At 70.9% G+C, this 111,636-nt stretch carries 104 protein-coding genes (1 of these 104 only partly in view); 52 read left to right on the forward strand and 52 right to left on the reverse strand.

What is annotated here, in order from left to right; all coding sequences use genetic code 11:
- Positions 1-202: 202 nt before the first annotated feature.
- Together ACIBHX_RS40105 and ACIBHX_RS40110 are read left to right on the forward strand one after the other, a co-directional pair.
- Positions 203-340 (forward strand): hypothetical protein, encoded by a 138-nt coding sequence (locus ACIBHX_RS40105; RefSeq protein WP_397072703.1) that lies wholly within the window; start codon positions 203-205, stop codon positions 338-340.
- Positions 341-433: 93 nt separating this feature from the next.
- Complete coding sequence (locus tag ACIBHX_RS40110) at positions 434-706, forward strand: hypothetical protein (RefSeq protein WP_397072704.1); 273 nt, start codon at positions 434-436, stop codon at positions 704-706.
- 94 nt (positions 707-800) lie between these two features.
- Here ACIBHX_RS40110 and ACIBHX_RS40115 read toward each other — a convergent pair whose 3' ends face one another.
- Both ACIBHX_RS40115 and ACIBHX_RS40120 read right to left on the reverse strand, forming a co-directional pair.
- On the reverse strand, positions 801-1,634 hold the full coding sequence (locus ACIBHX_RS40115) for an alpha/beta fold hydrolase (RefSeq protein WP_397072705.1): 834 nt from the start codon (positions 1,632-1,634) through the stop codon (positions 801-803).
- 64 nt (positions 1,635-1,698) lie between these two features.
- Complete coding sequence (locus tag ACIBHX_RS40120) at positions 1,699-2,307, reverse strand: hypothetical protein (protein ID WP_397072706.1); 609 nt, start codon at positions 2,305-2,307, stop codon at positions 1,699-1,701.
- Between the two features lie 68 nt (positions 2,308-2,375).
- Between ACIBHX_RS40120 and ACIBHX_RS40125 the strand changes: the two genes are divergently transcribed.
- From ACIBHX_RS40125 to ACIBHX_RS40140, 4 genes are all read left to right on the forward strand, one after another.
- Positions 2,376-3,758 (forward strand): tetratricopeptide repeat protein, encoded by a 1,383-nt coding sequence (locus ACIBHX_RS40125; protein WP_397072933.1) that lies wholly within the window; start codon positions 2,376-2,378, stop codon positions 3,756-3,758.
- A gap of 83 nt (positions 3,759-3,841) precedes the next feature.
- On the forward strand, positions 3,842-4,642 hold the full coding sequence (locus ACIBHX_RS40130) for a PIG-L family deacetylase (RefSeq protein WP_397072707.1): 801 nt from the start codon (positions 3,842-3,844) through the stop codon (positions 4,640-4,642).
- Positions 4,643-5,057: 415 nt separating this feature from the next.
- Complete coding sequence (locus ACIBHX_RS40135; RefSeq protein ID WP_397072708.1) at positions 5,058-5,966, forward strand: hypothetical protein; 909 nt, start codon at positions 5,058-5,060, stop codon at positions 5,964-5,966.
- A gap of 123 nt (positions 5,967-6,089) precedes the next feature.
- On the forward strand, positions 6,090-6,227 hold the full coding sequence (locus ACIBHX_RS40140) for a hypothetical protein (RefSeq protein ID WP_397072709.1): 138 nt from the start codon (positions 6,090-6,092) through the stop codon (positions 6,225-6,227).
- Here the strand turns inward: ACIBHX_RS40140 and ACIBHX_RS40145 are convergent.
- Positions 6,224-7,045 carry an SDR family NAD(P)-dependent oxidoreductase gene (locus tag ACIBHX_RS40145; RefSeq protein WP_397072710.1) on the reverse strand — a complete coding sequence of 274 codons (822 nt, stop codon included), beginning with the start codon at positions 7,043-7,045 and terminating at the stop codon, positions 6,224-6,226. The two genes, ACIBHX_RS40140 and ACIBHX_RS40145, sit on opposite strands and share 4 nt — an antisense overlap.
- A gap of 114 nt (positions 7,046-7,159) precedes the next feature.
- On the opposite strand from ACIBHX_RS40145, the gene ACIBHX_RS40150 reads away from it, so the two are divergent.
- Together ACIBHX_RS40150 and ACIBHX_RS40155 are read left to right on the forward strand one after the other, a co-directional pair.
- Complete coding sequence (locus ACIBHX_RS40150) at positions 7,160-7,750, forward strand: TetR/AcrR family transcriptional regulator (protein ID WP_397072711.1); 591 nt, start codon at positions 7,160-7,162, stop codon at positions 7,748-7,750.
- Positions 7,751-7,767: 17 nt separating this feature from the next.
- On the forward strand, positions 7,768-8,508 hold the full coding sequence (locus ACIBHX_RS40155; protein ID WP_397072712.1) for a phosphotransferase: 741 nt from the start codon (positions 7,768-7,770) through the stop codon (positions 8,506-8,508).
- Here the strand turns inward: ACIBHX_RS40155 and ACIBHX_RS40160 are convergent.
- Entirely contained in the window at positions 8,501-9,421 is a 921-nt protein-coding gene (locus ACIBHX_RS40160; protein ID WP_397072713.1) for a carbohydrate kinase, read from the reverse strand. The genes ACIBHX_RS40155 and ACIBHX_RS40160 overlap by 8 nt on opposite strands.
- A gap of 64 nt (positions 9,422-9,485) precedes the next feature.
- Entirely contained in the window at positions 9,486-9,863 is a 378-nt protein-coding gene (locus tag ACIBHX_RS40165) for a hypothetical protein (RefSeq protein ID WP_397072714.1), read from the reverse strand.
- 21 nt (positions 9,864-9,884) lie between these two features.
- Here ACIBHX_RS40165 and ACIBHX_RS40170 point away from each other — a divergent pair, with 21 nt between their 5' ends.
- Positions 9,885-10,181, forward strand: a complete 297-nt coding sequence (locus tag ACIBHX_RS40170) for a TetR/AcrR family transcriptional regulator C-terminal domain-containing protein (RefSeq protein ID WP_397072715.1) — start codon at positions 9,885-9,887, stop codon at positions 10,179-10,181.
- Here ACIBHX_RS40170 and ACIBHX_RS40175 read toward each other — a convergent pair.
- Together ACIBHX_RS40175 and ACIBHX_RS40180 are read right to left on the reverse strand one after the other, a co-directional pair.
- Entirely contained in the window at positions 10,164-12,710 is a 2,547-nt protein-coding gene (locus ACIBHX_RS40175) for a glycosyl hydrolase 2 galactose-binding domain-containing protein (RefSeq protein WP_397072716.1), read from the reverse strand. The genes ACIBHX_RS40170 and ACIBHX_RS40175 overlap by 18 nt on opposite strands.
- Positions 12,707-14,230: a beta-N-acetylhexosaminidase gene (locus ACIBHX_RS40180; protein WP_397072717.1), complete on the reverse strand. Its 1,524-nt coding sequence runs from the start codon at positions 14,228-14,230 to the stop codon at positions 12,707-12,709. Before ACIBHX_RS40180 ends, ACIBHX_RS40175 begins: the two co-directional genes overlap by 4 nt.
- Positions 14,231-14,375: 145 nt before the next feature.
- Between ACIBHX_RS40180 and ACIBHX_RS40185 the strand changes: the two genes are divergently transcribed.
- Positions 14,376-15,842: an alpha/beta hydrolase gene (locus tag ACIBHX_RS40185; protein ID WP_397072718.1), complete on the forward strand. Its 1,467-nt coding sequence runs from the start codon at positions 14,376-14,378 to the stop codon at positions 15,840-15,842.
- Between the two features lie 40 nt (positions 15,843-15,882).
- Here the strand turns inward: ACIBHX_RS40185 and ACIBHX_RS40190 are convergent, their stop codons facing one another.
- A complete protein-coding gene (locus ACIBHX_RS40190) occupies positions 15,883-16,581 on the reverse strand; it encodes a hypothetical protein (protein WP_397072719.1) in 699 nt (232 codons plus the stop codon).
- Between the two features lie 145 nt (positions 16,582-16,726).
- On the opposite strand from ACIBHX_RS40190, the gene ACIBHX_RS40195 reads away from it, so the two are divergent.
- Both ACIBHX_RS40195 and ACIBHX_RS40200 read left to right on the forward strand, forming a co-directional pair.
- Entirely contained in the window at positions 16,727-17,320 is a 594-nt protein-coding gene (locus ACIBHX_RS40195; protein ID WP_397072720.1) for a TetR/AcrR family transcriptional regulator, read from the forward strand.
- A gap of 32 nt (positions 17,321-17,352) precedes the next feature.
- A complete protein-coding gene (locus ACIBHX_RS40200) occupies positions 17,353-18,756 on the forward strand; it encodes a glycoside hydrolase family 125 protein (protein ID WP_397072721.1) in 1,404 nt (467 codons plus the stop codon).
- Here the strand turns inward: ACIBHX_RS40200 and ACIBHX_RS40205 are convergent.
- From ACIBHX_RS40205 to ACIBHX_RS40250, 10 genes are read right to left on the reverse strand one after another with little or no spacing between them, the layout of a single operon-like run.
- Positions 18,664-19,425: a GntR family transcriptional regulator gene (locus ACIBHX_RS40205; RefSeq protein ID WP_397072722.1), complete on the reverse strand. Its 762-nt coding sequence runs from the start codon at positions 19,423-19,425 to the stop codon at positions 18,664-18,666. The two genes, ACIBHX_RS40200 and ACIBHX_RS40205, sit on opposite strands and share 93 nt — an antisense overlap.
- Positions 19,425-20,183: a 3-oxoacyl-ACP reductase FabG gene (fabG, locus tag ACIBHX_RS40210; RefSeq protein WP_397072723.1), complete on the reverse strand. Its 759-nt coding sequence runs from the start codon at positions 20,181-20,183 to the stop codon at positions 19,425-19,427. Before fabG ends, ACIBHX_RS40205 begins: the two co-directional genes overlap by 1 nt.
- Positions 20,184-21,128 carry a phosphotransferase enzyme family protein gene (locus ACIBHX_RS40215; protein WP_397072724.1) on the reverse strand — a complete coding sequence of 315 codons (945 nt, stop codon included), beginning with the start codon at positions 21,126-21,128 and terminating at the stop codon, positions 20,184-20,186.
- A complete protein-coding gene (locus ACIBHX_RS40220) occupies positions 21,121-21,756 on the reverse strand; it encodes a microcompartment protein (protein ID WP_397072725.1) in 636 nt (211 codons plus the stop codon). The genes ACIBHX_RS40215 and ACIBHX_RS40220 overlap by 8 nt, the downstream gene beginning before the upstream one ends.
- Complete coding sequence (locus ACIBHX_RS40225) at positions 21,753-22,034, reverse strand: BMC domain-containing protein (RefSeq protein WP_397072726.1); 282 nt, start codon at positions 22,032-22,034, stop codon at positions 21,753-21,755. Before ACIBHX_RS40225 ends, ACIBHX_RS40220 begins: the two co-directional genes overlap by 4 nt.
- A gap of 7 nt (positions 22,035-22,041) precedes the next feature.
- Positions 22,042-22,275 (reverse strand): EutN/CcmL family microcompartment protein, encoded by a 234-nt coding sequence (locus tag ACIBHX_RS40230; RefSeq protein WP_397072727.1) that lies wholly within the window; start codon positions 22,273-22,275, stop codon positions 22,042-22,044.
- Positions 22,276-22,277: 2 nt separating this feature from the next.
- On the reverse strand, positions 22,278-22,556 hold the full coding sequence (locus ACIBHX_RS40235) for a hypothetical protein (RefSeq protein ID WP_397072728.1): 279 nt from the start codon (positions 22,554-22,556) through the stop codon (positions 22,278-22,280).
- On the reverse strand, positions 22,553-23,146 hold the full coding sequence (locus ACIBHX_RS40240; protein ID WP_397072729.1) for a BMC domain-containing protein: 594 nt from the start codon (positions 23,144-23,146) through the stop codon (positions 22,553-22,555). Before ACIBHX_RS40240 ends, ACIBHX_RS40235 begins: the two co-directional genes overlap by 4 nt.
- Complete coding sequence (locus ACIBHX_RS40245; RefSeq protein WP_397072935.1) at positions 23,146-24,621, reverse strand: aldehyde dehydrogenase family protein; 1,476 nt, start codon at positions 24,619-24,621, stop codon at positions 23,146-23,148. The genes ACIBHX_RS40240 and ACIBHX_RS40245 overlap by 1 nt, the downstream gene beginning before the upstream one ends.
- The gene (locus ACIBHX_RS40250; RefSeq protein WP_397072730.1) at positions 24,621-25,877 is read right to left on the reverse strand and encodes an aspartate aminotransferase family protein; all 1,257 of its coding nucleotides are present in this window, start codon (positions 25,875-25,877) and stop codon (positions 24,621-24,623) included. Before ACIBHX_RS40250 ends, ACIBHX_RS40245 begins: the two co-directional genes overlap by 1 nt.
- Positions 25,878-26,055: 178 nt before the next feature.
- Here ACIBHX_RS40250 and ACIBHX_RS40255 point away from each other — a divergent pair, with 178 nt between their 5' ends.
- From ACIBHX_RS40255 to ACIBHX_RS40280, 6 genes are all read left to right on the forward strand, one after another.
- Complete coding sequence (locus tag ACIBHX_RS40255) at positions 26,056-27,603, forward strand: APC family permease (protein WP_397072731.1); 1,548 nt, start codon at positions 26,056-26,058, stop codon at positions 27,601-27,603.
- Entirely contained in the window at positions 27,600-29,816 is a 2,217-nt protein-coding gene (locus ACIBHX_RS40260; RefSeq protein ID WP_397072732.1) for a propanediol/glycerol family dehydratase large subunit, read from the forward strand. Before ACIBHX_RS40255 ends, ACIBHX_RS40260 begins: the two co-directional genes overlap by 4 nt.
- Positions 29,813-30,079 (forward strand): diol dehydratase small subunit, encoded by a 267-nt coding sequence (locus tag ACIBHX_RS40265; protein WP_397072733.1) that lies wholly within the window; start codon positions 29,813-29,815, stop codon positions 30,077-30,079. The genes ACIBHX_RS40260 and ACIBHX_RS40265 overlap by 4 nt, the downstream gene beginning before the upstream one ends.
- Entirely contained in the window at positions 30,079-31,044 is a 966-nt protein-coding gene (locus ACIBHX_RS40270; RefSeq protein WP_397072936.1) for a LacI family DNA-binding transcriptional regulator, read from the forward strand. Before ACIBHX_RS40265 ends, ACIBHX_RS40270 begins: the two co-directional genes overlap by 1 nt.
- Positions 31,045-31,137: 93 nt before the next feature.
- A complete protein-coding gene (locus ACIBHX_RS40275; RefSeq protein WP_397072734.1) occupies positions 31,138-32,592 on the forward strand; it encodes a flavin monoamine oxidase family protein in 1,455 nt (484 codons plus the stop codon).
- A 374-nt stretch (positions 32,593-32,966) separates the two neighbouring features.
- Complete coding sequence (locus ACIBHX_RS40280; protein ID WP_397072735.1) at positions 32,967-33,899, forward strand: transglycosylase SLT domain-containing protein; 933 nt, start codon at positions 32,967-32,969, stop codon at positions 33,897-33,899.
- On the opposite strand, the gene ACIBHX_RS40285 is transcribed toward ACIBHX_RS40280, so the two are convergent.
- Complete coding sequence (locus ACIBHX_RS40285; RefSeq protein ID WP_397072736.1) at positions 33,896-35,656, reverse strand: amidohydrolase; 1,761 nt, start codon at positions 35,654-35,656, stop codon at positions 33,896-33,898. The two genes, ACIBHX_RS40280 and ACIBHX_RS40285, sit on opposite strands and share 4 nt — an antisense overlap.
- A 27-nt stretch (positions 35,657-35,683) precedes the next feature.
- Between ACIBHX_RS40285 and ACIBHX_RS40290 the strand changes: the two genes are divergently transcribed.
- From ACIBHX_RS40290 to ACIBHX_RS40310, 5 genes are read left to right on the forward strand one after another with little or no spacing between them, the layout of a single operon-like run.
- On the forward strand, positions 35,684-36,289 hold the full coding sequence (locus ACIBHX_RS40290) for a TetR/AcrR family transcriptional regulator (RefSeq protein WP_397072737.1): 606 nt from the start codon (positions 35,684-35,686) through the stop codon (positions 36,287-36,289).
- Between the two features lie 41 nt (positions 36,290-36,330).
- Positions 36,331-38,670, forward strand: coding sequence for an ATP-binding cassette domain-containing protein (locus tag ACIBHX_RS40295; RefSeq protein WP_397072738.1), 2,340 nt, complete (start codon positions 36,331-36,333; stop codon positions 38,668-38,670).
- A gap of 53 nt (positions 38,671-38,723) precedes the next feature.
- The gene (locus ACIBHX_RS40300; RefSeq protein ID WP_397072739.1) at positions 38,724-39,152 is read left to right on the forward strand and encodes a hypothetical protein; all 429 of its coding nucleotides are present in this window, start codon (positions 38,724-38,726) and stop codon (positions 39,150-39,152) included.
- A complete protein-coding gene (locus ACIBHX_RS40305; RefSeq protein ID WP_397072740.1) occupies positions 39,146-39,370 on the forward strand; it encodes a helix-turn-helix transcriptional regulator in 225 nt (74 codons plus the stop codon). Before ACIBHX_RS40300 ends, ACIBHX_RS40305 begins: the two co-directional genes overlap by 7 nt.
- Positions 39,367-40,317: an NAD(P)-dependent alcohol dehydrogenase gene (locus tag ACIBHX_RS40310; protein WP_397072741.1), complete on the forward strand. Its 951-nt coding sequence runs from the start codon at positions 39,367-39,369 to the stop codon at positions 40,315-40,317. The genes ACIBHX_RS40305 and ACIBHX_RS40310 overlap by 4 nt, the downstream gene beginning before the upstream one ends.
- Here the strand turns inward: ACIBHX_RS40310 and ACIBHX_RS40315 are convergent.
- The 4 genes from ACIBHX_RS40315 to ACIBHX_RS40330 all read right to left on the reverse strand — a co-directional run bounded on the left by ACIBHX_RS40315 (position 40,307) and on the right by ACIBHX_RS40330 (position 44,909).
- Entirely contained in the window at positions 40,307-43,609 is a 3,303-nt protein-coding gene (locus ACIBHX_RS40315) for a beta-N-acetylglucosaminidase domain-containing protein (RefSeq protein ID WP_397072742.1), read from the reverse strand. The genes ACIBHX_RS40310 and ACIBHX_RS40315 overlap by 11 nt on opposite strands.
- A 126-nt stretch (positions 43,610-43,735) precedes the next feature.
- Positions 43,736-43,900, reverse strand: a complete 165-nt coding sequence (rpmG, locus tag ACIBHX_RS40320) for a 50S ribosomal protein L33 (RefSeq protein WP_397072743.1) — start codon at positions 43,898-43,900, stop codon at positions 43,736-43,738.
- Positions 43,901-43,962: 62 nt separating this feature from the next.
- On the reverse strand, positions 43,963-44,406 hold the full coding sequence (locus ACIBHX_RS40325) for a hypothetical protein (RefSeq protein WP_397072744.1): 444 nt from the start codon (positions 44,404-44,406) through the stop codon (positions 43,963-43,965).
- On the reverse strand, positions 44,403-44,909 hold the full coding sequence (locus ACIBHX_RS40330; protein WP_397072745.1) for an RNA polymerase sigma factor: 507 nt from the start codon (positions 44,907-44,909) through the stop codon (positions 44,403-44,405). The genes ACIBHX_RS40325 and ACIBHX_RS40330 overlap by 4 nt, the downstream gene beginning before the upstream one ends.
- 98 nt (positions 44,910-45,007) lie before the next feature.
- Between ACIBHX_RS40330 and ACIBHX_RS40335 the strand changes: the two genes are divergently transcribed.
- Positions 45,008-45,940 carry a DUF4331 family protein gene (locus ACIBHX_RS40335; RefSeq protein WP_397072746.1) on the forward strand — a complete coding sequence of 311 codons (933 nt, stop codon included), beginning with the start codon at positions 45,008-45,010 and terminating at the stop codon, positions 45,938-45,940.
- Here ACIBHX_RS40335 and ACIBHX_RS40340 read toward each other — a convergent pair.
- Both ACIBHX_RS40340 and ACIBHX_RS40345 read right to left on the reverse strand, forming a co-directional pair.
- The gene (locus ACIBHX_RS40340) at positions 45,916-46,554 is read right to left on the reverse strand and encodes a response regulator (protein ID WP_397072747.1); all 639 of its coding nucleotides are present in this window, start codon (positions 46,552-46,554) and stop codon (positions 45,916-45,918) included. The genes ACIBHX_RS40335 and ACIBHX_RS40340 overlap by 25 nt on opposite strands.
- Positions 46,551-47,255: a histidine kinase gene (locus ACIBHX_RS40345; protein WP_397072748.1), complete on the reverse strand. Its 705-nt coding sequence runs from the start codon at positions 47,253-47,255 to the stop codon at positions 46,551-46,553. The genes ACIBHX_RS40340 and ACIBHX_RS40345 overlap by 4 nt, the downstream gene beginning before the upstream one ends.
- Before the next feature lie 112 nt (positions 47,256-47,367).
- Here ACIBHX_RS40345 and ACIBHX_RS40350 point away from each other — a divergent pair, with 112 nt between their 5' ends.
- From ACIBHX_RS40350 to ACIBHX_RS40365, 4 genes are all read left to right on the forward strand, one after another.
- Positions 47,368-48,363: a DUF418 domain-containing protein gene (locus ACIBHX_RS40350; RefSeq protein ID WP_397072749.1), complete on the forward strand. Its 996-nt coding sequence runs from the start codon at positions 47,368-47,370 to the stop codon at positions 48,361-48,363.
- Between the two features lie 24 nt (positions 48,364-48,387).
- Positions 48,388-48,759: a BlaI/MecI/CopY family transcriptional regulator gene (locus ACIBHX_RS40355; RefSeq protein ID WP_397072750.1), complete on the forward strand. Its 372-nt coding sequence runs from the start codon at positions 48,388-48,390 to the stop codon at positions 48,757-48,759.
- Positions 48,756-49,712: a M56 family metallopeptidase gene (locus ACIBHX_RS40360; protein WP_397072751.1), complete on the forward strand. Its 957-nt coding sequence runs from the start codon at positions 48,756-48,758 to the stop codon at positions 49,710-49,712. Before ACIBHX_RS40355 ends, ACIBHX_RS40360 begins: the two co-directional genes overlap by 4 nt.
- 164 nt (positions 49,713-49,876) lie before the next feature.
- Complete coding sequence (locus ACIBHX_RS40365; RefSeq protein ID WP_397072752.1) at positions 49,877-51,094, forward strand: glycosyltransferase; 1,218 nt, start codon at positions 49,877-49,879, stop codon at positions 51,092-51,094.
- A 19-nt stretch (positions 51,095-51,113) separates the two neighbouring features.
- Here the strand turns inward: ACIBHX_RS40365 and ACIBHX_RS40370 are convergent, their stop codons facing one another.
- Both ACIBHX_RS40370 and ACIBHX_RS40375 read right to left on the reverse strand, forming a co-directional pair.
- Positions 51,114-52,001 (reverse strand): NAD(P)/FAD-dependent oxidoreductase, encoded by an 888-nt coding sequence (locus ACIBHX_RS40370; RefSeq protein ID WP_397072753.1) that lies wholly within the window; start codon positions 51,999-52,001, stop codon positions 51,114-51,116.
- 227 nt (positions 52,002-52,228) lie between these two features.
- Positions 52,229-53,611 (reverse strand): DHA2 family efflux MFS transporter permease subunit, encoded by a 1,383-nt coding sequence (locus ACIBHX_RS40375; RefSeq protein ID WP_397072754.1) that lies wholly within the window; start codon positions 53,609-53,611, stop codon positions 52,229-52,231.
- 130 nt (positions 53,612-53,741) lie between these two features.
- Here ACIBHX_RS40375 and ACIBHX_RS40380 point away from each other — a divergent pair, with 130 nt between their 5' ends.
- From ACIBHX_RS40380 to ACIBHX_RS40390, 3 genes are all read left to right on the forward strand, one after another.
- On the forward strand, positions 53,742-55,079 hold the full coding sequence (locus ACIBHX_RS40380) for a sensor histidine kinase (RefSeq protein WP_397072755.1): 1,338 nt from the start codon (positions 53,742-53,744) through the stop codon (positions 55,077-55,079).
- Between the two features lie 111 nt (positions 55,080-55,190).
- On the forward strand, positions 55,191-55,616 hold the full coding sequence (locus ACIBHX_RS40385; protein WP_397072756.1) for a hypothetical protein: 426 nt from the start codon (positions 55,191-55,193) through the stop codon (positions 55,614-55,616).
- 54 nt (positions 55,617-55,670) lie between these two features.
- The gene (locus ACIBHX_RS40390; protein WP_397072758.1) at positions 55,671-56,126 is read left to right on the forward strand and encodes an alpha/beta fold hydrolase; all 456 of its coding nucleotides are present in this window, start codon (positions 55,671-55,673) and stop codon (positions 56,124-56,126) included.
- On the opposite strand, the gene ACIBHX_RS40395 is transcribed toward ACIBHX_RS40390, so the two are convergent.
- On the reverse strand, positions 56,123-58,516 hold the full coding sequence (locus ACIBHX_RS40395) for an RICIN domain-containing protein (protein ID WP_397072760.1): 2,394 nt from the start codon (positions 58,514-58,516) through the stop codon (positions 56,123-56,125). The two genes, ACIBHX_RS40390 and ACIBHX_RS40395, sit on opposite strands and share 4 nt — an antisense overlap.
- A 139-nt stretch (positions 58,517-58,655) precedes the next feature.
- On the opposite strand from ACIBHX_RS40395, the gene ACIBHX_RS40400 reads away from it, so the two are divergent.
- Positions 58,656-59,633 (forward strand): LacI family DNA-binding transcriptional regulator, encoded by a 978-nt coding sequence (locus tag ACIBHX_RS40400; RefSeq protein ID WP_397072938.1) that lies wholly within the window; start codon positions 58,656-58,658, stop codon positions 59,631-59,633.
- Positions 59,634-59,780: 147 nt separating this feature from the next.
- Here the strand turns inward: ACIBHX_RS40400 and ACIBHX_RS40405 are convergent, their stop codons facing one another.
- The 3 genes from ACIBHX_RS40405 to ACIBHX_RS40415 form a co-directional block, all read right to left on the reverse strand.
- Positions 59,781-60,986: a cytochrome P450 gene (locus tag ACIBHX_RS40405; protein WP_397072762.1), complete on the reverse strand. Its 1,206-nt coding sequence runs from the start codon at positions 60,984-60,986 to the stop codon at positions 59,781-59,783.
- Positions 60,986-61,210 carry a ferredoxin gene (locus tag ACIBHX_RS40410; protein WP_397072764.1) on the reverse strand — a complete coding sequence of 75 codons (225 nt, stop codon included), beginning with the start codon at positions 61,208-61,210 and terminating at the stop codon, positions 60,986-60,988. Before ACIBHX_RS40410 ends, ACIBHX_RS40405 begins: the two co-directional genes overlap by 1 nt.
- Positions 61,211-61,299: 89 nt before the next feature.
- Complete coding sequence (locus tag ACIBHX_RS40415) at positions 61,300-63,849, reverse strand: phosphocholine-specific phospholipase C (RefSeq protein ID WP_397072765.1); 2,550 nt, start codon at positions 63,847-63,849, stop codon at positions 61,300-61,302.
- 364 nt (positions 63,850-64,213) lie between these two features.
- Between ACIBHX_RS40415 and ACIBHX_RS40420 the strand changes: the two genes are divergently transcribed.
- Genes ACIBHX_RS40420 through ACIBHX_RS40430 form a run of 3 tightly spaced genes read left to right on the forward strand, consistent with a single transcriptional unit; the run spans position 64,214 to position 69,344 of the window.
- Positions 64,214-65,206, forward strand: a complete 993-nt coding sequence (locus ACIBHX_RS40420; protein WP_397072766.1) for an ABC transporter ATP-binding protein — start codon at positions 64,214-64,216, stop codon at positions 65,204-65,206.
- Complete coding sequence (locus ACIBHX_RS40425; RefSeq protein ID WP_397072767.1) at positions 65,203-66,546, forward strand: ABC transporter permease; 1,344 nt, start codon at positions 65,203-65,205, stop codon at positions 66,544-66,546. Before ACIBHX_RS40420 ends, ACIBHX_RS40425 begins: the two co-directional genes overlap by 4 nt.
- Positions 66,547-66,560: 14 nt before the next feature.
- Positions 66,561-69,344 (forward strand): alkaline phosphatase family protein, encoded by a 2,784-nt coding sequence (locus ACIBHX_RS40430; protein WP_397072768.1) that lies wholly within the window; start codon positions 66,561-66,563, stop codon positions 69,342-69,344.
- Between the two features lie 105 nt (positions 69,345-69,449).
- On the opposite strand, the gene ACIBHX_RS40435 is transcribed toward ACIBHX_RS40430, so the two are convergent.
- A complete protein-coding gene (locus tag ACIBHX_RS40435) occupies positions 69,450-69,755 on the reverse strand; it encodes a hypothetical protein (RefSeq protein ID WP_397072770.1) in 306 nt (101 codons plus the stop codon).
- Between the two features lie 395 nt (positions 69,756-70,150).
- Between ACIBHX_RS40435 and ACIBHX_RS40440 the strand changes: the two genes are divergently transcribed.
- A complete protein-coding gene (locus ACIBHX_RS40440) occupies positions 70,151-72,484 on the forward strand; it encodes an ATP-binding protein (protein ID WP_397072771.1) in 2,334 nt (777 codons plus the stop codon).
- Positions 72,485-72,739: 255 nt separating this feature from the next.
- Here ACIBHX_RS40440 and ACIBHX_RS40445 read toward each other — a convergent pair whose 3' ends face one another.
- Together ACIBHX_RS40445 and ACIBHX_RS40450 are read right to left on the reverse strand one after the other, a co-directional pair.
- Positions 72,740-73,423: a hypothetical protein gene (locus ACIBHX_RS40445; protein WP_397072773.1), complete on the reverse strand. Its 684-nt coding sequence runs from the start codon at positions 73,421-73,423 to the stop codon at positions 72,740-72,742.
- 345 nt (positions 73,424-73,768) lie between these two features.
- Entirely contained in the window at positions 73,769-74,977 is a 1,209-nt protein-coding gene (locus tag ACIBHX_RS40450; protein ID WP_397072774.1) for an acyl-CoA dehydrogenase family protein, read from the reverse strand.
- Positions 74,978-75,146: 169 nt separating this feature from the next.
- Between ACIBHX_RS40450 and ACIBHX_RS40455 the strand changes: the two genes are divergently transcribed.
- On the forward strand, positions 75,147-76,268 hold the full coding sequence (locus ACIBHX_RS40455; RefSeq protein ID WP_397072776.1) for an MCE family protein: 1,122 nt from the start codon (positions 75,147-75,149) through the stop codon (positions 76,266-76,268).
- 1,029 nt (positions 76,269-77,297) lie between these two features.
- On the opposite strand, the gene ACIBHX_RS40460 is transcribed toward ACIBHX_RS40455, so the two are convergent.
- A complete protein-coding gene (locus ACIBHX_RS40460) occupies positions 77,298-78,836 on the reverse strand; it encodes an MFS transporter (RefSeq protein ID WP_397072777.1) in 1,539 nt (512 codons plus the stop codon).
- Between the two features lie 86 nt (positions 78,837-78,922).
- Here ACIBHX_RS40460 and ACIBHX_RS40465 point away from each other — a divergent pair, with 86 nt between their 5' ends.
- Positions 78,923-79,519 carry a TetR/AcrR family transcriptional regulator gene (locus tag ACIBHX_RS40465; protein ID WP_397072779.1) on the forward strand — a complete coding sequence of 199 codons (597 nt, stop codon included), beginning with the start codon at positions 78,923-78,925 and terminating at the stop codon, positions 79,517-79,519.
- A 466-nt stretch (positions 79,520-79,985) separates the two neighbouring features.
- Here ACIBHX_RS40465 and ACIBHX_RS40470 read toward each other — a convergent pair whose 3' ends face one another.
- Complete coding sequence (locus ACIBHX_RS40470) at positions 79,986-83,309, reverse strand: AfsR/SARP family transcriptional regulator (RefSeq protein ID WP_397072781.1); 3,324 nt, start codon at positions 83,307-83,309, stop codon at positions 79,986-79,988.
- 751 nt (positions 83,310-84,060) lie between these two features.
- Here ACIBHX_RS40470 and ACIBHX_RS40475 point away from each other — a divergent pair.
- From ACIBHX_RS40475 to ACIBHX_RS40490, 4 genes are all read left to right on the forward strand, one after another.
- The gene (locus ACIBHX_RS40475; protein WP_397072783.1) at positions 84,061-85,419 is read left to right on the forward strand and encodes an FAD-binding oxidoreductase; all 1,359 of its coding nucleotides are present in this window, start codon (positions 84,061-84,063) and stop codon (positions 85,417-85,419) included.
- Complete coding sequence (locus ACIBHX_RS40480) at positions 85,416-85,826, forward strand: hypothetical protein (protein ID WP_397072785.1); 411 nt, start codon at positions 85,416-85,418, stop codon at positions 85,824-85,826. Before ACIBHX_RS40475 ends, ACIBHX_RS40480 begins: the two co-directional genes overlap by 4 nt.
- Positions 85,827-85,858: 32 nt before the next feature.
- Positions 85,859-87,331 (forward strand): helix-turn-helix domain-containing protein, encoded by a 1,473-nt coding sequence (locus ACIBHX_RS40485; RefSeq protein WP_397072786.1) that lies wholly within the window; start codon positions 85,859-85,861, stop codon positions 87,329-87,331.
- Positions 87,332-87,431: 100 nt separating this feature from the next.
- Positions 87,432-88,358, forward strand: coding sequence for a glucosyl-3-phosphoglycerate synthase (locus tag ACIBHX_RS40490; protein WP_397072939.1), 927 nt, complete (start codon positions 87,432-87,434; stop codon positions 88,356-88,358).
- Between the two features lie 88 nt (positions 88,359-88,446).
- On the opposite strand, the gene aceA is transcribed toward ACIBHX_RS40490, so the two are convergent.
- A complete protein-coding gene (gene aceA / locus ACIBHX_RS40495; protein ID WP_397072787.1) occupies positions 88,447-89,733 on the reverse strand; it encodes an isocitrate lyase in 1,287 nt (428 codons plus the stop codon).
- Between the two features lie 221 nt (positions 89,734-89,954).
- Between aceA and ACIBHX_RS40500 the strand changes: the two genes are divergently transcribed.
- Positions 89,955-91,379 (forward strand): OmpA family protein, encoded by a 1,425-nt coding sequence (locus tag ACIBHX_RS40500; RefSeq protein WP_397072789.1) that lies wholly within the window; start codon positions 89,955-89,957, stop codon positions 91,377-91,379.
- Here the strand turns inward: ACIBHX_RS40500 and ACIBHX_RS40505 are convergent.
- The 4 genes from ACIBHX_RS40505 to ACIBHX_RS40520 all read right to left on the reverse strand — a co-directional run bounded on the left by ACIBHX_RS40505 (position 91,363) and on the right by ACIBHX_RS40520 (position 95,789).
- A complete protein-coding gene (locus ACIBHX_RS40505; protein WP_397072791.1) occupies positions 91,363-92,196 on the reverse strand; it encodes a M50 family metallopeptidase in 834 nt (277 codons plus the stop codon). The two genes, ACIBHX_RS40500 and ACIBHX_RS40505, sit on opposite strands and share 17 nt — an antisense overlap.
- A gap of 54 nt (positions 92,197-92,250) precedes the next feature.
- The gene (locus ACIBHX_RS40510) at positions 92,251-93,738 is read right to left on the reverse strand and encodes a protein kinase (protein WP_397072793.1); all 1,488 of its coding nucleotides are present in this window, start codon (positions 93,736-93,738) and stop codon (positions 92,251-92,253) included.
- Between the two features lie 188 nt (positions 93,739-93,926).
- Positions 93,927-94,766, reverse strand: a complete 840-nt coding sequence (locus ACIBHX_RS40515; protein WP_397072794.1) for a siderophore-interacting protein — start codon at positions 94,764-94,766, stop codon at positions 93,927-93,929.
- Positions 94,767-94,820: 54 nt separating this feature from the next.
- Positions 94,821-95,789 carry an alpha/beta hydrolase gene (locus ACIBHX_RS40520; RefSeq protein ID WP_397072796.1) on the reverse strand — a complete coding sequence of 323 codons (969 nt, stop codon included), beginning with the start codon at positions 95,787-95,789 and terminating at the stop codon, positions 94,821-94,823.
- A gap of 86 nt (positions 95,790-95,875) precedes the next feature.
- Here ACIBHX_RS40520 and ACIBHX_RS40525 point away from each other — a divergent pair, with 86 nt between their 5' ends.
- The 4 genes from ACIBHX_RS40525 to ACIBHX_RS40540 all read left to right on the forward strand — a co-directional run bounded on the left by ACIBHX_RS40525 (position 95,876) and on the right by ACIBHX_RS40540 (position 98,698).
- The gene (locus tag ACIBHX_RS40525; RefSeq protein WP_397072797.1) at positions 95,876-96,259 is read left to right on the forward strand and encodes a hypothetical protein; all 384 of its coding nucleotides are present in this window, start codon (positions 95,876-95,878) and stop codon (positions 96,257-96,259) included.
- Between the two features lie 60 nt (positions 96,260-96,319).
- Positions 96,320-97,117 (forward strand): ABC transporter permease, encoded by a 798-nt coding sequence (locus ACIBHX_RS40530; protein WP_397072798.1) that lies wholly within the window; start codon positions 96,320-96,322, stop codon positions 97,115-97,117.
- A gap of 124 nt (positions 97,118-97,241) precedes the next feature.
- Positions 97,242-97,958, forward strand: coding sequence for an ABC transporter permease (locus ACIBHX_RS40535; RefSeq protein ID WP_397072800.1), 717 nt, complete (start codon positions 97,242-97,244; stop codon positions 97,956-97,958).
- Between the two features lie 2 nt (positions 97,959-97,960).
- Positions 97,961-98,698: an ATP-binding cassette domain-containing protein gene (locus ACIBHX_RS40540; protein WP_397072801.1), complete on the forward strand. Its 738-nt coding sequence runs from the start codon at positions 97,961-97,963 to the stop codon at positions 98,696-98,698.
- On the opposite strand, the gene ACIBHX_RS40545 is transcribed toward ACIBHX_RS40540, so the two are convergent.
- Positions 98,692-99,165 (reverse strand): hypothetical protein, encoded by a 474-nt coding sequence (locus ACIBHX_RS40545; RefSeq protein WP_397072803.1) that lies wholly within the window; start codon positions 99,163-99,165, stop codon positions 98,692-98,694. The genes ACIBHX_RS40540 and ACIBHX_RS40545 overlap by 7 nt on opposite strands.
- Positions 99,166-99,282: 117 nt before the next feature.
- Here ACIBHX_RS40545 and ACIBHX_RS40550 point away from each other — a divergent pair, with 117 nt between their 5' ends.
- Together ACIBHX_RS40550 and ACIBHX_RS40555 are read left to right on the forward strand one after the other, a co-directional pair.
- Positions 99,283-99,912 carry an MFS transporter gene (locus ACIBHX_RS40550; protein WP_397072805.1) on the forward strand — a complete coding sequence of 210 codons (630 nt, stop codon included), beginning with the start codon at positions 99,283-99,285 and terminating at the stop codon, positions 99,910-99,912.
- A gap of 47 nt (positions 99,913-99,959) precedes the next feature.
- On the forward strand, positions 99,960-100,688 hold the full coding sequence (locus tag ACIBHX_RS40555) for a YcnI family protein (RefSeq protein WP_397072806.1): 729 nt from the start codon (positions 99,960-99,962) through the stop codon (positions 100,686-100,688).
- Positions 100,689-100,740: 52 nt separating this feature from the next.
- On the opposite strand, the gene ACIBHX_RS40560 is transcribed toward ACIBHX_RS40555, so the two are convergent.
- The gene (locus ACIBHX_RS40560) at positions 100,741-101,055 is read right to left on the reverse strand and encodes a DMT family transporter (RefSeq protein ID WP_397072807.1); all 315 of its coding nucleotides are present in this window, start codon (positions 101,053-101,055) and stop codon (positions 100,741-100,743) included.
- A gap of 14 nt (positions 101,056-101,069) precedes the next feature.
- Positions 101,070-101,387 (reverse strand): DMT family transporter, encoded by a 318-nt coding sequence (locus ACIBHX_RS40565; RefSeq protein ID WP_397072809.1) that lies wholly within the window; start codon positions 101,385-101,387, stop codon positions 101,070-101,072.
- An 83-nt stretch (positions 101,388-101,470) separates the two neighbouring features.
- Here ACIBHX_RS40565 and ACIBHX_RS40570 point away from each other — a divergent pair, with 83 nt between their 5' ends.
- Positions 101,471-101,905 (forward strand): MarR family winged helix-turn-helix transcriptional regulator, encoded by a 435-nt coding sequence (locus tag ACIBHX_RS40570; RefSeq protein WP_397072811.1) that lies wholly within the window; start codon positions 101,471-101,473, stop codon positions 101,903-101,905.
- Here ACIBHX_RS40570 and ACIBHX_RS40575 read toward each other — a convergent pair.
- The 3 genes from ACIBHX_RS40575 to ACIBHX_RS40585 are packed head-to-tail and all read right to left on the reverse strand — an operon-like array spanning position 101,895 to position 104,975.
- Positions 101,895-102,845, reverse strand: a complete 951-nt coding sequence (locus ACIBHX_RS40575) for an ABC transporter permease (protein WP_397072813.1) — start codon at positions 102,843-102,845, stop codon at positions 101,895-101,897. The genes ACIBHX_RS40570 and ACIBHX_RS40575 overlap by 11 nt on opposite strands.
- Positions 102,832-103,818, reverse strand: coding sequence for an ATP-binding cassette domain-containing protein (locus tag ACIBHX_RS40580; RefSeq protein ID WP_397072814.1), 987 nt, complete (start codon positions 103,816-103,818; stop codon positions 102,832-102,834). The genes ACIBHX_RS40575 and ACIBHX_RS40580 overlap by 14 nt, the downstream gene beginning before the upstream one ends.
- Positions 103,815-104,975: an outer membrane lipoprotein carrier protein LolA gene (locus ACIBHX_RS40585; protein ID WP_397072816.1), complete on the reverse strand. Its 1,161-nt coding sequence runs from the start codon at positions 104,973-104,975 to the stop codon at positions 103,815-103,817. The genes ACIBHX_RS40580 and ACIBHX_RS40585 overlap by 4 nt, the downstream gene beginning before the upstream one ends.
- Before the next feature lie 128 nt (positions 104,976-105,103).
- Here ACIBHX_RS40585 and ACIBHX_RS40590 point away from each other — a divergent pair, with 128 nt between their 5' ends.
- Positions 105,104-105,778 (forward strand): response regulator transcription factor, encoded by a 675-nt coding sequence (locus ACIBHX_RS40590; RefSeq protein ID WP_397072818.1) that lies wholly within the window; start codon positions 105,104-105,106, stop codon positions 105,776-105,778.
- Positions 105,771-107,117 (forward strand): sensor histidine kinase, encoded by a 1,347-nt coding sequence (locus ACIBHX_RS40595; RefSeq protein ID WP_397072819.1) that lies wholly within the window; start codon positions 105,771-105,773, stop codon positions 107,115-107,117. The genes ACIBHX_RS40590 and ACIBHX_RS40595 overlap by 8 nt, the downstream gene beginning before the upstream one ends.
- 54 nt (positions 107,118-107,171) lie before the next feature.
- On the opposite strand, the gene folP is transcribed toward ACIBHX_RS40595, so the two are convergent.
- From folP to ACIBHX_RS40620, 5 genes are all read right to left on the reverse strand, one after another.
- Entirely contained in the window at positions 107,172-108,014 is an 843-nt protein-coding gene (gene folP / locus ACIBHX_RS40600; RefSeq protein ID WP_397072820.1) for a dihydropteroate synthase, read from the reverse strand.
- A gap of 102 nt (positions 108,015-108,116) precedes the next feature.
- The gene (locus ACIBHX_RS40605; protein ID WP_397072822.1) at positions 108,117-109,349 is read right to left on the reverse strand and encodes an MFS transporter; all 1,233 of its coding nucleotides are present in this window, start codon (positions 109,347-109,349) and stop codon (positions 108,117-108,119) included.
- A gap of 90 nt (positions 109,350-109,439) precedes the next feature.
- Positions 109,440-110,663 (reverse strand): FxsB family cyclophane-forming radical SAM/SPASM peptide maturase, encoded by a 1,224-nt coding sequence (locus tag ACIBHX_RS40610; RefSeq protein ID WP_397072824.1) that lies wholly within the window; start codon positions 110,661-110,663, stop codon positions 109,440-109,442.
- 68 nt (positions 110,664-110,731) lie between these two features.
- Positions 110,732-110,887, reverse strand: coding sequence for a hypothetical protein (locus ACIBHX_RS40615; RefSeq protein ID WP_397072826.1), 156 nt, complete (start codon positions 110,885-110,887; stop codon positions 110,732-110,734).
- A gap of 473 nt (positions 110,888-111,360) precedes the next feature.
- Positions 111,361-111,636: the end of an AAA family ATPase gene (locus ACIBHX_RS40620; RefSeq protein WP_397072827.1), read on the reverse strand. 2,544 nt of this gene lie beyond the right edge of the window; 276 of the gene's 2,820 nt are visible here — the last part of the coding sequence; the start codon falls outside the window, past its right edge; it ends in the stop codon at positions 111,361-111,363.

Genomic DNA, 111,636 nt, shown 5'->3' on the forward strand with positions numbered 1-111,636 from the left:
AGGTCGTCGGGACCGCCCGGTGTCGGTAGCGCCCACACGTCCTCGACACGGAAGTCGCCGGCGATCTCGTGGATGCGCCAGGGCCTGGACGTGTACGCGGTTGCGGGGAGTCTCATGAGCACACCCTTTCCATACGATGCCGTATGGAAAGAGCCTAACACCGCCCCATACGGGACCGTATAGTCGGGGTCAACCGGAGATCATGACCGACAGGCTCTCGTCCTGGACGGCCGTCGCCACCATGCCGCTGATCGCAGCCCATCGGATCCGCCTCGGTGGCGGCGGGATGGCGTTCGTGGTCGCGGGCCAGGCGACCATGGCCGATCAACGAGCATGGTAAGGACCTGCTCGGGCTGGGCGAATACGCCGCGCCGAGTCGGCATAGTTTGCCTCCGATGTGATGTTTTTACGCGCCACAGGAAGGGAGGCCTCCGTGCTCTTCAACATGGATGCGCAGATCGACTACGCCGTGCTGGAGCTCAGCAAGAGCTACAAGGCCGTCGATGACTTCCTGAAGGACCCGGACGTCACGGTGAGCGACGCCTGCGACGAAGTCCTGTACGAGTACGAGATACCCGGGGCGATCATTGGTGAGGATGGCAAGCGGCTGCCTCGCGAAGATCCCCGCGTTGAGGCTGTTTTCGAGCAGCGTCGCCCGGAAGCGGAGCGCGCGGCGAGTCTTTACCGCACCGCCCATCCTGACTGACTCGATCCCAGGCGCCGACGGCCGGGGTCTCGCCGCACCTGCGGCAGGTACGGCGAGCGAACCCCGACGGCGCGGCCGGCCGCCTGAACTTGCTTCACCTGATTCTGGACTCCAGCCAGGGGCGGAGGATGGGTAGGACGTTGCTCGGCTGCATGGCCTGGGTGTGGTCCAGGCCGTCCAGGAGCCGGACGTCCCAGCCGACGGCCTCCAGTTCCGCCTGCCGTTCGATGATCGGGGCGGCGATGCGGACGTGGGCGTCGCCCCAGCGCTCGCCGTAGACGATCTCGTCGGCCGAGCCGGCGAAGCACAGCCGCGGGCAGGTGACCCGCGGCTGCGCGGCCAGGTCGTCGAAGCCGCGCAGTGCCTCGTAGAGCGTGACGAACTGGCGGGTCTGCTCCTCGCTCATGGTCACCTCGACGTTCGCCCAGTCGAACTCGTCCTCGCTCTGGCCCTGGCTGGGCTCGGCGGGCTTGCCGGCCATCTCGTGGGTGGCCATGGTGACCTTCAGCATCTCCGCGTACGGCCCGCCCAGCGGCGGGAAGCCGCCCATGACCAGCGCCGACAGCCGGTCGGTCCGGATGGCCAGCTGGAGCCCGCTCAGCGCCAGCCACGAGTAGCCGTAGTAGGCGAAGCGCTCAACGCCCGCCGCGTCGGCCACGGCCAGGAGGTCGGCCGCGATGTTGGCGGGCGTGAGCGTGTCCGGCTTGGGGTTGGCCAGGACGTGCCCCTCGTAGTCGAAGGCGACGACCGTGAAGGCGTCCTTCAGCCCTTCGATGAGGGTGCGGCCGAGCGCCGGGTCCATCCCCCAGGCTCGCATCTCCTCGGCCTTGGTCCCCTCGGCAGGCTCGGGGTTGACGGGGAGGAGCACGGCGGGGCCGTCGCCGTGCACCTCGAACTCGATCTCGCTTCCATCGTGCAGTCTCGCCACGAGAACTCCTTACGGCATAAACCATTACCTCGAGAACAATACCTTATGCCATAAGGAGATCGGGTCAGTCCGCGATGTAGGTGACGGACCGGACCGCGTACCCGGCCGTCTTGCTGCCCCTGACGTGCATCGTCATCGCGCCGCCCTCGTAGGACCACTGGCAGGCCCAGCCGTGCGGCTCGGCCGTACAGCCCTGATAGGTGTACGGCACGCCGTGCGGATCGAAGCGGGCACGGAAGATCGTCGAGACGGCCTTGGCCGAGGCGACCTCGAGCCCGCGGTTCCTGTCGCCGGCCTTCCAGGCGCCGAACAGCCACAGCGCGGCCTTGCCCGGCTTGGTCAGGTGCCGCGACTCGTACACCTTCGCGACCTTGGACCCGGAGACGATCATGAGGATGCCGTCGAGGTCGCCGGGCACGGTCACGCTGGTGTGCTTGAACCGGCAGGCGTTGCCCGCGCAGCCGGCGAACACGTCGGGCGCCCGGTAGGGATAGGCGAAGATCGTCTTGACGGCCGCGGGGGTGGCGACCTTGGCCGCCGCGGCCTTGTCGGCGCTCAACCAGGCATGGAAGAGCTTCTTGGCCACCGAGGCCGGACCGGCCGCCTGGGCCGGCAACGGGAAGAGCAGCATCGCGCAGGCCGCCACGGCGCCTGCCACCCAACGCTTGAGCATGGCTGGAACGTAGCCCGCCGGGACCGTTCCGAACAGGCCCTTAATTTCCTACGATTTGTTTGGTGAACATGGATCAGCACGGCCTCACACTGAGCGGGGCGAGCCCAGCGGTACGGCACTACGACCAGGCGATCGACGAGCTCCTGCACTTCAGGGCCGAGGTGGACGCCGAGGCCACCGCGGCGTTGGAGGAGGATCCCGACTTCCCGATGGGCAACGTCCTGTCCGCCTACCTCGGGTTGCTGACCACCGAGTCGGCCGACGCGCGCCTGGCCAGGGAGCGCTTCGCCGCCTTCCGCGGCAGGATCGACCACGCCGGCCTGCTGCCGCGCGAGCGGGCGCACGTGGAGGCGGTCCAGGCGCTGCTCGACGGCGACTTCCACACCAGCGGCGAGCTGCTGCAGCGCATCACCGAAGAGCACCCGCGCGACGCGCTGGCGCTGACGGCCGGGCACCAGATCGACTTCTTCACCGGCGACGCGCGCTCGCTGCGCGACAGGATCGGCGGCGCGCTGAACGCCTGGCACGACGACGACAGGCACTACGGGCACGTGCTCGGCATGTACGCCTTCGGGCTGGAGGAGGCCGGCCACTACGACAGGTCCGAGGAGGTGGGGCTGCGCGCGGTCGAGCTCAACGGCCGCGACGTGTGGGGCATCCACGCCGTCGTGCACACCTACGAGATGCAGGGCCGCTTCGGCGACGGCCTGCGGTACCTGGACGCGCGGGTGGACGACTGGTCGACCGGCACGTTCTTCAACGTGCACAACTGGTGGCACTACTCGCTGTACGCGCTGGAGGCCGCGGACGTGCCGCGGGCGCTGGCGATCTACGACTCCGTGCTGGCGGGCGGGCAGTCGTCGATGGAGCTGCTGGACGCGGCCGCGCTGCTGTGGCGGCTCTACCTCGAGGACGACGTCCAGCACGACCGCTGGACCGTGCTGGCCGCGACGTGGCCCGCGCTGGTCGACGAGCCGTTCTACGCCTTCAACGACATGCACGCCGTGATGTCCTACGTGGGCGCCGGGCGCATCGCCGACGCCGAGAAGCTCATCGCCACGCGCGAGTCCTACGTCGCCACCCCGGTTCCCGGCGTGTCCAACCACGCCATGACCTCGCGGGTGGGGCTGCCGGTCTGCCGGGCTCTGGTCGCGTACGGCAAGCGGGACTATTCCGCCGTGGTGGACCTGCTCTACCCGATCCGGCACCGGGTCAACGAGTTCGGCGGCAGCCACGCCCAGCGCGACGCGGTGCAGAAGACGCTGCTCGAGGCGGCGCTGCGGTCCGGGCGGCACGATGTGGCGCGGGTGCTGGTCAGCGAGCGGATCAACGTGCGGCCGTGCAGCCCGTTCAACTGGCTCAAGCAGGCCTCCCTGGCCGAGCGCATCGGCGACGCCGCCGCCGCGACGGCCGCCCGCCTGCGCGCGCGGGAGCTGGTACGGCAGGCCTGAATCACCGGCGTGGACGGGGGTGTGGCGAGCGCGATTGTCGGAGAGGCCGGGTACGCTCGCGGCCTATGGGGCAACTTACTTTGATGGTGGTCCACGCCCACCCCGACGACGAAGTCATCAGCACCGGCGGCATCCTGGCCCGCCTCACCGAGGAAGGCATCCGCACGGTCCTGGTGACCTGCACGAACGGCGAGCAGGGCGACGGGCCGGGCGGTGTGAAACCCGGTGAGGAAGGCCACGACGACGCGGCCGTGGCCGAGCGCCGCCTGGGCGAGCTCCGCGAGTCGGTCGCCCATCTCGGCATCAGCGACCTTGAGCTGCTTGGATACCGTGACTCGGGCATGGACGGCTGGGACACCAACGTCCATCCCGACGCCTTCACCAACGTGCCCGTCGAGACGGCGGCGGCCAGGCTTGCGGCGCTCATGGAGCACTATCGACCGCAGGTGGTCGTGACCTATGACGAGACCGGCGGCGGTGGATACGGGCATCCCGACCATGTGCAGGCCCACCGCATCACCGTTGCGGCAGTGGAGTCCACCGGCATTCCCGACAAGTTCTACTACACGGCGATCCCCCGGTCGGGGATCAAGCAGATGTTCCAGGCGATGAAGGATCTGGGTGTCGAGCTGGAATTCGAGCCCTCAGACGACTTCGGCACGCCGGACGAGCGGGTGACGGCCGTCGTCGACGTCTCGCCGTACGTGGAGCGCAAGGTCAAGGCGCTGCGGGCGCACGAGAGCCAGGGCGAGAACATCTTCCTGCTGCGGATGCCGGAGGAGGCACAGCACCTGTTCTTCTCGCAGGAGGCGTTCGAGCGCAAGATCTGCAAGGTGGACGCCCCCGACCACGAGGACGACCTCTTCGCCGGTCTCCGTCCCTGACCGTCCTGCCTGTCCATCCGGCGGCGTACCCGGGGTGCCACGACCCCGGGCACGCCGCCGGACCGTGTCAGCCGCCGATCAGGGGGCTGACCTCCTTGGCGAGGCGGTCGAGAACCGCAGTGAAGTCGGCGAGCAGCCCACCAGCGCGGTGTGCGACTCGGCCCGCAGGAAGAACGTCACCGCCTCCCCCACGACCTGCCGCGCCAGCGGACGTGCCGGTGGGTGCGTCCACCTTGCCGCCGCCCAGCCCCAGCCCCGCGGTCACCCCTCGCGTCGAGGCGAGCAGCTGGCACTCCGTGAGCAGTGACCGGGTGGGTTACGACCGGGGCAGCGGCGCATGGCTTCCCTCTCGTGGGGGACACGGTTCACCCGGCGGAGGGAACCGGGCGGTGCGGGTGGCCGGGAGGGTTGGGGCATGGTCCTGATCCTGGTGGCGTATGCGGTGATCCACGTGTGGTGGGCGGTGGCGGGCGGTCCGCGCTTCGCGACGTTCGGCGAGTCGTTCGTGCCGGGCGCGTGGACGCCGGTCGTGCTGTCCGGGCTGGCGCTGGCCGCCTGGCTCCTGATGGCGCGGCGTCCCGGCAGGGGCGCGGTCGCGCTGGGGTGGGTCGCCGGGGTGGGGATGCTGCTGTACTCGTTCATGTTCGCGCTGGACCTGGCCGGGATGCTGTTCGGCGAGCCGACGGACTGGCCGGGGTTCCTGATCAGGAGCCTGGGGATCAGCGGCGGGCTGCTGCTGGTCCTGCGTACCGCCGCAACGCGGCGCAGGCTGGTGGGCGCCTGCCCGGACTGCGGGCGCGTGCACGGCCGCTCGCCCGAGCGGCGCACGGACGCCATGCCGCGCTGGGCCTTCGCCGCCGCGTACCTGGCGCTCGCCGGGAGCTTGGCGCGGATGGGGGCCGAGCTGGTCACGGGGTTGCCGTGGTCTCCTGCCGACCCTTCGTCGCTGGCCTTCCTGATCGCGTACGGCCTGGCCGGGGTCGTCCTGCCGCCGGCCCTGGTGCACCGGTGGGGCCGGATCTGGCCGCGCTGGGTGGTGCCGCTGGCCGGGCGGAGCGTGCCACGGTGGCTGGTGGCCGGCCCGGCGCTGCTCGTCGGGTTCGGGCTGAGCGGGTACTTCGGGCTGGCCGGGATGACGCACGTCGTCATGGGTGACCTCGACCCGGCGCGCCCGCTGTGGTGGACGCTCGCGGTCGTGCCCGGGTACACCGTGTGGGGGCTCGGGCTGGTCGTGGCGGCCGTGCCGTACCTGTCGATCACCCGCCGGCCCTGCCGGATTCAACACGCGCTCAACGAATCCTCAACCGCCTCCCTCGCAGGATGAACCTCACAAGGGGGTGTCATCCATGACGAACACACAGGCTCGGGCCCGGGCGAGCACGTGCACCGGCTCGCTGGAGCGGTACCTTGCGGACTGGTCGGCGCGGACCGGCATCGCGGTGGAGACGTGGGCGCTCGCCCCGCTGCCCGGCAGGGACGCCGGTGCCGTGCTGGAGACCCGGCCTTCGCCGGGATCGGCGGCATGCTCACCGTGTGCGCCTATCCCGGCGAAGGCACGACCGTCCACGGCGTGCGCGGCGGCTAGCCTGCGGCCTTGCGGCTCAGCGACTCCCACGCCTGGTATTCGGCGGTCCTGGCCTGGTCCATCTGCTGGACCAGGTCGTAGGAGCGGGAACCGACGATGAGGCGGCTCGGCGGCTCCGGCAGGTCGACCAGCTCCATGATCACAGGTGCGGCCGTGGCGGGGTCGGCGTCCTCCGACTCGGACCAGGTCTTGGCCAGTTCCTCCCGCAGGGCCGCGTAGGCCGGGTTCTCCTGCGTCACCGTGGTGCCCTGGGTGAACAGGCCGGTCTGGTACCCGCCCGGCTGCACGACGGTGACCTTGATGCCGAAGGCGGCCACCTCCATCGCCAGGGCGTGACTGACAGAGTCGAGCGCCGCCTTGCCCGCGCCGTAGAAGCCGACCGAGGCGTACCCTCCCCCGCTGCCCATCGACGTGACCTGCAGGATGTGCCCGTGGCCCTGCTCGCGCAGGTGCGGCACGACGGCCTGCGACACCCAGATCGCGCCGAACAGGTTGACGTCCAGGTGGGCCCTGATCTGCTCCTCGGTGGCCTCCTCGACCATGCCGAACAGCAGCCCGCCGGCGTTGTTGACCACGACGTCGACCCTGCCGAAGGCGGCGAAGGCCCGCTCCACTCCGGCGAGGACCGCCTCCCTGTCGGCCACGTCCATGGGGTAGGCGACCAGGCGGCCGGGGTGCCGTGCCACGAGATCGGCGAGCGGGGCGACGTCGCGGGCCACGCCCACGACCCGCTCCCCCGCGGCCAGGGCCGCCTCGGCGAAGGCGCGACCCAGGCCCCGGGAGGCGCCCGTGATGAACCAGACGCGTGCTTCGGACATAGTCACTCCTTCGATCATTCGAGACGATACGGTCCGTCTCGCCACGCCGTACATTGCCCGAAATTTCGTGACCTGTCAAGACGGACCGTCTCGTCTCACTGCTAGAGTGCCCGTGTGAGTGAGAAGCCGAACCCGGCCCGCCGCAGCGAGCGCTCCCGCCAGGCGATCCTGGTGGCCGCCCGCGAGCTGGTCTCGGAGAGCGGGTACGCCAAGGTCAGCATCGAGGCCATCGCGGCCAGGGCGGGCGTGGGCAAGCAGACGATCTACCGGTGGTGGTCGTCCAAGGGCGCGGTGGTGTTCGACGCGATCCTCGAGCTCAGCCGGGCGGACGGCGGCGACATCGCGCTCCCCGACACGGGCGACATCGCGGCGGACCTCAGGACGGTCATGCGCGCCACGGTCGCGGAGTTCGCCGACCCGTCCTTCGAGGCGCCGATCAGGGCGCTCACGGCGGAGATCGCCGGCGACCCGGACCTCGCGGCGGCCTACCGAGACCGCCTGGCCCGGCCCGTCGAGGAGGCCAAGAAGGCCCGCCTGCGCACCGCCCAGGCCGCCGGCCAGATCGCCCCGGACGCCGACCTGGACGTCGCCCTCGAACTCCTCTACGCCCCCGTCTTCCAACGCTGGCTACACCGCTCGGGCCCCCTCACCCCCGAATACGCCGACACCCTGGTGACCCTCGCCCTCAAAGCCCTCGCCCCCTAGCGCCCCTTCGACCGCGAATGACCGACGAGCAGCCCCTCCACGGCGGGAACGTCAGCGACGGTGTCGTCCGCGTCGGCGACACCGTCCGCCGCCCCGCCGGGCCATGGACGCCCGCCGTCCACGCCCTGCTGACCCACCTCCACGACGTCGGATTCCGCGGGGCGCCTCGGCCGCTCGGGATCGACGAGCGGGGGCGCGAGGTGCTGACCTTCGCCCCCGGCGAGGTGGTCTGGCCGGACCGGTTCGCGCTGATGGAACGGGGGCTGGGCCAGGTGGCCCGGTTGATCCGCGACTTCCACGACGCCGTGGCGGGGTTCGTCCCGCCTCCCGATGCGTGCTGGCGGGTGCTCATCCCGGCCGACGGCGCCGAGATCATCGCCCACCACGACCTGGCTCCGTGGAACCTGGTGGCGGGCGAGGAGTGGGTGTTCATCGACTGGGACACCGCCGGCCCCGGCACCCGGCTGTGGGACGTGGCCTACGTCCTGCACGGGTTCGTGCCGCTGTCGGCCAGTCCGGTCTGGCAGCGGGAGGACGCGGCGGCCCGGGTCCGCGAGTTCGCCGACGCCTACGGGCTGGACGAGGCGCAGCGGCGGGAGCTGGTGCCCCTGCTGGCCCGCCGTACCCGCTCGATGCACGATTTCTTGCGAGACCAGACGACCGAGCCGTGGACCAGGCTGTGGGCGGAGGGGCACGGCGCCGTCTGGGCTGCCGACGCCGACTACATCGAGCGGATCCAGCACCGGCTGCTCAGCTGAGCCGGTCCGGCCACGGCGGGTTGGCGCCGGCGACCTCGCAGGTCAGCGCGGCCACGCGGACGGCGAACGAGGCCGCGTCCACCGCGGTGTCCAGGTCCAGGCGGTCGAGGCGGCCTCCCAGGTGGCCGAGCACGTCCAGCCGGTGCAGCAGCCCGGCCGTGAACGCGTCTCCCGCGCCCACGGTGTCCACCACCTTCACCTTGGGAGCGGGGACGGATGCCCGGGCTCCGTCCAGCGAGACCAGCGCGCCGTCGGCGCCCCGTGTCACCACGATCAGCCGGGCGCCCGCCGCGTGCCAGGTGTCGCAGGCCGCCTCCACCGCCACGCCGGGGCACAGCACCGCCAGGTCGTCCTGGCTCAGCTTGAGTACGTCCGCCACGGCGCACCAGCGGGCGACCGGGTAGTCGGCGCGGTCGGCGAGGCTGGGCCGTACGTTGGGGTCGATCGAGATCGTGGCACGCGCGGAGACGACGCGCAGGAACCCCTCGACGGCGACCGCCCCCGGCGCGCGCACCAGCGCCAGCGAACCGGTGTGCAGGCACGACGCGCCGTCCAGGCGGCCTGGATCCAGCTCGGTGGGGCCCCACTGCCAGTCGGCCGTGCCCTCGGCGTGGAAGGAGTAGGTGGCCTGGCCGTCCCCGTCGAGCGAGGCGATGGCCAGCGTGCTCGGCTCCGCCGCGGTCACGCAGGCCGACAGGTCCACGCCCGAGGCGGACAGGTGGTCCAGGAAGAGCCGGCCGAAGACGTCGCCGGACACGCGGCCGAGGAAGCGGGTCGCGGTGCCCAGCCGGGCCAGCGCCACCGCCGTGTTCGCGGGCGAGCCCCCTGGCAGGACCCGCAGCGCGAGTTCGTCCTGGTGGGGAAGGCGCGTGGCGAACGCGTCCGCCACGCACTCACCGAGGACAGCGATCATCAGCTCTCCAGACTTTCCCGTAGCGGAGTTCATCATCGCAGCACGCGGCCCTGACGCGACGCGATCAGGACACCGGTTCAGGGGCGGGCAGGCGGTCGCGGGCGGTCAGGACGGCCAGGGCCAGCATCCAGCCGCTCCACCCGAGATACCCCGCGAAGTTGACCACACCCGGAAACCCGAGCGGAACCAGCAGCCCCGTGGCGATGGCCACGGCCGACACGGCGCCGAGGGCGGTGAACCAGCGCGGCATGGCCGGCAGCGCGCGCAGGACCAGCAGGGTCCACGCCGCGGTGAACAGGTATCCGAGGGTCTCGCCGACGGCCACCCCGAGGTAGTCGTTGAGTGCCGCGAAGACCGTTTCCGCGGTCCGCGGGTCAGCCGCGTGGGCCCGGGCCAGCGACGGCACCGCGAACGGCCAGCGCAGCAGCCCCAGTAACTGCACGAGCCCGGCGATCAGCCCGGCGTGGACGCGCTGGCCGAGGCGGGGCTGGACCCCGACGAGGCCGCCCGCGCCTCCTACACCGTGATGATCTACGTGCTCGGCGCGATCGCGCTCGAGGCCGCCGAGATCGACCCCGCCGCCCCGGCGGCCTCGGAGGACGAGCGCGTGGCGGCCCGGCGCGCGGCCTTCTCCGCGCTGGACACCGGCGCCCACCCGCTCACCCACCGGGCCGCGGACACGATCGCCTCCTACACCTCGACCGGCCAGTTCGTCTGGGGCCTGCGCCGGGTGCTGAAGGGGCTAGGGGACGGGGGTTGACGTGGTCGGCAGGTTGTATCCGCGCAGGCGCAGGTACGGCGGGCGGCCCCCGAGATCGGCGGTGTCATAGGCGGCCGTGATCGTGGTGGACTCGCCCGGCCAGAGCGTGACGTAGTTGTCGGAGTAGGTGACGGGCACGACCTCCTGGCCGCCGTCTCCGGCGGTGATCTCGGGGCGGACGAAGAAGGCCAGGGCCGTCGGGCTGGTGTTGGCCAGGGTGATCGTGGCTCCCGTGGAGGTGCGGGAGACCGACGCGGTCACGCCCGCATTGGACGGCAGTGCGTTCAGGCCCGTCAGGTTCGCGTAGGTCTTCGGGGTGGTCCGGTACCACGACGACTTGTTGCCGAGCGTGTCCGGCGCGGTCGAGTACCAGTAGACGTTGGAGCTGACCACCGCACCGGAGGAGTCCTTGAGCTGCAGCCTGACCAAATAAGTCGTGGAAAGTCCGGAAATAGCGGGAAGTGTCAGCGCCTGCACCCCGGCGTTGGCCGTGGCCGTGACAGGCGCCGAGGTCGTGTACTTCACGGACAGGTCGGGCACGTTGTACACCGTCGCGGTGGCCGTGAGCCCGGGCCGATCGGTGAGCGTGGAGTTGACCACGTGGACGTTGCGGGTGAAGTAGTCGTAGGAGATGTGCACCGGCTCGGTGGCCTTGCGGGTGCCGAAGTAGCCGCCGCCGGGCTTGAAGTAGTAGTCGTAGAGGTTCCAGTGGACCGACGGCCAGGCGTTGTCCAGCATCCAGAAGATCGCGCCGAACGACTGCACGTGCTGCTTGGCGCTCCACGCCTCGAAGAAGGCCCGGGCGTTCTCGTAGCTCTGCAGCTCCGACTTGCGCGAGTAGTCGGCCGCCGAGGTGGCCGTGCCGTACCGCTTGGTGATGCCGTCGGTGAAGGGGGTGATGTTGTCGAAGACGCTGCGCGGCTTGCCCGCGTGGTAGTTGAACGCCGTGCCGATCGGCCACAGGTCGGCCGGGGCGAGGAAGCGCTGCAGCGACTCCAGCGGCGGCGGCGACTCGGTGCCCTCCTCGGCGGTGGTGCCGAAGGCGCTGCCCGCCCGCGACGGGTCCCACCACAGCACCGGCGGCTCCCAGACGTACGGGCCGTCCATCTTGACGCCGGCGTTGGCGTTGGACCAGGTGGCGACGTTGTCCAGGGTGGGGTTCTGCCAGTGCAGCCCGGCGGCGAGGTTCTTGTAGGCGGTCAGGTGGGCGGCGGTGGGCGGCTGGTCGCTGCCGTAGGCCCAGACGAAGACCGAGGGGTGGTGGCGCAGGCTGCGCAGTTGGCTGTCGAGCGACTGCTGGGCGACCTGGGTCTGCTCGGCGGTCCAGGTGCTGTCGTTCTCCCAGGCGCTGCAGCAGACGAAGCCCGGCATGACCAGGATGCCGGCTCTGTCGGCCATGTCGTACAGCTCCTCGTTGCCGAGCGTGCCCTCCAGCCGGATCGTGTTCAGCCCCATGCCCTTGACGTAGGCGATGTGCGCGGCGTTGGTTTTGGTGTCCCAGCGCTGCATCAGGTCCCAGACGTAACCGCCGCCGCGCAGCAGGATCGGCCTGCCGTTGATCTTGTAACCGGCGAATGACGTGCCGTTGACCGTGGTGCGGTAGTCGGTGACCTGGCGGATGCCGAAGTCGATGGCCGCACTGTCGGACGTGCCGGCGTTCAGCGCCAGGTGGTAGAGCTCGGGACTGCCGAACTGGTAGGGCCACCAGAGCACCGGGTTGGTGACGTGGATCGGGGCGAAGGCGACTTCCCGCCGCTCTCCCGCGGCCAGCGTAACGCTCTGGCTGAGGTTGAGGGTTGATTGCCCCGGCTTGGTGATCGTCCCAGTGATCGTTGTGGTGACCGGGGCGTTGGTGGCGTTGACGGCGTCCACGTAGGCGTTGAGGTCGGCCGCTCCCCCGGACAGCGTGGTCCGCACGTACGGGTCGCGCAGCGCGACGGCGCCGGTGGTGTCGACGGACATGGTGTTCCAGATGCCGGCGTTCATGTCCGGCGCCTCGGGGTTCCAGTCGACCGTGCAGATCGACAGGTCCTTGCAGTCGTGCGCGGGCGGCGTCACCTTGATCGCGATGGCGTTCGCGGCGCCCGGCCTGATGAGCGGCGTCACGTTGTACTCGTGCCTGACCAGGGTGCCGACGGCGTTCGCGTCAACCTGCGTGCCGTTGAGCCAGATCTGCGCCCGGTAGCTGATGCCCTTGAAGCGCAGCCAGAACGCCTGCCCGGTCCCGGCGGTGAACTCGCCGCGGTACCACCAGTCCTGGGTGGTCAGATCGGGCACGCTCTTGAGGTTCTGCCCGAAGTAGACGTCCTGGTAGACGTTGTTCTTGACCAGTACGGCCAGCACCGTGGAGGGCAGCTCGACGGGATACCAGCCGGCCGTGCCGTACCCGACCTGCGAGATCGTGGCGCCGGTGTCGGAAAGGCCGGTGGCCGAGCGCAGGGCCCAGCCGGGCGCGGCGGAGGCCTGCGCGGGGAAGACGGTGACGGCGACGAAGAGGGCTAACGCGGACAGTACTCTCTTGATCATCATGAACCCGCCGGCCAGGAGATCTGGGTGGAGTGGTAGTAGTTGACCCCCATGACGTGCCAGCGCGGCCCCTGCGCTGCCAGACGTGACTTGAACGCGGTCCAGTCGTGCGTGCTCTGCGGCGACCAGCCCAGCTCGGCCAGGGCGGGCAGCCGCGGGAAGGCCATGTACTCGATGTCGGCGCCGGTGCGGATCGTCTCGGTCCACAGCGGCGCCTCCACGCCCAGGACCTGCGAGGACGGCAGGCCACTCAGGAACGTGGCCGGGTCCCAGCCGTAGGCGTCGCGCACCTCGATCATGCCCGCCCAGGTCTGCCCGAGGGGCGTCCTGCGGTTGTATTTCATGTCGAGGTAGGTCCGGCTCGCGGGCGACATGATGACCTTCCGTCCGGCGTTCGCGACGGCCGTGTTGCGGTTCGTGGTACCCCAGTACTGCGCGACCGTCGAGGCCAGCGGGGTGGCGTTGACGATGTCGTGCCAGCCGATCACGGTCTTGCCGTGCGCGAGGGTCTGCGCCCTGTTCATGAACGTCCTGTAGTCGGCCGCCGGGGTGGAGCTGGCCTCGTCGCCGCCCAGGTGCAGGTACGGGCCGGGGGTGATGGCCGCGAGCTCGCCGAGCACCTGGTCGACGAAGGTGTAGGTGATCTCCTTGGACACGCACAGCGAGCTGAAGCCCACGTCGGTGCCCGTGTAGAGGGGCGGGGCGACGCCGTTGCAGTTCAGGTCGGCGTAGGAGGCCAGCGCGGCGTTGGTGTGCCCGGGCATGTCGATCTCGGGGATGATCGTCACGTTCCTGGCGGCGGCGTAGGCGACCAGGTCCTGGTACTGAGCCTTGGTGTAATAGCCGCCCGGGTCGCCGCCGACGGCGGTGCTGCCGCCGTAGGTGGCCAGGCGGGGCCAGCTGTCGATCACGATGCGCCAGCCCTGGTCGTCAGACAGGTGCAGGTGCAGGACGTTGATCTTGTAGAACGCGATCTGGTCGACGTACCGCTCCACGGCGGACAGGGGGAAGAAGTGCCTGGCCACGTCCAGCATCGCGCCCCGGTAGGGGTAACGCGGCTGGTCCACGATGCGGCCTCCGGGCACCTGCCACGGCCCCGGCTGCACGGTCGGGCTGTCGGCGGTCGGAGGGAGCAGTTGGCGCAGCGTCTGCACGCCGTAGAAGAGCCCGGCCGGCTTGTTGGCGCTGATCGTGATCGCCGCGGCGGTCACGTCGAGCTGGTAGGCCTCGTCGCCGCCGGGCGCGCCGGTCAGGCGCAGCGAGATGCCGTCGGCGGGCGGCGCCGAGGCGATCGGCACCGGGTAGCCGGTGGAGCGGCGTAACTGCTGCGCCAGCAGGTCGCCGGCCCCCGGCGCGTCTGAATAGACGCTGGTCGAGGAGGTGATCTGGTAGGTGACCCCCGACGCGGGGATCGAGCTGACGGGGACGGGCACCACCGCCCCGAAGGACACGACCGCCCTGGCGGGAGCCGAGACCCCGCAGGTGACCAGGACGAGGGATACGAGCACGATCCGAATTCGCATGGCGGCCTCCGTGATCAGCTGATATCACCATACGGACGCCGCAGGTGGTAGTAAATAACCTTCCTAACAACTTCCTGGTAGCAACCCCCCGCCGCCTTCGCGCGTCTAGCACTCACCTGTCAGTTCGATGAAACGGATGCGCCCTATGCGACGCTTAGCGCGGCTCCTCGTGCCGCTTCTTGCCGTCCCGCTGGTCACGGGACCGGCCATGGCCGAGGCCAGACCGCTGGCCCGGTACTACTCCCAGCACCTGGCCTGGTCCGGCTGCGGCGGCGGCTTCGAGTGCGCCGACCTCAAGGTGCCGCTCGACTACGGCAAGCCGAACGGCGAGCAGCTGAAGATCAAGGTGATCCGGCTGAAGGCCTCCGGCAAGGACAGGATCGGTTCGGTCGTCCTGAACCCGGGCGGACCCGGCGGCTCCGGAGTCGACTACGCCAAGGCCGCCAAGACCGTCGTCTCCCCGCAGATCAGGGCGCGCTTCGACGTCGTCGGGTTCGACCCGCGCGGCGTGGCCGGCTCCTCCCCCGTGCACTGCGTGACGAGCAAGCAGATGGACCGGTACGCGGCACTGGACTCCACGCCCGACACGCCCGCCGAGGCCAAGGCGCTGCGGGCGGGCGCCAAGGAGTTCGCCGACTCCTGCAAGGCCAGGGCGGGCAGGATCCTGGCGCACGTCGGCACCGCCGACGCCGCCCGCGACATGGACGTGCTGCGGGCCGCGCTCGGTGACAAGGGCCTGACCTACCTCGGCAAGTCCTACGGCACCTACCTGGGCGCCACGTACGCGGACCTGTTCCCCAGGAACGTGCGGACCATGGTGCTCGACGGCGCGCTCGACCCCACGCTGTCCAGCTTCAAGCTGAACGTGGCCCAGGCCAAGGGCTTCGAGGTCGCCTTCGCGGCCTTCGCCGAGGACTGCTTCAAGGCCCAGGACTGCCCCTTCGCAGGCAGCACCGCGGACGCCGCCTTCGCCGAGACCGCGGCGCTGCTGAAGAAGGCGGACAAGAAGCCGCTGCGCAACACGCAGGACAAGCGGAAGATCAACGAGTCCATCGCCGTGATGGGCATCCTGACCCCGCTCTACGACCACCAGGCGTGGCCGGTCCTGCGCATCGCGCTCAAGCAGGCCTTCAAGGGCGACGGCACGATCCTGCTGCGCATCTCCGACCTGTACTACGAGCGCAAGGACGACGGCAGCTACTCCAACCAGACCGACGCCAACCTCGCGGTGAACTGCCTGGACCACCCCACCACCAGGAACCCGGCGGTCTACGAGAAGCAGGCCCGCGAGGCCGCGAAGATCGCGCCCCATTTCGGCGCCTACATCGGCGGCGGGGCCAACCCGTGCGTGTACTGGCCGGTCAAGGCGACGGGCAAGGACAGGGCGCTGCACGCCAAGGGCGCGCCGCCGATCCTCGTGGTCGGCACCAAGCGCGACCCGGCCACGCCGTACGCCTGGGCGCAGGCGCTGGCCACGCAGCTGAAGTCGGGCGTGCTGCTCAGCTACGACGGCGACGGCCACACCGCCTACCGCACGGGCTCGACCTGCGTGGACAAGGCGGTCGACGCCTACCTGATCGGCAAGTCGGTCCCCGAGACCCGCGACTGTTGATGGGCTCCGGGGCCCGTAGGACGGTGCGGGCCCCGGAACGTCACGAGCCTTCGAGGAGGCGTTCGACCGCGCGGTCGTGGGCCTCGATCTCGGCCCTGGCCGCCTTCGGGCTCCACCTGCCCGCCAGCGGCAGCATCAGCGGGATGAAGATGATCTGGGCGACCACGCAGATCCAGAACCAGGTCTGCCACTGCCCGGGCGCGATGGCCGCCGCGGCCTTGATCTCGGCCAGCTTCTCCACCAGCGCCGGCGGCGGGTTGGCGCCGGCCTGCTTGGCCGCCGCCAGGTAGGCCGGCGCCTCGACCAGCGTGTTCATGCTGCTGACCACGTACGGCACGAAGAACAGCGAGGCCGTGACCACGATGCGGATGATCCAGCCCCACACGGCCAGGCCGGTGGCGGTCAGCGCGGGATTGCGCCGCTCGACCGTCTCGGTGAAGGCCGCCATCCACGGCGCGTAGGCGATCGCCAGCCCGGCGGCCAGCACGCTGATGATCAACGCGAGCGTGCCGTAGCCGGTGTCGGGGTGGGTGGCCCTGGTCAGGAACACGATCGTCATCACGATCGCGATCACGGTGCCCACCACCATGAACGGCTTGCGCACCCGCAGCCGGTCGGACAGCAGGCCCGCGATCACCAGCGCCACCGCGTCGACGGCCCAGTACCAGGCGTTCAGCCCGTTGGCCTGTGAGGTGGTGAACACGAAGATCGTGGTCAGGTAGATGGTGAAGAAGCCCACCGCGGTGTAGTAGATGGGTGGGCGTCGGAGATGGTTGCCATCGCTGCTCCTGCCTGGCGCGCCCGCTCCCCCGCGACGGGTATAAACAAGCGTTCACACAGTCGTACGTCGCCTCCCAGCGAGCGTCAAGTGCGACACTGGGCGCATGGGCTCCCCCGCACGTGACCTGACCGCCGCGGCCGTCGACCTGTTCTACGAGCAGGGCGCCACGGCGACCACGGTCCGGGAGATCACCAAGGCGTGCGGGCTGACGGCCGGAGCGCTCTACAACCACTTCACCTCGAAGGAGGAGCTGCTCTTCACCGTCATCATGGGCAGCCACGCCACGCTGGAGCGCCTGGTGATCGCCGCCCAGTCGGAGGCTGCCGGGCCGCGCGGGCAGTTCGTCGCGATCGTGCGGGTCTACGTGGAGCAGCACGCTCAGCACCGCAAGTCCTCGCGCGTCGCCAACCGCGAGTACGGCCGGCTCGGCGAGGACCGCCGCGCCGAGATCGTGGCCATCAGGCGGCGGCTGCGCGACCGGTTCATCCGCGTCATCGAGGCCGGGGAGCGTTCGGGGGACTTCCGTCTGGACGGGGTGTCGGCCACGATCGTGGCCAGGGCGATCCTGGACATGTGCGTGCACATCAGCGCCTGGTTCCACGAGGGGCAGCCGCTGACGATCGCCGGGCTCCAGGACCGCTACGTCCGGCTCGCCCTGCGCATAGTGGGCGCGGGCGACGATCCCGGCCCGGAGTGACGCCCCGGGAGATCACCGACCAGAATGACGCCATGACTTTTCAGGACATGGCGCGCCGGCCGGCGGGTGACGGCGGAGCCGTGCGGATCCCCGGCTCCCTGGAGGAGCTCGCCCTCGCCGTCACCCGCGACCTGGGCGGCCACCCGGCGGCCGGGCTGGTCCGCGGCTGCCTGACCAACACCTGGACGACCTCGATGCGGCCCGCGGGCGACGACGAGGTGTTCGTCATCACCGGCGACATCCCGGCCATGTGGCTGCGCGACAGCACCGCCCAGGTCCGGCCGTACCTGGCGGTGGCCGGGCAGGATCCGGCGGTGGCCGACCTGCTGGCCGGGGTGTCGCGGCGGCAGGTGCGCTACGTGCTGACCGATCCCTACGCCAATGCCTTCAACGAAGGGCCGGACGGCGGGCGCGCCTACCCGTTCGACGTGCCGCAGCCGGGGCCGTGGGTGTGGGAGCGCAAGTACGAGGTGGACTCGCTCGCCGCCGTGCTGCAGCTGGCGTACGCGCTGTGGCGGGCGACCGGGCGGTCCGACCACCTGGACGACCGGTTCACCGAGGCGGCGTGGACGATCGTCCGGCTGTGGCGGCGGGAGCAGCGGCATGGGGGCTCGCCGTACACCTTCGAGCGGACCGAGGGGCCGTGGGCGGGCGACAGCCTGTCGGGGACGCCGGTGGAGTGGACGGGGATGACGTGGTCGGGGTTCCGGCCGAGCGACGACCCGTGCCACTACGGCTACCTGGTGCCGTCGAACGCGCTGGCCAGTGTGAGCCTGCGCGGGCTGGCCGCGATGACCGCGGACGCGGAGCTGTCCGGACAGAGCCTGGCGCTGGCGGACGAGATCGACGCGGGCATCCGGGCGCACGCGGTGGTGGACGGGGTGCTGGCCTACGAGGTGGACGGGCTGGGCGGGACGCTGCTGGCCGACGACGCGAACCTGCCGAGCCTGCTGTCGCTGCCTTTCACCGGCTGGTGCGCCTCCGACGACCCGCTCTACCTGGCCACCAGGGAGTTAGTCCTGTCCCCCGCCAACCCCTGGTACTTCTCCGGCAAGGCGGCGGCCGGGATCGGCAGCCCGCACACCGAGCCCGGCTACGTCTGGCCGCTCGCGCTGGCGGCCCGCGGGCTGACGGCGCCCGGCGAGGCCGAGGAGATGCTCGCGCTCCTGGCCCGCACGACCGGCGGCACGGGGCTCATGCACGAGAGCTTCCACGCCGACGACCCGTCCAGATTCACCCGCGAGTGGTTCGGCTGGGCCAACGCCATGTTCGCCGAGCTGGCCATGACCCTGACCGGCCGCCCCCTCAGCCCGCTGTTCGCGCCGCTGCCTGACCGGGGGCGGTCAGCCGAGGTCGATGAGGCGGCCGTTCTCGCGGGCCGAGGCGGCCGTGCCGATGGCGCCGGGGATGCGGACCAGGACGCGGGTGCGGTCTGAGCGGAACAGGTCGCGGGAGTACTCGAACGGGCGGCCGGAGTCGTCGAGCGCCGTCCTGGTGATCGCCAGGGCGGGGGTCCCCTCGGGGATCTCCAGGACGGCGGCCTCCTCGGCGCCGCAGGCCACCGCCTCGATGCGCTCGATGGCCTCCGCGGGACGCGTGCCGTACCGCACGTCGAGCAGCTCGTAGAGCGAGCCGCCGAGCGGCAGGTCGAGCAGGCCGGGGAAGAGCGCGGCGGGCAGGCGCGCTCGCTCCAGCGACAGCGGCGCGCCGTCCGCGAGCCGGATGCGCACGATCTCGGCGACCAGCTCGCCCGGCTCCAGCCCGAGCGCGGCGGCGGTGACCTCGGGCGCGGGCACCAGCGCGGCGCTGACCACCCGCGACCCGGCGGTGAAGCCCTGCTCGCGCAGCAGCGCGGGCACGCCGACCACGGTGGACAGGTCGCGCTCGACGATGGGATGGCTGACGAACGTGCCGCCGCCTCTGCCCTGCACCCGCCGCACCGCGCCAGCCTCCTCCAGCAGCGCGAGCGCCTGTCTGAGGGTGGTACGGCTGACGCCCAGGCGCAGGGCCAGCTCCCGTTCCCCGCCGAGCCTGTCGCCCGGTTGCAGGGCCCCTGAGGCGATCATGGCGAGCAGATCGCGGCGGGCCGTGGAGACGTCGCCCACTACATCTGGCCCAGGGCGTCCTGCGACTCCGGCAGCACCTGCCCGCCGTCCACGACGAGCGAGTGGCCGGTGATGTAGGCGGCCTCGTCGCCGGCCAGGAACAGGCAGGCGTAGCCGATGTCGTCGACCGTGCCCAGGCGCCCGAGCGGAATCGAGGCCTCCATGCCGCGCAGGTAGTCCTCGCCCAGGTCGGCCAGCCCCTCGGTGGCGATGTTGCCGGGCAGGACGGCGTTGACCGTGATGCCCTTGGGCGCCAGCTCCATCGCGGCGGTGCGCATGAAGCCGAGCTGCCCGCTCTTGCTGGCGCCGTAGTGGGTCCAGCCGGGATAGCCGGTCACCGGCCCCGTGATCGACGAGGTGAGGATGACGCGGCCGCGGCCGGAGGCGGCCAGCGCCGGCAGGCACGCCTTGACGGTCAGCATGGTGCCCTTGAGGTTGACGCCGAGCACCTCGTCGATGTCGGCCTCGGTCATCTCCTCCAGCCGCCTGTCAGGGAAGATCCCGGCGTTGGCGCAGAGGATGTCGATGCCGCCGTGCCGCTCGATCGCGGTCGCGGCGATGCGCTCGCAGTCGGCGGCGCTGGATACGTCACCGGCGGCGAACGTCACGCCGTCGGGCAGCTTCTCCGGCGTGCCGGGCCCGCGCCCGGTGATCAGCACCCGGGCGCCGGCTCGTGCGAAGACGGCCGCGATCCCCTTGCCGATGCCCTTGGTGCCGCCGGTGACCACGACCGAGCGTCCCGCCACGGATGTGAACATCTACAGTCCTCCCAGATAACGCTCGGCCAGCTCGCAGCTGCCCTGGGTGTAGCCGGCGCCGAGCGCCCTGGCCTCGTCGACGGCCGAGTGCGAGCCGATCCAGGCCACCAGCAGCAGCCGGCGGAACATGACGAACGTCCAGAGCTCCTTCTCGTCCTCGGCGGGCAGCTCGAGCACGGTCCGGTAGCCCCGCACCCACGAGTCGATCATCTCCGGAACCTGCGGATAATGCTCGATAAAGCTGACGGCGGCTCCGAAGTCGTACATGTACCAGCCGAAGCCGCAGTCGTCGAAGTCGATGACGCTGACCCGCGACCCGTCGGTGAGCAGGTTGGCCAGCCGCAGGTCGGCGTGGATCAGCCCGAACCGCCCGTCCGGGCGCCCGTAGCGCTCCAGCCGGTCGCGCAGCGCCTTCTCCAGCCGCCCCAGGACCTCCCGCTCCTGCGTACCGACGCCCATGCCGTCCTGCCAGCGCCCCCAGCGGGCCACGGACCCGAAGGCGGCCTCGAAGTCCCAGGTGAAGCGGGTGAACCCGGGCGGGCGCGGCCACGTCCTGGCGTGCCGGTGCATCCGCGCGGTGATCGCGCCCAGCTCGTGGAAGTCCGCGACCAGGCGATCCTCGGCGGGCTCGGCGCCTGGTAACAGCTCGAACATCACGCAGTTGCGCTCGCCCTCGACCACCAGCGAGCCGTCGCGCGCGGGGATGACGCGGGGCGTGCTGATCCCGGCCTGGTCGCGCAGCGCGTCCAGCCACGCCAGCTCCGACCTGATGGAGTCGGGCGAGTGGTAGCCGGGCCTGTGCACCCGCAGGATCGTGGCCGAGCCGGTGTCGGGGTCGTCGATCCGGTAGGTGGTGTTCTCCGAGACGTTGATCAGCCTCGCGCGGGCCCGCGGGGACAGGCCGTAGCGCGCGAGCGGCGGCCCAACGGCCCGCTGCTCATCCATGTGACCTCCCCTCCAGCCCGTCGAGCGCCTCGGTGATCGCGTCGCGCGCCTTGAGTATGGACCCGGTGGACCCGCTGAGGTAGAGGCGGCCGGCCGCGCCGATCATCTGCACGTCGACCAGGGTGTTGTCCGGCGCCGCCTTCTCCGCCTCGTTGGCGGCCAGCGCCGCGAACAGCGCCGGCGTCACCTCGTAGACCAGCAGCGTCTCGCCCGGCAGGACCATCGACGCCTGCCGGTTCCTGTTGATGATCACCGCGTGCTGGTCGGTGAGGTCCTCGATCACGTCCTGGTAGAGGACCTTGGGCCGCAGGCGGTCGGTCTCGGCGGCGCCGATGCCGTCCAGCACGGCCGCGCCAGCCCGCCGTACCTCGGCCAGGTCGGAGGAGTGCACCTCGAGCACGCCGAACTGGCGCTCCACGAACAGGATGCCCGGCTCCACGCCCGGGACCGCGCGCAGCGCCAGGTCGATGACGCGCTCGATGGCCAGGCCCGGCGCGACCTCGACGATCATCGCGTGCTGCCCCTCGAACGGCGGGTAGCCGCGCGCCCGCGTCGGCGTCGCCAGATAGGCCGCGAACTGCCGCTGCAGGTCCTCGATCAGCAGGTAGACGCGGAGCTCGGTGGTCATTCGGTGGCGACGGGGAAGGCGCGCGCCAGGTCTGCGTGCGGGCGCGGGATGACGTGCACCGACACCAGCTCGCCCACGGCGGATGCCGTCTCCGCGCCGGCCTCGGTGGCGGCCTTGACCGCGCCGACGTCGCCGATCACGGTGACGGCGACCAGCCCGGCGCCCACCTGCTCGCGGCCCACGATGGTGACGTTGGCCGCCTTGACCATGGCGTCCGCGGCGGCCAGCGCGGCCACGTACCCCTTGGTCTCGATCAGGCCGATCGCGTTGTTGGACATGTCTCTCCTACTCGTCGATGGAACCGATGATCAATGCGTCGATGGGCGGATTGTCCGGCAGGTGGGCGGCGGCGACGGATCCCTGGACGATCAGGACCCGCTCGCCGGGCCCGCTGCCGAGGGTGTCGAAGGCGATGAGCCGGGCGCCGCCGTCCAGCTCCACCTCGAGGAGGGCGCCGCTGGGCAGAGCGTCCAGCCGCTTGGTCGCCCAGATGCTGCCGATGACGGTCCCGCGCACCATGGCTAGTCCTCCCTTTCGACCGTGATGCCGGTGGCCTTGATCCTGTCCCTGGCCAGCGGCGTCAGCACCGCCCGCGCCCCCAGCACCAGCCTGGCCCCGGCCTTGGCGGCCGCGTTCACGTGCCGCTCGGTGACGGCTCCGCGCTCGATCCGGTGTACGGCCTGCCGCTCGGGACCCGGGTCCACCTCTCCCTGCGGCCTGAGCCCCGCCTTGATCCCCTGTTCGGCCAGCACCTCGCGCAGGACCTCGCGGATCAGGGCGCGCAGCTCGTCGGCGTTCACGACAGCGCCTCCATGGCCGCGTCGGCCGCCTGCCGCACGTCCGACTCGCCGCCGGACAGGTAGACGCGCCCGGTGGCGCCCATCATCCGGTAGTCGACCACCTTGATCTCGGCGGCCTTCTCGGCCTCGTTGGTGGCCAGGATGGCGTAGGAGGCGGGCTGGCACTCGAGCACGAACAGCGATTCGCCGGTCAGCGCCATCGAGCCGAGCTTGTTGCGGTTGATCAGGAAGGCGTGCTGCCCGTCCAGCCGCGGGATGATCCGCGAGGCCAGCACCTTCGGCCTGGCCGCCTGGTCAGCGGTGGTGCCGAGCGCCTCCAGCACCGCCTCACCCGCGGCGCGCACCTGCGCGGTCTGCCCGTGGAACTCCAGGTAGCCGAACTGCCGCTCGACCACCAGGATCCCGGCCCGCACGTCGGCGTGCTTGATCGCCACATCGGTCAGCGGCTCGATGTCCAGCCCGGGCGCGACCTCGACGACCTGCGCCGCCATGCCCTGCCTGGGCAGGGAGCCGCGGATCCAGGTGCCCAGGTAGCACATGGTCTGCGGCTGCAGCCGGTCGATGAAGATGAACGAGCGCAGCTCCGCCATCAGGCACCCCTCAGCGCGGCGAGCTCTTCGAGGATGAGCCGCCTGATCTCGGCCCGCAGCTGTTGAGTTCCGTCACCTGGGATCGGGTCAGCGGGTGGCTGCGGATCGCGCGAGGCGTTCGAGGCGTGCGGGTACGGCGGGACCGCTCCTGAGGGCGCCTGCCACGGATCGAGTCCGGACATGTCGGGGAAGGCGGTGTCGGTGCCGGAGGCGAGCCTGGTCCAGTTGACCAGGTGGGCGGGGTTGAGGTTCTCCCCCACGGAGGATCCGCCGACGAACCCGGTGCCGATCGTCATCGAGGGCGCCAGGCCGGTGGTGATGCCCGCGCTGCCCAGGCTGTTCCCGGCGTTGACCGCGACGCGGAGCACCGGGACGGCCGCGCCGTACCTCATGATCGTGGCGGCGTCGGTGCTGTGGATCGCGGCCGAGTGGCCGGCGCCGGAGATGCGCAGGACGGCCTGCGCCGCCCGGATGCCCGCCTCGGCGGAGGGGACCCGGAGCAGGCCGAGGATGGGCATGAGCTTCTCGCGGGCGAGCGGCTCCTCGGGCACGGCCAGGTCGAAGAGCGCGAGCAGCACCCTGGTGCCGTGCGGGACGCGGAGCCCGGCGCGGGAGGCGATGTGGGCGGCGCTCTGGCCGATGTTCTCGCGGTCGGTGACCGCGGCGCGCAGCCGGTCGAGACCGTCGGTCACCAGGTGCGCGCCCTCCCTGGCCAGGGCGGCGACCAGCGCGTCGTGCGCGGCGTCCGCGACGATGAGGACGGACTCGTTGGTGCACAGGATGGAGTTGTCGAAGCTCTTGCTCTCCACGATGCGCTTCGCGGCGGCGGGCAGGTCGGCGGAGGGGTCGACGAGCACGGGCACGTTGCCGGGCCCGACGCCGATCGCGGGGTTGCCTGAGCGGTAGGAGGCGTGCACGACCGCGGGGCCGCCGGTGGCCACGATCAGGTCGGTGCGCGGGTCGGCCATCAGCGACTCGATGAGCGGGATCGTGGGCTCCTCGACGACCTGGACGATCCCGTCCGGCGCCCCGGCCGCGACGGCGGCCTCGCCCAGCACGCGGGCGGCGTCGGCGCAGCACTGCTTGGCCAGCGGGTGCGGGCTGACCACGACCGCGTTGCGGGTCATGAGGGCCAGCAGCACCTTGAAGTAGACCGTGGCGACCGGGTTGGTCGAGGGCGTGAGCGCGAGCACCACGCCGGCGGGCCGCGGCACCGACACGATCTTCCGCGCGGGGTCGATCGAGGGGGAGACGAAGTCCTGGCCGGCGTAGGCCTCCACGAGGCCGGTCGAACAGGCCAGATTCTTGACGACCTTGTGCTCGGCCACGCCGAGCCCGGTCTCCTTGACCGCCCATTCGGCGTAGCGGGCGGCGTTGTCGGCGGCGACCCTGGCCACGGCGGTCACGACGCGGTCGACGGCGGGTTTGTCGTAGGCGGCGTAGGCGCGGGCGGCCCAGCGGGCGCGGTCGAGCATCACGGCCTCACCTGCGCGATGGCGTGAGCCGTACGGTCGAGCAGCTCGTCCACCAGCGGCGGGTTCAGCAGGATGCCCGGTTTGTACTGCAGGACGCGTGGATCCAGCGTCGAGAAGATCGCCCACACCCCGTTCTCGTACAGGCTGCGCATGACGGACTTGGCCCCCTCCGGATGGTCGAACTCCAGCCCGATGACCACGCCGTTCTGCCGGATCCCGGTGAACCAGCCGGCGTTGTCGGCCTTGATGCGCTCCAGTCCCCGGCCGATGGCGTCGCTGATGTAGTGGACGACCGAGCGGGTCTCCGGCCGGGTGCAGATCTCCAGCGTCTTCATCGCGGCCACGCAGCCGAGCTCGGCGCCGCCGAAGGAGGCCATGTGCGCGAAGCCGTCCTCGGTGAGCCAGCCGGCGCAGCGCTCGCTGACCAGCACGGCCGCGATCGGGTAGATGCCGCCCGACAGGCCCTTGCCGGTGACCAGCAGGTCGGGCTCGATGCCGTGCTTGGTGATGCCCCACAGCTCGCCGGTCCGCATCAGCCCGGTCTGCACCTCGTCGGCGATGTAGAGGGTGCCGTGCGACTCGCACAGCCGCTTGACGGCCTCCAGATAGCCGGGTTCGGGGAGCGGGAAGCCGTACGTGGCGGGGATCGTCTCCATGATCACGGCGGCCACGTCGCCACCCGACAGCGCCTGCTCCATCGCCTCGAGGGAGTTGAACGGCACGTGGGTGAAGTCCGACGGCTGATCCGACAGGAAGATCTTGGAGAAGCGGTCGTCGCCGGTCCCCACGGCCAGCCCGGTGTGGCCGTGGTAGGCCTTGATGACCGAGACGATCCTGCGCCTGCCTGTGGCGTGGCGGGCGGTCTTGAGCGCGATGTCGATGGCCTCGCCGCCGCCGCTGGCGTAGATGACCTTCGACAGGCCGGGCGGGGCGGTCTGGATGAGCCGCTCGGCCAGCGCGGTGCGCGCCAGCGAGGGGAAGTGGTGGTTGCCGATGTCGAAGCGGTCCATGGCCTGGCGCACGGCCGCCACGACCTCGGCGTTGCGGTGGCCGATGTTGTACGTGCCGCCGTTGAGGTGCACGTCGATCAGGCGCTTGCCGGTGACGTCGTAGAGGTAGTAGTCCTCCCGCCGGTCGATGACCAGCGGGACTCCGGAGTCCTCCCAGAACTGGGTCTTGCCCGGATTCCAGAATTCCTTGGACTTGGCCAGCACCTCGTCCTTGGATTCGAAAGCGAAGATCCCGTAGTCGAGCATGCACGCCCCAACGGTCCGCGAATCGGTACAGGATCGACATCTAAAAGGTCCAACCGTTGGGCGTCAAGAGGATGTAACAAACCGTAAATAACCAGCCGTTGAAGTTGACTACTTATCGATGTCAGCATTTCGCCCAGTACGTATGGTTCGGGGGCCTGAACAAGGAGGCTGCTGACCGGTGAGCACCATCGAAGACGAGAACAAGGTCCAGCGGCTCAAGCCAGGCGCCGTGGGCCTGTTCGCGGTCCTGTTCATGGCCGTGGCTAACGCGGCCCCCATCACCGCCATGACCGGCAACGTCCCCATCGCCGTGGGCTACGGCGACGGCGTCGGCGTAGCCATGGCCTTCGCTTTCGCGACCGTCGTGCTGAGCATCTTCGCGGTCGGCTACACCGCGATGGCCAGGCACATCACCGCGACGGGCACCTTCTACGGCTTCATCTCCCACGGGCTCGGCCAGCTGTGGGGCATGATCTCCGGACTGATGGCGACCGTCGCCTACATCGTGTTCGAGGCCTCGCTGATCGGCATCTTCGCCTCCTTCGCCAAGAACGCGGTCGAGGGCTTCGGCGGACCCGCCGTCAGCTGGATCTGGTACGCGCTGCTGGGCATCGCCGTCATCAGCGTGCTCGGCTACCGGAACATCGCGCTGTCGGGCCGGGTGCTCGGCGTGTTCCTGGTCTCCGAGGTCACCGTGCTGACCCTGCTCGGCGTGTCGATCCTGGTCAACGGCGGCGGGCCCGACGGGCTGCTGCCCGAGGCGCTCAATCCGGCGGCGGCCTTCCAGTCCGTGGCCGACGACCCGGCGGCCGGGATCGCGGGCAGCGCGGCGATCGGGCTGTTCTTCGCGTTCTGGTCGTGGGTGGGCTTCGAGACGACGGCCGTCTACGGCGAGGAGTCGCGCAACCCGCGCAAGATCGTGCCCAAGGCCACCATGATCGCGGTGATCGGGCTCGGTGTCTTCTACACGATCGTCTCCTGGCTGGCCGTGGCCGCCAACGGCAAGTCCCAGGCCATCGCCGTCGCCCGTGGCAGCACCGGCAACGCTTTCGACCTGTGGTACGGCATCACCGAGCACTTCCTCGGCGGGTGGGCCAAGAGCCTGTACCTGATCCTGGCGGTGGCCGGGTCGTTCGCCTGCGCGCTGGCCTTCCACAACGCGGCCTCCCGCTACATCTACGCGATGGGGCGCGAGGGGCTGTCGGCCAGGCTCAAGCGCACGATCGGCGCCACCCACGACGCGCACGGCTCGCCGCACATGGCCTCGATCGCGCAGTCGATCATCACGCTGCTGATCACGCTGGGCTTCTTCCTGCTGCAGGCGCCCACCAAGGCCGCGCCCGACGTGGCCTACTTCCACCTGTACGGGCTGATGGCCATCCTGGGCACCGCGATGCTGCTCATCGTGCAGACGATCTGCTCGATCGCGGTGATCTTCTACTTCCACGTCAAGGGCCACCATCCCGAGACCAAGCACTGGTGGCGCACGCTGATCTCGCCGGTCATCGGCGCGCTCGGCATGGGCTACGTGGTGTTCCTGCTGTTCAGCAACATCGAGTTCGCCGCCGGCGCGGCGGCCGGCAGCCCGGTCTTCACCGCTATCCCCTACCTCATCGTGGGCATCTTCCTGGTGGGGCTGGCGATCGGGCTGACGCTGCGGCTGCGCAGCCCCGAGCGGTACGCGATGATCGGCCGCACCATCCTGGAGGAGGCACACGAACGATGAAGCCGATCGGCCGGGTCCGGTACATGGACGCCCAGCGCGTCAATCTCGACGGGTTCGCCGTGGAGGACCCGGCGCTCGGCCTGGTGGCGTTGCACTCGCCGGACGACCCCGAGCCGAGCCTGACCGTCGCCGGCGGGCGGGTGAGCGAGATGGACGGGGTGCGGGCGGAGGACTTCGACTCCATCGACGCCTTCATCGCCGCGCACGGGCTCGACCTGGCCGTGGCCGAGGCGGCCATGGCGCTGTCCGAGGTCGAGCTGGCCAGGATGATGGTCGATCCGTCCGTGCCCCGGGCCGAGGTGGTACGGCTGTGCGGCGGGATCACCCCGGCCAAGATGGCCAGGGTGGTCGCGCTGCTACGGCCGGCCGAGCTGACCATGGCGATGACCAAGCTGAGGGCCCGGCGCACGCCGTCCAACCAGGCGCACGTGACGAACCGGCTGGACGATCCGCTGCTGCTGGCCGCCGACGCGGCCACGGCGGCGGCGTTCGGGTTCCGCGAGCTGGAGACGACCGTGCCGGTGCTCGGCGACGCCTGGTCGAACGCGGTGGCGGTCAGCATCGGCTCGGCCGCGGGCGCCGCCGGGGTGCTGGTGCAGTGCTCGGTGGAAGAGGCGATGGAGCTGGAGCTGGGCATGCGCGGCTTCGCCTCCTACGCCGAGACGATCTCCATCTACGGCACCGAGCGGGTCTTCACCGACGGTGACGACACGCCCTGGTCGAAGGCGTTCCTGGCCTCCGCCTACGCCTCGCGCGGGATGAAGATGCGCGTCACCTCGGGCGCGGGCGCCGAGGTGCTGATGGGCGAGCCGGAGCGGCGCTCCATGCTGTACCTGGAGTCGCGCTGCGTGTCGCTGGCCAAGGCGATGGGCGCGCAGGGTGTCCAGAACGGCGGCATCGACGGCGCCAGCGTGGCCGCCGCCGTGCCGCGCGGGGTGCGCGAACTGATGGCCGAGAACGTCATGGTGATGGCGCGCGGGCTGGAGTCGTGCTCGGGCAACGACGCGCTGATGTCGGAGTCGGACGTGCGGCGCACCTCGCGCACGCTGCCGATCCTGCTGGCCGGCTCCGACTACGTCTGCTCGGGCTTCGGCTCGATCCAGCGCTACGACAACATGTTCGGCCCGTCGCAGTGGAACGCCGAGGACATCGACGACTTCCTGGTCATGCAGCGCGACTGGGGCGTCGACGGCGGCCTGCGTACGGCTCCCGCCGACCTGGAGGGCCTGCGGCGGCGGGCCGCGCGAGCCGTACAGGCCGTGTACCGGCACTTCGGGCTCTACGACTACAGCGACGCGCAGGTGGAGGCGGCCGTGGACGCGGCCGGATCCAAGGACCTCACGGAGTCCGATGGCGCCACCGTGCTGGCCATTTCCGGAAATATCCGGTCATCCAGGTTGACGATGGATGATGTCGTGAAGGCACTGCGGGAGACCGGCTTCGCCGTGGAGGCGGGGCGGCTGGACGCGATGCTGCGCGCCCGGCTCGACGGCGACCATCTGCAGACGGCGGCCATCTTCACCGAGGACATGCGGGTGCTGTCGGCCGTCACCGACCCCAACGACTACGCGGGACCCGGCACCGGCTACGAGCCCTCGCCGGTACGGCAGGCCGAGATCGACGCCATCCGGCAGGCTCGCTCGGTGGAGGACCTGCGCGCCGAGCAGCTCGCCCACCGTGTCCCCGTGCGGGTGCTCGGACCCGCCGGGCCGGGCGGGGACCCGGGTGAGGTGGTGATCGGCCTGTCCCCCGCCACCGGGCGCGACGTCTGGCTCACGCTCTGCGGCATGCCGGTCGTGGACGTCCTGCGTGAACTGCTGGCGGGGCTGGCCGAAGAGGGCTGCACCGGCCGGATCGTGCGCTTCAACGACACCATCGACCTGGGCATGATCGGGCTTTCGGCGGCGCGGCTGTCGGGGTCGGGCATCGGCATCGGGCTGCAGGGCAAGGGCACCGCGCTCATCCACCGCAGCGACCTGGCGCCGCTGGCCAACCTGGAGCTGTACTCGATCGCGCCGGCGCTGTCGGCCGCCGACTACCGGCTGCTCGGCGCCAACGCCGCCCGCCACGCCCGCGGCCTGACGCCCGCGCCCGCCCGCAACCCCTACACCGACGAGGCCATCGAGGCCCGCTACCACACCAAGGTCGTGTCGCTGATCGCCATCGAACGCGGCCACTGCACCGGAGCGGCGCCGGAGGAGCTCAGCCTGTGAACCGCATCTCACCGCAGACACTGCGCCGCCAGGCCGAGGTGGCCCTGGCCCACGGCAACCCGCAGCTGGCCGCCAACTTCCGGCGCGCGGCCGAGCTGGCGACCCTGTCGGACGAGGACGTACTGCGCGTCTACGAGGCGCTGCGACCCGGCCGTTCGAAGTACGACGAGCTGTCCGATCTGGCCGACTGGCTCGAAGCGCACGGCTGCCCGTTGACCGCGGCCCTGGTCAGGGAGGCACGCGACCACCCGCCCACCCGGTGATGGTCAACATCCGCGAGGTGGCGGCCGAGGCGGGGGTGTCCATCGCCACGGTCTCCAACGCGCTCAAGGGCACGGGCAGGGTCTCGGACGGCACGCGCGACCGGGTCCGCCGGGTCGCCCAGGGCATGGGGTACGAACAGGCGTCCCGACACGTGCTGGGGCTGGCGGTGACGACCTTCGGCGACCGGTCCTGGAACTTCGCCGGGGTCGAGTACTTCGCCCAGTCCATCAACACGGCCACGGCCGCCGCGCACGCCCGCGGCTACGCGCTGACCGTGCTGCCCAGCTCGCTGGGCGCCGCCTCGTGGCGGTCGCTGCCGGTGGACGGCGTGCTGCTGATCGACAGCCCGCAGGACGACCCGGTGGTGCGCACGCTGCGCGGCAGGGGCCTGCCGCTCGCCTTCGACGGGCGGCCGGACGAGGTGCGGCCGGGCGAGGCGTGGGTGGACAACGACCACGCGGCCGCCAGCCGCAGCATGCTCGACCATCTGGCCGCGCAGGGCGCGCGGCGGGTGGCGCTCGTCGCCGGTCGCGGGCGCGACCACTACAACCGGGCGTGGATCGCCGACTACCGGGCCTGGTGCGCCTCCCAGGGCCGGCCCGAGCTGCTCGTCAGCGCCGCGCGGCCGGACGCGGCCGAGGCGCTGCTCGGGCTCGCCGAGCCGCCCGACGCGATCTACACCACCTACGACTGGGGGCTGGAGCTGCTGGCTCTGGCCCGCGGGCGCGGGCTGCGGGTTCCGGAGGACCTGATGCTGGCCTGTGTCAGCGAGGATCCGCGCTATGCGGCCACGGATCCGCCGGTGACGACGCTGTCGCTGCTTCCCGAGACCTCGGTGGCGCTCGCGGTCGACGCGCTGGTGGACCTGGTCGAGTGCGTTCCCGTGGCGCCCCAGCCGCCGGTGCCGACACGGCTGGCCATACGGAAGTCGACACTGCGAATATCGTCGTTGATTAACAGTTAAGCAACCGAATCTGCTGTCCTTTATCGGGATTTCTGCTGATTTCGGGGTACGATCTTCGGGATTGCCTGACTCTCACCCCCCAAGGAGACGGCCATGCCCTCAGGCGGAACCCTCTTGACCAGGCGGACCTTCATGGCCGCGGGCGGCGCGCTCGCGCTCGGCGCGGTCACCCCGATCCAGGCGCTCGCGGCGCCCCGCCGTACCCCGCACAACGCGCGCGTCGTCGTGGTCGGCGCCGGGCTCGCAGGCGTGACCTGCGCGTACCGGCTCGCACGGCGCGGTGTGAATGTGCGGCTGTTCGAGGCGCGCGACCGGGTGGGCGGGCGCTGCTGGTCGGCCAGGGACTTCGCCGGCGGGCAGGTGGCCGAGCACGGCGGCGAGTTCGTCGACACCCGCCACGTCCACTTGCGCAGGCTCGTCAAGGCGCTCGGGCTCCGGCTCGACGACCGCGACGCCCGCTCCCCCAAGCACGTCAAGGGCGTGCTCGACCTGCACGGCAAGGTGCGCGACCGGGCGAGCGTCTACAAGGACATACCGCTGGTCATCAAGCGGATCACCCGCGACGCCCGGCGGATCGGCGACTACCGCTACGACCGCGCGGCGCGGGCGGCGCGGGCCTTCGACGAGATGTCGGTGCGCGACTGGGTGGACGCCAACGTACCCGGCTCCCTGCTGAGAACCGCGCTCACCGACGGCGTGGCGGGCTTCTTCGGCGGCGACGCGGAGGACCTGAGCGCGATCAACCTGATCGAGCAGTTCGTGCGGCCCTACGAGGGGGCGGACGAGCGCTGGCTCATCCACGGCGGCAACGACCAGGTGCCCAACCTGCTGGCGGAGAAGCTGCCCGAGGGCTGCCTGCAGCTGGAGACGCCGCTGACGGCGGTCCGGCGCGCGGGCAGCGGCTACCGGCTGGACTTCGGCTCCTTCGGTGAGGTGGAGGCGGACTACGTGGTCTTCGCGCTGCCCTTCACCACGCTGCGCAAGGTCGACCTGACCCACGCCGGGCTCAGCGCCCGCAAGCGGGATGCCATCGCCCACCACGGCATGGGCACCAACGCCAAGGTGATGCTGCAGTTCTCCGACAAGTTCGCCGCGCACCACCGGTGGAACGGCAGCCTGTCGAGCGACAAGCCGCGCTGGGGCACCTGGGACAGCTCCATCGCCGACGGCGGCGCCGAGAGCCTCCTGACGATCTTCTCAGGCGGTACGGCAGGCGCCTCCTACCCCGCCACCCAGGCCCACGGCCCCGCGCCCGACTCGGTGGTCTCCCAGTCGCTGGCCTGGCTCGACCGCCACATCCCCGGCCTGGCCGACTCCTACAACGGCAACTCGTGGCTGGACTCCTGGGTCGACGACCCGTGGGCGCACGGCTCCTACGCCACGTTCCGTCCTGGCCAGTACACCAGGTACTGGGGGTTGTCCAAGCTCCCCGAGGGCCGCCTGCACTTCGCCGGCGAACACACCAGCACGCACAGCCAGGGCTACCTCAACGGCGGCGTCGAAAGCGGCGAACGCGCGGCCAAGGAGATCCTCGCCTCCCTAGGTTGATCCCTGGCCCTCACCGACTGCGGGCACGCATGTCGCACGGCGAGTTCCACGCCCACGCCCAGGAGGTGCCGAGCCGCCGGCGTGACTCCCCCGTCCCGCGGTCGGCGCGAAGCCGCGGTCCAGGGAGTTGAGTCCCGCCGGTCGGCCGCGGCCGACCGGCTCGGGCTGCGCCACGGGCACCGCGCGAGCGACACGCCGCACGGTGTGCGGGCCTACGAGACCCCGGATCTCGTGGTCGTGCGAGGTGTGCACGGACCCGTTGCTCGTCGCCGAGGGGACGGTCCCGCGCAGGCATCGGGTCGTGCTGGATTCGGGGGACGGACTGCGGTGGGGTAGATCGTCTGGAGCGTGATCGACCGGTACGGTGGGGCGTCATGAGGTTTCCCGACGTGGTGGTCGCTGGTGGGCTCGTGGTCGTTCTCGCGGGATGCGGGGTGGCCGAGGGGGCCCAACGGGCCGATGGCGAGCAGGCGTCCACGGTCGCGGCCGGGAACGGCTCGCGGGTCGCCGGCGGGAACAGCTCCAAGGATGCGGCTGGGGCGGTGGCGCCTGCGCCTGACGTCGAGATTCCTTCCGACGCGGGGGCGTTGGCTGGGGCACTGAAGCAGACGTCGACGGCGCTGTACGCGGGGATCGACGCCTGGACCGCCGGTTCCGCGGCAGCGGCGCCACAGGACGTGGTGCTCTACGCGCTGCACCAGCAGAGGATCTACCGGGCGATGGCCAGGGATCCCAAGCTGGCGAGGGAGACCATCAGCAGGCTGCCCAAGCCGCTGGCCGCCGAAGCACGCAACGACGTGAAGGCCGTCAGCGGCCTGCTGTCGCTGGCCCGCCCGATCAGCGCCGCCCAGCGTAAGAACATGCGGCTGGCCGAGGCCGAACCCGCCAAGCGCCTGCGCGGCTACTTCCAGGCCGGGGAGAAGCGGTTCGGCGTCGAGTGGGAGGTCCTGGCCGCGATCATGCTGGTCGAGACGAAATTCGGCCGCGTCACATCCGCCAGCTCCAGCGGCGCGCAGGGCCCGATGCAGTTCATGCCCGGCACCTGGAAGCAGTACGGCATGGGCGGAAACGTACACCGCGCCAAGGACGCCGTCCTCGGCGCGGCCAACTACCTGAAGGCCTCGGGCGCCCCGGGCAACTACCGGCGCGCGGTCTGGGCCTACAACCACGACAACCGCTACGTGGACGCCGTACTCGCCCACGCCCGGCAGATCAAGCGCGACCCCCGCAGCTTCTACGCCTACTACAACTGGCAGGTCTTCGTCCTGTCCAAGACCGGCGACATCCGCCTCACCGGCCCCCGTTAGAGGCGGCCGTACACGATCTTGCCGCCTGCCATGGTGAGCAGGACCTGGGTGCGGGCGATCTGTTCGGCGGGGATCTTCATGATGTTGCGGTCGAGGACGATCAGGTCGGCGAACTTGCCCACCTCGAGCGAGCCCGTGAGCTCCTCCTGCCGCAACTGGTAGGCGCCGTTGTAGGTGGCGGCGCGGATCGCGGCGGCGCGGCTGAGCCGCTGGTGCGGGGTCATCGCGCCGAGCTTGTGGAACGGGCTGCCGAGCGCGGCGGTGCGGGTGATGACGGTCTTGATCGCCGTCCACTCGTCCAGCGGGTCGACCGGCCAGTCGCTGCCCAGCGAGACGCGACCGCCGCTGCGGAAGATGTCACCCTCGGGTTCGTAGTTGGCCCAGCGCTTCGGCCCGAGGTACGGCTTGACCGATTCGACCGAGTCGGGGGCGGGTTTGGCCCAGTGGAAGCCCATCGCGGCCACCACGTCCAGTTCGGCGAAGCGGGCGATGTCGGCCGGGTCGACGAGTTCGGCGTGCGCGACCGTGGGGCGGGTGCGGGTGTCGCCGTCGGCGCGGATCCCGGCGAAGGCGTCGAGCGCCAGCCGTACCGACCTGTCGCCGATGGCGTGGATGTGCGGGTCGAAGCCCGCCTCGGCGATCTGGCGGACGACGGCGTCGAGCTTGCCGGCGCTCCAGTACTGCGCGCCGCGCTTGGTGCCGGGCACCCAGTGGTCGTGCTTGTGCACCAGGTAGGGCTCGAGCAGCCCGGCGGTCTGCGCGGGGTACTGCAGCACGCCGTCCATGAAGAGCTTGACGTTGTGTACGGCGACGCCGGGCCGCACCGTGGCGGCCCCGCCGTGGTAGCGGCGGCGCAGCCGGGAGACGCGGGCGATCGGCTCCCGCTCTGAGACGTCGACCACTGGCGCGAGGTGGGCGCGGGCGGTGAGCTCGCCCCGCTCATGCAGCGTGGTGAAGGCCCGCATGGTCGCCTCGGGCGCGGCGGCGTCCATGAACGTGGTGACGCCCTGGCGGGCCAGCGCGGCGAGCGCCGTCCTGGCGATCTTCAGGTTGTCGGCCTCGGTGGGCTCCGGGATGGCGGCGAGGACCCGGTTCTGGGCACCGTCCTGCAGGACGCCGGTGGGTTCGCCGTGCGCGTCACGCTCGATGGTGCCGTCCGGCGGGTTCTTGGTCCTGGAGGTGATCTTGGCTAACGCGAGCGCGCGGCTGTTGGCCAGCGAGGTGTGACCGTCGCTGGATTCCATGACGATGGGCCGCCGGGAGTCGACGGCGTCGAGGTCGGCCTTGGTGAGCTTGGTGCCGGCCGGCCGTACCGCCTGGACGTACCAGTTGGTGACGCTGACCCAGCCGTCGCCCGGGTTCTTCGCCAGGAATGCGCGGATCTTGTCCTGGATCTGCTTGACCGTGAGGGCGGCGTACCGCAGGTCGCAGCCGAGCAGGCCCTGGCCGCCGGACATGGGGTGCAGGTGCCCGTCGTGCAGGCCCGGCATGGCCATGCGGCCGTGCAGGTCGATCACCTTGGTGCGCTTGCCGACGTGCCGCCTGGCGCCGGCGGCGGTGCCGACGTAGACGATGCGGCCGCCGGTGACGGCGACGGCCTCGTGCACGCTGTCGTCGGCGTCGACGGTGTAGACGTAGCCGTTGGTGAGGACCAGGTCGGCGCCGGAGGCGGCCTCGGCGGGCGTGGCCAGCGCGGCGGCGGCCGTCACGGCCGCGCCGGCGGCGAGCACGCCGCGGCGGGACGGGTTATTCTCCACGGGTTCTCTCCCAGATTGCGAGGGTGGATGGCGGAGCAGCGCGGCAGGACGCAGGAACGCGGCAGGCAGGCCAGGCGCAAGGTGCTGGAGGCGGCGCTCGAGGTGATCGCCGAGCGGCCGGTGGCCGAGATCCAGGTCCAGCAGATCGCCGAGCGGGCCGGGATGAGCCCCGCCCGGGTCCTGTACTACTTCCACTCCAGGGACGAGATCCTGGTCGAGACGTTCCGCTGGAGCGAACGGGGGTTGTCCGAGCGGCGGGCGGCCCAGTTCTCGGCGCTGGCCGACCCGCTGGCAAGGCTCGACCGGTACGTCCGGCTCTACCTGCCCGTGGACCGTCACGACGTCTCCTGGAAGCTCTGGCTGGAGGCATGGCTGCGTTCGACGTCCGCCAACGAGCTGAGCAGGACGGCCGACGAGATCGACGGCCGCTGGATGCGTGACCTGGCCGCGATCATCGCCGACGGCGTGGCTGGCGGGGTCTTCCGCTCTCTGCCCGCCGAGGAGTTCCTGTCCTCGTTCAACGCGCTGCTTGACGGACTCGCGGTGCACGTGCTCATCGGCCGGCTCGACCGGGCGCGGGCCGTACGGACAGCGCTCGACGAGGCCGCAGAGAAGCTCGGCACCAAAACTTGAATCAGATTTAAGTTCAACTGGTGGGGCCGCGTCAATGCAGAATGCAGGGCATGGACAACTACGTCCGGGTGCGTGGGGCCCGGGTGCACAACCTTCGCGATGTGAACGTCGAACTGCCCAGGGACGCGATCGTGGCGTTCACCGGCGTGTCGGGATCGGGGAAGTCGTCGCTGGCGTTCGGGACCCTGTACGCCGAGTCGCAGCACCGCTTCCTGGAGTCCGTCGCGCCGTACGCGCGCAGGCTGCTGCAGCAGGCGGGCACGCCTGACGTCGACGAGGTGACGGGGCTGCCCCCTGCCGTGGCGCTGGAGCAGCGGCGTTCCGTGCCGTCGGCGCGCTCGTCGGTCGGGACCGTGACGATGATCTCCAACTCGCTGCGGATGCTGATGTCGCGGGCGGGCGACTACCCGCCGGGCGCCGGGCGGCTGGACTCCGACGCCTTCTCGCCCAACACCGCCGCCGGCGCCTGCCCGAACTGCCACGGGCAGGGCGTGGTGTACGAGGTGACCGAGGACTCCCTGGTGCCCGATCCGTCGCTGACGATCAGGCAGGGGGCGATCGCGTCGTGGCCGGGCGCCTGGCAGGGCAAGAACCTGCGCGACATCCTGGCCGTGCTCGGCCACGACCTGGACCGGCCGTGGCGCGACCTGCCTCAGGCGGAACGCGAGTGGATCCTGTTCACAGACGAGCAGCCGGTCGTCATGGTGCACCCGGAGCGCGACCCCGACCGGATCCAGCGGCCCTACCAGGGCAAGTACTCCAGCGCCAAACGCCTGGTGCTGCACGCCTACGCCGACTCCAAGAGCGAGACCAGCCGCGCCAAGGCCGCGCGGTTCCTGGTCAGCGGGCCGTGCCCGGTGTGCGGCGGGCGGCGGCTGCGGCCGGAGGCCCTCGCCGTGCGCTTCGACGGGCGCGACATCGCCGAGCTGGCCGCGATGCCGCTGGTGGAGCTGGCCCGGCTGCTGCGCCCGCACGCGGTGGGCGCGGGTCCCGCCGCGGTGCTGTCGCAGGATCTGGTGGCCCGCATCGACGTGCTGGTCGAGCTGGGCCTGGGCTACCTGAGCACGAGCCGGTCCAGCCCGACGCTGTCCGGCGGGGAGCTGCAGCGGCTGCGGCTGGGCACCCAGCTGCGCTCGGGCCTGTTCGGCGTGGTCTACGTGCTCGACGAACCCTCGGCGGGGCTGCACCCCGCCGACTCCGAGGCGCTGATCTCGGTGCTGCGACGGCTGAAGGAGTCGGGCAACAGCGTCTTCCTCGTCGAGCACGACCTCGACGTCGTACGCGAGGCCGACTGGCTGGTCGACGTGGGCCCCGGCGCCGGCGTGCACGGCGGCCGGGTCCTGCACAGCGGGCCGCTCGCGGAGCTGCGCGACGTGCCGGAGTCCGTCACGCGCCGCTACCTGTTCACGGGTACGGCACGGCCGTCCCGCCGCCCGCGTACGCCGCGGGGGTGGCTGAAGCTGCGCGGCGTGCGGCGCAACAACCTGCGCGGTGTGGACGTCGAGGTGCCGCTCGGCGTGCTCACGGCGGTCACGGGCGTGTCGGGTGCGGGCAAGACCACGCTGCTCGGCGCCATCGGCGACCTGCCGGAGACCGACCGGGTGGTGCGGGTCGACCAGCAGCCGATCGGGCGCACACCGCGCTCGAACCTGGCCACCTACACCGGGCTGTTCGACGTGGTACGCAAGCTGTTCGCGGCCACGCCACAGGCCCGCGCGCGCCGCTACGACGCCGGGCGCTTCTCCTTCAACGTGCCCGGCGGGCGGTGCGAGACGTGCAAGGGCGAGGGGTACGTGGCCGTGGAGCTGCTGTTCCTGCCCACCACGTACTCGCCGTGCCCCGACTGCCACGGGGCGCGCTACAATCCGGCCACGCTGGAGATCACCTACCGGGACGCGACGATCGCGCAGGTGCTGGACCTGTCGGTGGACGACGCCGCGGAGTTCCTCGCGGACGTGCCCGCGGCGATGCGCCCGCTGCGCGCCCTGCGCGAGGTGGGCCTGGGATACCTGCGGCTCGGCCAGCCCGCGACGGAGTTGTCGGGCGGGGAGGCGCAGCGGGTCAAGCTGGCCTCCGAACTGCAGCGCACCAGCCGTGGCGCGACGCTCTACCTGCTGGACGAGCCCACGGGCGGCCTGCACCCGGCCGACGTCGAGGTCCTGATGCGCCAGCTCGAGGCACTGGTGGAGGCGGGCAACACGGTGGTGCTCGCGGAGCACGACCTGGCCGTGGTCGCCGCGGCCGACCACGTCATCGACCTCGGCCCCGGCGGCGGCGACGCGGGCGGCACGATCGTCGCCCACGGCCCTCCCGCCAGGATCGCCGCCAGCCCGTCAAGCCGCACGGGCGCCTACCTGTCCCTGGCGGCACGCCCTTCATGAGGGTGATGTAAAACAAACTAGACACGATGTCGGTGATGTTTTACATTACCGACATGCCCTTCGAAGAGAAGCTCGCGTGGATCATGGCGGTCGTCTCGGCCGTCGCCTACGTGGTCTACCTCGCCCTGGTGCTCGCCTCCACGGGCCAGACCCCGCTGCCCGAGGTGCCGTACGTGGCCACGATGCTGTGGAGCATCGGCGGAGCAGTCCTCGCCTCGATCGTGCTGCGCGTGGTGGTCTCCGCCCTGGCGCCGCAGGACGCGGGCAAGAAGGACCAGCGCGACCGGGAGATCAACCGGTTCGGCGACCACGTCGGCCAGTCGTTCGTCGTGGTGGGCGGCATCGTGGCCACCGTGCTCGCGATGGCCAGGGTGGACCAGTTCTGGATCGCCAACGTGCTCTACCTGGCGTTCGTGCTGTCGGCCATCCTGGGCTCCACCGCCAAGATCGTCGCCTACCGCCGTGGTTTCTGGCCATGGTGAAGGCGACCAGGGTCACCAACTCGATCCGTTCGCTGCGCTTCACCTGCGGCGAGATGACCCAGGCCGAGCTGGCCGACCGCATCGGCGTGACCCGCCAGACCGTCATCGCCATCGAGCAGGGCCGCTACTCGCCGTCCCTGGAGATGGCTTTCAAGATCGCACGCGTCTTCGGCGTCCCGCTCGACGACGTGTTCCAGTACCCCGAGGAGGAGTCATGAAGGCGATCGTCCAGCACAGGTACGGCACTGCCGACGTGTTACACGTGGCCGAGATCGACCGTCCCGAGCCCCGCGAGGGCGAGGTGCTGATCCGGGTCCGTGCGGCCGGCGTGGACCGGGGCGTGGTGCATCTCGTGACCGGCCTGCCGTACCTGCTGCGCCTGGGGTTCGGGCTGCGCGGCCCGAGGACCCCCGTCCGCGGCATGGACGTGGCGGGCGTGGTGGAGGCGGTCGGTCCTGGCGTGACCCGGTTCCGGCCGGGCGAGGAGGTGTTCGGCATCTGCAAGGGCTCCTTCGCCGAGTACGCCACGGCCAGGCAGGACCGGCTGGCCGCCAAACCCGCCAATCTCAGCTTCGAGGAGGCCGCGGCGGTCCCCGTGTCCGGCACCACGGCCCTGCAGGGCGTTGGAACGCTCCAGCAGGATCAGCGGGTGCTGGTGATCGGCGCGGGCGGCGGGGTGGGCACGTTCGCGGTGCAGGTGGCCAGGGCCGCCGGCGCGAGGGTGACCGGGGTATGCGGTCCCGGCAAGGCGGACCTGGTGCGCTCGCTCGGCGCCGAGCAGGTCGTCGACTACACCAGGCAGGAGGTCGAGGGCCGCTACGACGTGGTGCTCGACATCGCGGGCAACCGCCCGCTGTCACGGCTGCGGCGGCTGCTCGTGCCCGGCGGGCGGCTGGAAATCATGGGCGGCGAGGGGGGCGGGCGGCTGACCGGCGGCATGCACCGCCAGCTCGGGGCCATGCTGCTGTCGCCATTCGTCCGCGAGCGGCTGCACATGCTGGTGTCGCCGGTGCGCGAGGACGACCTGCGCCGCCTGGCCGGGCTGCTGGAATCCGGCCAGATGAAACCGGTCGTCGGCCGGACCTACCCGCTGGACGAGGCTCCCGACGCCGTGCGGTACGTCGCCGGGAACCACGCCCTGGGCAAGGTCGTGCTCACGCTGTAGCGCGCACCTCGAGCTCCCACAGGGAGTAACCCCACTCCAGCGCCCGCTTCACGCCCTGCATCCGCAGGTAGCGCGTGGAGTTGGGCTGGTCGATCCAGAGCACGTCCACGCCGCCGTCACCGTCGGCGACCTCGGCCAGCGGCTTCCAGGTCGTGCCGTCGGCCGACGACTCCACCCGGTACGCCTTGCCGTAGGCGGCCTCCCAGCGCAGCGTCACCTGGCCGACGTCGACCGCGCTGCCCAGGTCCACCTTCAGCCACTCGCCGTCGGTGTAGCCGGACGACCAGCGGGTGCCCGCATCGCCGTCGACGGCCTTGGCCGCGTCGAACGCGGTGCCCCCCTCGACGCTTGAGGCCGTGGCCGGCTTGCCGAGCGCCAGGTCGGTCTCGCCGATCGGCCGGTGCGCCCGGACGGTCACGCTGGTCCTGACCCCGGCGAAGGAGACCTCCAGCGTCCCCGACCCGGTGGGGGTGAAGGCGACCGGCAGCGCGAGCACGCCGCCGCGCGGCAGCGTGACCTCCCGGTCCGCCGGCACCTTCCAGCCGTCGGGCCCCTTGACCGCCAGCGTGCCGGTGGTCGCGGCGGCCCGCTCGCTGCTCAGGCTGACCGTCACGGTCGCCTGCCGACCCGCGGTGGTGTCGAGCACGGCCGGATCGGCGGACAGCACGGCGACCGGCACGTCGGCGTACCTGGGCACGATCTCGGCGATCTTCGGTGCCGCGCTGCCCGCCGTCCAGGCCAGCCTGATCGCGTCGGCCTTGACGTCCTGCGGGTCGAGCTCGGTGTACGGCGGGGCCAGCCGCCCGATCGCCCGCCACGTTCCGTCGACGCGCAGCTGGACCTCGGCGTCGCCGGAGCCGACCACGGCCACCTTGTCGATCAGCCGGGGCTTGGACAGCTCCGCCTGCAGCGCGTCACCTGCGGCGGGGGCGGCGGAGGCGGTCCAGGCGGTGGCCAGGTTGCCGTCGGCCGCCGCGCCCGGATTGGCGCCCGCCGGGGTGCCGCTGACGGTGATCCTAGTGACGTCGTCGCCGATCGTGGCGACCTGGAACTCGCGCACGACCAGCCAGTAGTCGTTGCCGCCGGTGGCGCGGTAGCGGAGGTAGCGGGCCCTGGTCCCCGCGGGGGCGGTGGCCTTGACCTCGGCGGTGGTGCCGGTGGTCAGCTGGGTCCAGGCGGCGCCGTCGGTGGAGTACTCGAGCACGCCGGCGTGGATGTAGTCGTTGGGGCTGCCCGGCTTGCCCATGAGCACCGCGACGTCGCCGATCGTGCGGATCGCGCCCAGGTCCACGCTCACCGCGTCGCCCGCGCCGGGCGAGCCGTTGCTCCAGTAGAAGGTGGACGGGTCGCGGTCGACCATCCGGTCGGGGGTGTTGTCGGCGTAGGTGCCGAGCGTGGTGAAGGCGGCGGGCCGGTCGTTGACCAGGCCGATCCACCGGTCGAGCTCCGCCATTGCCTGGTCGGCGAAGCGGTCGAGGACGCCGTCGCCGATGCGCGGGAAGGTGGTGGCGTGCGGCTGGCGCGGGTCGCGGATGGCCTTGGCGGAGGCGATCAGGGCCAGCGCCTCGTCCCTGGCCTTGACCGCGGCCACGCCGTCGTCGCCGCGGACGGCCTCCAGCACGTCCAGCGCCTTGAGCATGGCCCTGGCCCACAGCCTGGTGGCATCCAGCCACGACTTGGCCTCGTCGAGGAAGGCCTGGTCCTTGACGCCGTGGGCGATCACGTCGGGCGCCTCGAGCAGCCGCTTGCCGTACTCGCGCAGGGGCTCGATCTTGTGGTCGCGCCAGAAGTCGGCGATCTTGGCGGCCAGGACGGGCGACTGCTTGGTGTGCAGGGTGCCGTCGTAGGTGCTGAGGTCGGCGAAGTCGCGCAGGGCCTGCACCACGCGCGGGTCGTGCCCGGCCACCTCGTCCAGCGCGCGCAGCCACGACTCCTGGGCGTTGTAGGCCTTGTCGTTCCAGCCGAAGTCGGCGAAGGAGTAGAGCGCGACCTTGCTGACCGCGGCCTGGTTCATCGGGTTGGAGATGATGCCGGCCAACTGCTCCGACAGGCCGGGCTCGCGTCCTGTGTAGTCATTGAGCGGGATCCTGCCCGGGTTGTAGTCGTTGACCGGGTAGTTGTCCCAGACCAGGATCTGGTGGCCGAAGGCCTGCCTGGCCTGCGCCGCCTGCGCCTTGGTGATCGCGCCGGGCACGACGCCCAGGCCGGTCCAGTGCACGACGACCTTCTGGTCGAGCACCTGCCTGATCGCCTTCTTGTACGGCGACTCGGAGGCGTCGTAGTACTCGGTCGGCACCATCTGCAGCGGCGCGACGTCGCCCTTGGCCGTGGCCCAGGCCTGGACGGCGTTGATCAGTTCGCTCTGGGCGCGGCCGGCGCCGGCGCCGCCGGGGTTGCCGTACTTGGCACCGTCGCCGGCGCAGTTCCACCTGCCGGCGTCGATGTCGTCCATCGGGATGTTGAACGCGCGGCCGCCCAGCTGGTAGATCGCCTCGAACTTGGCCACCAGCTTGGCCAGGTCGCCGGGATCGGTGTAGCAGATCGACAGACCGGGCGACAGCGCGAAGGTGAAGCGGACGTGGTTCTCACGCGCGCGGGTGATCAGCTCGCCGAGCTGGGCCAGCCTGTCCGGCGGGTACGGCTCGCGCCACCGGTCGCGGTGGTAGGGGTCGTCCTTGGGCGCGTACTCGTAGGTGTTCATCTTGTGCGCGCCCAGGTAGGCGAGGTGGTCCAGGCGGTCCTGGTGCGACCAGGGCGTGCCGTAGAAGCCTTCGATGGAGCCGCGGTAGCGCATCGTGGGCCAGTCGCGCACCTCGATGCCGGGCATCCGACGGTCCTTGACGAGCTGGCGGAAGGAGAGCGCAGCGTAGTAGGCGCCGTCGGCGTCGACGCCGTCCAGGACGACGGTGTGGCCGCCCGCGGCGAGCACGTACCCCTCGGGCGGCAGGCCGTCGGCGTTGCGCACGCCGAGCCCCGCCAGCGCCTGATCGCCGCCGCCGAGGTAGATCGTGGTGGGGGTGTGCGGGTCGGAGCCGTCGGTGGTCTCGATCCGCTTCACGCCGGCGTCGGTGAGGGCCTTGCGGACGACGGCCTCGGCGTACTGGTCGGTGTCACTGGTACGGACCAGCCCCACCACAGGAGTGAGGGGGAAGCCGTCCGATCGCGGCTTGACCTGCTGGGCTACGGGGAAGAGCGGCTGGGTCACGGGAGCTGCCTGCGCGGGGGTGGCGATCAGGGAGGATGCTGCGAGGAGGGCGGTGAGGGCGATGGCTAACGGGCGTGCGGACTGCACATGCTCTCCTTGGGAAGGCGGCTGCGCAAAAACCTTCCGGATGTCCGGAATGTGATCACATAAGATCACCCGTCCGGCGACTGGTCAATACCAGCCGCCTTCCCGATTCCTACCGGTACGGACCAGTTACCGCTCCTCGCGGAACAGCACGTGCTTGCGCGCGATCGGGTCGTACTTGGTGAGCGTCAGCCGGTCGGGGTCGTTTCGCCGGCTCTTGCGGGTGACGTAGGTGTAGCCGGTGCCCACGGTCGACCGCAGCTTGATCACCGGGCGGAGTTCGTTCCTGGCCATGCCGAGTCCTTTCTCTTTTCAAGCCGCTCAACCTCACGACAACGGTTTTCATTCCCGTGAGTTCAGCCGCCGAGGTCGCGCTTCCTGCGGAGCAGGGCGGCGCGGCGCAGGTGGGCGCGGATGGTGAGGGCGCTCGCCACGACGAGGAAGGCGGCCCCCACCAGGGCCGCGAGCGGCATCCCCGACCCGCGCGACGCGGCGATCGTGGTCAGCCCGGCCGTGGTGGCAACCGACACCGCGACCGCGGCCCAGCCCGCGACCACGCGGTCCAGGCCCAGGAGCGGCCGCCGGATCAGGGACCACCCGCCGTAGACGGCCCAGAAGGCGCAGACGACGAGCAGGGCCAGGAAGGCCATCCGCGTCCGGAACGGCAGCGCGGGTTCGGTCAGCCACAGCAGCCCGAGCACGCAGGCGCCGGCTAGCCCGGAGACGAGAGCGAGCACGTGGCCGACGCGCCCGCGGGATCGGAAGAGCTGGTCGGCCAGCTCATCGGGAGGCGGGGTCATGGGTTCTCCGTGAGGTGGGTGCGAAGCAGGCGGCGCGCCCGGTTGAGGCGCGATTTGACGGTGCCGACGGGCACGGCGCAGATCTCGGCGCAGTCCTCCAGCGACAGGTCCTCCAGGTAGAACAGGATGAGGACCTCCCGCTCGCGCGCGGGTACCTTGGCCAGGCCCGCGGCCAGCTCGACGCGGTCCAGGAGCGTGTCGGCGGGATCGTCCAGGACGGGCTCGACGGGTTCCGGGCCCGGCTCGCCGTACGAGGAGCGCAGCGCGTTGACGACCGAGCGGCGCGCGATCGTGAACAGCCAGGGACGGAAGCGTTCGGTGTCGCGCAGCCGGGGCAGGCCGCGCAGCACCGCCAGCCAGATCTCCTGGGAGACGTCGTCGGCTCGCGCGGGGCCGAGCATGCGGCGCGCGTAGGTCCAGACCGGCTGGTGCCAGGCGCGCACCAGCTCGGTCAGCGCCTCGCGTTCGCCGAGCTGGCAGCGCACCAGTAGTAGGTGATCCACGCCAGTACAGTCGCCGGCGGGCCGCTGCGGGTTCACGGCGAGGGGAAAGAGCAGGTCAAGGCTGGTTCCAGGCGTCGGGGCAGGGAATGTCAGCACACATGTCGCATCATCTCAGTGGGCCGAACCTGCGGCCACCATCGGGTGACGCGCGGCTGGACCTGACGGACCTGTTCGCCTTCCAGTCGTTCACCAAGCCCGATCACACGGTGCTCATCATGGACGTGAACTCCTTCGGCTTCGATCCGTCCGCGGGGCAGCATCCGCACCCGGAGGCCGTCTACCAGTTGTGCGTCGACAACGACGGCGACAACCGCCCCGACGTCACCTTCAGCTTCGTCTTCTCGGAACCGCGGGACGGCCGCCAGACCGTCACCGTCTCCAGGGACGACGAGGTCGTGATCCGCGACGCCGAGGTGAGCTTCAACGTGGAGCCGAACGTGGTCGAGTCCGGCGGGGTGCTCTTCTCCGCGGGACTGCGGAGCGACCCGTTCTTCGCCGACCTGGAGGGCATCGGCAACAACTTCACCTGGACCGGCAACGACACGATGGCCGAGAAGAACGTGATCGGCATCACGCTGGAGGTCCCCGACGACATGCTGGGCCCGCGGCCGCAGATCGGGGTCTGGGCCCGGGTCCTGCTCAGGCGCGACGGCGAGCTGGTCTCCGTCGACAGGGGCGCGCACCCGTCGCTGACCGCCTACTTCAACGCCGAGGACGCCAAGGACGCCTACAACGCCGGCGAACCGGCCGACGACGTGCGGAAGTACCGTGAGGCGTGGATCGCGGCGCTGGAGCACACCGGCGGCTACACGGCCGACGAGGCGATGGACGAATTGGAGACGGTGCTGCCCGACGTGCTGCGCTTCGACCGGTCGCAGCCCGCCCGGTATCCGAACGGCCGGCGGCTGGACGACGACGTCACCGACGTGCGGCTCCAGATGATCAGCCACGGGAAGATCACCGGCGACGGCATCGGCCCGCACATCGATCTGCTGTACGACTTCCCCTACCTGGGCCCGCCGCACGCGTAGCCGTTCTCCCAGGCCCAGACGGCGACCTCGACCCGGTTGCGCAGGCCCAGCTTGGCCTGGACGATCGAGACGTGGCCCTTGACCGTGCTGAGTGAGATGGACAGCTCGGCGGCGATCTCCTGGTTGGTCCGTCCCCTGGCGACGGCCCGGACCACCTCGATCTCCCTGGCCGACAGCCGCTGGACGGTGCGCCCGGCCGGCCGGGTGAAGCGGCGCAGCAGCCGCAGCGTGATGGACGGCGAGATCAGCGCGTCGCCCACGCTCGCCGCCCGGACCGCCTCGACCAGCACTCCGGGCCCTGCGTCCTTCAGCACGAAGCCGACGGCCCCGCCGCGTAGCGCCTCGTGCACGTACTCGTCCAGGTCGAACGTGGTGACCACGATCACCCGCGTCGAGGCGTCCGCCAGCGCGCGGGTCACCTCGAGCCCGTCGCGCCCGGGCATCTGCACGTCGACCAGGCACACGTCGGGCCGCAGCGCGCGGGCCATGGCCAGCGCCTCGTCGCCGTCGGCCGCCTCGCCGACGACGCTGATGCCGGGCTGGTCGTCGAGGATCACCCGCAGGCTCGCCCGCACCATCGCCTGATCGTCCGCGACCAGCACCCTGATCGTCATGTTCTGTCCCCCGGATCCGGTACGGCGGGCCGCGGCGGATCCGCCGCGTCGCGCAGCCTCCCGACGAGCCGGTGCGTGGCGGCCAGCGCGTCGGCCCCCGCGGTCTCGATCTCCTCCAGCGCGCCGCCCACCCGCGCGGACCTGCGGGCCAGGACCTGACTGGCCTGAGCCTGCAGCACGATCCCGCCGACGTGGTGGGCGACCATGTCATGCAGTTCCCTGGCCAGCCGCAGCCGCTCCTCGCGCCGGATCCGGGCGGCGACGACCCGCCCGCGCAGACCGGCCACCCGCGGGCACGTCCCCACCACGACGGCGGCCGACCACCCCGCCGCGTTGAGCAGCAGCACGGGCGGCCGGTCGGCCAGGGTGAGGGCCACGACCGCCAGCCCGCCTCCGGCCACCAGGCACGCGGAGAGCGCGGGAAACCGCCACACCGCGAACCCGACGAGCACGGCCAGCCCGAGCGCCATCCCTGGCCCCGGCTCCGCGGGCAGCTCCAGCACCCGCGAGACGGCCACCGCCGCCACCGCGACGGCCAGACCGGCCGCCACGGCCCACCTGCGCCCCACCAGGGCGAGCGCGCACACCAGGGCCCCCGCGGCGGCCCCGAACACCGAGTACCCGATCCCCCAGCTCACCGCGACCCGATACGCCCAGAAGGCGAGCACCGCCCCCGCCACCACGCCGAACCCGAACCGCACGCCGTACACGCTAGAACCTGGGCACCCGGCCGCAGAACCGGCCGAAAGTACGATCTCTCCCAGTGCTTTCGACCCGTGTCGCGCCCGGACGGGTCGCGCAGGATGAAGCCCCATGCCAACCGAAACCAGACGCAGGATCGGCGCGCTCGACGTCATCCGCGGCTTCGCGCTGTGCGGGATCCTGCTCGCCAATATCAGGCCGATCACCAACCTTGACGGCGTCATCCTGCAGCACGACCTGCCGGGATCTCCCGGGTGGATCGGGATGTTCGTCGAGCAGCGGTTCTTCCCGATCTTCGCCACGCTGTTCGGCGTCGGCTTCTCCCTGCTGCTGGGCTCCGCCGGTGACCGTACCGCCCGGCCGCGCGTGCTGCTGCTGCGCAGGTTGCTGGTGCTGCTGGCGATCGGGCTCGCGCACATGTTCCTGCTGTGGCGGGGCGATGTGCTGACCTACTACGCGCTGTCCGGATTGGTGGTACTGCTGCCGTCGACGTGGCTGCCGCGCTGGGCGGTGGCGGTGCTCGCCGTGGCGATCTGCGCGGTCACGATCACCTTCTCCGGCGGCGGCTACATGCTCTCGCCCGGGCTGGTGCTGGCGGGCTCGGCGCTGGTCCGCTACGGCGTGATCGACAGGATCGAGACGTCCACCCGCGGGCCCGCCGTGACCGGGCTGGTGCTGGCGGCCGCCGCGGTGCCCGCGCTGTGGGCGCAGGACCGGAGCCAGGGCCCCGCGCTGCTGGCCGTGGGCGGACTGCTGCTCGCCGGGGTGTATGTCTGCGTCCTGCTCCTCCTGCTCAGGACGCGACTCCGGACCGCGCTGCAGGCGCTGTTCGCACCGCTGGGCCGGATGGCGCTGACCAACTACCTGTCGGCCACGGCCCTCGTGCTGACGATCGCGCACCTGGACGGCCGGCCGCAGGAGTGGTCGTGGCCGACGGTCTATCTCATCACCGGCGGGACCCTCGTCCTGCAGTGGGCGTGGTCCACCCTGTGGCTCAGATACAACCTCTACGGCCCGCTGGAATGGCTGTGGCGGTGGGCCACCTGGCTGCGCCGCCCGCCCCTGAGCCGGCCATCGGAACCGTCTACGAAGATGAGTAGGATGTAGGCCGATCACGGAGGGTGGGAGCTGATGCGCACGCTGGGGGACCTCGAGTCGGCGATCATGGACAAGATGTGGTCCTACCATCGCCCCGCCTCGGTCAGGGACGTCCTGGAGGATCTGCGCCAGAGCCGCGAGATCGCCTACACCACCGTGATGACCGTCATGGACAAGCTCTACAAGAAGGGCCTGCTCAAGCGTGAGCCGCAGGGCAAGGCCTACGTCTACGAGACGGTCGGCACCAAGGAGTCCTACACCGCCCAGCTGATGCGCGAGACGCTGGCCAGCGGCGGCAACCAGGCGGCCACACTGGTCCACTTCCTGGAGCGGCTGACGCCCGAGGAGTCGGCGGCGCTGGAGTCGGCACTGCAGGTGTTCCCGCCGCGCGGGGGCCGCCCGTGACGGTCGCCGCGATCCTGGCGGCCTACACCCTGGTCGCGGCCACGCTGCTCCCCCGGCTGCTGGCCAGGGCGGCCTGGGCCGAGCGGGCTCCGCGGCCGGCGATCTGCATGTGGCTGGCCGCCGGCCTGTCGACGGTGGGCTCGGCGGTGCTGGCGGGGCTGAGCGCGGCGATCCCGGGCGACGCGGTCGGGCACGGGCTGGCCCGGCTGTTCGAGGCGTGCGGGATGCTGCTCGGCGACGGGTCGGGCGTCGAGGTCGCCTCGGCGACGTTCCGGCTGGCCGTCCTGGCCAGCGGGCTGGTCGCCGCGCGGGCGGCGTACTGCGTGGCCGGGGTGCTGCTGACCGCGCGGCGCGAGCGTGCGCGGCACGCCGGCATGCTGGCCATCCTGGGCCGCCGCGACGGCGAGCTGGACGCGGTGGTGCTGGAGTACGGCGAGCCGCTGGCCTACTGCCTGCCCGGCAGGCAGAACCAGGCCGTGATCACCACGGCGGCGCTGCGCGCGCTCCCGCCCGAGCACGTGGCCGCGGTGCTCGCCCACGAGCGCGCGCATCTGCGCGGCCGCCATCACCTGGTCATCGCGCTGGCCGAGGGGCTGGCCAGGGCCTTCCCGTGGCTGCCGCTGTTCGCGGTGGCGCGGCGGGAGGTGGCGCGGCTGGTGGAGCTGCGGGCCGACGACGTGGCCGCAGGGCAGCACCCGCGGGCGCACCTGGCGGCCGCGCTGGTGGGGCTGGCCACAGGCAGGGTCCCGGCGTTCGCGCTGGGCGCGGCCGGGGAGAATGCGCTGGTCAGGGTGCGCCGCATGCTGAACCCCGCGGCGCCGCTGCACCGCCGCGAGCGCGCCGTGGCCGTGGCCGCCACGGCCCTGTTCCTGGCGGGTCCCGCGGCGATCGCCTTCGCACCTGGCGTGGCCGCCCTGGTCGCCCACCACTGCCACACGCTGCTGCCGCTCTGACCAGAAGCCAGGTGCGGCTGAGTCCACGGTGGACGACAAAGGCAAGGAGATCACTCTCCCTGCCACTTCCAAGCTATAGCGCACCAGGGGGCTTGCGGCAAGACCCGGGTCGTGCCTCAGGATGGTCGGCCGAGGCCAGAACCTGCGGAAATGAGGGACGCGAAATGCGTGTGTTGTTGTCGACGTGGGGGTCGCGCGGGGACGTCGAACCCCTGGCGGCACTCGCAGTGCGGCTGCGGGAACTCGGTGCGGAGGTGCGGGTGTGCGCGCCGCCGGATGAGGAGTTCGTGGCTCTGCTGGCCGGTGTCGGCGTGCCGCTGATACCGCTCGGCCCGTCGGTGCGCTCGGTGGTGACCGGAGTGAGGCCGCCGACGGCGGGGGACGCGTTCCGGCTCGCGGCCGAATTGGTCGCCGCGCGGTTCGTGACGCTCACCGCCGCGGCCGAGGGATGTGACGCGCTAGTGGCGACCGGCCTGATGCCGGCCGGTGCACGGTCGGTGGCCGAGAAACTGGGCATCCGCTACGTGCTCGCGTGCTTCCATCCGTTCGGACTGCCGTCGCGGCACTTCCCTCCAATGCGGCGGCCGGGCAAGCCATCCCCGGAGGAGGAGACCGACAACAGGGTGCTGTGGGAGCAGGACGCCCAGCGCGTGAACGCGTTGTACGGCGAGGCACTCAACAGCCACCGGGCGGCGATCGGCCTGCCACCGGTGGACAACGTCCGCGACCACGTCTTCACCGGCCAGCCGTGGCTGGCGGCAGACCCGACCCTGGGCCCGTGGCAGGACATGACGGATCTCGACCTCGTGCAGACCGGGGCGTGGATCCTGCCGGACGAACGCCCGCTCCCGGAAGAGTTGGCGGCGTTCCTGGACGCCGGCGCACCGCCGGTGTACGTGGGCTTCGGCAGCATGGCCATGCACATCTCGACAGACCTCGCCCGGGTGGCCATCGAGGCGATCCGAGCGCAGGGCCGCCGCGTACTCCTCGCCCGTGGCTGGGCCGACCTGGCCCTGATCGACGACCGGGACGACTGCTTCGTCGTCGGCGAGGTCAACCATCAGGCGCTGTTCGGCCGGGTGGCCGCCGTCGTGCACCACGGCGGCGCGGGCACCACGACGAAGGCCGCCCTGGCCGGTGCGCCTCAGGTGGTGGTACCCCAGATCGCGGACCAGCCGCACTGGGCCGGCCGGGTGGCCGAGCTGGGCATCGGCGCGGCACACGACGGCCCGGCCCCGACCTTCGACTCCCTGTCAGCCGCGCTCAGAACGGCCCTGACGCCCGAGACCCGGGCACGAGCGAAGGCCGTGGCCGGCACGATCCGCACCGACGGGGCGACGGTGGCCGCGAACCTGCTGCTCGGCGAAAGGCCGCCCGTTTGATCGTCGAGCCAAGATCATGTCAGGAGTTCTGAGCGTAGAGCAGCTCCTGGTCGATCACGATGGCCGCGGTCACGCCCTGGGCGGCGGCCAGGACGACCTGCGCGCCGGGGAAGGGCATGTCGGGCTTCCTGGCCATGTCTCCGGCGGCGAGGACGCCGCGCACGCTGGTCTGGCCGAAGTCGTCCACCTCCACCGCGCCGTCCTCGAGCAACCGGCAGCCCAGCCGTTCGGCCAGGTCGCTGCGCTGGCGGGTGCGGGGGTGCAGGAACAGCGCGTCCCGCTCGACGACGTCCCCGCCCGCGAACACGAGTGTGGCCAGGCCCTCCACCCGCTCGATCGGGCCCCTGCGCACCGTGATGCCGCGGCGCGCCAGCATCACCCGCTGCTCGCCCGGCGGGTCACCGACCAGCAGCACGTCCTTGCCGAAACGGGCCAGGTGCACCGCCTGGTGCACGCCCCACCCGTCGACGTCCAGCACGGCCAGCCGAAGCCCGGTCCGCTCCCAGCCGTGGCAGTAGGCGCAGTGCAGCACGCCGCTCCCCCACCGCTCGGCCAGCCCCGGGATGCCCGGCAGCACGTCCTCCACCCCGGTGGCCAGCAGCAGCCGCCGGCCCAGGCGCGCCCCGCCGTCCAGGAAGACGCGGAACCCCTCCTGCTCGATCTCCGCCCCGGTGACGACGCCCGTCACCACGTCGACCGACGGGTACTCCTCCAGGTCGCCCAGCGCCTCGGCCCGCAGCTCCGCCGGGGCGATGCCGTCTCGCGACAGCAGGTTGCGCACGGCGTCGCTGCGGGCGTTGCGGCCGGGGCCGCCGTCGACCAGCAGCGCCCGGCGCCTGGCCCGGCCCAGCGTCAGCGCCGCGCTCAACCCCGCGGGCCCGGCGCCGACGACGACCACTTCGTACATGTACCGATGTTGACACGCTCTCCGGCGCGAACGCCGAAGATTCAGCCTATGCCGCTCGCACGACACTTCTGCGGCTTCCTGCTTCACCGACCTGGGCCACCGAAATGGTCTTACCGGGTCTCCACAGGCTTTCGAGTCCCTGAGGACTCCGTTCCCGCCCGTCCGGCGGTACCTGACACGATCACGCTACCAGACGCTGTTTTGCGTAGGCGGCAAAGCGGCTGTGCCTAGTGGGCGTGCACGCCCACCGGGACGTGCGGTTTGCCCGCAGGGACGAGGGCCAGGCCGATGAGGGCGGCCACGCCCGCGCCGATCGCGCACGCGATGTAGGCGGCGCCGAAGCCGGCCGTGGTGGCGTGCTCGATGCCGGAGGCGGCGACCGTCGACATGAGCGCTATGCCGATGGAGCCGCCGACCTCGTGGAAGGTGTTCACCACGCCGGAGGCCAGCCCGGCCTCGTGGTGGGAGACGAACCCGAGCGCGGTCGTGGTGGCGGCCACGAACACAGGAACGACGCCCGCGGCGCCCACGGTCAGCCCGATCACGGTGCCGGCCGTACTCTGGGCCAGCGCCGCCACGACCGCACCCGCCCCGGCCACGAGCAGGCCGGACGCCGCGACGGGCCGGGCGCCGAACCGGCCGATGAGCCGGCCGCCCAGGTGCCCGGCCACGGCCGTGCCCACCGCCGTGGGCAGGAACAGCACCCCGGCTACCAGCGCCGACAGCCCCTGGACGCGCTGCAGGAACAGCGAGCCGAGGAAGACGTAGCCGAGCAGCAGCGCGGTGGCGACCAGCATGAGGAACGCGCCGGTCGCGATGGGCCGGCGGGCCAGCAGCCGCACGTCCATCAGCGGCTCGCGGGTGGCCCGTTCGGCCAGCGCGAAGGCCAGGTAGCCGGCGAGCGCGCCGGCCAGCGCCACCAGCGTGGCCGGGCTTGTCCAGCCCGCGTCCCCGGCGTTGACCAGGCCATAGATGAGCGCGGCGGTCGCCGCGGTGGCCAGGACGGCGCCGGGTAGGTCGACGCGCCGCCGTACCTCGGGCCTGGCGGCGGACACAACCCGGGGCAGCCAGAGCAGGACCACCAGCCCGACGGGCACGTTGAGGAAGAACACCCAGCGCCAGCCGGGACCCGCGGTGAGGACGCCGCCCAGCAGCGCGCCGGCGGCGAAGCCCACGCCGCCGAGCGCGGCCCAGATGCCCAAAGCCCTGTTGCGTTCGGCGCCGTGGAAGGTCCTGGTGAGCGTGGCCAGCGCCGACGGGGACAGCAGCGCCGCGCCGGCGCCCTGGGCCAGGCGGCCGCCGATCAGGAGCGGCCCCGAGGTGGCCAGGCCGGTGGCCAGCGAGGCGAGGACGAAGACGGCCAGCCCGGTCAGCAGGACGCGCCGCGCGCCGAAGGTGTCGCCGAGACGGCCGCCGAGCAGCATCAGCCCGCCGAAGCACAGGGTGTAGGCGGTCACGGCCCAGGTGAGCGTGACGCGGTCGAGGTGGAGGTCTGCTCCGATGCCGGGCAGGGCCACGTTGATGACAGTGACGTCCAGGATCAGCATGAACTGCGCCACGCACAGCAGCACCAGCGCCGTCCAGCGCCTCGGGTCGGGGGCGTGATCCACGAGAGCTCCTTTAACTCGAACAACAATGTACGGGTTATCTTATACATCAATGTTCGACTTAGTGCTCTTTTGCATCCGCGACAACCGCCCCTGACTTTGTGCCGAACCTGTTGGGGCAAAGATGAGCGTTGTGAGGTCGGTTAGGGCCCGCGTGACCCTGGCGGCCATCGTCGTGGCGGCGATCGCGCTCGGACTAGCGGCCGCCCTCCTCGTGGTGACCGTTCCCCGCGCGCTGAGGAGCCAGGTCACGGACGGCGTCGAGCAGGCCGTCCAGTGGCAGGCCGCCGACGCGCGCCTCGGCGTGATCCCCGCCGAGCTGTCCACCCCGCCCGGCGTCGACTTCCTGCAGGTCATCGGCCCCGGCAACCAGATCATCGGCAACTCGCCGCAGGCCGCCAGGGTGGGCCGCATCACGAGCCTGGCCACCCCGCATCCCGACCGCGTCTACACCACGTACGGCAGGCCGGGGCGACTGGCGTCGGCCGCGCCCTACTACATCGCCGCGATGACCACCCAGACCCCGCGCGGCGAGGTCACCGTGTACGCCGCCGAGGACATCTCGGGCCACGAGCAGGCCGTGCGGATCTTCTACCTGCTGCTCGCCTTCGGTATTCCGCTGCTTCTGCTGATGGTGGGGGGAGCCGCCTGGATCGCGGTCGGCACGGGCCTGAACCCGGTGGAGCGGATCCGCGCCCGCCTGGCCGTCATCACCGAGAGCGACCTGGGCCGGCGCGTGCCGGTGCCCGACACGAACGACGAGATCGCGGCCCTGGCCAGCACGACCAACGAGACCCTGTCCCGCATGGAACGATCGGCCGCGACCCAGCGCAAGTTCGTCAGCGATGCCTCACACGAGCTGCGCAGCCCGATCACCGCCCTGTGCACCCAGCTCGACCTGGCCCTGGCCTTCCCCGCCGAGTCCGACTGGCCCGAGGTGTGCCGCACGGCTCGCGAGTCCGCGCAACGCCTGGCGGACATCATCGAGGAACTGCTCATGATCGCCCGCATGGACGCGGGAGCCGTACCCGACCAGAAGGTCGTCGACCTGAGCGAGCTGGCCGCGCCGCGCGAGGGCAGGCGGGTGCCGCTGCTCATGGACCTCGCGCCCGGCGCGCGGGTGTTCGGCTCGCCCACGCAGCTCGACCGGCTGCTGACGAATCTGCTCGACAACGCCGACCGCCACGCCGCCTCCCGCGTCGACCTGTCGGTCGCGGTCGAGGACTGCTCGGTCCTGCTGACGGTCACGGACGACGGCAGCGGCATCGCGCCCGAGGACCGCGAGCGGGTCTTCGAGCGGTTCACCCGGCTCAAGGAGGGCCGCGAACGCGACCAGGGCGGCAGCGGGCTCGGCCTGGCGCTCGCCCGCGAGATCGCCGCCGCCCACCACGGCAGGCTCGACATCGCCGACCACTCCCCCGGCGCCCGCTTCGTCGCCCGCTTCCCGCTGGCTCTCGACCCGTCCCCATGAATCCCGTACGGCCGGCGGAGATCACCATCGAGGATCTTCCCTGTCTTTACTTCGGCCAGACAGCCCGTGACATGTACTGGAGGTAACGAAACTGCGTACAAGTAGGTGACGATGAATCCGAACGCGTTACAGGCCAAGGCCCAGCGATGCGGCTGGCGGGTCATCACCGAGCGCGACGCTTCCGGACCGATGATCACGGTGGTTCGCGACGAGTGGGAACTGTGGGTGGCCTTCTCCGGTACGGCCCCGGAGGCAGCCACGATCCGCAAGCCAGGCCGTACAGAGCATCAGCGAATTCCTTTGCGCGAGATCGGCCAGTGGGTGCGCGGTGACCGCCACCAGATGAGCCGCTTCGCCATCGGCGACCGTGTCACGGTCGTCGGCAGGTCCGGAATCGTCACGGACATCACGCTCGCGCTCATCCGTCACGCGGGCAGACCTGGGGCCATCAGGCTCAGGATCGACTACGACCACGGCGGCGTCGGAACACCCTTCAGCGAACAGGCCCAGCGACCACACGCGGAACTCCATCGTTAACGCGCGACGGCCGCGAGACTCCCGTGAAACGCCCGGGGGGCGAGACTGGGACCCATGAACGACAGGTTCGTGGAGTCCCGGGACGGCACGCGGCTGGATGTCAAGGTGTTCGGGCAGGGCCCGCCGATGGTCCTGGTGCACGGCGCGTCCGTGGACCGCAGGAGCTGGTCGCGCGTCACGCCCAGGCTCGCCGAGCGCTTCACCGTGCACGCCCTCGACCGCCGGCGCCGACGCCGGGCGCGCCCGTCGCGGGAGGTCGAATCCGTCCAGGCCTACGAGATCTCCGACCGGCTCGCCAAGGTCGACGTGCCGGTCCGGCTGCTGGTGGGCACCGAGAGCCCGCGGTACCTGCGGCCCGCGGCCGAGGCGATCGCGGCCAGGCTGCCGCGCGCCGAGCTGGTCACCCTGACAGGCCAGGGGCACATGGCCATCGAGTACGCGCCCAGGCTCTTCGCCGACCAGGTGTTCGCCGCCGCCCTGGATGAGCAGGGCGGCGGCGCGTCCGGCTAGGAGATCGTCCAGTGCTGCAGGGCCGAGCCTGTGTCGGCCTGCTGGGTCACCAGGGCGCCGTCCGCGGTGGAGGCGGTGGTGAGCAGCAGGCCGCTCTTCTGCGAGGCGATCGCGTAGCCGCCTGAGACGGGCGCGACCACCCAGCGCTGGTTACTCGCGCCGGTGCAGGTCCACTGGATCACCGCGGCGCCGGCCGTGACCGAGCCGCCGTTGACGTCCATGCACAGGTTGGACTCGCCGTTGACGATCTGGTACGAGCCGTCGGACTGCCGGGTGAAGACCCACTTCTGGTTCTGGCCGCCGTTCGGCGACCAGGTGACGAACTGGGTGCCGGGAGTCGTGGAGTGGCCGGGGTCGTCCAGCGCCTTGCCGGACGTCACCAGGGTGTGGGTGCCGTTGAGGGTGGCGGGGCCGATCGTCCACGTGAACGACGCTGAGCCGCTGGCCGTACCCGAGGAGGCCGTGACCTTGACCGTGGCGGTGCCGGTCGCGGTGGGCGTGCCGGTGATCAGGCCGGAGGCGCTGATCGACAGCCCGGCCGGCAGGCCGGTGGCCGAGAACGTCAGCGGCTTGCCCTGCGAGTCGGCGGCGTTGGCCTGGAGCGAGACGGCGGTCCCGACGTTGCCGGTCTGGTTGCCGGGGTTGGCCACGGTGACGGTCTCCGGGCCCTGCGCGGTGGACGGGGTGAACGTCAGTGCCTGCTCGGCCGCGGTACGGCTGCCGCCGACCCCGTTGCCGGTGGTGTCGGTCCAGTGCCGGGTGGGCGTGGTCTCGGCGAGGCGGGCGGAGTCGGCAGACATGCCGAGCACCAGGCCGCTGTAGCGGTTGACCAGGCGGTACGTGGCGCCGGACGGGATGATCCACCACTGCTGCCCGACGCCGGAAGCCGCGGTGGCCGTGGGCTTGGTGCCCCAGGCCCGGTTGCCGGCGCCGAGCGCCTGCCCGGTGGAGGCGTTGGTGATCCGGTAGGAGCCGTCGCCGTTGCCGGTGAACTGCCACAGCTCCAGCGCCGACCCGGTCGCCGATCCCACCGAGGTGGTGGCCGAGCCGCCCGCGACCTGGGCCAGGATGCGGCCGTTGCCGCTGCCGATCTGGTACGTCTTCGCGGGGTCGACCGGGGACGCCGCCGGCGCCGTCGAGGCGATGGTGACGTTGGCGTACTCGCCGGAGGAGGCCGCGCAGGCGATCGAGCAGTAGGAGCGGAACGTCTTGCCGACGATCGTGCCGGTGGTCCTGGTCGCGCCGTCGACGAACCAGCGGTACCAGGAGCCCGAGGTGTAGCCACCCGAGTCGCCGATCAGGTACCACTTCTGCGTGGCCAGGTCGTCGGTGACGTAGAAGCGCTGCGGCGCGGTGCCCGAGACGACCTCCGGCTCGCCCAGATACAGGCCCAGGTAGGCGTCGTAGGTGATGTTCATGATGAACAGGTCGGACTTGGGCGGCAGCTTGCCCGCCGACACCTGCTGGTCGACCGTGCCGGTGTTGGCCGGGTTGTAGTCATTGGCCGCAGGGGTGTACCCGCCGGGGACCAGGTTGCTCTCCAGCCCGCCGACGCCCGGCTGGGAGAACGACCCGTTGTAGAACTTCGTCCACGACCCGGTCGCCATTTTTCCGGACATGGGGGCGCGGGCCACGTGCGCCAGCCCGCCGTTGCTGCCGCCCACGCCGCCCTTCGGCACGATCCGCGAGCCGTAGTAGACGTAGAAGTAGCCGGAGGCCGTGTCCACGAACAGCCGCGGGTCGCCGTCGCCGTAGTCGTAGGTCTGGTTCGGGAAGGCCGTCGTGTCGCCCCGCCTGGTGCTGTACGGCGAGGTGATCGCGTGGCCCTTGATGGTCCACACCTTGCCCTGGTTGGTGGAGACGGCATAGTCGAGCGAGTCGTAGTGCAGCCCGTCGCCGAACGGCTGCGGCGTGAACTCGTTGTGCACCAGCCCGTACCAGTCGCCGGTGTCCGGGTCGACCCAGACGCCGACCAGGTCGCAGAAGTTCTTCTGCGTGTAGCCCGATCCGGCCGGCGCGTTCGTGGCCTCCACGCCCGTCGGGCTGTTGTTGCAGCGCCAGGTCGTGTCGTTGTTCTTGTCACTGGTGTTGGCCGGGTTGACCGCGTTGCTGATCGCGGTCGAGCGGGTGGCGGCGTCGAAGTCGGCGCCGGTGTAGAAGTCCCAGTAGCGGGGGTCGTTCTTGCCGTAGAGCGCGGCGGACTGCTGGAAGTAGAACGTGCCGTCCTTGTCGATGTACGGGCTGGCGGGCGTGTCGGTCGGGTAGGCGTAGGCGGCCGTCGATCCGATCGTGATCGTGTACGTGGCCGCGGGCGGCGCCGCCGTCGCGGGCAGGGCGCAGGCGCCGAGCGTCAGCAGCAGGGCGGCCAGCACCTTGGGGGGTCGTAACACGGGTGCTCCTTCCATTCTTGGCTCGCAGCCGGACAGTACGACTCATTTGACCGGTAAAACAAGAGCTAACGAGCAGAATCCGGAGTCCGTATGATGGCTGCGGGTTGGACCGATCAAATCTGGAGTCGCCGTGGTGACGATGCGGGACGTGGCCGAACGCGCCGGCGTCACGAAGCAGACGGTGTCCAACGTGGTCACCGGCCGCGTCAAGGTACGGCCCGCCACCGCCGACCGGGTCCGCGCGGCCATCGCCGAGCTCGGCTACACCCCCAACCTGGTGGCCAGGTCGCTGGCCACCGGCACGACGATGACCGTCGGGCTGTTCGTGCCGACGGTCACGAGCTCCTTCTACTCGGCCGTGGTCGAGGAGGTGGAGAACGTCCTGGACGAGCGCGGCTACCACCTGCTGCTGTGCACGACCCGCCAGGACGGCGAGCGCGCCAGGCGCCACCTGGCCGGCCTGTCGAGCCGCTCGGTCGACGCGCTGCTGATCGCCGGCGACCAGGACCTGATCGACCACCTGCCGCTGCTGGCCGACGCCCCCTTCCCCGTCGCGCTGTGCGCGTGGGAGTCCGACGCGCCCGACACGCTGCCAGTCGTCACGATCGACTACGAGCACGCCGGCTACCTGGCCGGGCGCCACCTGCGCGACCTCGGCCACGAACGGGTCGCGGTGCTGGCCAGCCTGCCCGCCCATGCCCACCGGGTCTCCGGCCTGCGGCGCGCCTTCGGCCGCGACGTGCCGGTCTTCGCCGCCCCCGAGCCCTCGGCCGAGGGCGGCTTCACCGCCACCAACGCCGCGCTGGCCGCCGACCCGCACACCACCGCGATCTTCGCCACTTACGACACCCTCGCTCTCGGCGCGCTGGAGGCCGCCCGCCTGGCCGGCCGGTCGGTCCCGCGCGACCTGTCGGTGGTCGGCCTGGACGACATCGAGGAGGTACGGCACGCCCATCCGGCCCTGACCACCGTGGCGATCCCCAGCAGGGAGATGGCCCGCCAGGCGGTCGGCCTGCTCCTGCGCGCCATCGACGACGCCACACCGCCCGCCAACGCCCTCCAGCTCCTGCGCCCCGCCCTCGTCATCCGCGACAGCACCGCCCCGGCCTCCCGCTAGCGGAGCGGCCACGTTCCTGGGCGCCGTGGCGGCGGGCATGCGTCACCGACTCGCCGCAAGCGCCGGTCGCGGGTCCTCGGCCGAAGTGCGGCGGGCGGCTGGTGGCCGCGGCCTGCCGTACGAGCTCTAGGTGAGACGCAGGGGACTCTAGGTGAGACGCAGCGGAAGGGTGCGCGGGCCGCGGACCTGGCCGGTGGCCCAGGTGACCGCGGCCGGGTCCGCCAGGGTGAAGGCCGGGACGCGCTGCAGCCAGACCTCGAGCGCGACCCGCAGCTCCATCCTGGCCAGGTGCGAGCCGACGCATCGGTGGATCCCGAGTCCGAAGGCGGCGTGCCGGTTGACCTCGCGATCGATCACGACCTCGCCCGCCCGCTCGAACTGCGCGGGATCGCGGTTGGCCGCGGGGAAGGACAGCAGGACCCAGTCGTCGGCCTTCATGTCCACGCCGTTCCAGTGCATGTCCTGCTTGACCAGGCGGGCCATCGTGACCGGCGCGTAGGCGCGGAGGAACTCCTCCATCGCCGCCGGCAGTAACTCCGGCTCGGCCACCAGCCGCTCGCGGTCGGCCGGCGTCCTGGCCAGGTGCCACAGCGAGGCGCCGATCGCGCTCCACGTGGTGTCGATGCCCGCGATGAGCAGCAGCGCCATCGTGCCCGCCACGTGCGCGGGGTCGAGCTCGGCGTTGAGGAGATAGGTGGTCAGGTCGTCGCGGGGATTGTCCACGTGGTCCTGGATCTGCTCGGACAGATACTCGAAGAGCTCGTCGCTGCTGTCCATCCCCTCCGCGGGGGGCAGGTTGACGGTCTCCAGCACGTTCTCGACGAACTCCCGGAAGCGCGGCCCGTCCTCGGGCGGGAAGCCGAGCATGTCCGCGATGACTCGCGTCGGGATGTGCTGGGCGTAGTCGCGGGCGGCGTCGACGACGTCCTGCCCCTCCAGGTCGTCGATGAGCGCGTGACACAGGGTCCTGGTCGTCTCCTCCCGCTTGGCGACGGCGGACCTGGTGAAGGCGGGCAGCAGCAGCTTGCGGGCGAAGTGGTGGAACGGCGGGTCGGAGGAGATCGGCGGCACCTCCCCCATCGGGGCCAGCTCGGGCGGAGGCCGGTAGTTGCTCACGACCACCGACCGGGACGAGAACTGGTCGGTGTCGTAGGCGACGGCCGCCACGTCCTCGTAGCGCGTGGGCAGCCAGCCGCCGCCGAACCGCTCGGTGTGCGCGATCGGGCACCGCTCGCGCAGCTCGTCCTGGATCGGGTACGGGTCGGCCGCCCACTCCGGCTCGGCGTGGGAGAAGTCCGTCGCCCAGTCCGCGACCGGGCCCGTGATCGCCTCGCTGAAGCGCTCCTCGGCCATCAGAGGATCTCGATCGCGCGTTCCGGGCAGTTGGCCACCGCCAGGCGGGCGGCCTGCTCCTTGCCCTCGGCCACGATGCCGTCGCCGCGCACCTGGCCGTAGCCCTCCTCGTCCTCGCCGAACAGCTCCGGCGCCAGGTCGTAGCAGCGCCCGTGCCCCTGGCATTTCCCGGAATCGATCCGCACCTTCATCCCGGTGCCCCCCTCTCCCGCGATCAGCCCCATACCCAAATTAAAAGATCGTTCATTAACCCCGTCAAGCATTCCCCCGGAGATCGTCGAGGAGCCTCGTCCCGTGTTCACGGTGAGCAGCCTTACCGGGAGAGGATGTTGATCTCGGCGGCGGAGGCCCAGGGGTTGCCGTTGATCTCCGACAGCGCCCGGAGCCGGACGTATCGCCCGCTGACCGGCGCCGCGAACACCACCTGCTTGACCGTGGTGTCGGAAGCCCAGCTGCCGGTGGCCACGGGCGAGCCCCAGGTGGCGCCATCGGCGCTGACGTAGATCTCGTAGGTCTTGATCGTGCCGTTCTGCCCACCGTCCTGCCGCGGCAGGTACTCCAGGCCCGCGCAGGCATACGTCTGCTTCATGTCGAGCTGGATCTCGTGCGGGAATCCGGGGGTCGCGGCCGACCACTGCGTGTGCCAGAAGGTGCCGATGACGCCGTCCAGCACGTTGGCCGCGGCGGCGTTCTCGGCCTGGGTTTCCTGGCTGTCGGCGTAGGCGACGGTCCAGCCGGCGCGGGAGATCGGCGCGAGCGTGCCGCGCATCGGGTCGGTGATGCCGGCCGTACCGTTCTCGATGTGGCCGGCCAGGCGGCGGGCGAAGGCGGTGTCGGCGGGCGTGGTGACGGTGAGGTCGTACCAGCCGTGGTCGGTCGTGAACGCGCGCTGCGTCGAGCCGGACGCGGGGACGGTGAGGGTCCAGGGGCCGCCGGTGGCGTAGGCGCCGTCGGTCACCGTCACCGTGATGGCCGACGTCCGCAGGTTGGTGAGCGTCAGCGTGATCGTGGACGCGTCGGCGGCGTATTTGGAGGCGACCTCGATCGAGGGGGCCGAGATCTTGCCCGCGAAGCGGCGGTGGAAGCCGTTCGGCCCGTAGAGGGACAGGTCGAACTGGTCGTCCTTGGCGAACCAGTCGGAGAACGGCGTGCCGGTCTGTGCGCCGACCGTGTAGTGCCACGGGCCGTCGGTGCGGATGGCGTTCGGCAGCACGGTGAACGTCACCGCCGTGGTGCCGGTGTTGGTCATGTCCAGGTAGAACCGCTTCTCACCGGTGTTGGTGCGGCCGTTCACGTTGGGCTGCCAGGGCAGCGGACGGGCCCGCTTGGTGCCGGCCTCCTGCGTCGCCGGGGCCGGGTTGGACGGGTAGGTGACCGTATAGCACTGCGTGGAGATCGCCCCGCCCAGCGGGCCGGGGTCGGGCATCGCCGATGGCCACCCGCCGGGGTTGGCGAAGTCGAACGCGGACGTGAGGTCGCCGCAGACGGCCCGCCGCCAGGCGCTGATGTTCGTCTCCCTGACCGGCCTGCCGATCGCCTGCGACCAACTCTCGATGAAGCGGATGAGCGAGGTGTGGTCGAACGTCTGGGAGCAGACGAACCCGCCGGTGCTCCACGGCGACACCGCGATCAGCGGCACCCGCCAGCCGGCCCCGGTCGGTACGTTCTGGTAGATCTCGCCCACCACGTTCCCGTTGCCGTCGACACCGACGTTGCTGCCCGAGCCGCTGCCGCTGGCCGGTGACGGAGGGACAGGCGGTGGCACGTGATCGTAGAACCCGCCGTTCTCGTCGTAGGTGATGATGAAGACGGTGTCCTCCCACACGCCGTGCGGGTGCCCGTCGAACGGCTGGTAGAGCGCGTCGATGACCCTCGAGGCGAACGCCTCTCCGGCCGGCGGCTTGGCCTGCGGGTGCTCGGACTCCTCGTAGCGGGTCACGATCCACGACACCTGGGGCAGCGTGCCGTTCACCACATCGGCCCGCAGGGCGGCCGGGATGTCGGCGACCGTCTGCATGCCCCTGTTGTAGAGCTCGGTGCCGGGCGTCTGGTACTGCTTGAACCAGACCAGCGGGTTGTCGTCGAAGTTGCCGTCACCCAGCGGGCCGTTCTGGTAGAACTTCCAGCTGATCCCGGCCTCGAGCAGCCGCTCGGGGAAGGTCTTCCAGGCCAGAGTACGGTTGCCCGCGTTGTAGGAGTTGTCGATCACGATCGGGTGCCCGGAGAGCGACACGCCGTTGGTGCCGGTGAACATGTACAACCGGTTCGGGTTCGTCTGGGTGAAGGCCGAGCAGTGGTAGTCGTCGCAGATGGTGAACGCGTCTGCCAGCTCCCAGTAGAACGACAATTCGTGCCGGCCCAGATAACCCATCTTCACGCCGTCGTTGTAGTTCAGCCATTGGTCGACCTTGCCGTTGTGCCACATCGTGTGGTTCGGCGCCCAGGACATCTCGAATCCGCCCACGCAGAACGGCGTCTGGGAGATCCAGTTCATCCGGAATGGCCTGAGGTTGGACGGGCCCTGGGTGAAGACGGACTTGCCGTTCACCTTGATGGCGTTGCGGTCGCTCAGTCCGCGGACTCCGGCGGAGGCGCCGAAGTAGTGGTCGAACGAGCGGTTCTCCTGGCTGAGGATCACGATGTGCTTGACGCTCGCGAGCGAGGTTCCCGCGGGGCGGCCGCGTGGGCGACGGCGGTGCGTAACGAGGTGGGCAGCAGCGAGGCGGCCGCGGCGGCGCCCAGGAACTTTCTCCGCGACACCGATCCGCCCTTGGGTAACTCGGCCATTCTTGGCTCCAGTCGTTGGGGGTTCCGGGGCCTTTATATGTCGCTTGATCGGCCGTGTCGCCGCCGGTTCTGTCAATGGCGGCCATAGACAGAACGGTTCGATCTGTTACCCATGGACAAGCTGCTCTGGGCTATTTCTCAGCGGCGCAGCAACGCGCTCACCTCCTCCCGCAATTCCAGGGCGCACGGAGCTTGGCCGGCGTACGGCTGGCCACCGCGGGTGAGGTGCCGAGTCGCTCCGCGGCGCGGCAGTCCTCGCGGAGCCGTACGAGTTCATGGATGTGGCGGGTGGTCACAACTCTGGCGAGCCCGGTCGCTGCGGACCCCGTGGGCTCGCCGGTGATCTGGTGGTTTGCCCAACGTTTGGCGGGATGTCAAATCCCGGTTAACTCCGATCTTTAGGTTTCTTGGGGCTGAGGATCAAGCACAGGGAGACCGGCGTGGAAATTCCCCCCGCAGTTCGGGCACGCGGGATCACCAAGACATTCGGCGAGGTACTGGCACTGGACGGCGTCGACCTCGACGTGGCGGGCGGGCAGGTTCACGGGCTGGTCGGGCCCAACGGCGCGGGGAAGACCACTCTCCTGGGGCTTCTGCTGGGCCTGGCGGTCGCCGACAGCGGGACCCTGGAGATCCTTGGCAGCCCGGTCGGGCGGACGCCGGCCGTACCCGACGGCGTCGCGGGCTTCGTGGACGGGCCCGGCCTCTATCCCTCGCTCACCGCCCGCCAGAACCTCGCGGCCTTGGCCTCGCTGCGCCGCCACGCCGCGGAGAGCACCGTCGACGTGGGCGAGGCGCTGGAGCAGGTCGGGCTCACCGACGTCGCCGACGACCGGGTCCGCGGTTTCTCGCTCGGCATGCGCCAGCGGCTCGGGCTGGCCGCCGCACTGCTCACCCGGCCGCGGCTGCTCGTCCTGGACGAGCCCGCCAACGGCCTGGACCCCGCCGGCAAGCGGCATGTGCATCGCGTCATCACCGCGCTGGCCGCGCAGGGGACCGCGGTGTTCCTGTCCAGCCATCGGATGGACGATCTGGCCGCGCTGTGCTCGGAGGTGACCATCCTGGCCACCGGGCGGGCCGTGTTCACCGGGCCGGTGAGCAAGCTGGCCGCTGAGGGCGGCGACCTGGACTACCGGCTGGTCACCACCGATCCCGAGGCCGCCAGGCGGCTGGCCGGGGAGACGCCCGGGCTCGGTGTGGTGCCCGGCCCTGACGGCAGGCGGGCGGAGGCCGAGGTCGTCGTGCACGGACCGGCGGCCGCCCTGGACGAGCTGGTCGTCCGGCTGGTGGGAGCCGGGGTGGCGCTCCGGGAGCTGGGACCAGTGGTACCGCCGCTCGAAGCCGCCTTCCTGGCCCTGACCGAAACCGGCGCCAAACAGCCTGCGGACCTATCTGCCTTATCCGAAAAAGCCGGTCAGGAGGAGTCGCGATGACCGCGACCTTAGCCGAACCCCGGGCCGCCGCCCGCCCCGCGCCGGTCCTGAACGGCTACCGGTTCGAACTGGTCAAACTGCTATCCCAGTGGCGGATCCGCCTGCTGCTCGCGGTCTGCTGGCTCGGCCCGGCGGCCTTCGTGGCCGTGGTGAGCCTGCAGAGCTCGCTGCCCACCGACACGGTCTTCGGCCGCTGGATGAACGCGACCGGCTGGGCGGGATCGCTGGTCGTGCTGGACTTCTCCTGTACCTGGTCGCTCCCGCTGCTGACCTCGCTGGTCGCCGGCGACGTCTTCGCCGTGGAGGACCGGCTCGGCACCTGGCGCCACCTGCTGGTGGCGGTACGCTCCCCGCGCCGCATCTTCGTGGCCAAGAGCCTGGCCAGCCTCACCGTGATCCTGCTGCTGGTGGCCGGGCTGACCGCCTCGGGCATCGCCGGCGGCCTGGCCGCCGTCGGCAACGGGCAGCTCGTCGGCCTGGACGGCCGCCTCATCGCCCCCGCGGACGCGGCCGGCACGGTCCTGCTCGCCTGGGCCTGCGCGCTGGCGCCCACGCTCGCCTTCGCCGCCGTCGGCCTTCTCGGCTCGGTCGTCCTGGGCCGCTCGCCGATGGGCCTGCTGGTGCCCGCGTTGCTCGCGCTGGCGCTCCAGCTCGCGCAGCTGCTCCCGCTGCCGGCGGCCGTACGGCTGGCCCTGCCGAGCGAGGGCTTCCTGGCCTGGCGCGGGCTCTTCACCTCCCCGGCGCAGGCCGGACCCCTCATCATCGGCATCGTCGTGAGCCTGGCCTGGGCCGTCACCGCCACCGCGCTCGCCTACCGGCTGTTCCTGCGCCGCGACTTCACCGACCTGTCCTACGACGGGTCGGCCAGGAACATCCTGGCCGGGGTCGCGCCGGTGGCCGCGCTGGTCGCGGTCGCCTACGGCGTGATCGCCGTGGCGACCCCGGCCACCGGCTCGGGGATCGAGAAGGCGAAGGTGCAGGACTCGCTCGCCACCGCCTTCGCCCACCTCTACCGGCTGCAGACGCGCGAGCTGCACCGCCCCGACGTCACCGAGGCGCAGCTCCAGACGTCGGCCTCCTGCGACAAGGGTGGCTCGCGGGTCCTGGACGAGGGCGCGGGCAACGACTGGCGGTGCGTGGTGTCCTGGCACCTGCCCGGCGCCACCGCCCTGGGCAGCGCCATCTACCAGCTCGACATCACCTCGGACGGCCGCTACATCGCCGACGGCGACGGCCCCAAAGAGGTCAACGGCTATTTCCAGGTACGCACCCCGACCGGGGACGCGCCCAACCCCCTGTGGCAGTTCGACGTGAACCTCGACCTGCTACGAGCACCCTGAAGGGCGGACGATCCATGCACGTCACGCGCAAGCGCATCCCCAAGAACTCCCGCCGACTGTTAGCGTGGCGCTCCGGCCGCCGAATCCGCATGGCGGTCGCGGGCACCGTGGCCCTCGCCGTCACCGGCGGCGGCATCGCCTACGCCTCCACCGAGGTCTTCGACTCCAACAAGGTCGGCTCCACGTACAAGGGCGGCCTGCAACTGGCCAGCGACCAGATCATCAAGTCGATCGGCGACCGCCTGCTCGTGGACAACGGCAAGCTGCTGGCCTCGACGATCAGCCCCGACGGCCGCTTCCTCGCCGCGCTCACCAACGACCGCTCGATCGCGCTGACCATCGTCGACCTGCAGACCTACAAGGTGCTGCAGCAGGCGGGCACCTCCGTCACCGCCGGAGTCCGCATCTCCAACGACAATGTCGGCCAGGAGGCCCCTGCCTACTCCCCGGACGGCAAGACCCTGTGGCTGCCGCAGATCAACGGCTTCAACCGCTTCCCGGTCAACGCGGACGGAACCCTCGGAGCGCCGACGTTCATCACCATCGCCGCGCAGGGCGCCCAGAGGGCGCTGCCCGCCCAGGCGGTCTTCTCCGCCGACGGCAAGACCGTGTACGTCGCCGTCAACGGCCAGAACCGCGTCGTGGCCATGGACGCGACGAGCGGCGCGATCCAGCAGAGCTGGACGGTGGGCACCGCGCCGCGCGGCCTGGCCCTGGTCGGCGGCAAGCTGTACGTCAGCAACGAGGGCGGTCGCCCGGCCAAGCCCGGTGAGACGACGATGAACTCCTACGGCACCCAGGTGCCGGCCAACCCTGTCACCGGCGCGACGACCACCGGCACCGTGAGCGTGATCAACGTCTCCGACCCGGCCGCCGCGGTCGCCTCCATCGACGTGGGCCTGCACCCGACCGCGCTGCACGCCGCCGGCGGCGCGCTGTTCGTCACCGACACCTTCGACGACCAGGTCTCGGTCATCGACACGGCCGGCGACAAGGTCGTCCAGACGATCGCCACCCAGCCGTGGCCGCAGTCCAAGGTCGGCTACGCACCCAACGGGGTGACCCTGACCCAGGACGGTCACCTGCTGATCACCCTCGGCCGGGCCAACGCGGTCGCCGTCTACCGCTACACCAGCCCGCAGGAGCCGGTCAGCTTCGTCGGCCTGCTCCCGACGGACTACTACCCGGAGGAGGTGACCACCGTCGGCGACGACGTGATCGTCACCAACCTCCGGGGCATCGGCGAGCGCGGCCCGACCCGCACCATCGACAAGGGCACGGGCACCACCCCGGCCACCGGCCACAACACCCACGACTCCACCGGCTCGCTGCTCCGCTTCAAGCTCCCGGCCGACCAGGTGATCGCCAAGTCCACCGCCACGGTCTTCGCCCAGAACGGCTGGGGCAAGCACGACGTCAAGCAGGCCGAGGGGAACAAGCAGCACGCCGTACCCGTCCCCAAGCGCCTGGGCGACCCGTCGACCATCAAGCACGTCTTCCTGCTGGTCAAGGAGAACCGCACCTACGACCAGGTGTTCGGCGACGACCCGCGCGGCAACGGCGACCCGTCGCTGGCGCAGTTCGGCGAGCGGGTCACCCCGAACCAGCACGCCCTGGCCCGCCAGTTCGGCCTCTACGACAACACCTACGACATCGGCACCAACTCCGCCGAGGGCCACAACTGGCTCATGCAGGCCGACAACCCGGAGTACACCGAGTCCAGCGCCGGGTTGTACCAGCGCAGCTACGACACCGAGGACGACGCGCTGGGGCACCAGCGGACCGGCTTCCTGTGGACCGGCGCCCAGGCCGCGGGCAAGACCGCCCGCAACTTCGGCGAGTTCACCATGTTCGAGACCGTTCCTCCCGGCGCGACGTGGCAGAAGTTCTACTGCGACGCCAGGAACATGGCGTCCACCGGCCAGGACACCGCCATGAAGACCGACACGCAGTCGCCGATCCCGTCGCTCAACGCGATCACCGTGCACGCGTATCCGAAGTACGACCTGAACATCCCCGACATCTACCGGTACGAGATCTGGAAGCGCGACTTCCAGGCCAACGGCCCGGCCAACCTCAACATGTTCTGGCTCTCCAGCGACCACACCGGCGGGCCGCCGAACTCGGTGGCCCAGGTCGCCGACAACGACCTGGCCGTCGGCAAGATCGTCGACACCATCTCGCACAGCCCGTACTGGAAGGACTCCGCGATCTTCGTGATCGAGGACGACACGCAGAACGGCGTCGACCACGTCGACGGCGCGCGCGGCCCCGTGCAGATCATCAGCCCCTGGGCCCAGCACGGCAAGGTGGACAGCACCTACTACACGCAGATCACCACGATCCGCACCATTGAGCAGATCCTCGGGATCCAGCCGATGAACCAGAAGGACAGCGCCGCCACCCCGATGAGCCGGGCCTTCACCAACAAGCCCGACTTCACCCCGTACACCGCGGTGCCCAACCAGGTGCCGCTCACCGACGGCCTGGCCACCCCGCCGGCCTGTGGCAACGACAACCCGGGCGGGACCGCCACGGCCACGGCCACGGCGACCACCACGGCCCCGGCGGTGTCCTCCGACAAGCAGGACGCCATCGACAAGTGGACCGCCTGGCAGAAGAACCAGCGCTTCACCGGGGCGAACGCGGTCCCCGACTACGCCAGCCCCGCGCTCATGGACCACTTCACCTGGTACCAGGCGCACAACTTCGACACCCCCTACCCGGGCGAGACCAGGATCCTCACCCCGGTCGAGGTGCCCGGCGGCTTCCTGCCGTCGCCCGAGCACGACGGCTGACCGGCTATCCGCCCTCCGCCATCCCGCGGAGGGCGGCTTCCCGCCGCTTGAGATCGAGCTCTTCGGCAAGCTGCTCGACGAGCGGCCGGTCGGCCACCGGCCGAGTTAGAAGTCGAGCGCAGCCATACCTCCTCGCACGGGCTCACCGTCGCCGTGACGTGCGGACTCAGATGGCTGCGGGCTGGTGGGCGCGCGGTGCGCCAGCAGCACGTTCCGTAGGTCCTCCATCGACGCGTGGAGGATCTCTGGCAGGTTCGGCTGGCCTGGCTCGCCGATCCACCGCGCGAAGGCGACCTTGAAGACGGCGATCCCTGCCTCGGCTGCCAGGTTGGCGGTCGGTTCGGGGACACCGCGGCCGCGCAGCGCGTGGGCCATGGCCGCAGCGAGCTCCGTGCGATCGGGAGCGGCCACTTCTGTGGCAGATTCATGCTGGATCCCACGCCCGGCAACACCCCGTCGGAGAAGGCGCGCCTTCGCGGGTCACCTACCTCTGGCCGCCGGGTTGACGCGACCCTTGCCGTCGTCGCGGACCGGTTTTACCTGGCTCCGCGCGCTTGGCGGTGCGCCCGCCGTACAGGAAGCTGCCCAAGAACCGGGCGAAGAGGGCACCGGTCCGCGATATGAGCGTCCATAGGGAGAATTAGGGCGCCGGATGGGCATGATACGGAGCCGAAAGAGGTACGGGCTGAGGGGATTCGTGCGTCGTCCCATCGGGACGGCCGTTTCACGCTCGGCGGCGAGAGCGCGTTGCTCCGCCAAGGCCACGTGGTAGCCCGGCCCCGAACGCGACCACCGGGAGCTGATCGATGAGTATGGCGGTGAAAGGCTCGGCCCGCGACCGCCGAGGCAACCTGCCCGCCGAGGAGACCAGCTTGGTGGGCCGCACGCAGGAGGTGGCCCAGGTCAAGCGGCTGCTGTCGCAGTCCCGGCTGGTGACGTTGACCGGTCCCGGCGGGGTGGGCAAGACCAGGCTGGCGCTGCGCGTGGCAGAGCAGGTACGGCGGGCCTTCCCCGGCGGGGTGTGGCTGGTGGCGCTGGCTGACCTGTCAGATCCCGGGCTGCTCGTCGAGGCGGTGGCCGACACGCTGGGCGTCCAGGATCGGTCGGTTTCAGGGCTGATGTCCACGCTGACCAAGTTCCTGAGCACCAGGCGCATGCTGCTGGTGATGGACAACTGCGAGCACTTGGTGCACGCCACCGCGGCGTTCCTCGGCGAGATTCTGCCGCTGGCTCCGACCCTGCGGATCCTGGCCACCAGCAGGCAGTCGCTCCAGATCGCCGGCGAGCAGACGTGGGCGGTGCCCTCCCTGTCGGTTCCCAACCCCGACGAGGCCCGGACGGAGCAGGCCTGGGCCCGCTCGGAGGCGGTGAGCTTGTTCGTCGAACGGGCGCGGTCTGTGCGTCCCGGCTTCGCTCTCACTCCCCATAACGCTCAGGCGGTGGTGCGGATCAGCCAGCGGCTGGATGGCATCCCGCTGGCCCTGGAGCTGGCAGCCGTACGGCTGCGCGTGCTGTCGGTGGAGCAGATCCTGCAGCGGCTGGACGACCGGTTCCGTCTCCTGACCGGCGGCGGACCAGCGGCGGTCCCACGGCATCAGACGCTCCGCGCACTGATCGACTGGAGCTACGACCTGTGCACCGACGTCGAACGCGCGCTCTGGGAGCAGGCGTCGGTGTTCGCCGGCGGGTTCGACCTGGAGGCCGTCGAGCAGGTCTGCACCCGAGAGGGGGTCATCGCCGCCGACGAGGTGCTGGACCTCGTGGACGCGCTGGTGGACAAGTCGATCCTGACCGCCTGGCACGGAAACAGCCAGGTTCGCTATCGGATGCTGGAGAGCCTGCGCCAGTACGCCTTCGACAAGCTGGCCGACGCCGATCAGCTGACCGAGCAGCGGCGCCGCCACCGCGACTACTTTCAGGAACTGACCGGAAGAGCCGGCCGTGAGTGGTTCGGCCCCGATCAGCTGGTCTGGAGTGCGCGCCTGCGGCGCGAGCACGCCAACCTGCAGGCCGCGCTGGAGTTCTGCCTGACAGAGCCGGGCCAGGCACAGGCGGCTCTGGCCATGGCCGCCGACATCAGTGCCTTCTTCGAGTCGGGGCACCTGAGCGAGGGCCGCCACTGGCTCGGCCGGGCACTCTCTCTGGCACCTGAGCCGACCCATGCGCGGGCCGCCGCGCTGTGGGTCGCCGCCACCCTCGCCAACCTGCAGGGTGACATTCCCGAGGCCCAGCGCCTGCTGACGGAGTGCAGGGAGCTGGCCGTACGGCTGGGCGATCGGTCGAGAGCCGCCGCGGCGGACAGCATCGCCGGCTGGGGGGCCATGTGCGAGGGCGACGTGGCCACGGCGGTCGCCCTGCTGGAGAGGGCGCTGGCCGAGCACACCGCCGTAGGGGACGCAGAGCAGATCACAAACGATCAGATCATCCTCACCGTCGCCTGCTACCTGGCAGGGGACGCCGATCGCGCCATCGCCCTGTGCGAGGAGTGCCTGGCGGTAAGTCAGGCCCACGGTGACCTGTGGCACCGCTCGTGGGCGCTGCTCTACTTCTCCTGGGTGATGTGGCGGGAAGGAGATCACCAGCGTGCCGGGCTCCTGGCCGCGGAGTGCCTGCGGATCGACCGGGCCCTGGACGACCGAGTGGACATCGGTCACTGCCTGGAGATCCTGGCCTGGGTGGCCGTGGCCGAGCAACCCGAGCGCGCCGCCCGGCTGCTGGGCGCGGCCCAGGCGACCATGGCGGCCGTCGGCGCGCCCCTGTACCCCTTCGTCCGGCCCGATCACGACAGCTGCACGGCGGCCGCGCGGGAAGCGCTTCACGATGGGATGTTCACCGCCTTGTTCGAGGCCGGCGCTGCGCTCACGATCGAGCAGGCCACCGCCGAGGCCCTGAATGAGGAGCCGCCTCCGCCGCCTGAGTACCCGGGACTCGCGCCGGTCATACCGCTCACACCACGCGAAGCGGAGGTCGCCGGCCTGGTCGCGCAGGGGCTGACCAACAAGGAGATCGCCCGCCGGCTGGTGATCAGCCAGCGGACCGCGGAAACCCACATCCGGCACATCCTGACCAAGCTCGGGTTCACTTCCCGCACCCAGATCGTCGCGCACAGGATCGGCAAGCCGTCCGAAGAGGACGACTGAGGTACGCCGGACGGCCCTCCCCCGCCTCTCAGACGATCTGCTCCACACGAGAGCCGCTTACACCCCATTCCGATGGTGGGAGTGCCGACATGGAGATGCGGGGTGCAGTGGATGGGCTCGGTCGTGGAAGCCGGGCATTCAACTCGGCCGAAAAGGAGCTGTCGACGACGGGTGAAGACTGGATTCTGGCCCACATTTCGTGATCGCAACGGCTCTCACGTCACCTCTGTCCGGTGACAACGAAGCTTCAGCGGCTCAAGGTGCGCTCTGATCGTGGGTCTCGCCATGATCGGTGTCCGGCGCCATGGTCTGGATACGCGCCTCCGCGACCTGCCGCATGATGCGGCGAGCCCCACACGCCTCGGCGGTGGCGTACGCCTCTGCGGCCAGCGCCACCGCGTCGTCCCGTCGACCTTGCGCGGCGGCGATGTAGATCAGCCCTACCTGGTTGGCGGCAACAGCGGCCGGCAGCCCGAGCTCCCGGCATAGCCGTACCGATGCCTCCAAATGCTCCCGGGCGGCGTCCAGCCGGCCCGCGGCATGGTCCGCGATCCCCAGGTGCCGGAGCACTTCCCACTGGGTGTATCGGTCGCCTGCCGCAGTGGCCAAGTCGTACGACTGCTCAAGGAGAGGAACGGCGCGGTCGGGGTCGCTCCGTACGACCTGGTGGAAGCAGCCCTCCCAGAACACCGAATCCGCCTCGCCCGTCGCATCGCCCAGCGTCCGGTACAGGTGTGTCGCGCGCTCGAACAGCGCCAGCTCACGTGGGTCCTCGCGCCGGTCATCGAGGAACCGCGCGTGCAAGATCCGTCCCCGGGCCAAAGCGAGATCGGCTTCGACCTTGTCCAGCTCCCGCTCCGCCGCTGCCAGCTCACCGACATCGCCGACGAAGACAGCGTGCTCATAGGACAGCTTGGCCTTCTCGATGCGTCCTTCCATGCCTGCCCCGCTCATCTCGGTGATGCCCCTCGTCGCGGTCCATGAGACCGTACGCCGGCGATCTCAACAAGCTCTCAGACCATCCAACCTTCGATGGCACGAACTCAAGGTTCGGTGTCACAGGACAACTGATCCGCCCCGACGTTGATGAAGACCTCAACGGTTGATTCCGACGGGTTCGTTGGGCTGATGTTGAGCGTAGTGGAGAGCTTCGAACTCCTCCGGTGGCAGGTGTCCGATCGCTGAGTGCAGGCGGGTGGTGTTGCACGGTCGTCCGATCTCCGCCGACGCCCTCCGGAGAGAGCTCTACCAGCCGTCAGACCGTGACCCAATAATCGGACATCTTCAGCGTACGGGCAGGCCCGTGACCGCTCTGCCGATGATCAACCGCTGGATCTCCGACGTGCCCTCGAAGATGGTGTAGATCTTGGCGTCGCGGTGGAAGCGCTCCACCGGGTGCTCGCGGGTGTACCCGGCGCCGCCGAGGATCTGGATGGCCTGCTCGCTGACCCAGACCGCCGTCTCGCCCGCGACGAGCTTGGACATCGAGCCCTCCGCCTGCTGGAACTGGCGGCCGTTGCGGGCCATCCAGGCTGCTCGCCAGGTGAGCAGCCGGGCTATGTCCACCCGGGTGGCCATCTCGGCCAGCAGGAACGCGATCGCCTGGTTCTCGCCGATCTTGCGGCCGAACTGCTCGCGCTCGCGCGCGTAGTCCCGCGCGTACTCGTAGGCCGCCCTGGCGATCCCCACCGCCATGGACGCCACCGCCGGGCGCGTGGTCTCGAAGGTCCGCATCGCCGCCTGCTCGCCGGTCCGCTCGCCGTTGCGGGTGCGCGCGAGGCGCGCCTCGAGCTTCTCCTTACCGCCGAGCAGGCAGGATCCGGGCACGCGCACGTTGTCCAGGACGACCTCGGCCGTGTGGGAGGCCCGGATGCCGTGCTTCTTGAACTTCTGCCCCATCGACAGCCCGGGCGTACCCGGCGGGATCACGAAGGAGGCCTGCCCGCGGGTCCCCAGTGACGGGTCGACGGAGGCCACGACGACGTGCACATTGGCGATGCCGCCGTTGGTGGCCCAGGTCTTGACGCCGTTGATGATCCAGTCGTCGCCGTCGGGCACGGCACGGGTGCGGATCGAGCCGATGTCGGACCCCGCATCCGGCTCGGAAGCGCAGAAGGCGCCCAGCTTGACGTCGTTCTCCGTACCGAACATCTGCGGCAGCCACTCACCCAGCTGCTCGGGCGTGCCGCTCGAGGCCAGCGCGGCGGCGGCCAGGCCGGTGCCGACGATCGACAGCGCGATGCCGGCGTCGCCCCAGAACAGCTCCTCGAAGGCCACGGGCAGCGCGAGCCCCGAGGCCTCGAACCACTGGGTGCCGAAGAAGTCCAGCGAGTACAGCCCGATCTTGGCAGCCTCCTGGATGACCGGCCAGGGAGTCTCCTCGCGTTCATCCCATTCGGCGCCGGCCGGGCGGATCACGTCGCGGGCGAACTCGTGCACCCAGTCGCGCACCTGCACCACGTCCTCGCCCAGCTCCGGACTGAACCCGCCCATGCTCGCCACACTCCCCGACTCCGTTACCGTTGGTAACACCCTACCGATCAGTAAGGTCCACGAAAAGCCCCTTCTCCTGCGCGCCGAGCCACGCCTTGATCGAGTCGCAACCGCCAGCCACGCGGAGTAATATGACGGCTACCCACCGTTCCCCCCAACGGAAGCCCCCATGAACCGCTGGCTCGTCGCACTGCTGGCCGCGCTCGCCGTCGCGGCCGGTTTCCTGCTGCTCAAGCCCGCCTCCGCCACCCGCGTGACCGCGTACTTCGACCGGGCGGTGGGCCTGTATCCGGGCTCGGACGTGCGGATCCTCGGCGTCCGAGTGGGGAGCGTGGCGAGCGTCACGCCGATGGGCGACCGGGTCAAGGTCGAGCTGGCCTATGACGCCTCCAGGCGGGTGCCCGCCGACGCTCAGGCGGTGATCGTGGCCCGTTCCGTGGTGGCCGACCGGTATGTCCAGCTGGCCCCGCCGTACACCAGAGGGCCTGTTCTGCGGGACGGCGCGACACTGACCAGCACGCGCTCGCCTGTCGAGATCGACGAGGCGCTCAGCGGTTTCGACGACCTGACCAGGGCGCTCGGGCCCCAGGGCGCGAACGCCGACGGCGCCCTGTCGCGGCTGCTGAAGGTGTCGGCCGACACGTTCGGCGGGCAGGGCGAGACGGTAGGCACCACGGTGCGCGCCCTGTCCGACGCGACCTCCGCCCTGGCCGGCGACCGCGATGACTTCTCCCAGAACGTCCGCAACCTGGCGGCGATCACGTCCTCGATGTCCCGCGACGACGCGCGGATCCGCGCCTTCATGAAGGATCTGGCCGGAGTCTCCGGGCAGCTCAACGACGAGCGCCAGGAGCTGCGCGCCGTGCTCAAGGGCCTGTCGGGGACGCTCACGCAGGTGGCCGATTTCGTCGACGACAACCGCGGCGAGATCACCGCCAACACCCGCGACCTCGCCCACATCACCAAACTCCTCGTGCGCCAGCGCAAGTCACTCGAAACGTTCCTCCAGACGGCCCCGCTCGGCGTCAACAACGCCAACAACGCCTACGACGCGACCAGCGGCACGTTCCGCGCCCGCTTCGACCTCAACGGCCAGACGGACAACCTGGCGATGTGGCTCTGCTCGCTCGCCTACTCCCTCGGCACCCCACCGTCGCGCTGCGAGCCCCTCCTCCGCCCCCTCAACCCCCTCGGGCGGTCCGTCGACGCCCTCGCCCTCGACCCATCTCCCCTCACCCAATCCCTCGACCCGACCCTCGGCGGCTTACTCCCTCCCCCACCTCACCACTGACCCACCGCGCCTTTTCTGCCGGGCCGCTGCACGGAGCTTCCAGTCGCCGTGCAGGTCTCGGGTGTGCGGGTCTTTCGCTTGTACGGCGAGCCGCGCCACCCCCAGTCGCCACACATCGCTGCACAGACCTTCTTACCGAGCCGAGCCACCGCCAGTCGCCGCACCTCGCCGCACGGACCTTCCAGCCAAGCCGGACCACCGCCAGTCGCCGCACCTCGCCGCACGGACCTTCCTGCTTTACGGCGAGCCGCGCCACCGCCAGTCGCCGCACTTCGGCTGGGCTCTGTCCAGGGAGACGCGACGGCCAGCAGGACGGGGCGGGCCGCCGTTACGCCCCTTCGTCAACCGGGGTCCGCGTCACCTGCAACGTGGACACGCTCCCAACCCGCACGACCAGCATCCCAAGCACTGCATGGCACCGCGCCTCCCGAGGCCCCCGCACCCGGCGTCGTCCCGCTGACGGACCTCGGGGAGCCTCCGGCAGCCGGGGTCACCACGTCTCGCGGACCTCGTGAACCACACGCAAAGCCGGAGGTGCCCGCTCGGAGAGGTCCCGGCAGGGATGCCCCGGAAGTCCTTCTGGCGGTGGTGGGCATGCGAAGTCCTGGGCAGTTGCGTCACAAGTAGACATCCAGCAGAAGCTCAGGGGGATTGGCGGAGATCGCCACGGGGGGCACAGCGCGGGAGGCGCATCCGGGAACGCGCGTGACGCGCACCGCCCCGAAAGCGTCTGAGATGCATGCGGTGAACACATGTGGGTGCGTCTATGAGGGCGGGTGCGGAGCATCCCGGGGACGCGGTTGAGGTGGAGCCTTGGAAGCGGGAGGCCCCGCCCGGGGAGGGGGCGGGCGTGGGTGGGGGCGAAGGCGTGGGGCGTGGGCGGTTAGGAGCGAGGGGTGCAGGTGTGGAGCGTCCCGGGGATGCGGTTGAGGTGGAGCCCTGGGAAGCGGGAGGCCCCGCCCGGGGAGGGGGCGAGGCCTGGGTGGGAGGGGGGCTTGGGTGGGAGTGAGGGGCTGGGGTGTGGGTGGGTTAGGGGCGTGGGGTGCGGGTGGAGGCTAGAACCGCCAGGGCGGCGGCGGTCATGGCTGCGGCCAGGCCGTACATCAGCGGGGTGAAGCCGCCGAAGGCGGCGGCGACCTGGGGGCCGGCGCTGCCGCCGACCGCCAGGGCGAAGGAGAAGAGGGCGAGGGCCGTGCCGCGGGCGGGGCCGGCCTGCGAGGAGATGGCCTCGTTGAGGCTCGGGAGGCCGCCGGTGATGCTGGCCACGTAGGCCGCGAGCAGGAGCGCCAGGCCGAGCGCCGCGACGTGGGTGAAGCCGATCGCGGCCAGGCCGAGAGCGCCGACAGCGAGGAACGCGGCGGCGCGGGCCGTCGACGGGATGCGGCCGAGCCACGGCATGAGAAGCGGCACCAGGACGATCGCCGGGAGTCCTGCGGCGCGCAGGCCGAGGAGCTCGCCGGAGGAGGTGGTCACGCCGTAGATCTGCATACCGGTGTAGACGGCGACGAATCCCACCATCAGTACGATCGTCGCGACATAGCGCAGCAGCAGCACGCGGTCGAACAGGAGCCCGGGCACCGCGCGGTAGACCGACAGGAGCGACCCGGCGCCTTCCCTGGGCAGGTCGGGCAGCATCACGGCACGCAACGCGAGGGCCGCCAGCGCGAACCCGGCCGCCGACAGCGCGAACAGCCCGCGCCACCCGATCGCGCCCACCAGCACCTGGGCGGCGACCTGCAGCAGTACAGCGGAGGCCAGGAACGCGCCGGTGATCGCGGAGATGGCGACGACGCGGCGGCGCGGCTCGACGCGCTCGGCCAGGTACGCCATGCCCGCCGGCGGGAACATCGCGACCGCGATGCCCTGGATCGCCCGCAATGCGTAGGCCACCTCAGGTGCCGGGCTCAATGCCACCAACGCGGACGTGAGGGCGGCGAGCGGCAACGCGATCATCAACAGCCGCCTACGCCCGAACCGGTCAGAAAGCGGGCCGAACACCAGGAACCCGATCCCGTATCCCACCCCGAAAGCCGTCACCAACCATGTCAATGCGCCCGCCGATGCGTGCCAACCGTCGGCCATGTCATGCAAGAGCGGGATCACGATGTAGAGCTGGCCGCTCACGAGGATCGCGGTGAGCGTGAAGGCCAGCATCGTCCGCGCGAACGGCGCCCGCGCAACACCACCCGAGTCCCGCGATCCCCCGGCCTTCGACGAGTCCGCCCCACCAGCCACGCTCACGCCATCGACCAGGGCAACGGCATCCGCACCGACCCTCGCACGACCGACCTCACCGCCCAGGTTGCGGGAATCAGCCACGCTCACGCCATCGACCAGGGCAACGGCATCTGCTTCCGCCTTCGTGGAGCCAGCCACGTTCATGCTGTCCGCTGCGCCGGTGGTGGGGGCGGGGGTGCTCGTGCCCGCTTCGGGGCTGGTGGGCGGCGGGGTCACGCTGCTGCGTGGGGTGTCGGCTTGGGGGTGGGGGTGGGACGTGGGGGGCTTGGTGGCCGCGGGGCCGCGGTGGGCGGGGTGGCGGGCCGTACGGCGAGGAAACGTTAGAGCCATGACCCGGACAGTAGCCAACTAAACAGTTGGACGTCAACCAACTAGTTGGATTGCAACCAACCGGTTGGAAATGGCAGAATGTGCCCATGGCACCGAAGGTCTCGACCACCGCCACCCGCACCGCGCTCCTGGAGGCGGCCCGCGAGGAGTTCGCCGCGTACGGCATCGCGGGCGCCCGCGTCGACCGCATCGCGGAGCGCGCGGGCGTCAACAAGGAGCGCATCTACGGCCATTTCGGGAGCAAGGAGAAGCTCTTCGACGCGGTGATCACGGGGGCGCTCGACGACCTGACGGCCCAGATCGCGCTACCGGGTAAGGACCCGGTCGACTACATCGCCCGCCTGACCGAGTACTACCAGGAGCACCCCGACACGGTCCGCCTGCTGATGTGGGAGGCGCTCAACTACCGCGGCCAGGACCTGCTGCCCGGCCAGGAGGCCCGGGTGGAGCGCTGCGGCCGCAAGACGGCCTCGCTCGCCGAAGGCCAGGACGTCGAGCCGACCGTCGACACGGCGCGCACGCTCTTTCTGCTCACGGGCCTGGCGCTGCTGCCGTCCATGCTGCCGCAGCTCGCCCGCATCATCGTCGGCGACCCGGGCGACACCCCCGAATCCCGCGCCGCCATGCGCACCCACATCGCCAACTTCGTCTCCGCCGCGATGACCACCTCGCCTCAGGACTGAACAACCGCCTAAAAGCCGCGATGACCAGCTCGCCTCAGGGCTCGCCATACGGGCGCTGATCGGCTCGCTTCCGGGTCTGCTTGGGGCCGCGCTGATCGGCTTGTCTCTAGGTCTGCAGGGGCAGCGCTGATCGCTCGCTTCAGGACTGAATGATCCTGTACGGCAAGCCGCACCACCCACTCCCCGCCGATGCCCCGCCCGCCCGTCGCTTCCACGCCATCCGGGCGCGCGGGCAAGGACCGTAACGTCGCGCCCGGACCCGCCGAGGTGGGTTCGAACTCACCCCGAGAAACCCAGGCGTGCACGGCCTCGGGACCTATCCGCGATTCGGGCGGCCCGCAGACGCGCTCAATCCCGCAGCCCGGAACAGGGACGTTCGCGAACCGTTGTCGCAGCCCGTGCGCGGGTCCTGACGCGCAGCGCGAGCGCCTCATCATCGGGTCGGCAGCTGACGACCGGACAAGGCTCAGGCCTTTGGCAGGGCGGTTTGGACGGAGGTGAGGCGGTTGGTGTAGTGGGGCCAGGCGAACCCCGATGAGGCGTACTCCGCCATGACCTCCTTGGTGAGGGCCGCCGCTCGATCGCGGTCGCCCGAAGCGAGAGCGTGGCCGGCGAGGACGGCACGGGCCGCGAGCCAGGGCGTGCTGCCCGCGGAGGCATCGGCGAAGACGTCGTCGAGCAGCGTGGCCGCCTCGTCGGGCCGCCCCCGCCGGACCAGGACGTCCGCTAGGTCGATGTGCGCCATGGTGATCCCGGTGTCGTCCGTCGCCGCGTACCCGACCGCAGTCCGCAGGTGCGATTCGGCCGCCTCCAGATCGCCGCCGAGGAGGGCCGCGTGCGCCCTGACGACCTCGTTGAGCGGGAGGATCTGCCGGTCGTCCAGCCGGTTGGCGTAATGGTCGGATTCGTCCGCCATCGCCAGCGCCTCGGCGGCCAACCCCAGCCCGATGAACGCCTGCCCCTGGTTACTCAGCCCGCGCGCCAGCCCGTGCTCGTCGCCCGCCTCCCGGTCGAGCGCCAGCGCCGACACGTACAGCTCAAGGGCCGAGCGGGGATTGCCGGAGTAGAGGTGCAGCGTGCCGAGGGCGTCGGCGAAGGCCGACTGCCGCTGCCCGTGATCGAGCTCCCTGGCCAGCTTGAGCCCGGCCAGCAGCGGCGTGAACGCCTCCCGCAGCAGCCCGCGCTCGATGTCCACGATCCCGCGGTAGTAGAGCACGCTCATCGTCGCCGCGTCGTCCCCCACCTCGTCGACCAGTTCGGCCGCCCGGCTCAGCAGGTCGGCCGCCTCGTCGAAGCGCCCCACCATCGTGGTGACGAACCCGTGGTCGCTCAGCGCGTTCAACCGTTCGAGCGGGGTGCTGCCCGGAGCGTCGCCCAGGGCCGCGAAGTGCCGCCTCGCCTCGCCGTACCAGCCGCGGATCAGCCACGGGGTGTGCAGCGCGAGCGCCAGCCGCAGTCCGTCGGCTGCCCGCGCGGTGCCCGGCGCGCGTTCCAGCGCGTCGAGCAGGTTGGGCCACTCGGCGAACAGCCCCGTCACGTCTTCCGCGGAGGCGAAGTCGCCGGGCTCGCCGGCCTGCCGTACGAAATCCCGACACCACGACAGATGGGCGGCTTGTACGGCGTCGCCTTCGCCGGCCGCGTCCAGCCGTGCCCGCGCGTAGTCCCGCACGGTCTCCAGCAGCCGGAACCGCCTCCGCCCCGCGCCGCCCTCCACGGTCACCAGACTCCGATCGGCCAGCTCTGCCAGCACCGGCGCCACATCCCCCCGCTCCACCACACTCCCGGTACGGCGAGCACCGGGGATGACGTTTTCGGCGGCTTCGAGGGTGAACCCGCCGTTGAAGACCGCCGTACGGCGGAGCACCGTGCGTTCCCGGTCGTCGAGGAGGTCGTGGCTCCAGTCGAGGGCGGCGCGGAGGCTGGAGTGGCGGCCGCCCCGGACTCGGGTCCCGCCCACCAGGAGGCGGAGCCGGTCGTTGACCCGTTCTACCAGTTGGCGGACGGTGAGCGTGCGGGTGAGACCGGCGGCCAGTTCGATGCCGAGCGGGAGGCGGTCGACCGCGGCGCATACCGAAGCCACGTCGTGCGGGTCCACGTCCGCCTGGTCGGGGGCGCAGCGCTGGGCGAACAGGCGGGCCGCGGCCTCCGGGCCGAGGGGGCCGACGCGTACCAGCTCCTCCCCCGGCACCAGCAGCGGCCGTTGCGTGGTGACCAGCACGCTGAGCGACTGCGTGTGTCCTATCAGCGCCAGCACGAGGTCGGCGACCTGCTCGACCAGATGCTCGGCGTTGTCCAGTACCAGCAGCGAACCATCCAGCCGCGCCGCGACCTCGGGTACGGGTTCCTCGCCCGCGCCGACTGCCGCCGCGACGGCCGCGCTCACGGCGCCGTCCCTGTGCAGCGGCGCCAGCTCGACCAGCGTCACCGGCCGTCCGGTGTGGGCTACGGCCCGCGCCACCTCGATCGCCAGCCGCGACTTCCCGCTCCCCGGCCCACCGGTCAGCGTGACGACCCCGCCCCGCGACACCCGCGCGACGGTCGCGGCCACGTCCCCTTCGCGCCCCACGAAGCTCGTCACCGGCGCCGGCAACACCACGCCTTTCCGCTCCCCGACCCCAGGAGCGGCCGACCCGTGGGAAGCACCGGACTCCAGACCACCCGAGCCCGTCGAGTCGGCAAGCTCGGAAGCAGGGACGCCTCCCGGAGAAGCGGAACCCGTTGCTGAAGGACCAGAGGCTACGGGTTCCGTGGTGGAAGAGCCGAGAACGGCGGGATCCGCCACACCTGAAGCGGGGACGCCGAGAGCAGGCCCATCACCCGGAACGGCGGGCTCGGCCGGACCCGTAGCAGGGAGGCCTGGAGCGGGAGTAGCGCCGGGAGTGGCGGGAGCCGTGGGCGAAGGCGCGGGAGCGGCGGAACCTGGAGGTGAGGAAGCGGGGGCGCCGGGACCTGGGACCGGGGAAGCGGGATCGGCCATACCTGGGGCAGGGACGCCGGAGGCGGCCGTAACTGGAGTGGGGGCGCCTCGAGCGGGGCCGGCCTCGGGAGCGGCGGAACCTGGAGGCGAGGACGCGGGGGCGGCGGGAGCCGTGGCGGCGGGCTCGGCCATACCTGGGGCGGGGACGCCGGGGGCGGGAGTCTCGTTGGAGGCCGGAGTTTCGCTGGAGGCCGGAGTCGCGGTGGGGGCTGGGCTCGTGGGGGTGGGGGTGGTTTGGGTGGGGGTGGTTTGGGTGGGTGGGGGGATGAGGTTGGGGGTGGGGTGGAGGGTGAAGGGGGTGTGCGGGGTGGGTGGGAGGAGGGTGGGGTCTTGGCGGAGTAGGCGGAGTTCCATGGCTGCCGTCTCGGGGGACGGGTCTACGCCCAGTTCTTCTGCGAGCGTGCGGCGGAGGGCGGACAGGCGGTCGAGGCTGTCGGCTTGGCGGCCCGAGCGGTAGAGGGCGAGGGCCAGGAGGGCGCAGACGCGTTCGTGGAGAGGATGGTCGGCGGCCAGGCGTTCGAGTTCGTGGATGACCTCGGCGGCGGCGCCTAGGGCGAGGTCGGCGGTGAGGCGTTCGACCAGGAGGTCCAGACGCCAGGCGTCGAGGCGTTCGCCTTCGGCGGCGGCGTAGGGGATGGTGCGCAGGTCGCCGAGTGAGGGGCCGCGCCAGTTGGCCAGCGCTTGCCTGGCCGCGGCTGCGGCGGTCGTGTAGTCGCCGGAACGGGCGGCGGCGTGGGTGCGTTCCGCCGCGGCGCGGGCCGCCAGGAGGTCGACGGGCTCGGCCGCCAGGGCGTATCCGCCGGCACGCCGCACCAGGAGCGTGCCAAGACTCTCCCCACGGCCACCATCACGGCCCCTGCCAGAAGAGCCCGCGGCACCAGAGCCCGCCGCACCAGAGCCCGCCGCACCGGAAGGGCCCGCAGCGCCGGAAGAGCCCGCCGTATAGGAAGAGCCCGCCGTATAGGAAGAGCCCGCAGCACCCGAAGAACCCGCAGCGCCGGACAAACCGGCCGTAGCAGAAGAGCCCCCAGCACCAGGCAAACCGGCCGCAGCGGGAAAACCTGTGGCATCAGAAGAACCCGGCGTGCCAGAAGAGCCCGCCGTACCGGACAAACCGGCCGCACCAGAAGAGCCCCCGGCACCAGACAAACCGGCGGCACCGGGAAAACCAGTGGCACCAAAAGAACCCGGCGTACCAGAAGAGCTCGCCGTACCAGAAGAGCTCGCCGTACCAGAGAGACCGGCGGCGCCAGAAGAAGCGGCCGAGGAGGACAGGGTGGCGCGGAGGCGGGAGGACAGGACTCGGAGGCGTTCCGTGGGGCGGGCCAGGTCCGCAGGGCCCCAGAGGTCGGCGGCGAGGCGATCATCCGGCACCGGTGCGCCGGCGGCCAGGGCGAGACGCGCCAGCAGGGCCCGCTCCAGCAGGCGTTCGACACGGAGAGGAATCTCCCCGGCACTCACGGAAACCGGTCCGAGCACCAGAACGTCGAGGAGGGGCACCACCCAAGTATCGGTGAAACGTCCGTGAGATGGCGGTGCAAGGCTCGCACGACACGCTGAAGTCATGACAGTGGACATCGGAAACCTGGCCGTACGCGGGCAGATCCTGCGCGCGGGCGATCCGGGATACGAGGACGCGCGTGCCATCTTCAACGGCATGATCGACCGCAGGCCCGCCATGCTGGTGCGGGTGAGCGACGCGGCGGACGTGGCGGAGACGCTGCGGTTCGCGCGCGAGCAGAAGCTCGAGGTGAGCGTACGCGGCGGCGGGCACGGCGTGGCGGGGCGGGCGCTGGGCGGCGACCTGGTCATCGACCTGTCGGCGTTGCGCGCGGTGACCGTCGACCCGGGCAGCCGGACGGCCGTCGTGCAGGGCGGCGCCACCTGGGGCGAGGTCGACCAGGCCACCCAGGCGCACGGGCTGGCCGTGCCGGGCGGCCGGATCACGCACACCGGCGTCGCCGGCCTGACGCTCGGGGGCGGCGAGGGCTGGCTGTCGGTCAAGCACGGGCTGGCCTGCGACAACCTGCTGGCCGTCGAGCTCGTCACGGCCGACGGGCGCCTCCTGCGGGTGGACGACGAGAGCGAGCCCGAGCTGATGTGGGCGCTGCGCGGCGGCGGGGGCAACTTCGGCGTCGTGGTGTCCTTCACCTTCCGGCTCCACCCGGTCGGGCCGATGATCGTCGGGGGCATGATCGGCTACCGGGTGTCGGACGCGCCGGCCGTACTGGAGGTGCTGGCCAGGCTCAACGCGGAAGGGTCGGAGGACTTGGGGGCGGCCGCGGTGTTCATGGCCGCGCCGCCGGCGCCGTTCGTGCCGCCGGAGCTGGTGGGGCAGCACATCCTGGCGGTGGCGCCCACCTGGTTCGGCGAGCCGGAGGCGGGCGCGCAGGCCGTCGCGCCGCTGCGCGAGGAGGTGGAGCCGCTCTTCGACGCGGTCGGGCCCATGCCGTACGTGGCACTGCAGGCGATGCTGGACGCCGGCTCGCCACCGGGACTGCGGAACAGGTGGGGCTCAGGATTCGTCGAGACGATCACGCCCGAGCTGATCGCGGCCTCTCAGGAGCCGCTGCCGGGCCCTATGTCGCACCTCATCATCTTGCCGCTGCCGGAGGCGGTCAGGCGGCTGCCCGAGCTGCAGGGGGCCTTCCCCGGGCGGATGGGCGGGCGGTGGCTGGTACATCCCGTGGCGACGTGGATGGATCCGTCCGGGGACGAGCGGAACCTGGCCTGGGTGTCGCGGATGAACGCGGCCGTCAGGCCGACGGGGACCTACCTCAACCTGGAGGCGCCCGACGACGACCGCGTCCGGTGGGCGATGGGCGAGACGCGCTACCGGCGGCTGCAACGCGTCAAAGCCGTCTGGGACCCGGACGACGTCTTCCGCCACTGCGCCCACGTCACCCCCTGGGACGGGTCATGAAATTTCGGCATCTGGCGGTGGTGCTCGTCGCGGCGGCGTGTACGGCGTGCAGCGCCGCCCAGCCGGGCGCCTCCCAGCGAGAGGCCCTGCCGAGCGCGTCCGCCCAGCCCCGGGCCACGGCGAAGGCCGGGTCGGGCGAGCTGTGCCACGCCATCGAGAAGCTGGATCCCAAGGCCGCGATGGAGCACGCCCAGCAGGGCGCCGAGGGTATGCGGAAGGCGGCGGGCACCTTCGAGGACCTGGCCGCCGTCGCGCCCGCCGAGGTGGCCGCCGATCTGCGCCACGTCGCCGGCCTGTACAGGAGGCTGGCCGACGGGCAGATCGACCCCGCGACGGTCGCGAACGAGGTCGGCCCGCCGTACCAGCGATATCTCGCATACATCAGCAAGCACTGCGTAGGAGGCTAGAAAATGGCCGGAATTTCTGTCTAAGATTCGGCATGGCCTCCTTGCTCGGCGAAGAACCGCTGTCTTTGACGCAGGAGCTGGATCTCATCGCGTTTGGGCAGCGGCTCCGCCACCTGCGTAAACAGCGCGGTCTCACCCTGTCCGACCTGGGGGAACGCGTCCACAGGGCGCCGAGCCAGCTGTCGCTGCTGGAGAACGGCAAGCGTGAGCCCAAGCTGTCGCTGCTCAAGTCGCTGGCGACCGCGCTCGGCGTGCCGGTCGAGGAGCTGCTGCGCCGCCAGCCGCCCAACCGCCGCGCGCAGTTGGAGATCGCACTGGAGGAGGCCCAGCGCGACCCGATCTACGCCGCGCTCGGCCTGGCGCGGCTCAAGGTCTCCGCGCGCGTGCCCAACGACGTGCTCGAGCACATCCTCGGCCTGTACGGCGAGCTGCGCGCACGGCAGGCACGGGGTACGGCGACGCCAGAGGAGGCCAGGGTCGCCAACGCCGAGCTGCGGCGCAGGCAGCGGGAGCTGGGCAACTACTTCCCCGACATCGAGAAGGCGGCGGCCGAGGCGCTGTCGGCGGTCGGCTACCGCACCGGCGCGCTGTCGCAGAGCACGGTGCAGGCGCTGGTCACCCACTTCGGGTACACGGTGCACACCGCGCAGGACCTGCCCAGGTCGGTGCGTTCCATCACCGACCTCCGCAACCGCCGCGTCTACGTCAAGCATGAGCAGCTCGGCATGCACACGCCGCGCACGATCCTGCTGCAGACGCTCGGCCACCTGGCGCTCGGCCACGACAAGCCGCGCGATTTCGCCGACTTCCTGCGCCAGCGGACCGAGGCCAACTACTTCGCCGCCGCGGTGCTCGTGCCGGAGAAGACGGCCACGGTCTACCTGCAGGAGGCCAAGGCCGACAGGGCGCTGTCGGTGGAGGACCTGCGGGACGTGTTCGCCGTCTCCTACGAGATGGCCGCGCACCGCTTCACCAACCTGGCCAGCCACCACCTGGACCTGGTCTGCCACTTCGTCCGCAACGACGCCGGCGGCACGATCTACAAGGCGTACGAGAACGACGGGATCGTCTTCCCCGCCGACGAGCAGGGGGCGATCGAGGGACAGCGGATGTGCCTGCAGTGGTCGGGACGGCAGGTGTTCCTGTCGCCGGACAGGTTCTCGGTGTACTACCAGTACTCGGACTCGCCGACGGGCACGTACTTCTGCGTGGCGCACGTGGATCCGTCGCGGGAGCGGGACTTCGCGATCACGCTGGGCGTGCCGTTCAAGGAGTCGCGCTGGTTCCGCGGCCGCGAGACGACGAACCGCACCAAGTCCAACTGCCCCAACGGCGACTGCTGCCGCCGGCCGCCTGCGGAGCTGTCGGAGCGCTGGGAGGGCTACGCCTGGCCCTCGGCCAGGGCCAACTCCCACGTTCTCGCGGCGCTCCCGCCGGGCTCGTTCCCCGGCGTGGACGAGGCGGACGTCTACACCTTCCTCGAACGCCACGCCGTCACGGGGTGAGGGCGCACGCGAGCCGCAACAGGCCCTACCGCGTGCCTGGTCATGTCCGGGTGCTGCGTAAGGTTGGGGCGTGACTGACGGGGTATCGGGGTGGCACGGCATGCCGGCTGAGGTGGAGTCCTGGCTGCGCCGCCGTACCTCGGCGACCGCGGAATGGCCGCTGGGCGCGCTGATCGAGGCGAAGGCCGCCACGTCCGTGAGCGTGGTGCTGCCGGCGCGGGACGAGCGCGAGACCGTGGGCGAGATCGTCGAGGCGATCCGCCACGAGCTCGACCGCGTCGTGGACGAGGTCGTGGTGATCGACTCGCGCTCGCGCGACGACACCGCCGAGGTGGCCTCGCGGGCGGGGGCCAAGGTGTTCGCCCAGGACGACATCCTGCCGCACCTGGCGCCGCTCGACGGCAAGGGCGAGGCGCTGTGGAAGTCGCTGGCCGTCACCTCGGGCGACGTGCTGGTCTTCGTCGACGCCGACATCCGCAACTTCCAGACCTCGCTGGTGACCGGGCTGCTGGGGCCGCTGCTGACCGACCCGGCCATCGCGTACGCCAAGGGGTGCTACGACCGCCCGCTGCGCGGGGCCCCGACCGGCGGCGGCCGAGTGACCGAACTGGTGGCGCGCCCGCTCATCAACCTGCACTGGCCGCAGCTGGCGGGGTTCGTCCAGCCGCTGGCCGGCGAGTACGCGGGTCGCCGTTCCGCGCTGGAGCGCGTGCCGTTCATCACCGGCTACGGCGTGGAGCTCGGCCTGCTGGTGGACCTGCTCGAGCTGGCCGGGCTGGACGCGCTGGCCCAGGTGGACCTCGGCTCGCGCGAGCACTCGCACCAGTCGACGGAGGCGCTGGGCGGGATGGCGGCCCAGATCATGCTCGCCGCCTGGTCACGCCTGGAACGTCAGGGCAAGATCCACACTTCTCACGAGCCCGCGGTACGGCTGGCCCAGTTCCACCGCACCGAGGCGGGCTACGAGGCCTTCACCAGGGACGTCTCGATAGACGAGCGCCCCCCGATGCTCACGATCCGCGCGTAGGTCGCATCCCGCGAAAGACCCCCGGGCGGGTCTCGCCGTACACGAGAAACGGCCGCGCCGGACAGAGCCCGACGCGGCCGAAGATGAATCAGTGTGCGGCGGCGAACTGCTCTTCCTCGGTGGAGCCCTTGAGGGCCGTGGTGGAGGAGTCGGGCGCGATCGCGGTGCTGACCAGGTCGAAGTAGCCGGTGCCGACCTCGCGCTGGTGGCGCGTGGCGGTGTAGCCGCGCGACTCAGCGGCGAACTCCGACTCCTGCAGGTCGACGTAGGCCGTCATGCCGTCGTTGGCGTACCCCTGGGCCAGGTCGAACATCGAGTAGTTCAGCGAGTGGAAACCGGCCAGGGTGATGAACTGGAACTTGTACCCCATGTGCCCGAGTTCCTTCTGGAACTTGGCGATCGTGGAGTCGTCCAGGTGCTTCTTCCAGTTGAACGACGGCGAGCAGTTGTAGGCCAGCATCTGGTCGGGGTACTGGGCCTTGATCGCCTCGGCGAACTCGCGGGCCACGTCCAGGTCCGGCGTGCCGGTCTCCATCCACAGCAGGTCGGAGTGGGGCGCGTAGGCCAGGCCGCGCGCGATGCAGGCCTGCACGCCGTTGCGCACCCGGTAGAAGCCCTCGGCGGTGCGGTCGCCGGTGGTGAAGCGCTGGTCGCGGGGGTCGACGTCGCTGGTCAGGAGCGTCGCGGCCTGAGCGTCGGTCCGCGCGATGATCAGCGATGGTACCCCGCACACGTCGGCCGCCAGGCGGGCCGCGTTGAGGGTCTTGATGTGCTGGCCGGTCGGGATGAGCACCTTGCCGCCCAGGTGGCCGCACTTCTTCTCGGAGGCCAGCTGGTCCTCCCAGTGGACGCCCGCGGCACCGGCGGCGATCATGCCCTTCATCAGCTCGAAGGCGTTGAGCACGCCGCCGAATCCGGCCTCGGCGTCGGCCACGATCGGCGCGAGCCAGTTGCCCGGGTTGCCCTCCGACCAGGTGATCTGGTCGGCGCGCAGCAGCGCGTTGTTGATGCGGCGCACGACGGCCGGCACGGAGTTGGCCGGGTAAAGGCTCTGGTCGGGGTAGGTCTGCGCGCCGAGGTTGGCGTCGGCCGCCACCTGCCAGCCCGACAGGTAGATGGCCCGCAGCCCGGCCCGCACCTGCTGAACCGCCTGGTTGCCCGTCAGGGCGCCCAGCGCGTGCACGTAGTCCTCGTTCTGCAGCAGGTCCCACAGCCGGTTGGCGCCCAGCCGGGCCAACGTGTGCTCCTCCTGGACCGTCCCGCGCAACCGGATCACGTCTTCGGCGCTGTAGGTGCGCTCCACGTTGGTCCAGCGGGGGTCGTTGTGCCACTCGTCCTGCAGCTGCTCGGCAGCTCCCTTGAGGCGATCGCTCATTTTCGCTCCTTTGTCGTCCCCTGGGGCTTGTGTCGAGTCTCTGCCCGCACCCCGCCCGTGGATAAGCCACAAGAGGTGAGAAGATTTGCGAATTTTCTCCTCAGGGAATGACCAGCCGGTATTCAGTAGAGAAGAATTTGCAGGTTTTCCCGATGGACTAGACCAATGTTGTGAGACGCCGGTGAGATGTCCGTGGAACGGCCCGCCGACACGCTGAAGCGATGAGAACTCTCACCGCGCCGCTCGCCTGCGGGGCTGCGCTCGTGCTCGGACTTACGGCCTGCAACCCGGCACGGCAGGCTCACCCTGAGCCGCTGACCAGCCAGTCCCCCGCGAAGGCCGCCTTACCACCGGAGAAAACGCCGGACGCCTCGCCGTCGAGCGGCAAAGCGGAAGGCGTCACCGCCGGCCCTGTCTCCACCGCCTACCCGGTGGAGGGCAGGAACCTCAGGCTCGTCAGGACCGGCGACGCCCTGGCCCTGCAGTTCGACTTCTACAACGGCACCCAGGACCCGCTGTCGATCGACAGCTTCGGCCTGGACGCCCGAGAGCAGCTGATGGCCCTGGTCGACCTGCCCAGGGGCACCGCCTACGGCCCGATCGGCGGCTCGGGCGCCGACGCCCGGGTGGCCGCCTCCTCCGACGAGCGGATCGAGCCGGGCGGGTCGGTCACGGTGACCGCCGTGTTCGCGGCCCCGCCGAAGGAGGCCAAGCAGATGCTGGTGCTGCTGGACGGGCTGCTGCCGGTGAAGGTCCCGATCACCACGGGCGACCTGGCCGACAGCCCGGTGTTGCGGGGCGGCCCGACTGACAGGCCGCAGACCGGGCCGCTGCTGTGCAGGGCGGGCGGACCGTCGACGGAGACGTTCAAGCTGCCCAGCGACGTGCTGTTCGCCTTCGGCAGCGCCCAGTTGTCACCGGCGGCCAAGGCGGCGCTGGCCGCGCTGCGCAACCGGGTGGAAGCCGAGTCCGGCGCGGTCACGGTCAACGGCCACACCGACTCCGTCGGCGACAACGCCTCCAACCAGCGCCTGTCGGAGCAGCGCGCGGCCGCCGTGGACCAGGCGCTGCACGCGGGCCTGGGCGGCGAGTTCAGCTACGCCGACAAGGGCCACGGCGAGAGCGAGCCCGTTGCCCCCAACACGCTGCCCGACGGCAGCGACAACCCCGACGGCCGCGCGCAGAACCGCCGCGTCGAGGTCGCGATCAAGAGCGGCACCCAGGTCAAGGAGCGCACCTCCGACACCTCGCTCAGCGACGCCGGCCTCGACGTCCAGGTGGCCGGCCTGCAGCGGATGTCCGGCTACGTGCTGGCCAGCGTCAAGGTCACCAACCCCGGCTCGGAACCCGCCAAGATCGACTACGACAACTCCTTCACCCCGCACGAGCTGACCCCCGGACAGCTCGCGCTGGCCGGCAAGTCCGGCACCTACGACCTGTGCGCCTTCGACCTGCCGACGTACTTCGACTTCATCGGCACCCTCAGCCAGCGTTTCAGCCCCGGCAAGCTCGGCCTCATCCCCGCCGGCGCCGGCGTCACGCTGTGGGGCCTGTTCCCCGCCCCGCCCGCCGCCACGACCTCGCTGCAGGTCCAGATCGGCGGGTACGGCGAGCGACTCCCGGCCGAGATCACCCCGGAAGGCTGAGCCCGGGCCGCAGCACCAGCAGGTAGAACGCGACGATCGCGATGTACAGGACGAACCCCCAGGCGGGAGCGGGCCACGCCGCCCGCTCCCCCGCCCGCTCCGGCCGCTGGTAGGGCCGCCTCGCCCACATCGTCATGAAGCCGACCAGCGCCATCCCCGGCCCCCAGCATCCGAACAGCCCCACCAGCACGATCACCGGGTCGCCGCCGATCCCGGCCGGGACCAGCAGTGCGAACCCGATCACGTACGGGATCCAGAGCCGGGTCACCGTCCGCCGCCGGTCGTCCACCGTGGCCAGGGGCAACCCGGCGGGCAGCGTGTCCAGCCACATCGTGGCCAGGGGCCGGCAGGCGAAGTACAGCGCCACCATCGACCCGGTCGCGATGGCGTACCTTGCCCCCACGGGAATGCCGAAGGTGTCGGCGACGACCGCGGTGTCGCCCATGGTCAGGAACGGCATCACCACCACGTACCCGACGGCCGACACGATCCCGGTCATGGCCAGCCACATCATCAGCATCCCGCCGAAGCCGTGCCTCCGTGACGGCCTGCGGTACAGGGCGCAGAACAGCAGGCCGACGACGAGGCTGCCGACCGGCCCCGCCGCCGCGATCACCGCGTGAGTGCCGGACGTGGAGCCCTCGACCGCGGAGTTCTCCACGAACTGGCCGATCGTCGGCGGGTAACCCAGCGCGAGCGCGGCGACAGCGTGCGATCCCTCGTGCAGGAAGACCTCGATCAGCTGTGCGATCGCGAAGCTCAGCGCCAACGGCGCCCACGAGCGGGCGCCCTGGGAAGTGCTCACGGTGGTGGTCATGCCACGGACGCTAGCCACTCCCAAGATCCCGAAATATCCACCGATCGGTGGACGTCACTGTCCCGTCGAAGGCGCGGTGGCCGTGGGCGTCTGTGACACCGTGGGCGTCACCGACGGCGACTCGCCGGGGCCGTCCTGCGGGATCGTGGTGATCGACGTGGACGGTTGCGGGCAGTCGTGGCGGGCGGACTTGCCGCGCTGTTTGCCCGCCGGGTTCATGCAGTCGCCCTGGTCGCCGTTGCCCGGCTCGCCGGGCCGGTTGACCACGGGCGGCTGGCCGCCCTGCCGGTCGGGCGTCGAGGTCAGCGTGGTGACCACGCCCCTGGTCGGTTTCTGGGTGACGAACACCGTGGGTGCCGTGGCGGTCGCGGTGACCGTGCCGTAGGAGGCGGGCAGCGGGCTCGTCGGGCGCAGCGTCGAGTCGACGGTCCCGTGCGGCTGCACCATCGGCGGTACGGCGGGCAGCTGCGAGCTGCCGCCGATCCGCAGGCCGTCGCCGGCACCGGCCGCGATCACCGTCATCGCCGCGATCGACACGGTCGCCAACGCGGCGAAGCTGGCGTGCGACAGGTGGGCGCCCGCCTTGGCCCTGCGGCGGCGGGGCGCGGCGGTCTCCTGCTCGGCGGGCCGCGACGCCAGCCGTACCCTGCCCGCGCCTGCCGGATACGGAACGGGCGTCCAGATCTCCTCCAGCACGCCACCCACCGCGTCGCGCAGGTCCCAGGGGTCGCCCACGCCCCCGGCCGCCAGCAGCGCACGTAACAGGTCGGCCGCCCTGGGCCGTTCGGCCGGCGCCTTGGCCAGCGCCGCCTCCACGGCCGGCCGTAGCAGCGCGGGCACGCCGTCGATCCGCGGCGGCTCCAGCAGGATGCGCCGCGTCAGCACGTCCGCCTCGCCCCCGCCGAAGGGATGGTCGCCCGAGGCGGCGAAGGCGACCAGGCACCCCCAGGAGAAGACATCGGAGGCCGGTACGGCGGGCCCGCCCGTGAGCCGTTCGGGCGCCACCCAGCCGGGGCTGCCCATGACCTGCCCGGCCTGGGTGTGCGCGGCGAGAGTGTCGACGTCGCGGGCGATGCCGAAGTCGATCACGCGTGGACCGCGCGTCGACAGCAGCACGTTGCCCGGCTTCAGGTCGCGGTGGACGAGCCCCGCCTCGTGCACCGCGACCAGCGCGGCCGCCACGCCCAGGGCCGCGCCGTAGGCCAGATCGGGGGTCAGCGGCCCCCGCGCCATCACCACCTGCGACAGCGCGGGACCCGGGATGTACTCGGTGACCAGGTAGGGCCGGTCCTTGTCGGTGCCGTCCTCGATGACCGCGGCCGTGCAGAACGGCACCACCCGCCGGGAGAAGGACACCTCCTCGGCGAAGCGGGCACGCAGCGTCGCATCGTTCAGGTGCACCGCGTGCGGGGTCTTCAGCGCGACCAGCCCGCCCTGCGGGTGCTCGGCGAGGTAGACCACCCCCATGCCGCCCGTGCCCAGGCGGCCGAGCAGGAGGTATCGGCCGATGATGACCGGGTCGCCCACCGTAAGCGGTCGCACGCCTGGAGGCATGTCGCTCGAACCACGCGCCATCCGGATTTCGCCTCTCCTGTCTGGGACACGGCAAAGCACACTGTTGTCCCAACCGTGAGGCGTTTCCGCATGTCTTTCACAAGGGGTATCGGAGGTAAGGCGTTCCTACCCTTTGAGTAAGTAAGAGGTGTGACGCGACGGTCTGAAGTGGCGTTTTACGACGAGCCGAGCTCCTTCGACTCCTCCGTCTCGATCTGGCGGTTCCAGTCCTTCTTGACCGCGCGCCAGCCCTCGTCGTCGACGCCCAGCCGCCAGTAGCCGGAGATCGACAGCCGCTCCATCGGGATGCCCCGCTCCACCCGCAGCAGGTGCCGCAACTGCTTGACGAAGGCCGCCTCGCCGTGGACGAAGGCGTGCACGTCCTCGCCCGGGAACTCCAGCGCCCGCACCGCCGCGACCAGCGCCTCGCCCGCCTTCGCGCCGCGCCTGTGCACCCAGGTGATGCGGGCGTCGGCGACGCTGTCCAGCTTCTGCTCCTCCTCGGGGTCCTCCACCTCGACGAACACATGCGCGAGCGTGCCCGCGGGCAGCGCCTCCAGCGCGGTGGCGATCGCGGGCAGCGCGCTCTCGTCACCGGCCAGCAGGTGCCAGCCCGCCGCGGGATCGGGGGCGTAGCCGCCGCCGGGGCCGAGCATCATCAGCACGTCGCCCGGCTTCGCGGCGGCCGCCCACGGGCCCGCCAGGCCCTCGTCGCCGTGGTAGACGAAATCGAGCGTCATCTCGCCCGCGTCGGGGTCCCAGGCGCGCACGGTGTAGGTGCGCAGGCGCGGCCACAGCTCGCGGGGCATCGTCTCGCGCACGTTGCGCACGCTGAACGGCTCCGGATAGTCCACCCCCTCGTGCGGGAAGACGAGCTTGACGTAGTGGTCGGTGAGCCCCTCGGTGGCGAAGTCACTCAGCCCGTCACCCCCGACCACGACGCGGATCATGTGCGGAGTGATCCGCTCGGTACGCAGCACGACGCCGCGGTGGTGATCCCTGGGCTTGTCGGCCATCCCGTGCTCCTCCGGTTAGTTAGGCTTGCCTAACTCAACCGTACCGCACGGCGATCAGGCCGCGACAGCCGTACTCTCGCTCGAGGGCGGCTCGAGCGCGGACAGGAAGCCCGCCACGTGACGGAAGGCCAGGCGCGCCTCGGGCAGCACGTCGGCCAGGATCGGGAACACGTGCGGCATCCGCGGCCATTCCTCGTAGGTGACCGGCACTCCCGCCTGGCGGGCGCGCAGCGCGACCCTGTGGCCCTCGTCCCGCAGCACCTCCGTCGAGCCTGTCACGATCATCAGCGGCGGCAGCCCGGAGTAGTCGCCGAGCACCGGCGAGACCAGCGGATCGCGCGCGTCGAGACCGGCGGTCCAGTGCCGGGCCAGCCAGCGGATCCTGCCCTCCGGCAGCATCGGGTCCTGCCAGCGGTTCGCCCGGCGCGGCATGTCGGTCAGGTCCGTCCACGGCGACAGGCAGATCGCCGCCGCCGGCGCCGGCAGGCCGCGGTCGCGCAGCGCGAGCAGCGTCGCCAGCGTCAGGTGCCCGCCCGCGGAATCCCCGGCGAACAGCACGTCACCCGGCTCGTACCCGCGATCGAGCAGGCAGGAGTAGGCCTCGACGGCGTCGCTCAGCGAGGCCGACAGCGGATGCACAGGACCCTGCCGGTAGTCCAGCGCCAGCACCGGGCGGCGCGCCGTCACCGACAGCCGCCAGGTGATCGGCCGGTGCGTGCGCGGCGAGCAGGCGAAGTAGCCGCCGCCGTGGAAGTACAGCAGCACCCTGCGCTCGTCCAGCCCCTGCCCGGCGCGGATCCACTCGCCGCCGCACGCCGCGAACGTGGCCGGCACCACGCCCACGTGCGCGGGCAGCGGCATCGGCCTGGCCAGCCTGCCCAGGCGGGCCGCGCCGTGCAGCGCCAGCGGGTGGCGCATCAGGAGGCTGGAGGCGGGCTTCAGCGTGGTACGCATCAGGCCCGTGAGCGCACGGGCCTGCCAGCTGAGGGGGTAGTCGGGGATCACGTCCCTGTCGATCTGCATGGGATCCCTCCGATGAATCTCCTTCCCCGTAGAACATCGCTCTACTCGTGGCGCGGGCATTTCGGCCATATGTCACGCTGTCCTCCATGGCCGGATACTCGGGGACTCCCCTGCCGCGCAAGCTGGGCATCAAGGACGACTCCCGCGTCCTGGCCCTCGGCCTGCCCGCCGGGCTGGACCTCGGCCCCGTCGACGAGCGTCACGACGGCCTGCCGTACGACGTCATCCTGATCTTCTGCCCCGACGAGGCGACGCTGCGCGCGGAGTTCCCCTACGCGGCCGGGCGGCTGGTCAGGAACGGCGGGCTGTGGGTGTGCTGGCCCAAACGCTCCAGCGGCGTGCCCACCGACCTGTCCGAGAACCCGATCCGCGACTACGGGCTGTCCATGGGCCTGGTCGACAACAAGGTCGCCGCCGTGGATCAGACCTGGTCGGCGCTGCGCTTCGTTTATCGCGTTGCGGACCGCTGACGCGCGGGCGGATAATTCCACCTTCCCATCGGCCGACCCGCGCGCAAGCGTCGTGTCGTCATGCCCTGGAGGTGCGCCCTCATCCCGTTGTACGTCCGGCTCGTCCGGTACGGCTTCCGCAAACACGCCACCTACATCTGGGGGGCGCTGGCCGGCGCGTTCACCAACAGCGTCTTCGGCATCCTGCGCGCCTACGTCCTCATCGCCCTCTGGCAGGCCAGGCCCGGCCTGGCCGGCTACGACATCACCGACGCCGTCACCTTCTGCTTCATCACCCAGGCCTTCATCGGGCCGATGCAGCTGTTCGGCGGCGGCCTGACCATTCCCGAGCGCATCCGCAGCGGCGACATCGCGCTCGACCTCGTCCGTCCTGCCTCGCTGCAGTTGTGGTCGCTGGCCGAGGACCTGGGCCGGGCGGGCTACCTGCTCCTGGTGCGCGGCATCCCGCCGGTGCTGCTCGGCGCGGCGCTGTTCGGCATCACGCCGCCGCGCGAGCCGGCGTGGTTCATGGCCGGCCTCATGCTGGGCGTCCTGGTCAGTTTCGGCTGGCGCTACCTGGTGGCGCTGTCGGTCTGCTGGCTCGCCGACGACCGCGCCGTGTCCACGCTGTCGCTGGTGCTGACCACGTTCCTGTCCGGGATGATGATCCCCCTGGCGATCTTCCCCGGATGGGTGGGCGAGACGGCCAGGGCGCTGCCGTGGGCGGCCATGGTCCAGGCACCATCCGACCTGTATCTCGGCAAGGCCCCCGCCGGGCAGACACTGGCCTTCCAGCTGTTCTGGGCCGTCGCGCTGCTCGCCCTGGGCGCGCTCGGCACCCGCGCGATCCGCCACAAGGTGGTGATCCAGGGTGGTTAGGTCACGAGGCCTCCTACGTCGGCCTCATGACCAGAGCGCAGTATTCATTGATGACCTCCGGTCATACCTTCTGCTGGCCTGGACCTGGACCAGAGCGGCCGCCGCCTACCCCGGGTCGTTCGTCATGCTGCTGGTGATCGGCTTCGTCATCGCCGGCCTTGACTTCGGCGTCATCCTGGTGATCTTCGCCAACACCACGACGCTCACCGGCTTCTCCCGCGAGGAGGTCATGTTCCTGTACGGCACGGCGCAGACCGCCTTCACCGTGGCCGACATGTTCTTCAGCAACCTGGACCGGATCAGCATCCACATCAAGGCGGGCACGTTCGACACGATGCTGATCAGGCCCGTCAGCTCGTGGGTCCAGGTGGCCACCGACCGGTTCCTGCCTACCCGGGTGAGCCGGGTCATCCAGGCGCTGCTCGTGCTCGGGTACGCGGCGTCGGCCCTGCGCCTGGAGGCCGGGCGGCTCTGGATGGTCCCGGTGATGATCGGGTGCGGGATCGTCATCTACGCGTCGCTGTGGACGCTGGCCGGGGCCGTGCAGTTCGTGCTGACCGACGCGCCCGAGGTGGTCAACGCCTTCACCTACGGCAGCGGGCAGCTGTCGCAGTACCCGTTCAGCATCTACGGGCGCGACCTGGTGCGCGGCGTGACCTACGTGCTGCCGCTCGCCTTCATCAACTGGCAGCCGGCGCTGTACGTGCTGGGACGGGAGGATCCGTTCGGCACGCCGTACTTCATGCGCTTTCTCGGGCCCGTGGCGGCCTTGTTGCTCGCCGTGCCGGCCGGGGCTGCCTGGCGGTGGGGCATCCGCATGTACCGATCGACGGGGAGTTAGGAATGATCGAACTCGAAGGGGCGGGCAGGTCCTTCAAGGTCAAGGGCAAGCTGGTGCACGCCGTAAGGGATCTGAGCTTCAGCGTCGGAGCCGGGGAGTTCGTCGGCTACCTCGGCCCGAACGGCGCGGGCAAGTCGACCACGATCAAGATGCTCTGCGGCATCCTCACACCCTCCTCGGGGCGCGTGCGGGTGGCGGGGCTGGATCCCTCGCGCAGGCGGACCGTGCTGGCCCGGCGCATCGGCGTGGTTTTCGGGCAGCGCACCACGCTGTGGTGGGATCTGCCGCTGAAGGACAGCTTCGAACTGATCCGGCTCCTTTACAAAGTAGATCGCAAGGTGTTCCGTGACCGGCTCGACGAGCTGACGCAGACGCTGGACCTGGGCGCCTTCATGGCGCGGCCGGTGCGCCAGCTCAGCCTGGGTCAGCGCATGCGCGGTGACCTGGCCGCAGCGCTGCTGCACGAGCCCGCCATCCTGGTGCTCGACGAGCCCACGATCGGGCTCGACGTGGTCAGCAAGGCCGCCATCCGCGAGTTCCTGCAGCGGCTCAACGCCGAGAGCGGCACCACCGTGCTGCTCACCACGCACGACCTGGGCGACATCGAGCGGCTGTGCCGCCGGGTCATGCTGATCGACCAGGGCCGCCTGGCCTTCGACGGCACGCTGGAGGACCTGATGGCGGGCGAGACCTCACTGGAGGAGGTCATCACCCGCCTCTACACCGCCGGCGCTCAGTAGTAGCTGCCCTCGGGGGTCGCCTCGTACTCCTCGTCCACGTCGTAGCGGCCACGCGCCCAGCGGGACGGGATCAGCACGGGGATGAACAGGGCGACCCCGAGCAGCGCGAACACGCCCGTGGTCAGCAGGGTCTTGTCGCCGAACCCGGCGTCCCTGATGATCCCGTTGACCGAGGGCTGGTCGGGGATGAAGGACAGGGCCCTGTTCATGTCCAGGGCGTACACGACGGTCCAGGCGAGCAGAACCAGGGACGGGACGAACGTGGCCAGTGGCGAGACGCGTCCCGCCACGACGAGTCCGACGATCAGGCCGACGGCGGCCATCGCACCGAGGGCTATCCACAACTTCTGGCCCCCGGCCGGGCTGGCGGCTGCGTTCCCGAGTGCCTGCTGGACGGCCCAGCCACCGCCGCCCAGCAGGGCCGCGGTAGCGACCAGACCGATGAGTAATCCAGCAAAGTGCCGCAACGTCATCACCTTCTATGTCAACGCGATCGGCACGACCCTAGCGACAAAAGGCACAAATCGAACAGGCATTGAGCAGCTTGGGACTCGAGGTCCACCCCACCCCTGCCCCGTGAGACGATGGCCCACACACTCATGCGCGCACGACTACCCCTTCGGCTCACGCGTTCGGCCGCCTTCGCCGCCGTCTGCGTGTGTCTCGGCGCGCTCGCCCACGTCGCCGGCGGGGGTTCCGCTCCTGGTCCCGCGGTCGTCGGGGTGGCGCTTTGCGCGGCCTTCGCCCTGGCCCTGGCGGTCTCGGGGCGCGAGCGGTCCACGGCGGCGATCAACACGGCGCTGGTGGGGGCGCAGATCGTCCTGCACGAGCTCTTCGCGATCACGACCGCGCTCGACCCGCTCTCGCCGACCTCCTCCGCACCCGGTGGCTTCTGGGCGGCTCTGCTCGAGCGGCTCTCACCCGGGGGGACTCCCGGGGAGGCCGGCGGGCACGCGCAGGGGCTGAGCGTCGGACTGGGGATGTGGGTGGCGCACCTGCTGGCCACGCTGGTCACCGGGTGGTGGCTGGCGCGCGGCGAGGCCGCACTCTGGTCGCTGCTGCGCCGCCTCGGCCGCCGGCTCACGCTGCTGCGGCCGCTGCCCAGGATCCTGCCGGTACGGCGGGCCGTGCCGTACTTCTACCTGCTCGCGGTGCCGATGCCGGCGCCCGTCGAGCACTCCGTCAGCAGGCGTGGTCCTCCGCTCTCCGCCTGATCCTCTGACACCCCTTTTCTTCCTTTTTCTTCGAGTGGAGTTCCACCATGTCCATGCTCACCCCCGGCCTTCGCCGCGGCGCGACCGTGCTGGCCGCCGCCACCGCCGTCACCCTCGGGCTCGCCCTACCGGCGCTCGCGCACGTCACGATCAACCCGGGCACCGCCGAGCAGGGCGGGTTCACCAAGGTCGCCTTCCGGGTGCCGAACGAGCGGGACGACGCCGCCACCGTCAAGGTGGAGGTCGCCTTCCCGACGGATCACCCGCTGCTGTTCGTCTCGGTCAAGCCCGTGCCGGGCTGGAGCGTCAAGGTCGTCGACGGCAAGCTCCCGCAGCCGGTCAAGACCGACGAGGGCACCGTCAACGACGCCGTCACCAAGGTCGTCTGGTCGGGCGGGAAGATCAACGCCGGCGAGTTCCAGGAGTTCGAGGTGTCGATGGGGCAGATGCCCAAGGACGCCACGCAGCTGACGTTCCCCACGACCCAGACCTACTCCGGTGGGGAGGTCGTCAAGTGGGCGGACCCGCCCAAGGCCGACGGCTCCGAGGCCGAGCACCCGATGCCCACCCTCAAGCTCGTGCCGGCCACCGGCGACGACGACCACCACGCCGCCGCCGCTCCCTCCACCGGGGCCGCCGCCCCCACGGTGACGCAGGTGACGGCCTCGGGCTCCGGATCTGACGGCACGGCCCGCATCCTCGGCGGCGCCGGCGTCGTCGTGGGCGCGATCGGCGTCATCGTCGCGCTCCTGGCCCTGCGCCGCCGCCCCTCCTGAGCCCCGCGGGGAGCGGGCCCGGCCTGCTCCCCCTCCGGACCCCGGACTGCGGCTAGCCGGCCAGCCTGAGCAGGACGACGCCGGCGATGATCGCGGCGAACGACAGCAGCTTGGGCACCGTGATGCGCTCCTTGTAGATCAGCGCGCCGAGGACCACGGTGCCCACGGCCCCGATCCCGGTCCACACCGTGTACCCCACGCCCACGTCCAGCGTCCGCAGCGCCAGGCTCAGGAAGAAGATCCCGCCCGTGGCCGCGGCGAGCGTGAACAAGGACGGCCAGAGCCGGGTGAAGCCCTTGGTGGCGTTGGTGCCGAGTGCGAAGGCCACCTCGAAGACGGCGGCGATGAGCAGGTAGATCCAGGCCATGACGGCGACCCCTTTCAGCGGGCGGACAGGCGGAGCCCGAGCACTCCACCGATGATCAGGACGAACGCGAGCACCTTGGCCACGGTCATGGCCTCGCCGAAGATCAGCGAGCCGAGCACCACCGTGCCCACCGCCCCGATCCCGGTCCACACGGTGTAGCCCACCCCGACGTCGAGTGTCTTCAGCGCCAGGCTCAGGAAGAAGATCCCGCCGGCGGCGGCCGCGATCGTCAGCAGCGAGGGGCCGAGCTGGGTGAAGCCCTCGGTGGCGTTGGTCGCCAGCGCGAAGACCACCTCGAAGGCCGCGGCGATGAGCAGGTAGACCCAGGCCATGTTCCGTTCACTCCTCAAGTATTTGCTTGTACATGCATATTCTGTACATGCATGTAGGGTGGTTGTCAACGTGAGGAGTGACGATGGCTTCCCTGGACGACGACGCCTGGACCGGGGTCGTGCGGCTGCACGCCCGAGTGGAGCACGAGCTGGCCGCGGCCCTGCAGCGCAGGCACGGGCTTGGCCTGTCGGAGTACCGGGCGCTGTGTCACCTGTCCACGGCGCCGGACGGCGAGCTGCGCATGCAGGAGCTGGCCGACCTGCTGGGTCTCAACCAGAGCTCGGTGACCCGCCTGGTGGGGCGCCTGGAGGCGGCCGGGTTCACCCGCCGGGATCTGTGCCCGGACGACCGCCGCGGCGTCTACACGGTGATCACCGACGCCGGCCGTACCCGCAAGCAGGAGGCGAGCGGCACCTACGAGGGCACGCTGACGGCCGCCCTGGACCGGGCGGCCACCGTGACGGGGCTCGGCGGTCTGGTGGCGGCCGTGAGGGACGGCGCCCGCGTCAGCTCGTGATGTCCTTGCCGGAGAAGCGGGCCCATGCGATCGAGAAGAACAGCACGATGTAGGAGCCGAACGCCAGCAGCCCCTGCGTGAGGTCGCTCATGGAGATCGGGCTGCGCAGCACCGCGTCGAAGCGGGTGAACCAGGTCGGCAGCAGGTACGGCGTGATCGGTTCCAGCTGCGGGATCGCCCGCAGCACCTGGCAGACGATGACCAGGACCATGGTGGCCGCGATCGCTCCGATGGACACCTCGGTGAGCGTCGACAGCGCCAGCGCGACCGCGGCCAGCGCCGCCATGCCCGCGCCCACGTAGCCGACGGCGATGAGGATCCGCAGCAGCCCGTCGGCGACCGAGATCGTCGTGCCCGACAGCAGCGTCACCTCTCCCACCGGGAACAGCACCAGCCCGGTCAGCAGCGCCGACAGCGCCACGACGGCGGTCACCGCGTAGGCGAACACGACCGCGTTGAGGTACTTCACCAGCAGCAGGCGCGTACGGCCGGCCGGTGCGGCGAGCAGGTACCGCAGCGTGCCGCCGCCCGCCTCCCCCGCGATCGAGTCGCCGGCCACCACGCTGACCGCGACCGGCATCAGCAGTAGCACCAGGAACGAGAACGACAGGAACGCCAGCATCAGCCCGTTGCCCGCCACGGAGCCGATCAGCCCGCCCATCGCGTCGTCGCTCGCGGCGATGCGCAGGCCGACACCGAACAGGACGGGCACGCAGGCCAGCACGGCCAGGATGACCAGGTTGCGCGGCCGGCGGAACGTCAGTCCGAGCTCCGAGCCGAGCAGCCGCCAGAACGCCCACGGCGTGCGCCCGGGCGGCAGCGGGGCGACGGGCTCCTCCGCCGGGTTTCGCTCGGCGGTGCGCATCGTCTCGGTCACCGGGACCAGGCCCGGCGTGCGCCTGGTGCCCAGATCGGCGTGCGCGGTCTCAGCCGTCGACATCGAAGCCCTCCCCGGTAAGTCCGACGAACACGTCCTCCAGGCTCGGCCGCACCACGGACAGCCCGCGTACGGCCACGCCCTCGCCCACCAGCGCGGCGTTGACCCGTTCCGGCGCCTGGGCGCCCAGCTCGGCGGTCACGTCGGCCGTCCCGGCGCGCACGTCCTCCAGCCCGAGCGAGCCGAGCACCCGGGCGGCGTCGGCCACGTCGGGCGTCTCGATCCTGATCCTGACCGTCTGCCCGCCGTTCAGCGAGGCGATCGTGCCCTGCGCGACGAGCTTTCCCGTGCGCATGATCGCCGCGTGCGTGCACATCTGCTCGACCTCGGCCAGCAGGTGCGAGGAGACGAAGACGGTGGTGCCGTCGGCGGCGATCTCCTTGACCAGCGCGCGCACCTCGCGGGTGCCCTGCGGGTCGAGGCCGTTGGTCGGCTCGTCGAGGATGAGCAGCTCGCGCGGCCCGAGCAGGGCGGCCGCGATGGCCAGGCGCTGGCGCATGCCGAGCGAGTAGTTGCGGTAGCGCTTGCCCGCCGCGGCCGACAGGCCCACCCGCTCGAGCGCCTCGCCCGCGCGCCTGCGGGCGGTGCCGCCCGGCGCGGTGGGATCGGCGGCGTCGTAGCGCAGCAGGTTGGCCTCGCCCGACAGGTACGGGTAGAAGGCCGGGCCCTCCACCAGGGCGCCCACCCGGGGCAGCGCCTCGGCCAGCGGCAGCCCGAGCATCGCGTGCTCGCCCGCGCTGGGCGAGATGAGGCCGAGCAGCATGCGGATCGTGGTGGTCTTGCCCGAGCCGTTCGGCCCGAGGAAGCCGTAGACCGACCCGCGCGGCACGACCAGGTCCAGCGCGTGGACCGCGACCTGCCCGCCGCGGAAGCGCTTGGTCAGGCCGCTGGTGACGATCGCGGCGTCGGCGGCGGGCCCAGAAGCGGGCAGGGCCGCCCCGAAGGGCGCCCCCGCTTCCTGCGTGAGAACACTCACTTGATGCCTGCCGCCTTCTCGATCTCCTCCGGCGTGACCGCGCCGACCAGCAGGCGGCCGTCGTCGGTCAGCAGGGCGGTGACCAGCTTGGTGGTGATCAGCTTGCCCGACCCCCACGATCCGCTGACCGGGGTGGCGGTCTTGAGCACGCCGTCGACCGCCGAGCCGAGGTCGGCGCCCTTGCCGTCCCACTCGCCCTCGCCGCCCTTGTCGCTGCCGCCCTGGTCCTGCTGCGGCTTGGCGGCCAGCTCGGCGGCCGACACCGGCAGCACCGCGACCGTGGTCCAGCCCTCGCCGACGGACTTGACGGCGCCGCGCGCCTTCTCCGCGTCGGCGTGCTCCTTGCCTGCGTCCTTGCCGGAGATCGTCTTGTCCTCCACCTTGGCTCCGGCGGGCGGGGTGAACCGGAAGTTTTCCTCCGCCGGGGCGCTGAAGGTCACCTGGGTGAAGCCGACCTGGAAGGCGGGCTCCGCCGACCCCTTGGCGTACACCTGGACCTGCAGCGGGACGTACGTCTCGCCGTCGAGGGCGATGCGCACCTCCTGCACCAGCGAGCCCTCCTCCTTGGGAGCCAGGACGAGCTGGTAGGCCGCGCGGCCGGCGACCTCGGCGTTGTTGATCACCCGGATCGCGGTGTGCTGGTCGGCGCTGGCCAGCATCCGCTCGGCCACCTGCGGCGGCGTCAGGTCGGTCGGCCGCGGCGCCAGGTCCTCGGGCTTCCGCGCGCCGGCGTCGAACTTGAGCCTGGTGGCCGTCTTGGTGGCGCTGTCCCAGTACCAGCTCTGGTCACCGTTGACGATCAGGTTGGACTCGCTCATCTGGGTGGGGAAGGCCACCCTGAGCTTGTTCTGCGCGCCGTACCAGACCTTCACCTCGTGCGAGCCGGACAGCAGGTTCAGCGGCGAGCTGCCGCCCGCCTGCGGCAGCGCCGGCAGGCCGAGCGAAGCTGTCTGCTGGACGGTGCCTGACATGGGCGGCGGGCCGCCGGCCTTGTGGCTCGCGGCGACCGCGTCGGCCAGCAGCTGCTGCGCCGAACGCTCCGGCAGCTGCGGGTTGCCGCTCACCGCGGCTATGACCGGGCCGGCTCCGATCGCGCCGCCGATCACCGCCGCCACGGCGATCGGGACTCCCCACCTCACGAACGTGCCTCTACGCATGTCACTCCTTAACCGTATGTCGATGACTCCAGAGTGCGTGGGGCATCCTTAGGCGAGCCTGAGACTGTCTGAGATGGCTCTCAGGCTTCTCAGCGTTGTCTCAGCCGAGGCAGTGGAGGATCGCAGGCATGAGAGTACTGGTCGTCGAGGACGAACGGCGGATGGCGGCCGCGCTGCAGCGCGGGCTGCAGGCCGAGGGGTTCGCCGTGGATCTCGCCCACGACGGCGAGCAGGGCCTGCACCAGGCCAGGCAGGGCGACTACGACGTGGTCGTGCTGGACATCATGCTGCCCAGGCTGTCCGGCTACAACGTGTGCAAGCAGCTGCGCGCGGAGGAGAACTGGGTGCCGATCCTGATGCTGTCGGCCAAGGACGGCGAGTACGACATGGCCGACGGGCTGGACCTGGGCGCCGACGACTACCTGACCAAGCCGTTCTCCTACGTGGTGCTGGTGGCCAGGCTGCGGGCGCTGCTGCGGCGCGACTCCGGGCGCCGTCCCGCGGTGCTGACGGCCGGGGACCTGACGCTGGACCCGGCGCGGCGCAAGGTGGAGCGCACGGGCAGCCCTGTGGAGCTGACGCCGCGGGAGTTCGCGCTGCTGGAGTTCCTCATGCGCAGGCGGGACGAGGTGGTGTCGAAGGCCGAGATCCTCGAGCACGTGTGGGACACCTTCGACACCGATCCGAACGTGGTCGAGGTGTACGTCGGCTACCTGCGCCGCAAGATCGACACCCCCTTCAGCAGGAACGCCCTGCAGACCGTGCGCGGCGCGGGCTACCGGCTGGCCGGCGACGGTGGCTGACTCCCCGCTGACCTGGTGGCGGCGCCAGACCCTGCGCTTCCGGCTGACGTGCGTGGCCGCCGCCGTGCTCGCACTGGCGCTGGCCGTGTCGGCGTCGGTGCTGCTCAGCGTGCTGTCCAGCACGCTGATCGACGGGGTGGACGAGTCGACCAGGCAGCAGGCGCAGTCGGTCAGGGTGCAGGCCGACGCCGGCACGCTGCCCACGCCGATCAGCACCCACGACGGCACGATCGTGCAGGTCATCGACGCCAAGGGCCAGATCACCGACGTCACCTTCGGCGCCGACCGGCTGGTGCCGCTGCTCGGGGCGCAGGCGCGGGCGGAGCTGCTGCGCACCGGGGAGGCGGCCTACCTGGACGGCCGGCCGTACGCCATTCCCGGACCGCTGCGCGTGGTGATGATCAGTGCCGACCACGGCGTGACCGTGCTGGCGGCCAGGCCCATCAGCGAGATCCAGAAGAGCCTGAGCACCGCGGGGCGGGTGCTGTTCGTCGGGACGCCGCTGCTGATCATCCTGCTGGCCGCGGCCAGCTGGCTGGTCATCGGCAGGACGCTGCGGCCGATCGCGGCGCTGCGCAGGGGCGCGGCCGACATCACGCACACCGCCCGCTCGCGGCGGCTGCCCGTGCCGGAGGCACGGGACGAGGTGCACTCGCTGGCGACCACGCTCAACGACATGCTGGCCCGGCTCGAGGAGGCCGAGCAGCGGCAGCGCGCGCTGGTCTCCGACGCCGCGCACGAGCTGCGCAGCCCGCTTGCCAGCATCCGGTTGCAGCTGGAGGTGGCGCTGGGGCATCCGCAGGGCCAGGACTGGCAGGAGACGGCCGAGGGCGTGCTCGAGGACGCGATGCGGCTGTCTCGGCTGGCCGAGGACCTGCTCGCGCTGGCCCGCCTGGACGAGCGCGGCGGCGTGCCGGGGCGGCGCGAGCCGGTGCAGCTGGACGAGGTCGTGCGGCAGACGGTTGAGAGGTACGGCGAGGCCCGCCTCACCGTCTGCGACCCGGTCCTGGTGACCGGGGACGCGCTCGACCTTTCGCGGGTCCTGACGAACCTCGTCGACAACGCGATCCGGCACACCTCCGGCAAGGTCGAGGTGGCGCTCACGGCCGACGGCGTCCTGACGGTGACGGACGACGGGCCAGGCATCCCCGTCGAGGACCGCGAGCGGGTGTTCAACCGCTTCACCCGCCTCGACTCCGGCCGCAGCCGCGACGAGGGCGGCGCAGGGCTCGGCCTGGCGATCGTCAGGGAGACGGTGCGCGCCCACGGCGGCACGGTCCACCTCGAGGACGCCTCCCCCGGCCTCCGCGCGGTGGTACGGCTACCGCCCGTCCGGTAGCAGCCAGGTGCCCTCCTGCTGCCGCCCGTCCGGTAGCAGGCAGGTGCCCTTCTGCTACCGCTTGTCCGGTAGCAGGTGGGCGACCTCGGCGAGAGCCGTACGGGCGGAGGCGGCGTCGTGGACGCGGAAGACCCGCGCGCCCTGCAGGGCCGACACGGCCAGGGTGGCGATCGTGCCCGCGTGCCTCTGGTCGACCGGAAGGCCACCGAGCGTCTCGCCGACGAAGTCCTTGTTGGACACCGCGACCAGGACCGGCCAGCCGGTGGCCGTCATCTCGTCCAGGCGGCGGCTGATCTCCAGGGAGTGGAAGGTGTTCTTGCCGAAGTCGTGCGCGGGATCGATGAGGATCGACTCGCGTGCCACGCCCGCGGCGACGGCGCGCTCGGCCAGGTCCGTGGTGTAGGCGATGACGTCGGCCACCACGTCGTCGTAGGCGATCCGGTGCGGCCTCGTACGCGGGGTGACCCGGCCCGCGTGCGCGCACACCAGCCCGATGCGGTGCCGGGCGGCGACCTCGGCCAGGCCCGGGTCGACGCCGCCCCAGGTGTCGTTGAGCAGGTCCGCGCCCGCCTGGGCCACGACCTCGCCCACCTCGGCCCGCCAGGTGTCGACGCTGATCACCAGCTGGGGATGCCGCTCGCGCACGGCCGCCACCAGGTCGGCCACGCGCCGGATCTCCTCGCGGGCGTCCACCTCGTCGCCGGGGCCCGCCTTGACGCCGCCGATGTCGACGATGTCGGCCCCGCCCGCGACCGCGGCGTCCACGGCGTCGATGGCCGCGTCGAAGCCGTAGGTCCGGCCCTTGTCGAAGAAGGAGTCCGGGGTGCGGTTGACGACCGCCATGACCGCGTGCTCACCGGGGCCGAACTCGCGGCGCCCTAGGCGCAGAGTGCTCATCAGGGCGAGGCTATCGTGCGATCCCGCATCCTCCACACGGACGGGCGGGTGGGCCGTCGTACTGCCTCTGACGCCCTGGAGCCGCACCCTCACGCATTTCGCCTAGGTCGTGTTCGCCTGCGGGGCCAGATAGGCCGACGGCCGGCGTATCGCGGGGACGGTGGTAGCCCACACGGTGACAAGGAGCATCCCCGCGAACACAACGCGCGCGGCCGTGTCAACGCCCACCCGCTCCGTCAGGAAGCCACCCAGCAGAGGCCCTGCGGCGTTGCCCACGAACAAAGCCGTCAGCGCGACGCTGGACACTCGTCCCAGCATGTGGGCCGGGGTCTGCTGAACCAGATAGGTGTTCGCAGCGACATTCCCGATCGATCCCACGAAACCGGTGATCAGCAGGGCGCCCATCACGGGCAGGACGTCGACTGCCAGGAGCGGGAGCGCGAGCGCTCCGGTCCAGATCCAGATCTGCGCGAGGATCAGCGAGAATCCGAAGCGTCCGAAGAGAGGAGCGGCGACGAGCCCGCCGATCACTCCGCCGACGCCTGGCGACGCGAGTGTGACGCCGATGAGGAAGGGTGACACCCCGTTCCGCTGGGCGCTCGCGGCGAAGGTGAGGATCAGGGCGTGCACGCAGATTCCCACCCCCACCGTGATCACGGTGTCGGCCAGCAGGAAGGGGTTGCGCGCCAGCCAACGGAGCCCATCACTCATCTCACGCACGACGTGACGCTGCGCGCGATCCGAACGCCGCGTGGTCGTCCGCATGGCCATCAGGGTTCCGAAGGAGAAGACGAAGGAGAGGGCGTCCACGACGAAGGGGAAGGCTCGCCCCAAGCCGAAGAGAAAGCCGCCGAGGGATCGCCCCACCAGCCCCGCGATATGGGTTCGCGTCTCGTTCCCCGCCAATGCGGGCGCCATCTGATCAGCGGCTACGACCGATGGCACGGAGATGCGCTCGGCCAGGCGGTAGAGGACGCCCAACGACCCTTCGACGAAGGCGGCCACGACGAAGACGGCGACGTTCTGCGTACCCGTGATCAAGGTGACGACCAGGACGGAGACGGCCACTCCCCGTCCCAGTTCGGACAGCACCATCACCCGCCGCCAGTCCCACCGATCCACGTACGGGCCGGCTGGGATGTAGAGGATGAGGTCGGGGAGCACTCCCGCCAGCGCGACCCAGCCCGCTTGCACGGGGGAACCTGTCACGGCCAGAACGAGCAGGGGAAGGGCCACGGCGGAGGCGCGGCTGCCGGTGATGGACACCGCGGAGCCGAGCCAGAGCAGGACGTAGTTCCTGTTTCGCCACAGGGAGGAAGAAGGGTCGCGACGCACGCTCAGTTTCCCAAGCTCCGAGAACGTGATCGCAGACGCCGGGCGGACGGCTTGGATCCGCCTGGTTGCCGGTAGTCCGGAACGCGCGGTTCATTCATCCGACGGTTCCTCTGTCCCGAGGAGTTCCCGTCTCATGTCCCGCCGGACGTGGGTGATCAGCCGTAACAGGTCCGCGCAATACACCGACGGATTGAGGAACCCGGAGCCGCTGCGGTAGCGGTGGGTGTAGAGGCCGCCGCCGCAGGTGTCTCGTATCTCGCACGTCTGGCAGGTGGCGCACAGTCCCGAGACGCCCATCTGCCTCGCGATCACCGCGGGATGGGTCAGGGCCATGTCGAAGCTGTGGTCGAACACGTTCAGCCCGGTCTCGGGGGCTCCGGGGAACGCCGATTTCAGCGAGTCGACCTGTTGGAGGCTGCCATCGGTGTCGACGACCACGAACTGGATCGGCAACAGTCCCAGCGAATCGACGTTGCTGGGCCCGCCGAGCAACAGCTGGAAAATGCTTTGGAAAACCCTTATCTTCGTCCTCCGCGGATTCGCTCGCCAGTGCTCGTACAGCCTGATGAGCCAGTCGGCGTAGGGTGTGGAGCTCGGCCGGCCGGTCAGCCCAGGAGGCGTCTCCGTCCAGTTTCCATGGGGGAGCATGAAGTCGATGGTGGGCGGCAGGAATTCCGCCAGGGCTTCGTAGCATTCCACCGGATCGTTTCTCAGGTCGATCGTGCAGAGAATGCCGGAGAAAGCCGCACGGAATCGGTCCGACCTGAGGAGGTTCAGCGCCTTCGCCACGTCCGCGTAGCTGCCGTTGCCGTTGCGGTACTTGCGGCTCCGGTCGTTGGCCTCCATGCCACCGTCCAGGCTCACCCCGACCCGGACATCGTTGCGCAGCAGCATGTCGAGCATTCGTTCGTCCAGCAACAGTCCATTCGTTTGGATTCTGAAGTTCACCATGGCCGTTCCGTGGACGGCGGTGCGAATGGTGCGGGCGAAAGAATCGATCATCTGGGCGCCGGCCAGGAGCGGTTCACCGCCGTGCATGGTGACGCCGACACTCCGCAGGTCATGCGCGACAGCGTGCTCGGATATGCGCTCGGCGAGCGCCTCGACGGTCTCGTCCGCCATGACTATCGGCCGCCCACGCCAGGATTGATCGGCCATTTCGTACATGTAGCAGTACGTACACGCCAGATTGCAGCGTTCGTGAATCTTCGCGATGAACAGCTTGAACGGCAGAGCCTTGAATCCATTCGTCCGCAGGCCGCTCTCCGGCCACTCTTTGCGACGAGGACTCGAAATGTGGATTTCCTCTGGCATGTCGCACCCCATGTGGTGAATGACAGTATCCCTCTGCCTGGCAGAGGTAGAGGGATACTGTTGCTCTATCAGATGCTGGAGTTGAAGCCACCGTCGCTGACGCAGCCGGCGAAGTTCTCCGCCAACTGCTCGAGCTCGTCCGCGAAAGGCGTGCCGAGCAGCTGGCCGGCACTGTTCGCGGACTTCAGGCTGTTTCTGATCCGAGCGATCTCCGCTGAACTCATGCGCACCTCCGTGCAGTGAGACTTGGATGCCACACCCTTTTGGATGCTTTGCCGAGATTAGGCCCTTTGATAAATGCCGTCAACAGCGAAAATCTGCGGTTCGAGCTGATTCAGCGGGCAGCTTTTCCGGAACTCCAGGCATGGGTGAAGTGTCGATGACGACTGCTGGAGAATTGCCTGAGAGAAACATGGGTCGGTGCGGCCGGAAACCGGCCTGGGCGCCATGGTCATCCGGGCTTGACGGCTCTGTCAAGTGGCCTCAGACGAAGCGGCCGCGACGCCTGACCAGCGGGAATGACGGCAGCCGGGAGTAAGGGTTTACCACGATACCGATACGGGGGTTTACCACGATGGCGCGGTCCGCCGGCGTCGCTCATCATCAGCCGAAGACGCCTGCTCCCTTTCGACATCAGAAAGGGATGCAGTTATCGAATGAGATATTGCCTACGCCGCGCGGGCCCGATCGACCTTCATCACTCGTTGTTCAGCAACGTCGCGACCATGACCCGCGAGGTCACACCGAGCTTCGCGAACACATGCGAGAGGTGAGTCTCAACGGTGCGGATGCTCAGCGAGAGTTGCGTGGCGATGTGATGGTTCGACAGACCCTCCGCGACCAGCAGGGCGATCTCCCGTTCTCGCGGAGAGAGCCCATGCGATCCCTTCGCGGCTCTGCTGGGCTTCGGCGGCACCCGTGGGACCCGGACGCCGAGCTGTCGTTGCTCTCGGGTGGCTCGCGCCTGGAGTGC

The organism is Nonomuraea sp. NPDC050536 (genome assembly GCF_044457685.1).
Taxonomy (GTDB): domain Bacteria; phylum Actinomycetota; class Actinomycetes; order Streptosporangiales; family Streptosporangiaceae; genus Nonomuraea.

Excerpts from the sequence above, each read along its gene's own strand:
- ACIBHX_RS40425 (WP_397072767.1), top strand. The coding sequence starts at position 65,203 with ATGACCGCGACCTTAGCCGAACCCCGGGCCGCCGCCCGCCCCGCGCCG.
- ACIBHX_RS40585 (WP_397072816.1), bottom strand. The coding sequence starts at position 104,975 with ATGCGTAGAGGCACGTTCGTGAGGTGGGGAGTCCCGATCGCCGTGGCG.
- ACIBHX_RS40575 (WP_397072813.1), bottom strand. The coding sequence starts at position 102,845 with ATGTCGACGGCTGAGACCGCGCACGCCGATCTGGGCACCAGGCGCACG.
- ACIBHX_RS40535 (WP_397072800.1), top strand. The coding sequence starts at position 97,242 with ATGCTGCTGGTGATCGGCTTCGTCATCGCCGGCCTTGACTTCGGCGTC.
- ACIBHX_RS40220 (WP_397072725.1), bottom strand. The coding sequence starts at position 21,756 with ATGACCACCGAGCTCCGCGTCTACCTGCTGATCGAGGACCTGCAGCGG.
- ACIBHX_RS40430 (WP_397072768.1), top strand. The coding sequence starts at position 66,561 with ATGCACGTCACGCGCAAGCGCATCCCCAAGAACTCCCGCCGACTGTTA.
- ACIBHX_RS40240 (WP_397072729.1), bottom strand. The coding sequence starts at position 23,146 with ATGGCGGAGCTGCGCTCGTTCATCTTCATCGACCGGCTGCAGCCGCAG.
- fabG (WP_397072723.1), bottom strand. The coding sequence starts at position 20,183 with ATGTTCACATCCGTGGCGGGACGCTCGGTCGTGGTCACCGGCGGCACC.
- ACIBHX_RS40355 (WP_397072750.1), top strand. The coding sequence starts at position 48,388 with ATGCGCACGCTGGGGGACCTCGAGTCGGCGATCATGGACAAGATGTGG.
- ACIBHX_RS40365 (WP_397072752.1), top strand. The coding sequence starts at position 49,877 with ATGCGTGTGTTGTTGTCGACGTGGGGGTCGCGCGGGGACGTCGAACCC.
- ACIBHX_RS40290 (WP_397072737.1), top strand. The coding sequence starts at position 35,684 with ATGGCGGAGCAGCGCGGCAGGACGCAGGAACGCGGCAGGCAGGCCAGG.
- folP (WP_397072820.1), bottom strand. The coding sequence starts at position 108,014 with ATGAGCACTCTGCGCCTAGGGCGCCGCGAGTTCGGCCCCGGTGAGCAC.
- ACIBHX_RS40515 (WP_397072794.1), bottom strand. The coding sequence starts at position 94,766 with ATGGCCGACAAGCCCAGGGATCACCACCGCGGCGTCGTGCTGCGTACC.
- ACIBHX_RS40490 (WP_397072939.1), top strand. The coding sequence starts at position 87,432 with ATGCCGGCTGAGGTGGAGTCCTGGCTGCGCCGCCGTACCTCGGCGACC.
- ACIBHX_RS40405 (WP_397072762.1), bottom strand. The coding sequence starts at position 60,986 with ATGGCCGAGGAGCGCTTCAGCGAGGCGATCACGGGCCCGGTCGCGGAC.
- ACIBHX_RS40390 (WP_397072758.1), top strand. The coding sequence starts at position 55,671 with ATGAACGACAGGTTCGTGGAGTCCCGGGACGGCACGCGGCTGGATGTC.
- ACIBHX_RS40175 (WP_397072716.1), bottom strand. The coding sequence starts at position 12,710 with ATGATGATCAAGAGAGTACTGTCCGCGTTAGCCCTCTTCGTCGCCGTC.
- ACIBHX_RS40295 (WP_397072738.1), top strand. The coding sequence starts at position 36,331 with ATGCAGGGCATGGACAACTACGTCCGGGTGCGTGGGGCCCGGGTGCAC.
- ACIBHX_RS40570 (WP_397072811.1), top strand. The coding sequence starts at position 101,471 with ATGGCTTCCCTGGACGACGACGCCTGGACCGGGGTCGTGCGGCTGCAC.
- ACIBHX_RS40310 (WP_397072741.1), top strand. The coding sequence starts at position 39,367 with ATGAAGGCGATCGTCCAGCACAGGTACGGCACTGCCGACGTGTTACAC.
- ACIBHX_RS40340 (WP_397072747.1), bottom strand. The coding sequence starts at position 46,554 with ATGACGATCAGGGTGCTGGTCGCGGACGATCAGGCGATGGTGCGGGCG.
- ACIBHX_RS40525 (WP_397072797.1), top strand. The coding sequence starts at position 95,876 with ATGGCCGGATACTCGGGGACTCCCCTGCCGCGCAAGCTGGGCATCAAG.
- ACIBHX_RS40370 (WP_397072753.1), bottom strand. The coding sequence starts at position 52,001 with ATGTACGAAGTGGTCGTCGTCGGCGCCGGGCCCGCGGGGTTGAGCGCG.
- ACIBHX_RS40180 (WP_397072717.1), bottom strand. The coding sequence starts at position 14,230 with ATGCGAATTCGGATCGTGCTCGTATCCCTCGTCCTGGTCACCTGCGGG.
- ACIBHX_RS40120 (WP_397072706.1), bottom strand. The coding sequence starts at position 2,307 with ATGCTCAAGCGTTGGGTGGCAGGCGCCGTGGCGGCCTGCGCGATGCTG.
- ACIBHX_RS40125 (WP_397072933.1), top strand. The coding sequence starts at position 2,376 with ATGGATCAGCACGGCCTCACACTGAGCGGGGCGAGCCCAGCGGTACGG.
- ACIBHX_RS40350 (WP_397072749.1), top strand. The coding sequence starts at position 47,368 with ATGCCAACCGAAACCAGACGCAGGATCGGCGCGCTCGACGTCATCCGC.
- ACIBHX_RS40270 (WP_397072936.1), top strand. The coding sequence starts at position 30,079 with ATGGTCAACATCCGCGAGGTGGCGGCCGAGGCGGGGGTGTCCATCGCC.
- ACIBHX_RS40195 (WP_397072720.1), top strand. The coding sequence starts at position 16,727 with ATGGGCTCCCCCGCACGTGACCTGACCGCCGCGGCCGTCGACCTGTTC.
- ACIBHX_RS40145 (WP_397072710.1), bottom strand. The coding sequence starts at position 7,045 with ATGTCCGAAGCACGCGTCTGGTTCATCACGGGCGCCTCCCGGGGCCTG.
- ACIBHX_RS40185 (WP_397072718.1), top strand. The coding sequence starts at position 14,376 with ATGCGACGCTTAGCGCGGCTCCTCGTGCCGCTTCTTGCCGTCCCGCTG.
- ACIBHX_RS40105 (WP_397072703.1), top strand. The coding sequence starts at position 203 with ATGACCGACAGGCTCTCGTCCTGGACGGCCGTCGCCACCATGCCGCTG.
- ACIBHX_RS40160 (WP_397072713.1), bottom strand. The coding sequence starts at position 9,421 with ATGATCGCTGTCCTCGGTGAGTGCGTGGCGGACGCGTTCGCCACGCGC.
- ACIBHX_RS40410 (WP_397072764.1), bottom strand. The coding sequence starts at position 61,210 with ATGGGGCTGATCGCGGGAGAGGGGGGCACCGGGATGAAGGTGCGGATC.
- ACIBHX_RS40610 (WP_397072824.1), bottom strand. The coding sequence starts at position 110,663 with ATGCCAGAGGAAATCCACATTTCGAGTCCTCGTCGCAAAGAGTGGCCG.
- ACIBHX_RS40555 (WP_397072806.1), top strand. The coding sequence starts at position 99,960 with ATGTCCATGCTCACCCCCGGCCTTCGCCGCGGCGCGACCGTGCTGGCC.
- ACIBHX_RS40615 (WP_397072826.1), bottom strand. The coding sequence starts at position 110,887 with ATGAGTTCAGCGGAGATCGCTCGGATCAGAAACAGCCTGAAGTCCGCG.
- ACIBHX_RS40305 (WP_397072740.1), top strand. The coding sequence starts at position 39,146 with ATGGTGAAGGCGACCAGGGTCACCAACTCGATCCGTTCGCTGCGCTTC.
- ACIBHX_RS40400 (WP_397072938.1), top strand. The coding sequence starts at position 58,656 with ATGCGGGACGTGGCCGAACGCGCCGGCGTCACGAAGCAGACGGTGTCC.
- ACIBHX_RS40440 (WP_397072771.1), top strand. The coding sequence starts at position 70,151 with ATGAGTATGGCGGTGAAAGGCTCGGCCCGCGACCGCCGAGGCAACCTG.
- ACIBHX_RS40505 (WP_397072791.1), bottom strand. The coding sequence starts at position 92,196 with ATGACCACCACCGTGAGCACTTCCCAGGGCGCCCGCTCGTGGGCGCCG.
- ACIBHX_RS40480 (WP_397072785.1), top strand. The coding sequence starts at position 85,416 with ATGAAATTTCGGCATCTGGCGGTGGTGCTCGTCGCGGCGGCGTGTACG.
- ACIBHX_RS40230 (WP_397072727.1), bottom strand. The coding sequence starts at position 22,275 with ATGGTGCGCGGGACCGTCATCGGCAGCATCTGGGCGACCAAGCGGCTG.
- ACIBHX_RS40385 (WP_397072756.1), top strand. The coding sequence starts at position 55,191 with ATGAATCCGAACGCGTTACAGGCCAAGGCCCAGCGATGCGGCTGGCGG.
- rpmG (WP_397072743.1), bottom strand. The coding sequence starts at position 43,900 with ATGGCCAGGAACGAACTCCGCCCGGTGATCAAGCTGCGGTCGACCGTG.
- ACIBHX_RS40455 (WP_397072776.1), top strand. The coding sequence starts at position 75,147 with ATGAACCGCTGGCTCGTCGCACTGCTGGCCGCGCTCGCCGTCGCGGCC.
- ACIBHX_RS40225 (WP_397072726.1), bottom strand. The coding sequence starts at position 22,034 with ATGTCCAACAACGCGATCGGCCTGATCGAGACCAAGGGGTACGTGGCC.
- ACIBHX_RS40530 (WP_397072798.1), top strand. The coding sequence starts at position 96,320 with ATGCCCTGGAGGTGCGCCCTCATCCCGTTGTACGTCCGGCTCGTCCGG.
- ACIBHX_RS40300 (WP_397072739.1), top strand. The coding sequence starts at position 38,724 with ATGCCCTTCGAAGAGAAGCTCGCGTGGATCATGGCGGTCGTCTCGGCC.
- ACIBHX_RS40260 (WP_397072732.1), top strand. The coding sequence starts at position 27,600 with ATGAAGCCGATCGGCCGGGTCCGGTACATGGACGCCCAGCGCGTCAAT.
- ACIBHX_RS40250 (WP_397072730.1), bottom strand. The coding sequence starts at position 25,877 with ATGCTCGACTACGGGATCTTCGCTTTCGAATCCAAGGACGAGGTGCTG.
- ACIBHX_RS40485 (WP_397072786.1), top strand. The coding sequence starts at position 85,859 with ATGGCCTCCTTGCTCGGCGAAGAACCGCTGTCTTTGACGCAGGAGCTG.
- ACIBHX_RS40155 (WP_397072712.1), top strand. The coding sequence starts at position 7,768 with ATGACCGACGAGCAGCCCCTCCACGGCGGGAACGTCAGCGACGGTGTC.
- ACIBHX_RS40445 (WP_397072773.1), bottom strand. The coding sequence starts at position 73,423 with ATGGAAGGACGCATCGAGAAGGCCAAGCTGTCCTATGAGCACGCTGTC.
- ACIBHX_RS40560 (WP_397072807.1), bottom strand. The coding sequence starts at position 101,055 with ATGGCCTGGATCTACCTGCTCATCGCCGCCGTCTTCGAGGTGGCCTTC.
- ACIBHX_RS40280 (WP_397072735.1), top strand. The coding sequence starts at position 32,967 with ATGAGGTTTCCCGACGTGGTGGTCGCTGGTGGGCTCGTGGTCGTTCTC.
- ACIBHX_RS40540 (WP_397072801.1), top strand. The coding sequence starts at position 97,961 with ATGATCGAACTCGAAGGGGCGGGCAGGTCCTTCAAGGTCAAGGGCAAG.
- ACIBHX_RS40325 (WP_397072744.1), bottom strand. The coding sequence starts at position 44,406 with ATGACCCCGCCTCCCGATGAGCTGGCCGACCAGCTCTTCCGATCCCGC.
- ACIBHX_RS40130 (WP_397072707.1), top strand. The coding sequence starts at position 3,842 with ATGGTGGTCCACGCCCACCCCGACGACGAAGTCATCAGCACCGGCGGC.
- ACIBHX_RS40500 (WP_397072789.1), top strand. The coding sequence starts at position 89,955 with ATGAGAACTCTCACCGCGCCGCTCGCCTGCGGGGCTGCGCTCGTGCTC.
- ACIBHX_RS40335 (WP_397072746.1), top strand. The coding sequence starts at position 45,008 with ATGTCGCATCATCTCAGTGGGCCGAACCTGCGGCCACCATCGGGTGAC.
- aceA (WP_397072787.1), bottom strand. The coding sequence starts at position 89,733 with ATGAGCGATCGCCTCAAGGGAGCTGCCGAGCAGCTGCAGGACGAGTGG.
- ACIBHX_RS40460 (WP_397072777.1), bottom strand. The coding sequence starts at position 78,836 with ATGGCTCTAACGTTTCCTCGCCGTACGGCCCGCCACCCCGCCCACCGC.
- ACIBHX_RS40200 (WP_397072721.1), top strand. The coding sequence starts at position 17,353 with ATGACTTTTCAGGACATGGCGCGCCGGCCGGCGGGTGACGGCGGAGCC.
- ACIBHX_RS40590 (WP_397072818.1), top strand. The coding sequence starts at position 105,104 with ATGAGAGTACTGGTCGTCGAGGACGAACGGCGGATGGCGGCCGCGCTG.
- ACIBHX_RS40275 (WP_397072734.1), top strand. The coding sequence starts at position 31,138 with ATGCCCTCAGGCGGAACCCTCTTGACCAGGCGGACCTTCATGGCCGCG.
- ACIBHX_RS40450 (WP_397072774.1), bottom strand. The coding sequence starts at position 74,977 with ATGGGCGGGTTCAGTCCGGAGCTGGGCGAGGACGTGGTGCAGGTGCGC.
- ACIBHX_RS40245 (WP_397072935.1), bottom strand. The coding sequence starts at position 24,621 with ATGCTCGACCGCGCCCGCTGGGCCGCCCGCGCCTACGCCGCCTACGAC.
- ACIBHX_RS40550 (WP_397072805.1), top strand. The coding sequence starts at position 99,283 with ATGGCCCACACACTCATGCGCGCACGACTACCCCTTCGGCTCACGCGT.
- ACIBHX_RS40565 (WP_397072809.1), bottom strand. The coding sequence starts at position 101,387 with ATGGCCTGGGTCTACCTGCTCATCGCCGCGGCCTTCGAGGTGGTCTTC.
- ACIBHX_RS40215 (WP_397072724.1), bottom strand. The coding sequence starts at position 21,128 with ATGGATGAGCAGCGGGCCGTTGGGCCGCCGCTCGCGCGCTACGGCCTG.
- ACIBHX_RS40135 (WP_397072708.1), top strand. The coding sequence starts at position 5,058 with ATGGTCCTGATCCTGGTGGCGTATGCGGTGATCCACGTGTGGTGGGCG.
- ACIBHX_RS40465 (WP_397072779.1), top strand. The coding sequence starts at position 78,923 with ATGGCACCGAAGGTCTCGACCACCGCCACCCGCACCGCGCTCCTGGAG.
- ACIBHX_RS40520 (WP_397072796.1), bottom strand. The coding sequence starts at position 95,789 with ATGCAGATCGACAGGGACGTGATCCCCGACTACCCCCTCAGCTGGCAG.
- ACIBHX_RS40475 (WP_397072783.1), top strand. The coding sequence starts at position 84,061 with ATGACAGTGGACATCGGAAACCTGGCCGTACGCGGGCAGATCCTGCGC.